Below are 111659 nucleotides of genomic sequence, written 5' to 3'. Positions count from 1 at the left end.
CGCCGGTGCCGCAGCGCTTCTTCAATACCTTGGCCAGCGCCTTGAGTTCCTCCTGAGGGAGGGGGACGCCTTCGATCGTGGTCACGCCCTTGCCTTTGCGGCCGCTGGTTTCGCGGCGGATACGCACGATCCCGTCGAGTGCGGCGAGCCGCTCGGCCTCGGCGTCGGCCTGACAGCGGCACTCGGCGAGCGCCTGGCGGCACGCGGGGCAGGTCTCACCGTGCTCGGTGGAGTAGACCAGACCGCGCAACTGATCCTGGAGGGAGGGCATGAAGGGCTCCGCTGCAATGGCTGAGACGCCATGATAGCGCGCCCGGCCGGGGGTGGACGAGCGCTGCCCGCCGACGCCCCGGCGGGAGATCGAGCCGCTATCAGGCGTGGTTGGCGGCGAGCATCGGCAGCAGCCGATCGACGGCAGCAGGCAGCTCGCGCATATGACCGATGGCGATGGCGCCCGCCGGTGTGGCCTCGCGCTCGGGGAAGCGGTTGATGTGTATCACCCGCATGCCAGCGGCCAGCGCAGCGCGCACGCCGACCTGGGCATCGTCGATCACCACGCAGTGGGCCGGGTCGAAGCCCATGTCGTGGCCGGCGTGCAGGAACAGGCCGGGGTCGGGCTTCCAGCTGCCCACGCTGTAGGCGCTGTAGATATGATCATCGAAGAAGTGGCGTAGTCCGGTGCTGTCGAGCGCGCGACGGATCTTGTGCTCGGGGCCGTTGGAGGCGACGCAGCGCGGCAGCCCGCCCAGCGCATCGAGGGCACCGGCGGCGCCTTCGATCGGCGCGAGCTCGTTGAGCATCCGCTCGTTCATCTCACGGCGCATGTCGCGTTCGGTCTCTTCGCGCAGCGTGGGATCGATCTCGCCGTAGGCGCGTTCGAGATGCGCCACGATGCTGCCGAAGCGCGCGCCGCGAAAGTCGTTCATGTAATCGAGGGGGCGAAACGGAAGGCCGGCCTGGGTGAGGTACTTGGCCATGATCTCGGCCAGCAACGGTTCGCTGTCGACCAGAGTGCCGTCGCAATCGAAAAGCAAGCAGAGCGGGTCGGGCATGATGGGTCGCCTCGAGGGCGCTGTCAGTGAAAGGGGTGACCAGAGCGGCCGTGGCCGGTGAGTCGGTGGCTGTCGCGCCAATATCCCGGTTATCGGCACCGTGACCCTTTTGTTGAGATAAGGTTACGGAACACTGTTTTCAATGACGCTCTCCAACTTTAGTCGCCGAGATTCTGCTTGACAAGTCAGGGCGTGCCGCTGGGCGCGAATTGCACACTCTTTGACCGATGAAGTCGGCCCGAGTTGACCGATGAAGTCGGTTCGAGCGCACAGTGCGCCCGCCCGTATCCTCGCCGTGCTGTCGTGTTTCGCGCCCTGTCTGGCGTTCAGCCGAGCCGTTCGGACCAGGCTTCGGGGTTGAACGGGCTGAGTGGGCGTTTGCCCTCCAGCGCCAGCAGCAGGTTGTCGACGGCGCGCTGGGCCATGGCGGTGCGCGTCTCGTGAGTGGCCGAGCCGATGTGCGGCAGCGCGACCACGTTGGCCATGCGCGGCAGCGGCGAGTCGGCCGGCAGCGGCTCCTGCGCGAACACGTCGAGACCGGCGCCGCGGATCTCGCCGCGTTCTAGGGCATCGATCATCGCGGCTTCGTCGACCACCTCGCCGCGGGCCAGATTGATGAAGATCGCGCTCGACTTCATGCGCGCAAACTCGGCCACGCCGATCAGGTGCCGGGTATCGGCGTTGAGCGGCACGATCGCACAGACGAAGTCGGCCTCGCGCAGCAGCTCGTCCAGCTCGCAGTGGCGTGCTCCCAGCTCCTGCTCCAGTGCCGGTTTGGGCGAGGCCTTGGCGTAGAGCACGCGCATGCCGAAGCCCAGCGCACCGCGGCGGGCGATCGCCTGGCCGATCCGGCCGAAGCCGATCATGCCCAGGGTCTTGCCATGCACGTCGGTGCCGAACTGCTCGGCGCCGATACTCGCCTGCCACTCGCCGCGCTTGACGTACTCGGCCAGTTCCACCACCCGCCGGGCGCTCGCCATGATCAGCGCGAAGCCGGTGTCGGCGGTGGTCTCGGTGAGCACGTCCGGGGTATGGCTGAGCAGGATGCCACGCCGGGTCAGCTCCTCGACCGGGTAGCTGTCCACGCCCACCGAAATGCTCGAGATGGTCTCGAGATTCGGCGCCGCGTCGAGCAGCTCGGAAGTGATCTTCACCCCCGCGCCGATCAGCCCGTGGGCCTGGCCCAGCGCCTCACGGAATGCCGGGTCGTCGGCGGAGGCGAGCTTGCCGAAGTAGTCGACCTGATAGCGCTCGCGGAGCTGGTCGAGCTGCTGCTCGTCGAGGCGGCGATAGGCCAGGATACGCTTACGCATGGAACTCTCCGTTTGATGGCATGGACCGGCCGACCCAGCCCAACGTGGCCGGGGGAAGACGCCAAAGTCGCGCCGGCACGGCGCCGAGGGCGGGCAGGGACTTCACCGGTGATCACCGCATCATGGCGAGTCGGCCTGCGTAAAGTCCAGACCACCGAGGCTGACGCTGACGTCGACCCCGAGGGCGCGAGTGTTCGCGCCCGCAGCCCTTGGTTGCGCCGGGGTTGCTGTTATCATCGACTGCTACAGGTATGACAGGATGCGGCACGGGGTTCGTCACTGGGGCGGCATCGGCGCTGACCCATGGGCGATGCCGTTGGCGTGTTCAAGGGCCGAGTAGGTGTTCACGGGCTAAGTAGTTGTTCAAGGGCTAAGTAGTTGTTCAAGGGCTAAGTAGGTGTTCAAGGGCTGAGGAGTGGCTATGCAAGCGGATGTGGTGGTGCTGGGGGCCGGCATGATCGGGGTGTCGACCGCGCTGCAGTTGCAGCGGCGTGGGCGCAACGTGGTGCTGGTGGATCGCCGCGCGCCGGGGGAGGAGACCTCCTACGGTAACGCCGGCCTGATCCAGCGCGAGGCGGTGGAGCCTTACCCCTTCCCGCACGACAGCCGCATGATCTTCAAGGTCGCGCGCAAGGGCGGCATCGACGTCAACTACCACCCCTCGGCGCTGCCGCATCTGGCCTCGCCGCTGGCGCAGTACTGGTGGTGGTCCTCGCCGTCGCGCTACGCCCAGGTGGCGCGGGAGTACAGCCGGCTGATCGCCCACTGCCTGAGCGAGCACGACAGCCTGATCGAGGAGGCCGGCGCCGGGACGCTGGTGCGCAAGAGCGGCTGGCGCACCGCCTACCGCAGCCAGGAGGCGCTGGAGAAGGGCCTGGCCAATGCCGAACGGCTGGCCCAGGAGTACGGGGTCGAGCATGCGCCGGTCAGCGGCGACGAGCTGGCGCGGCTGGAACCTGGGCTGACCCAGCGCCTGGCGGGTGCAGTGCACTGGACCCAGCCGTGGTCGGTACGCGACCCCGGCGCGTTGGTGGCGAGCTACGCCAGCCTGTTCCAGGCCCGCGGCGGCGCCTTCGTCAGCGGCGACGCCGCGACCCTCGAACGTCACGGCGCCGGCTGGCGGGTGACCACCAGCGAAGGGCCGGTCGAGGCCGCCGAGGCCGTGGTGGCGCTGGGCCCGTGGTCGGACGAGCTGCTGCGGCGCTTCGATTACCACCTGCCGCTGTTCGTCAAGCGCGGCTACCACCGCCACTACGAGATGCCGACGCCGCTGAGCATGGCGATGCTGGATGCCGAGAACGGCATCATGCTGGCGCCGATGAATCGCGGCCTGCGCATCACCACCGGGGCCGAGTTCGCACGTCTCGACGCCCGCGCCACGCCGCTGCAGTCGAGCAAGGCCGAGCGCGTCGCGCGCGAGCTTTTGGCGATCGGCGATGCGGTCGAGCAGACCCCGTGGCTCGGTGCGCGGCCGTGCACGCCGGACATGAAACCGGTGATCGGCCCGGCGCCCAAGCACACCGGGCTGTGGTTCCACTTCGGCCACGCCCATCAGGGCTTCACTCTGGGGCCGGCCTCGGGGCGGCTGCTGGCGGAGATGATGTGCGGCGAGACGCCCTATATCGAGCCAGCGCCCTATTCAGCCAAGCGTTTCTGAGCCGACGCGGCCGTTGCCGCTTCAGGAGGCATACAGCGGCCAGTGGCGTGAGCGGATCCGCGTCAGGCAGTGACGCAGCTCGGCATCCAGGGCGCGGTCCTCGCCCACCGGGGCGAAATCCTCACGCAGCGTCGCGACCATGGTGGCCAGCGGTTTGGGCAGCGGGTCAGCGCGCAGGTGAACCCCCTGCAGCGCCGCCAGCAGTGTCGCCGCGGCGACCTGTTCGGTGAGTTCGAGCACGCGCAGGGCATCGCGGGCGGCAATGGTGCCCATGCTCACCTTGTCCTGATTGTGGCACTCGGTGGAGCGCGAGAAGACGCTCGCCGGCAGGGTGCCCTTGAGCGCCTCGGCGGCCCAGGCGGAGGCGCCTATCTGCACTGCCTTGAAGCCGTGATTGATCATCGCCCGCTCGGCCGGAGCGCCGGAGAGATTGCCCGGCAGCCCATGGTTGTAGCGGCTGTCGACCAGCAGCGCGAGCTGGCGGTCGAGCAGGTCGGCGACGTTGGCGGTGAGGGTCTTGAGGCTATCCATGGCGAAGGCGATATGGCCGCCGTAGAAGTGGCCGCCGTGCATCACCTCGCCCGAGTCGGGGTCGATCAGCGGGTTGTCGTTGGCGCTGTTGAGTTCGGTCTCGATGAAACCGCGCAGCCAGCCCAGGCTGTCGGCCAGCACCCCCAGCACGTGCGGCGCGCAGCGCAGCGAGTAGCGGTCCTGCAGGCGCTGCTGCGGTGCGGCCGTCTCGCTCTCCAGATCGGCACGCAGCCAGGCGGCGACCTGTCCCTGGCCGGGATGCGGCTTGGCGGCGAACAGCCGCGCACCGAAATGCGCCGGGTTGCCGCGCAGCGCCACCACGTTGAGGGCGGTGATGCGGGTGGCGAGCTTCAGTAGATACTCGGCGCGGGCGAACGCCTGACACGCCAGCGCGGTCATCACCGCGGTGCCGTTCATCAGCGCCAGCGCCTCCTTGGGGCGCAGGGTCAATGGCGTCCAGCCTAGCTCGGCGTGGGCTTCGGCGGCGGGGCACACTCGGCCGCGCCAGATCACCTCGCGCTCGCCGCACAGCATGGCGGCAATGTAGGAGAGCGGCGTCAGATCGCCGCTGGCCCCCACCGAGCCCTCCTCGGGAATGCGCGGCAGCAGATCCTCGTGCAGGCAGGCGTGGAGCCGTTCGAGCAGTTCGAAGCGCACCCCGGAGACGCCCTGGCACAGCGACTGCAGGCGTGCCGCGAGCACCGCCCGGGCCGCTTCGGGCTCGAGAAAACGGCCCAGTCCGCAGCCGTGGAAGGTGTAGAGCTGACGCGGCAATGCCGCCACCTGGCTCAGTGGTACCGCGGTAACGCAGGAGTCACCGTAGCCGGTGGTGATGCCGTAGATCTGCCCCTCGCGGTCGAGCAGCCCTTCGACCGCCTGGGCGCCGCGGGCGATGCGTGCACGCCACGCCGGGGCGTCGTCCAGGCGTGAGGGGGCGCGGCGCTCGGCCAGCGCGACCACCGCCTTCAGGGTCAGCGGGGCGGGGCCGAAAACGATCGGCTCGGGGGCATGAGACATGGCTCGGCATCCACTTGGCTCGGGGAGGCGCCGAGTGTAGCCGGGCGATGTGCCCGGCGGCCAGCGAGCGCTTCGCCCGCAGAGTGCTGGCCGCCGGAATCGACAAGTTCAGACCGAACGATTCAGCGCGAACGCGTCAGGCCGAGGGGCGTTCGGCGGTGAGGAAGAAGCGCACCTTGGGTTCGGCGGCCAGCAGCGGGGCGGAGGCCTCCTTGAACGGGGCGTAGTGCGGCATGCTGGTGTGGTGCTCGAAAGCGGCACGGTCACGGTAGACCTCGTGCAGCACCACCAGGTCTTCGCTGCCTTCCGGGGTCAGCACGTCGAAGGTGAAACAGCCTTCCTCGTTGGCCAGCGACTCGCTGGCGTCGTTGTGCGCCAGCGCCAGAAAGGCCGGCACCTGACCCGGTTTGATCTGAAACTCGGCAATTACGACGAAATAGGGGGTATCGGCCATGCGGCTCTCCTGGGTTGTCTATGGGGGTGTCTATGCAGTCGATGACTCTTAGGTGCGGGTGGTACTGGGCTCACGCAACCCTGGGTGAGGACGAAAAGCCCGGCGAACGCCATCTTGTCCGGCGGCGCTAATGAATGCGCGGCGCCTCGCCCATCCCCAACCGCTCCTGGAACTCGGCCACCGCGCTCTTGAGCAGCTCCATCAGCCCGGGAATCAGCGCTGCGCCCTGCTCGGGGCCGCTGACGAACTGCTCGACGCTGACGTGCACCGCTTCCTGGTGGACCACCAGCTTGGCCGCCTTGATCGTGTTCATCACGTCGTTGGCGGTCTCCAGCAGCCGTAGACGATTGGTCGACGCGGCGGCCTGCCACACCCCGGGCAGCATCAGCTGGAAGAAGGCCGGCTCGTCGGCCGCTACCACCAGCACGAACTCCAGATGATCCTGACGCAGGCGCGCGGCCTGTTCGTCCATGGCTTCGATATCGATCTCTTCGGCGCGCAGCCGCTCTATGTATTGCGCCAGTGGCGTCTGTTCGGATGACATGGTGGCGCTCCGCTAAATCAAGTCAATCAGGCTTCGAGCCATGAGCGGTGATGCCGTTGGCGACACGGCCCGGTTCGAAGGCGATCCCCCCAGTGTAAGCGAGATCGCCGGCCAGGGCCTGACCGTGTGCGCTGCGGTGTTGCCACGGCAGGCGCGGCTGCCCGGCGGCGGTGCGCGTGCTACCCTCGCGCCATGTCTGCCAACGCCCCCAACTCCGCCCCTACCAGACCCAGGCCGTCGACAACGTCATCGCCCACTTTCGCGGCAGTGACGACCCGGCGGTGGTGGTGCTGCCCACGGGGAGCGGCAAGTCGCTGGTGATCGCCGAGCTGGCCAGGCGTGCGCGGGGGCGCGTACTGGTGCTGGCGCACGTGCGTGAGCTGGTCGAGCAGAACCACGCCAAGTACCTCGCCTACGGGCTAGAGGCGGATATCTTCAGCGCCGGTCTCAAGCGCAAGGAGAGCGCGCGCCAGGTGGTGTTCGGCTCGGTGCAGTCGGTGGTCAACGGCCTCGAGGCGTTCGCCGCCGGTGACTTCACCCTGCTGGTGATCGACGAGTGCCACCGGGTCGCGCTGCGCCACGGCGGGGCGGAGTCCGAAACGCAGACGAGCGCTGCGGCGCGGGCGCGGGCATCCTCGAGCTATGCCCAGGTGATCGCCCGGCTGCGCCAGGCGCGGCCCAATCTCAAGATTCTGGGGCTGACCGCCACCCCCTACCGGCTGGGGGAGGGCTTTCTTTACTATCGCCACTACCACGGCATGGTCAAGGGGCCGGAGGATGCCTTCTTTCGCGACTGTGTATTCGAGCAGCCGCTGCGGGTGATGGTGCGCCAGGGCTATCTGGCCGAGCCGCGGCGCCTCGACGCCGCCTTGGCGTTCTACGATTTCTCGCAGCTCACGGCGCAGCGCAATGGCCAGTTCGCCGAGCGCGACCTGAACGGGGTGGTCCAGGGCAACCGTGCCACGCCACAGATCGTGGCCGACGTGATCGAGCGCGCCCGCGACCGCGAAGGGGTGATGATCTTCGCCGCCACCGTGGCGCATGCCGAGGAGGTGCTGGGCCTGCTGCCGGCGGAGGCCAGCGCCCTGGTCACCGGGGCGACGCCGGGGCCGGAGCGCGAGCGGCTGATCGCCGCCTTCAAGGCGCGTGAGCTCAAGTGCCTGGTCAACGTGGCGGTCCTCACCACCGGCTTCGACGCCCCTCATGTGGATGTGATCGCGATCCTGCGGCCGACCGAGTCGGTGGGGCTCTATCAGCAGATCGTCGGCCGCGGCTTGCGGCTCTCGCCCGGTAAGCGCGACTGTCTGGTGCTCGATTACGCCGGCAACCCGTGGGATCTCTACGCCCCCGAGATCGATCAGGCGCGTCCGGACAGCGAGAGCGAGCCGGTCCAGGTCGAGTGCCCCGAGTGCGGCTTCGCCAACACCTTCTGGGGCAAGCGTGACGGCGAGCTGGTGATCGAGCATCACGGCCGCCGCTGCCAGGGGCTGGTGTTCTCTACACTCGCCCATGACCGCGCGCGCTCTACACGCGACGCTGTCGATCACGCCCAACCCGGCGCGCAAGACGACAGGTCGAACCCGGACGCGTCAGCCGGTGTCGGCGTGGGGGCGGGCGCCAATAAAGCCAAGGGCGCGGCTTCGGGCGCCAGTAATAAGGTGCAGTGCACCTTTCGCTTCCGCTTCAAGGTGTGCGAGCAGTGCGGCGGCGAGAACGACATCGCTGCACGCGCCTGTGGCCACTGCGGTGAGCGCCTGGTCGACCCCGACGACAAGCTGCGCGATGCGCTCAAGCTCAAACACGCCAAGGTGCTGCGGGTCAGCGGCATGCAGCTGCAGGCGACCACCAACGGCCGCGGCGTGCCGCGCCTCAAGGTCACCTACCACGACGAGGATGGTGACACCCTGGATGAGTGGTTCGGCCTCGAGACCCGAGCCCAGCGCCACGTCTTCGCGCGGGTCTTCCTGCGCCAGCATCTACGTGCTCCGGGCAGCGACTGGCAGCCGGCCTCGGCCGAGGAGGCCGCTGCCGAAGCGCATCGCCTGCGGGCGCCGGACTTCGTCATTGCGCGCAAGAGCGGCCGCTACTGGCGTCTGGGCGAGAAGCTGTTCGACTATGCCGGGCGCTATCGCACCGCCGAAGCGGCGGGTGGCTGAACCGAGACGATCGTTTACCGGCTAATTGTTTCACGTAGTCGGGCCGGATTGGCTAGAATGCACAGGCGTTCGTTGGAGCGCCACGCCACTCGACTCAAGGAGCTCGCCATGAGCTGGACGACCCCGGAAGTGAAGGAAATCTGCGTCGGCATGGAAATCAACGACTACATGCCCGCCGAGTTTTGAGTTCGGCAGCAGGTGCAGGCGAAGCCGCGGGTCTGCGGCTTCGCGTGCTGGGGGCGGCCGCCGGTGGCGGCTCCCCGCAGTGGAACTGTCGGTGCGAGGTGTGCCGCCTGGCCTGGGCCGGCGACCCGCGCATCACCCCGCGCACGCAATCCTCGATTGCCATCAGTCGCGATGGCGAGCAGTGGGCGCTGATCAACTGCGCCCCCGAGATTCTCGCCCAGATTCGACAAAACCCGGTGCTGCAGCCGCAGCACGGTGACCGCCATACCCCGATTCGCAGCGTGCTGCTGACCAACGCCGACGTCGATCATATCGGCGGGCTGCTCAACCTGCGCGAGCGCTCGCCGTTCCGGCTGCTGGCCACGCCGTCGATCCAGGCGGTGCTCGAGACCAACCCGATCTTCGGCGTGCTCAACGCCGAATGCGTGACCCGCGAGCCGGTGGCCCTGGAAACCGCCTTCGAGCTGCTCGATGGCGTCAGCGCGAAGCTCTTCGCGGTGCCGGGCAAGACCGCGCTCTACCTGGAGGGCGACACGGTCGAGATCGGCGTCGAGGGCGAGGATACCGTGGGCGTGGAGTTCATCGGCGCCGGTTCGCGGGTCTACTACATCCCCGGCTGTGCAGCGATGACCCCGGCCCTGGCCGCGCGTCTGGAGGGCGCCGACCTGGTGCTGTTCGACGGCACACTATGGCGCGACGACGAGATGATCGCTGCCGGTGTCGGCGTCAAGACCGGCGCACGCATGGGGCACATGTCGATGTCGGGCGACGCGGGCAGTATCGCCGCCTTCGCCGGATTGGCGGTGCGCCGGCGTGTCTTCGTGCATATCAACAACACCAACCCGGTGCTGATCGAGGGCTCGCCGGAGCGCGCCCAGGCCGAGCGCGCGGGTTGGGAAATCGCCTACGACGGCATGGAGCTTGCGTGTCGCAGCTGAAAGTCGAGAACCATCCCGATCTGGTCGAACCCCTGAGCATGGCAGCGCTGGAAGCGCGCCTGCGCGAGGTGGGCGAGACCCGCTATCACCATCGCCATCCGTTCCAGCTGATGCTGCAGAACGGCGAGCTGGACAAGCGCCAGGTGCAGGCCTGGGCGCTCAATCGCTACTACTACCAGGCGATGATCCCGATCAAGGATGCCTCCTTGATCGCGCGTCTCGACGATCCCGAGCTGCGCCGCATCTGGCGTGCGCGGCTGGTCGACCATGACGGCGAGGCGCCGGGCGAGGGCGGCATTGCGCGCTGGCTGAAGCTGACCGATGGCCTGGGGCTGGCGCGTGAGCTGGTGGTCTCGACCCGCGGCATCCTGCCGGCCACGCGCTTCGCGGTGGAGGCTTACACTCACTTCGTGCGCGACCGCACGCTGCTGGAAGCGGTGGCTTCTTCGCTCACCGAGCTGTTCTCGCCGATGGTGATCGGCCAGCGGGTGCGCGGCATGCTGGCCCACTATGACTTCGTCTCGGCCGAGACCCTGGCCTACTTCGAGCCGCGCCTGACCCAGGCGCCGCGGGATGCGGAGATGGCGCTGGATTACGTCAAGCGCCACGCCCAGCGCGCCGACCAGCAGCAGGCGGTGATCGATGCGCTGCGCTTCAAGTGCAGCGTGCTGTGGGCCATGCTCGATGCGCTCCAGCACGCCTACGTCGGCTCCGGTTCGAAAGGGACGGGCCAAGTCCCGCCGGGAGCCTGGAACGGCGAGGCTGAAAGGGGAGGGCAGCCGACATGAATCCATCCGCGCCAGCACTCGCCGAAGAGGCGATCGTACGTCTGCCGCGCGGCGTCAGACTGCGTGAAGACAAGGCCCGCGGCGGCTGGGTGCTGCTCGCCCCGGAGCGCGTGTTCCAGCTCGATCCGGTGGCCCGAGAGGTCCTCTCTCGGGTCGACGGCGAACGCGATATCGGCGCCATCGTCGATGATCTGGCCGCCACCTTCGCCGCCCCGCGCGAACGCATTCTCGGCGACGTGCGCGCCATGCTCGCCGACCTGATCCTCAAGCAAGTGCTGGAAGTGGCATGAGTCATCTCGATGATTCCGCCCGTCCCGCGCCGCCGCTCGGCATGCTGGCGGAGCTGACCCACCGCTGCCCGCTGCAGTGCCCGTACTGCTCCAACCCGCTCGAACTGACGCGCAAGCGCGACGAGCTCGACACGGCGACCTGGCAGCGTGTCTTCGCCGAAGCCGCCGAACTGGGCGTGCTGCAAGTGCATCTTTCCGGCGGCGAGCCGGCGGCGCGGTCGGACCTCGAAGCACTGGTGGCGAGCTGCGTCGAGCACGGGCTCTACACCAATCTGATCACCGCCGGGGTCAATCTCTCGCGGGCGCGGCTCGATGCCCTGGCCGAGGCTGGGCTCGACCATGTGCAGCTCTCGATCCAGGGCGCCACTGCCGAGGTCAACGATCGCATCGCCAACCTGCCCGGCGCGTTCGAGAAGAAGCGCGCCTTTGCCGCCGAGGTTACCGACGCCGGCCTGCCGCTGACCCTCAACAGCGTGATCCACCGCCACAATCTGCACCAGTTGCCCGAGCTGGTGGAGCTCGCGCTCGACCTGGGCGCACGGCGCCTGGAGATCGCCCACGCCCAGTACTACGGCTGGGCGCTGGAGAACCGCGCTGCGCTGATGCCACCGCGCGAGCAGGTGATGGAGGCGCTGGCGCTGGTCGAGGCCGCGCGGGAGCGGCTCGCGGGCAAGCTGGTGATCGATGCCGTGGTGCCGGACTACTATGCGCGCCTGCCCAAGCCGTGCATGAACGGCTGGGGGCGGCAATCGCTCAATGTCACCCCGGCTGGGCGCGTGCTGCCGTGCCACGCGGCGGAGACGATTCCCGGCCTCGCGTTCTGGAACGTGCGCGAACACGGCCTCGGCGAGATCTGGTACGACAGCCCGGCGTTCAACGCCTATCGCGGCACGGCGTGGATGCCGGACACCTGCCAGAGCTGCGAACGGCGCGAGATCGACTGGGGCGGCTGCCGCTGCCAGGCGCTCGCACTCACCGGCGACGCCAGCCAGATGGACCCGGTGTGCGAGCGTTCGCCCTATCACGACCAGATCCAGACGCTGGCTATCGTCGACGCCAGTCGTGACGCCGAGTTTCGCTATCGGCGCTTCGCTCGTGAGGGGCGCTGAGCGCGGATACCGGCGCGGCTTGGAAGTGATACTCTAGTGTCACTAGGCGCGACGCTCCCTATTGGCACCCACTGCGGTGTCGTGTGTCGTGCGTGAATGCGGGAGAGATAGCGATGAAAGTCGAGCTGGTAACCAACCTCAAGCGCCGTGCGACGCAGATTCTTGGCGAGCTGCGTGTGTCGAAAGAGCCCGTGATGATTACCGAGCACGGCAGGCCTTCCGCCTATCTGGTGGATATCGACGACTACGAGTTCATGCAGCGGCGCCTGGCACTCCTCGAGGGCCTTTCGCGCGGTGAGCGTGCGCTGCAGGAGGGACGTTCTCTGGATCATCAGGCGGCGCGCGGGTCCCTGAGCAGATGGCTCTAGTGACCTGCTGTCGTGGCTGAGCTCCTCTGGTCCCAGCCGTCGCTACAGGCGCTCGACGAGATCGCCGAGTATATTGCGCTGGACAATCCTGCTGCTGCCCGGGCGCTGGTCGCAAGGGTGCTCAGGGCGGTCGAGAGGTTGGTCGAGTTCCCGGCCTCCGGGCGCCAGCCGCCGGAGTTGCCGGGCTCCGGTTATCGCGAAGTGGTGGTGCCACCCTGTCGGGTGTTCTATCGCCAGGAGGGCGAACGGATATTGATCGTTCATCTCATGCGTGAAGAGCGTGCGCTACGCCGCTATATGCTCGATCCCGAGTGATGGTTCCCTACCGTCATGACCAGTAACCACGCCAACGGGTGGTGCCACGTGACGTTGCCAAGTGCCGGTTTCGAGCGGCTGGCCTGAGTGAATCGAGACGTCACCATAGGCGACTCGCCGCCCCTGAACTTTGCTGTCATCCGGCCCGCTATCCCGCGGGCGTCCATCCCTTGTTAGACTGCCGGATTGGCGTTGAGCGATTTCATCCAGCACCCGGCGGAGAGGCGGCATGCGCGTGATCGATTCCGAGCAGGAACCCGATGCCGCCGAGGCGGCGTCACCCGAGCAGCTGCCGCTGGATTTCGTGGTGCGGGTCAACGGCGAGACGCTGACCCAACTGCCCGAGGATCTCTATATTCCCCCGGAGGCGCTCAAGGTCTTTCTCGAGACCTTCGAGGGGCCGCTGGACTTGCTGCTCTATCTGATCCGGCGCCATAACCTGGATATTCTGGCGATCAACGTCGCCGCGATCACCCATCAATACGTCGAGTACGTCGAGCTGATGCAGGCGATGGAGATCGATCTCGCCGGCGAGTATCTGGTGATGGCGGCGATGCTCGCCGAGATCAAATCGCGCAGCCTGCTGCCGCGCCCGCCCAAGGCGGCGGAGGATGACGACGAGGAGGACCCCCGCGCCGAGCTGATCCGCCGGCTACAGGAGTACGAGCAGCTCAAGCTCGCCGCCGAGGAACTCGACGCGCTGCCGCGCCAGGGCCGCGACTGGCATCCGGCCCAGGCGGCGCTGCCCACGCTCACGCCGCGGGTGGTGCATCCGGACGTCGAGCTGGGCGAGCTGCTCGGCGCGCTGGGGCAGATGCTCAAGCGTGCCGATCTGCGCCAGTCGCACCGTATCAGCCGCGAGGCGCTGTCGACCCGGGATCGCATGCAGGCGATCATGCAGCGGCTGCGTGCCGATCAATTCACTCCGTTCGAGGCGCTGTTCACCCCCCGCGAAGGGCGCGCCGGGGTGATCGTCACCTTCATGGCGATTCTCGAATTAGCGCGTGAGTCGATGATCGAAATCGTGCAGAATGCGCCGCTCTCGCCGATCCACGTGCGTGCGCGGCTGGCGCTGGAGGCCGGCGCCGACGACATGACAGACGCCGCGGCGGACGAGCCGGCCTTCGAGACCGATGGCGTGAGCGACAGCGGCGCGTCGTCCGGCCGACAGCAGCGATAGCGAAGCGATACCATGAACCGTCTGACCGATCCCTACCTGACGCCGGCGCTCGACGAGATTCTCGAGGCCGTGCTGCTGGCCGCGGGTGAGCCGCTGTCGCTGGAGCGGATCGAGGCGGTGTTCGACGAGGGCAAGCCGCCCTCGCGGGCGGCGATCCGGGAGTCGCTCAACAAGCTCTCCGAGCGGCTGCTGGCGGGTGGGGCGCTGGAACTGATGGAATCCGCCTCCGGCTATCAGGTGCGTATTCGCCAGCGCTACTCGCCGTGGGTCTCGCGGCTGTGGGACGAGCGCCCGCAGCGCTACTCGCGGGCACTGCTGGAGACCCTGGCGCTGATCGCCTATCGTCAACCGGTGACCCGCGGCGACATCGAAGAGGTGCGCGGCGTGGCGGTGTCGAGTTCGATCATGCGCACCCTGATCGAGCGCGGCTGGATACGCGCCGTGGGCCAGCGTGACGTCCCTGGGCGCCCGGCGGTCTATGCCACCACGCGGGCCTTTCTCGACGCCCTGGGGTTGAAGAGTATCGATGCGCTACCGCCGATGCACGAGCTGAAGCATTTCGAGACCTTCGAGACCGCGCTGCACACACCGCCGGCGTCGGAGAGCGAGAGCCCGGCGTCGGAAAGCGAGAGCCTTGCGGCGGAGAGCGATACGCCGAGCGGCGACGAACAGACAGTATCTTCGGCAGCGTCGGCAGTGCCCGACGCAGACGAGCACGCCGAGACGGCGTCCCCCGGCCAGTCGTTGAGTTTTGCCGAGCTCGACGCACGTCTGGCCGAACGCGCCCGCCAGCGCCAGGCGGTGGAGCCGGACTCCACCGCCGACGCCACGGGCGCGGACACCCCGGAAGCCTCGGACGAACAGGATCCCTGAGCCTGGCTTCCCGCAGCCGATGAGGCATCGATAGACCCATGACAGACACCAATACCGAAAAACTGCAGAAAGTGCTGGCCCGGGCCGGCTACGGCTCGCGCCGCGAGATGGAGACCGCGATCGGCGCCGGGCGCGTCAAGGTCAACGGCAGTGTCGCCACCCTGGGTGACAGGGTCGGCATGCGCGACCGGATCACCCTCGATGACCGGCCGGTCAACCTGCGCGCCAACGACGAGGTGCCGCGCCGGGTGATCATGTACAACAAGCCGGAAGGCGAGCTGTGCACGCGCAAGGACCCGGAAGGGCGGCGCACCGTGTTCGAGCGGCTGCCGCGCCTGAAGGGCGAGCGCTGGATCGCGATCGGGCGTCTCGACATCAACACCAGCGGGCTTTTGCTGTTCACCACCGACGGTGAGCTGGCCAATCGGCTGATGCACCCGTCGCACCAGATCGAGCGCGAATACGCCGTGCGGGTCATGGGCGAAGTACAGCGCGAGCACGTGGTCAATATGGTCGAGGGCGTGATGCTCGAGGATGGCCCGGCGCGCTTCACCGATGTCCAGGAGTTCGGCGGCGAGGGCATCAACACCTGGTTCCACGTGGTGATCCTCGAAGGTCGCAACCGCGAGGTGCGCCGGCTGTGGGAGTCCCAGGGGCTGACCGTGAGCCGGCTCAAGCGTGTGCGCTACGGCAATATCTTCCTCGACAAGCGCGCCAAGGCCGGCGAGTGGCTCGAACTCTCCCAGGACGAGATCGACGAACTCTCCACCATGGCCGGGCTGGAGCCGCGCAAGGTGCCGGAGCTGACCCCGGACGAGAAGAATCGCTGGAGCCGCGACAAGAACAAGCGGCGCCCGGTCACGGCGATGAAGAAGCCGCGGCGGCCGCGCCGCGACGCCTGATCTCGCCGCGGTTTGACCATGGCCGACCCCGCGTCTGCGCGACGCGGGTTCGGCTTGGGGCCTTCGCCGGCTCTTGGCGAGTTCTCGGCCTGTGCTTGATGGGGTCTTGGCGGGTTCTTGGCATCGGACCCGCGGTAAGCAACCGGCGCGGGAAGGTGGGAAAAAACGCTTGCCTGCTCCGAGGCTTACCATTAGTATGTGCGCCCAGTCGGTAAGGGTCGTTAGCTCAGTTGGTAGAGCAGTTGGCTTTTAACCAATTGGTCGTAGGTTCGAATCCTACACGACCCACCACCGCCGACGGGTCGATGCAGTTTGCAAGTTTTGGGTCGTTAGCTCAGTTGGTAGAGCAGTTGGCTTTTAACCAATTGGTCGTAGGTTCGAATCCTACACGACCCACCATCGATCTCTCCCTCGCCGTTCTCGGCAATCGATCCGACACCCTCGTCGATCGTCTGCAATGGGTCGTTAGCTCAGTTGGTAGAGCAGTTGGCTTTTAACCAATTGGTCGTAGGTTCGAATCCTACACGACCCACCATTGCTTCTTCGTTTTCGCTCTCCCTGGCACGTCGCCCCGTTTCCAGTTGCCCGTTTCCGACAGCCCATAGTCTGCTGTGTCTTGCGTTGTCGCTGATGTCGTCGCCCATATCGTCGATGCGGCAGGCGAGTGCGAAGCTACCAGGCACGCAACTGTGATAGAGATGGGGGATTCGCCGAGGAGAATCGCCATGCCCCCAGGGTCACTCGACCACACCGCTTCCCATACCGCCGGCTACCGCCATGCCGCGGAGCCGATCAGCAGCGTCACCGATGCCTACTCGGGTCACCTGACGCCGGATCTGGCGGTATCGACCTATCGCAATATCCAGCGCCTGTTTCCGTCGCGAACCATCGCCGCCGGCGCAGCGGTGCGTGAGTTGCCACGCTCGCCCCGGGCGCTGGGCGAGATCAGCGTGGCGCAGGGTGACGAGCACTACGATCTCTACGACTACCTGGCGCTGAACAGCGTCACCGGCTTTCTGGTGCTGCACCGCGGGGAGATCCGCTACGAGACCTATCAGCGTGGTAATGGCCCCGATACCCGCTGGATGTCGATGTCGGTGGCCAAGTCGGTGACCTCGACGCTCGCCGGCATGGCGATCCACGACGGTGCCATCGCCGAGGGGCTGGCCGCGCGGGTGGGCGACTATGTGCCAGCGCTTGCCCGTAGCGCCTATACCACGGTGACCCTGCGCGAGCTGCTGCTGATGGCCTCCGGGGTGGGCTGGAACGAGACCTACACTGACCCGGGCTCCGACCGCCGGGCGCTGCTGGCGGCCCAGCTCGAACAGCGCCCGGATGCGGCGATGGCGCTGATGGCGACGCTGCCGCGGGTGGCGCCGGCGGGTACGCGGCACAACTACAGCACCGGCGAGACCCAGATCCTGGCGGAGATGGTCAGCCGTGCCGTGGGGCGTCCGCTGGCCGACTACCTGACCCAGAAGCTGTGGCAGCCCTATGGCATGGAGGCGGATGCCAGCTGGTGGCTGGCGTCGCCGCGGGGTGTCGAGATCGGCGGCAGCGGCATCGCCGCGACCCTACGCGACTACGCCCGCTTCGGTCAGTTTTTGATCGAAGGCGGCTGTGTGGCGGGGGCGTCTCTGCTGCCGTCAGGGTGGATTGCCGAGGCCACGCAGCCGAGCGTGCTCGCCGGCGGCGAGTCGATCGACTACGGCTACATGTGGTGGAGCGGCTGGACCGAGCCCTCGCGCCGCGATCGCGCCTTCGCGGCGCGCGGCATTCACGGCCAGTATCTCTACGTCAATCCGCGGCGCGAGCTGGTGATCGTGCAGCACGCTGCGGCGCCCAAGCCGATGGGGCGGATGGTGATCGAGCCGATGTCGCTATTCGATGCGATCGCTGCGGCGTTGGCGAGCGATTGAGATAACGACTTGGGGCGACGAGCAGCGGGTCCCGATGCCGCCAGCATGTGCGTCGCTCAGAAGTTCTGCATCGCCTCGCGATAGTCGAGAAAATCCTGGCGCCGCTGCGCGATCCGGCTGGCCATGGCGTAGTCGCCGCTGCGCTTGGCGCTCTCGCTGGCCGAGTCGAGCTGGCGGATCGCGGTGTCGATCTGCCCTTCGAGCTGCAACTGCTCGGCCCGCGCCAGCTGGCCCCAGGTTTCGCGCCCGCTGCGCCCGGCGGCTTCGGCCAGCAGGCCGAACACGTTGGGGTCTTCCGGGTACTGTTCGCTTATCCCACGCAGGACATCGAAGGCCTGGCCCGGCTGCATCTGCAAAAGCGCCTCGGCCTCGACCCACTGCGCCGGGAAGTAGCCAGGGGAGAGCCGCAGGATGCGCCGCGCCCGTTCCAGGGCGCCGGGGCGGTCGTCGGCGTCGAAGGCAATCTGCGCGGCGGTAGCGGGGATCATCGATAGATCCGGGTGGGACTTGGCCAGCGCGTCGAGGGTCGCCAGCGCCTCGCTGTAGTGTGCCTGCCGGGCCGCGAGCAGCGCCTGCAGATAGCGCACCGCAGCTTCGGGCGGGTGATCCTGTTCGAGCTCGGTCAGCGCCTGGGAGGGCGTATCCTGATTGAGCAGCAGCAGCGCGCGGGCGCGTATCATGGCGTAAGCCGTGTCGTCGTGGGCGGGTGGCGAGGGTAGCTGGTCGGCGCGCGCCTGGGTGTCGCTGATGCGCGATTCGGTGACCGGGTGGGTGAGCAGGAACTCCGGCGGGTTGCCGCCCTGCAGCGTGGCCAGCTTCTGCAGCGAGCGGAACATCTTCGGCATCGCCTGCGGGTCGAAGCCCGCCTTGGCCATGGCGTTGAGCCCCACGCGGTCGGCCTCCTGCTCGAAGCGTCGCGAGTAGGCCAGCTGGTCCTGGGCGAAGGCGGCGGTGGAGCCGACCATGGTCGCCAGCCCGGCGCCACCGCCGCCACCGGCGGCGATGATCATCCCGGCGAGCATGGCGGCCATGGTCGGTAGCTGGGTCTGTTCGATACGCGCCATGCGCCGGGCGTAGTGGCGCTGGGCCAGATGGCCCAGCTCGTGGGCCAGCACCGAGGCGAATTCGTCCTCGTCCGGGGCCGAGGCGAACAGGCCGGCGTTGACCCCGACGATACCGCCGGGAACGGCGAAGGCGTTGAGCAGGCGGCTGTCGATCAGCGTCACCACCAGCTGGTCGTCGACGCCGCTGTAGGGCACCAGCCGGGCGAGAATCGACCGGACGTAGGTCTGGGCGATGGGGTCCTGCCAGGGGTCGGTCTGGGCGCGGAACTGGCGTAGCCAGGCACGTCCTAGGCGGTGCTCGTCGCTGGTGGTGACGGTGGCGCTGGTACTGCCCATATCGGGCAGTTGATAGCTCCCCCCGCCGGATGGTTGGGGGTTCTCTATACCAGCCCGCTGAGGGCTCTCCATGCCGGTCCGCTGAGGGCTCTCTATACCAGCCCGCTGAGGGCTCTCCATGCCAGTCTGCTGTGCCAGGGCAGGCGCCCCGCCGAGCCCGAGAGTCGCGACGGCCAGCGTGCCCAGCAGCACTCCGCGCGACGCGCGCGCATGCAATCTCTTGATCATCGACCTTCTCGTATGGACGCCGACGAAAGCGACGGAAGTCGCTGTCGGTTCTGCGCTATGATGCCTTCGACCGCAGCCTGTGGCAGACGTTGCCTGCAAACCCCAGGGTATGCAACTGTCGCCCCGCTGCCCACTCATCCGATGCAGGAAGTGTCATGTCTCACGCCCCCGATCATCGGCTCGACGCCTCGGGTCTGAGCTGTCCGTTACCGCTGCTCAAGGCCAAGCAGGCGCTCGCCGGCATGCAGCCGGGGGAGCTGCTCGAAGTGGTCGCCACCGACGCCGGCTCGTGGCGGGATTTCGAGAGTTTCGCCGCGCACAGCCGCCACACCCTGGTCGAGCGCACGGCAGAGGCGGGTAGCTACCGCTACTGGCTGCGCAAGGCGGGTAAGGATAGCGAGGCATGAGTTTGAAAGGCGTATTGCGGCAGTGGTTCGAGCGCTACCTCTCCGACGAACAGGCGATCGTCCTGCTGGCGCTGCTGGTTGGCGGTTTCGCCGTGGTGATCTGGATGGGGCAGGCGCTGGCGCCCTTTTTCACCGCGCTGGTGGTGGCCTTTCTGCTGCAGGGCGTGGTCGGCTGGCTCGAACGCCGCGGGCTGCCACGGCTGCTGGCGGTGGGGCTGGTGTTCCTGCTGTTCCTCGGCGCGTTGTTGGCGCTGGCGCTGATCGTGCTGCCGCTGGTGTGGAATCAACTGGTGGAGCTGGTACAGGAGGCGCCGCGCATGTTCGCCAGCAGCCAGCTCTGGCTCGATGAGCTGCAGGCGCGCTATCCCACGGTGGTGACCCCGGATCAGATCCAGGGCTGGATCGCCTCCGCCGGGCGCCAGGCCTCTACCCTGGGCCAGCGCGCGCTGACCCTCTCGCTCGCCTCGCTGGGTAGCCTGATGGCGCTGATCATCTATCTGGTGCTGGTGCCGATCCTGGTCTTCTTCATGCTCAAGGATCGCGAACGTCTGGTTGCCTTCCTGCTCTCGCTGCTGCCGCGCCAGCGCACGCTGATGACGCGGGTGTGGCAGGAGATGGACGATCAGATCGCCAACTACGTGCGCGGCAAGACCATCGAGATCATCATCGTCGGCAGTGTCGCCTTCATCACCTTCTGGGCCTTCGGGCTGCCCTATGCGGCGCTGCTAGGGCTGGTGGTGGGGCTGTCGGTGCTGGTGCCCTATATCGGCGCGGCGGTGGCCACGCTGCCGGTCGCCGCGGTGGCGGGCTTCCACTTCGGCGTGGGCGAGCAGTTCTTCTACGTGCTGCTGGCCTACGCCATTCTGCAGGCGCTGGATGGCAACGTGCTGGTGCCGATCCTGTTCTCGGAAGCGGTCGACCTGCATCCGGTCTCGATCATCCTGGCGGTGCTCTTCTTCGGCGGGCTGTGGGGCTTCTGGGGCATCTTCTTCGCCATTCCCCTGGCGACCCTGATCAAGGCGCTGGTCCAGGCCTGGCCGCGGGGTATCGCCAGCCAGGCCGAGATCACATCTCAGTGAGGGTGTTCAGCCGTTGAGTTCCTGGGCCGCGGCGAGCACCTCGTCGACGTGGCCCGGTACCTTGACCCCGCGCCACTCGCGGGCGAGCTTGCCCTCGGCGTCGATCAGGAAGGTGCTGCGCTCAACGCCCAGGTGCTCCTTGCCGTACATCTTCTTGAGCTTGATCACGTCGAACTGACGGCACACCGCTTCGTCGCGATCCGAGATCAGCTCGAACGGAAAGCCCTGCTTGGCCTTGAAGTTCTCGTGCGCCTTGAGGCCGTCGCGGGAGACCCCGACCACCACGGTGTTGGCGGCGCGGAAGGCGTCGATGTTGTCGCGGAAGTCGCCTCCTTCGGTGGTGCAGCCGGGGGTGCTGTCCTTGGGATAGAAGTAGATCACCACCTGCTGGCCGCGGTAGTCGCTGAGGCGGAAGGTGGTGTCGCTGGTGGCCTCGGCGGAGAAGTCCTCGACCGGTTGTCCGATGCTGAGTGTCATGCTGGCCTCCCATGAGCCGTGAAGACGGGGAAACAGGGGCACGCTTCGGCGGTTGATGCGAGTCAGCGTGCCACTGGCATCGAACGATAGCCGATCTCGGCGGTCAATGCTCGGTGGCGTGGGCGCCGCCGGGGGCAGCAGGGGCGGCGGCGCGGCTGTACAGGTCGCGGCAGCCTGAGTACCATTCGGTGTTTGCGAAAAGCGTAGCGCGGGCAGTGCCGCGGGCGTCCGGAGCGGCCTATCGGGCCTGGCGATGGCCTCCATTCTGGCCCGTGTCTTGTTTTTGGCCCATGTCTTGTTTTTGGTCCATGTCTTGCAATCCTGTGCCAGGCCCACGCGCCCGTCAGGTCATAAGGGAGAGAAACGCAACATGATCACAGGCAGCATCGTCGCCTTGGCGACACCGATGAAGCCCGGTGGCGAGATCGACTGGGAGGCGCTGCGCCGCCTGGTGAACTTCCATCTCGACCAGGGCACCGATGCCATCGTCGCCGCCGGCACCACCGGTGAGCCGACCACCATGTCGTTCGCCGAGCACTTCGACGTGATCCGCACGGTGGTGGAGGAGGTCGGCGGGCGCATCCCGGTGATCGCCGGCACCGGGGCCAACAACACCGCCGAGGCGGTGGAGCTGGCGCGCTACGCCAGCGAGGTCGGGGCCGACTGCTGCCTGTCCGTGGCGCCCTACTACAACAAGCCGACCCAGGAAGGCTTGTACCAGCACTTCAAGGCGGTCGCCGAAGCCAGCGAGCTGCCGATCATTCTCTACAACGTGCCAGGGCGTACCTGCTCGGATATCTACAACGAGACCGTCTTCCGTCTCGCCGAGCTCGAACGCATCGTCGGGCTCAAGGATGCCACCGGCAACCTGGAGCGCGCCGAGGAGCTGATCGACCGCCTCAAGGGCAGCGACTTCGCGCTCTACTCCGGTGACGACCCCACCGCCTGCGACTTCATGCTGATGGGCGGCCACGGCGATATCTCGGTGACCGCCAATGTCGCGCCCAAGGCAATGCACGAACTGTGCGTGGCCGCCGCCGGCGGCAACCACGAGCGTGCCCACCAGATCAACGCGCGCCTGGCGCCGCTGCACACCGCACTGGGGATCGAGTCCAATCCGATTCCGGTGAAGTGGGCGCTCAACCGCATGGGCTACGCCGACAAGGGCATTCGCCTGCCGCTGACCTGGCTCTCCGAGCGCTACCACGGCAGCGTCGGCGAGGCATTGCAGCTGGCCGGAATCGAGACCGCGTGAGCCGGCGCACGCCGGATGCCGAATAGACTTGCTTCGAACAAAGGTGGATGCATGAAGCCCATCCTCAAAGGGATGCCCCTGGTGCTGTGCGCGACGCTGACGCTGTCGGGCTGCGGTCTGTTCCAGGATGGTTATTACTACAATCGCGATGACGAGTATCGCGATGCCAAGATGAGCGAACCGCTGCAGCTGCCGTCGTCGAGCAACCCGATCCGCTATCAGGACTCGATGCCGGTGCCCCAGGCGGACAGCGACTTCATGGCCTCTTCGGATACCGACGCGCCGCGGCCGCAGCCGCTGGCGGCGGGGCCGAGCGAAGGACAGTCGTTCGTCGAGGCGCGCCAGGCGGGCAACGAGCGCTGGCTGCTGGTCAACGCCGCGCCGGCCAGCGTGTGGCCGCGGCTGCAGGGCTTCGCCGTCGACCACGGCGTGCGCGCCACCGACATCGACCCCGCCAAGGGGCGTATTCAGACCGCCCAGGGCGCGATCAGCCTGCGTCAGGGCTTGCGTAGCGGCACCAGTGAGGTGCGCTGCGACATCGGTAATGCCGGCCAGTGCCTGAGCGGGATCAAGGCCTATCTGGAGGCCAGCGGTGCCAGCGACAGCGGTGTCTCCCTGGCGGCCCAGCCGCTCGACCAGAGTGAGCGGGTCAAGCTGATCAATCGCGACGGCACCTGGCAGCTCAATCTCGCCCTGGATGCCAACCGCGCCTGGTCCGAGCTCTACTACCAGCTCCAGAACGGCTTCGACCAGCAGCGCCTCAAGCTGGTCGACCAGAACCGCAGCGCCGGCGAGTTCTTCGTCGACTATCGCCCCGAGGATCAGGGCGGCGGCTGGTTCGACTGGTTCGGCGGCGGCAGCGACGAGGCGCGCCCGTATCGTCTGCAGCTCGCGTCCCAGGCCGCGCTCACCTCGGTGACCGTGACCGACCCCAAAGGCAAGCCGGTGCCGCCGATCGAAGCGCGCGACCTGCTCGACGCCATCGCCGCGACCCTGCGCTGATGGTGCAGGGGTCGCCGCTGGCGCCGGGGGCCGCGCCCGGGCTCTACTTCGCCTCGCTGGGCAGTGGCAGCAAGGGCAACGCGACCCTGGTCAGCGACGGCGAGACGCTGATCCTGGTCGACTGCGGCTTCGGCATGCGCGAGGCCGAACGGCGCATGGCGCGGCTCGGCGTACATCCGCGCCAGCTCTCGGCGCTGCTGGTGACCCATGAGCATAGCGACCACATCACCGGCGTCGGTGCCCTGGCGCGGCGTTACCGTTTGCCAGTGCACCTGAGCGCCGGCAGCTGGCTTGCGGGCAAGCTCGGCGAGGTGCCCGAGCTCGATCTGCTCACGCCCCAGTCGCGCTTCGCCATCGGCGGGCTGGAGATCGACCCGGTGACCGTGCCCCACGATGCCCGTGAACCGATCCAGTTCCGGATCCGCGCCCAGGCGCGCAGTCTGGGGCTGCTGACCGACCTCGGTCACCCCACGGCGCACGTGGTCGAGGCGTTCCGCCACTGCGACGCGCTCTTCCTCGAGTGCAACCACGACCCGCGCATGCTCGCCGAGGGGCCCTATCCGCCCCACCTCAAGCGCCGCGTCGCCGGCCGCTGGGGGCATCTGGCCAACGCCCAGGCGGCGACGCTGCTGCAGCGGCTCGGCCTGGATCGGCTGGCGCGGATTGTGTGCTCGCACCTCTCGGCGCAAAATAACCACCCCGAACGCGTCCTGGAAACGCTGACGCCGCTGCTCGACGGCGACGAGTCGCGGCTGATGATCTCGACCCAGGACCACGGCACCGACTGGCAGCGGGTGGCCTGAACAGGCCGGCCGCTGCGGCGTTGCGTGACACCCAACCTCAAGACAGCCGCCCGACGGCGGCGACGCGGAGACAGCTCCATGCAAAAACGCGATCTTCTCTACGCCGGCAAGGCCAAGTCGGTCTATCTGAGCGACGACCCCCAGCGGCTGGTGCTGCACTTCCGCGACGACACCAGCGCCTTCGACGGCAAGAAGAAGGAAGCGCTGGAACGCAAGGGCATGGTCAACAACCGCTTCAACGCCTTCATCATGAGCAAGCTGGCCGAAGCGGGCATTCCCACCCACTTCGATCAGCTGCTCTCCGATACCGAGTGCGTGGTCAAGAAGCTCGAGATGATCCCGGTGGAGTGCGTGGTGCGCAATCTGGCCGCGGGCGGCCTGGTGCGGCGTCTTGGGGTCGAGGAAGGTATCGCGCTGGAGCCGCCGACGTTCGAGCTGTTCCTCAAGAACGACGAGAAGGGCGACCCGATGATCAACGAGTCGCTGGCCGAGACCTTCGGCTGGGCGACGCCCGAGCAGTTGGCGACCATGAAGTCGCTCACCTTCCGCGTCAACGAGGTGCTCAAGCAGCTGTTCCTCGATGGCGGCATGCTGCTGGTCGATTACAAGCTCGAGTTCGGTGTGTTCGACGGCGAGATCGTGCTCGGTGACGAGTTCTCCCCCGACGGCTGCCGCCTATGGGATGCCAAGACCCGCGAGAAGATGGACAAGGATCGCTTCCGTCAGGGGCTGGGCGGGGTGATCGAAGCCTACGAAGAGGTCGGCCGGCGTCTGGGCATGAGCTTCGACTGAGCCCGGCTGCTCGCTGCCAGGATCGCCTTGCGGCGCGATAGCCCAGATAGCTTGAATGAACGGAGCCCCGGCACCCAGGTGCCGGGGCTCTCGTCGTTATGAGCACTCATTTCCAAACCCTCTAACGATGGGCGCCATGGGCAGGGCAAAGCGAGGGTCCTTTGCCATGGATGGCAAAGGTAGCGCCCAGGGAGGGGGTCATAGCGCCCTCGCGACGCCCTGCCGCTGGATAAGCCCACGTCGTCCACCGGTTCGAAAGGTGCGCGCGGATGCGGTGTGAGAGCCGCGCGTCAGTCGACCCGCTCGGCGCCGACGATGGTAATCGGCTGGGTCGGCACGTCGGCGTGCGGCCCGCGGCGGCCGGTGGGCGTCTCGGCGATCTTGTCGACGACGTTCATGCCCGAGACCACGTGTCCGAACACGGTGTAGCCGGGGTTGTAGAGATCGCGATAGTTCAGCGCGTCGTTGTCGACCAGATTGATGAAGAACTGGCTGGTGGCGGAGTCCGGGTTGGCGGTGCGCGCCATGGCGATGGAGCCTCGGGTGTTCTTCAGGCCGCTCTTCTCCAGCGGGATCGGATCATGGGTCGGCTTGGGTTCGAGGTCCGCATCCAGGCCGCCGCCCTGGATCATGAAGTCGGAGATGACCCGGTGGAACACCGTGCCCTGGTAGTGCCCCTCGTCGACATAGCGCAGGAAGTTGGCCACCGTGCGCGGCGCCGCCTTGGCGTCGAGTTCGAGCTCGATGTTGCCCTGGCTGGTCTCCAGGCGTACATGGGGATGATCGGCATCGGCCAGCGCCGAGGTCGAGAGCAGCGGCAGGGCGACGAGCCCGGCCGCCAGGATCGATTTCAACATGTAGTAACGCTCCGGTCTTTGATATGAGCACCCTAGCGGGGGTGGCGCCACTAGGCCAGCCTAAGAGCTCATTTCCAAACCCTCTCACGATGGGCGCCGGGGGCAGGGCAGAGCGAGGGTCCTTTGCCAGGGATGGCAAAGGTAGCGCCCAGGGAGGGGTTCACAGCGCCCTCGCGACGCCCTGCCGCCGGAGAAGCCCAAGTCGTCTAGCGGTTGTGAAAGGCATGTTAAACCGCTGGTGTCTCAGACCGCCCCGGACGCGCGCGGTTCGATGGCGATCACCTGCAGGCTGTCGCCGGTAGCGTCGGACATCGCCCGGAAGCGCACATTGACGTCGCGCAGGCAGACGCCGTACTCGCGCCCCGAGTCGCCGCCGGCCCGGGCGTGGTAAGCCGGGCGCGGGTCCTGGGCCAGCACCTCCTCGATCAGTGTGCTCAGCCCGGCGCCGTCGGCATGTGCAGCGAGGGCGCGCCGGGCGCTGTCACTGAAACCGACCGCCATGGGCGCGGGGGCAGCCGGGGCGAAGCCGGCCCGCGCCTGCGGCTGTGACTCCGCCCACGGCAGATAGGGCCGGATATCGACGATCGGGGTGGCGTCACACAGGTCGTGGCCGCGCAGGTGCAGCTTCACCCGGCTGCGCCGGGCGGCCAGCGGCGAGCCGGCGATGGGCTCGGCCGCCGCCGTGGGGCGGGTGCTGAGTTCGACCTTCACCAGCTCCACCAGCGACAACCCCAGACGATTGGGGCGGTGGGTGCTGCGGCTGGCGAAGACCCCCACGCGCTGGTTGCCGCCCAGGCGTGGCGGGCGCACCCGGGGCGACCAGGTGGTCGGGCTGCGATCGAACACGAAACTCAGCCACAGGTGGCTGAAGGCATCGATCCCATCCACTGCCAGCGGATCGTCGAACGCCGCCTCCAGATAGAGGATGGCACGCGCGCTGGGGGCCAGCCCCGGCTGGCGCGGGATGCCGAACTTGTCGGGGTAGTCGCTGGCGAGAGTGCCGATCGGGGTCAGCGAAAGCGGCCCGGAGGGGGCGTCGAGTCTGGAATCTGGCGTGGTCAAGGCGGGCGTGTCCGAAGCCGATGATGGCGCCACCCCGCGCGGCAGCGCCGCGGCGGGGCGAGAAAGCGTCATGGTGGCGGCTGCGGCGGCCGCGCGCAATGCGCGGCATGCCCGTGACCCGCACCCGCGGGGAGCCGACAGGGTAGCCGCGCGCCGGCCTAGCCGGATGCGCAGGCGGTGCCATACTGTCAGCGTGGCACCCCCGCGAGCGGCCCGAAGGAGCGGGCTGCACGCATCTCGACGGCGCCGGAGTCGCGCCATACCAGGGAGAGGTTGGATGAGTTTCCTACGCGTCTATCACGAGGCTGACGGCGAGCAGCCGTTGTTGACGACCCATGAACCCGAGCGCCTGCGCCTCGAACTCGATGCCAGTGCGATCCACTATCGCCATCACCCGCTGCCGGCGATGCCGGAGCGCGCACCGAGCGAGGCGCTGCTGGCACACTACACGCCGATCATCAACGAGGTCGGCCAGACCAGTGGCTGCCGGCGGGTCGAGCTGCGCGGGATGAGCCCACACTATCTCGACGACGGCAGCGCAGGCACGCTCGAGCGAGAGCGTCTCTCCAGCGAGTCGCGCAGCGACAGTGACAACTGGCACCTGCTGCTCCACGGCCAGGTGGTGTTCTATCTCCATCTCAATGGCCGCGTCTATGTCATCGGCTGTGAGCGCGGCGATCTGCTGTTGATCCCGGCGGGTGTGCCGCACTGGTTCGACATGGGACCCAGCCCCGACTTCGTGGTCTTGAGTTGGAGCGATGAGACGGCGCATCATCTGCTGGAAACCACCAGCGACATCGCGCTGCGCTTTCCACGCTTTGAGGCGCTCTACGCTGACGTTGCCTAAACCCGGTGCTGGCCCGATGATGGCGCGGCTCACCACCCATGCCGAATCCGGAGAGACCCCGATGCTTGAACGTACCCGCTTTCGAGAAGCGCTGCCGCGGGATGCCGCTGATCAGGCCGAAGTCTTTCACCATGCGGTCATGGAGGGGGCGTCGAGCCGCTATACCCTGTCTCAGCGCGAGGCGTGGTCGGCGGCACTGCCGCGCACCGCCGAGGCGTGGATGGCGCGCCAGACCCTCTATCCGACCCTGGTCGCCGAGTGCGACGGCCACTGTGTCGGCTTCTGCGAGCGCGACGCCAACGACGGACGTATCGAGACGCTCTACGTGTGGCCCGCGATCACCCGCCAGGGCGTCGGCTCGCGCCTGCTCGAACTCTCAGTGGAGGCGCTGCTCGCCGCCGGCCACGCACGCGTGCTAATCGATGCCAGCCTAATGCTGGCACCGGCGCTGGAGGCGCGCGGCTGGACCCGGCTGGCCGAAGAGACGGTCGAGCGCTTCGGCGAGTCGCTGCCGCGGGTGCGGCTGGCCTTCGACCGGACGTAGACGGCCTGGGGCTGGCGCCACCGGCTTTCCCTGCCGCGGGGAATCGGGTACAGTCGCTTGCATTATGAAAGTGAGCGACGAGCCCGACCTCTGCCCCATCGCCCGCGCGCTGGCCTGCGTGGGGGATAGCTGGACGCTGCTGATCCTGCGCGACGCCTTTCAGGGGGCGACGCGCTTCGATCAGTTCCAGCGCGGGCTCGGTATTGCTTCCAACATGCTCACACGGCGTCTCGAGCGTATGGTCGACAATGGCCTGCTCGAGAAGCAGCGCTATCAGACCCGCCCGCCGCGCTTCGAGTATCGCCTGACCGACAAGGGGCGGGGCCTGGCGCCGGTGCTGTTGACACTCTACGCCTGGGGCGAATACCACCTGCCGATCGCCGCCCGCGGTATCGAACTGGTGCATCGTGACAGCGGCGAGCCGATCGTGCCGGTCATCTACGACCGCCATCGGGGGACGCCGCTGGTACCGCGCGACGTGGCGATGGTAGCCGGCCCCGACGCCACGCCGGCGATGCGTCAGCGCGCCGAGCGTGCACGGGCCCAAGGGGAGGCCCTGTTCAGCTCTCCCATGCAGGATACCGCCACGGGGGAGACCGCTGTGGCAGATCCACTCGCCGAGGCCGCCGTTACTCCATCCGCCGAGATCACCGGCCAGCGGCCGCAGTAATAGTGATATTCGATCAACGACCAGTAAGGACAACGTCATGCGACGTATCGTAGTGACAGGTATGGGCATTCTTTCGCCGCTGGGCTGCCAGCTGGAAACCGTCTGGCAGCGCCTGCTCTCCGGCGCTTCCGGGCTGCGCCGCCTGCCCGCGGAGACCGTCGAGGGGCTCGCTGTCGGCGTCGGCGGCCCGGTGCCGACTATCGAAGAGGACAGCGCCGGGTTCGATCTCGACCGCGCCATCGATCCCAAGGAGCGGCGCAAGATGGACCGCTTCATCCAGATGGCGGTGGTGGCCGCCGACGACGCGCTCAGACAGGCCAACTGGTGCCCCCAGAGCGAAGACGAGAAGACCCGCACCGCGACTCTGATCGGCTCGGGTATCGGTGGCTTCCCGGCGATCGCCGATGCGGTGCGCACCACTGACAGCCGCGGCCCGCGACGGCTGTCGCCGTTCACCATTCCGTCGTTTTTGGCCAACCTGGCCTGCGGCCACATCTCGATTCGCCACGGCTTCAAGGGCCCGCTGGCCGCGCCGGTGACCGCCTGCGCCGCCGGCCTGCAGGCGATCGGCGACGCCGCGCGCATGATCCATGCCGGCGAGGCGGAGATCGCCGTGTGCGGCGGCAGTGAAGCGTGTATCGACCGCGTCAGCCTGGGTGGCTTCGCCGCGGCCAAGGCGCTCTCCAGTCACTACAACGACACCCCCGAAGCGGCCTCGCGGCCGTTCGACCAGGGCCGTGACGGCTTCGTCATGGGCGAGGGCGCCGGGGTGATCGTGATCGAGACCCTGGAGCACGCCCAGGCGCGTGGCGCCACGCCGATCGCCGAGCTGGTCGGCTACGGCACCACCTCGGATGCCTACCACCTGACTGCCGGACCGGAGGATGGCGAGGGCGCCGCCCGGGCGATGCAGATCGCGCTGCGTCAGGCCGGCCTGGCCCCCAGCGACATCGCCCACCTCAACGCGCATGCGACCTCGACGCCCGTGGGCGATCGCGGCGAGCTGGCGGCGGTCAAGCGCGTCTTCGGCGAGCATCGCCCGGCGATCAGCGCGACCAAGGCCGCCACCGGCCACCTGCTCGGCGCCGCCGGCGGCGTCGAGGCGATCTTCACCCTGCTGGCGCTGCGCGACCAGATCGCGCCGGTGACCCGCAACTATCTCGACCCCGACCCGCTGGCCGCAGAGATGGACGTGGTCCACGGCGAGTCGCGCCCGATGGCGATGGAGCACGCGATCTGCAACGCCTTCGGCTTCGGCGGGGTGAATGCGAGCGTGATCTTCAAGCGCTTCGAGGGCTGAAACGGGCTACGCTCGCTGGCGTTTCAGCGGGCTCGACGCAAGACGCGTGCCAGCGGTGATACCGCTGGCACGCGTCGTTCGAGGTGCCCAGCCCCAGATGCCAAGCCAGAGCCGGTGCCGAGGGTCAGGCCATGGTATCGACGATACCGCCTTCGACCCGCATCGCCGCGCCGGTGGTGGCGCTGGCCTGTTCCGAGGCCAGATAGACGCTCAGGTTGGCGACCTCCTCGACCTCGGCCACCCGCTGGATGATCGAGGAGGGGCGGTTGTCCTTGACGAAGTTGGCTTCCGCCTCGGCCTCGCTCACGCCCTGTTCAGCGGCCATCTTGGCGATCATCTTGCCCACGCCTTCCGACTTGGTCGGCCCCGGCAGCACCGCGTTGACGGTGACCCGGGTGCCTGCCAGCACCTTGGCCAGCCCGCGCGAGATCGACTGCACCGCGCTCTTGGTCATGCCGTAGTGGACCATCTCGGCGGGAATATTGAGCGCCGACTCGCTGGAGAGGAACTGGATGCGGCCCCAGTCGCGCTGCTTCATGCCCTGGGCATAGTGACGCGACAGGCGCACCGCGCTCATCACGTTGACGTCGAAGAACTGCTGCCACTCGGCGTCCTCGATCTCGAAAAAGTCCTTGGGGCCGAAGATACCGACGTTGTTGATCAGGATGTCGCACTCGGGGCGCGCCGCGATCAGCGTCTGGCAGCCTTCGGCGCTGCCCAGATCGGCGGCCACGCCGTCGATGCTGGCGCCGGGCACCTCGCGGGTGAGCGTGGCGATCGCCTGGTCGACGCGTTCCTGGGTGCGTCCGGTCACGGTGACACTGGCGCCGGCCTGAGCCAGCCCCTTGGCGATTGCCAGGCCGATGCCGGCGGTGGAGCCGGTGACGATGGCGTGCTTGGTGCTGAGATCGATCTGCATGCAAACCTCCTTGAGAGGGTGTTTACAAAATGCCTACGCTAGGCAATACGGCGTTAAAATCGGCCTCGTACGCGAGCCCGGTCAAAATGCTCATTTACCCCATGTAAACTCCGCTTTTTCGACCGATTTTGCCTTGTCTTGCCTTCGCTCGACGAATTTGTAAACACCCTCTGAGTCCGGGAATCGAAGCCGGGGAGACGCGGGCGCTCTGACATGGCACTGACCCTGCCCGGGTCTGGCGCCGACATGGTCCTCGAGGGCGCCGCGCAGGTAGACTGCAGGCTGGCAGGGGCGTAGCCCGGCGCCGCCGATCACCGCCCCGCACCGGCTTCACGTGACTTTCAAGCGTAGGACGCTTTTCGCAATTTGCCGTCCCAACGCTGAAAGCCCCGCGCCAGGCGCCTGCTTATACTCGATTGCATACCCTGCGAATGCCGGGCGCCGTGCGCCCGGATTCGTCCTGGCCCGGCGTGTACGCCAGCCCGCCGCCAGCAACACCGCATCCAACCGTGAGGAGACCACGATGGCCGCAAGCCCGACGAGAGACGAATTCGACCGCTACATGACGCCCAACTACTCGCCGCAGCAGGCGATTCCGGTGCGCGGCGAGGGCAGCCGCCTGTGGGATCAGGCGGGCAAGGAGTACATCGACTTCGCCGGCGGCATTGCGGTCAACGCGCTGGGCCACTGCCATCCCAAGCTGGTTGATGCCCTGACCACCCAGGCCAACAAGCTGTGGCACCTCTCCAACGTCTACACCAACGAGCCGGCGCTGAATCTGGCGCGCGAGCTGGTGTCGCGCACCTTCGCCGACAAGGTCTACTTCTGCTCCTCCGGCGGCGAGGCCAATGAGGCAGCCTTCAAGCTGGCGCGGCGCTGGGCATTCGACAACTTCGGCGAGCGCAAGCACAAGATCATCTCGTTCAAGCAGGGCTTCCACGGCCGCACCCTGTTCACCGTCAGCGTCGGCGGGCAGCCCAAGTACTCCGAAGGCTTCGGGCCGGTGCCCGGCGGCATTCACCACGCCCGCTTCAACGATCTCGACAGCGTGCGCGAGCTGATCGACGACGACACCTGCGCGGTGGTGGTCGAACCGATCCAGGGTGAGGGCGGCGTGACGCCGGCCACCCCCGAGTTCCTGCAGGGGCTGCGCGAGCTGTGCGATCGTCACCAGGCGCTCTTGGTGGTAGACGAAGTGCAGTCGGGTGTCGGTCGTAGCGGCAAGCTCTACACCTATATGCACTACGGCGTGACCCCGGACATCCTGACCTCGGCCAAGGCCCTGGGCGGCGGCTTCCCGATCGGCGCCATGCTCACCACCGACCGCGTCGCACCGTCGCTGGCGGTGGGCACCCACGGCTCCACCTACGGCGGCAATGCGTTGGCCTGCGCGGTGGGCCTGGCGGCGCTGACCACCATCGACACCCCCGAGGTGCTCGAAGGCGTCGAGCGTCGGCATGCGCTGTTCCGCGAGCATCTCGAAGTGATCAACCGCAAGTACGGCGTGTTCAAGGAGATCCGCGGCATGGGGCTGCTGATCGGCGCGGAGATGAGCGACGCCTACGAGGGCAAGGCGCGGGATATCCTGCCGCTGGCGCTCGAACAGGGGCTGATGGCACTGGTCGCCGGTCCCAACGTGCTGCGCATGGCGCCGTCGCTGGTGATCCCCGAGGCGGACATCCAGGAGGGCATGGCGCGCCTGGAACTGGCCATCGAACGGCTCGTCTCAGCCAGTGCGTGAGTCGACCGGCATGCGTGGCATCGACCCCGCGACCCGCGCCGGCGAGGCCGCGCGGGAGGCCGGCCAGCTGCTGGTGCGTCCGGCCCAGGCGTCCGATCTCGGCGCCATCGAGCGTCTGGCCAGTAGCGCCACGCCGCGGCTGACCAACCTGCCGGCCCACCGTGACCGCCTCGAGGAGCGCATCGCGCGCTCCTGCCGTGCGCTCTCCCACAATGTCGATTTCCCCGGCGACGAGAGCTACACCTTCGTGCTCGAGGACCGCGAGATCGGCGAGATCGTGGGGACCGCGACCATTCGCGCCCAGGCCGGGGCTCAGGACGTCTACTACACCTACCGTCAGGAGACGCTGATCCACGCCTCGCAGCAGCTCAATCTGCGTCATGAAGTGCAGACGCTGTCGCTCTCCCACGAGATGTCCGAGGTGTCGCTACTGTGTGCGCTGTCGCTGGATGCGCGCTATCGCGGTACCAGCGCCGCCTCGCTGCTGCGGCGCGCGCGGCTGATGTTCATCGCCCAGTATCCGGAGCGCTTCGCCGATACCCTGGGCGTGGCCTTCCCCGGCTATCTCGACGAGAGCGGGGCGTCGCCGTTCTGGGACAGCGTCGGTCGCCACTTCTTCAATCACGGCTACCACGAGATCAACCAGCTCGCCGGGGTGCGCTCGAAGAGCTTCATCGCCGAGGTGATGCCGCAGTTCCCGCTCTACCTGCCGCTGCTCACGCCCCAGGCGCGTTCGGCGATCGGGCGTGAGCATCCGGCCCATGAGCCGGCGCTGGGCGAGATGCTGGCAGAGGGCTTCGTGCGCTCGCGTCATGTGGATATCTTCGATGCCGGGCCGGTCCTGCGCGGCGAGCGCGCCCGTCTGCGTACGCTCAACCACTGCGGCTGGCACCCGGTACGCATTCGCCCGGCGGCTTCGCTGCCGGACGCCGAGCCGGCGATGGTGGCCAACCAGCGTCTGGCCGATTTTCGCTGCACCGTAGCCCGCTACGCGCTGACGCCCACCGGCCAGTTGCTGCTCTCCGAGGCCCAGGCCGAGCTGCTCGGCGTGGAAGAGGGGCGGGCGGTCCTGGTCGCGCCGCTGGCGCTGCCGGACGTCGAGGATGCATTGGACGAGGGAGACCTGTAATGCGTCTGAGACCCATCAGCCATCACGATATCGACGAACTCAAGTCGCTGGCCCAGGAGACCGGGGTCGGTTTCACCTCGCTGCCCAACGACCACGACTTCCTCGTCGCCAAGATCGACAAGGCGGTGGCGGCCTTCGAGGGCCGTGTACCCGCGTGCGAGCGGCTCTACTTCTTCGTGCTCGAAGACGAGCAGAGCGGCGAGCTGGCCGGCTGCTGCGCCATCGAGGCGGAAGTCGGGCGCGAGACGCCCTTCTATCACTACCGGGTGGGCAAACTCGCCCACTCCTCGGTTCAGCTCGATCTGCACCGCACCATCGATACGCTGTTTCTGAGCTCCGACCACACCGGCGATGCCGAGGTCGCCTCGCTGTTTTTGCGTCCGGCCTATCGCCGCGACCGCAACGGCACGCTGCTGTCCAAGGCGCGCTGGCTTTTCATGGCGGAGTTCCGCGACGGCTTCCCGGCCAAGGTGCTCGCCGAGATGCGCGGGGTGATCGATGCCGATGGCATCAGCCCGTTCTGGCAGTGTCTGGGCAGCCACTTCTTCCCCATGGAGTTCAAGCAGGCGGATCAGCTCACCGGGCTGGGCCAGAAGAGCTTCATCGGCGAACTGATGCCCAAGTACCCGATCTATACGCCGTTTCTGCCCGAGGCGGCGCGGGCGTGCATCGGCCAGGTCCACGAGCAGACCCGCCCGGCGCTGGAGATGCTCAAGAAAGAGGGGCTGCGCTGGGAAGGCTATATCGACATCTTCGATGGCGGCCCCACCGTAGAGGCCTATATCGATGACGTCGGGGCCATTCGCCACTCGCAGCGGGCGCTGGTCGAGGTCAGTGGCGGCGAGCTCGACTACGCCGAGCGCCCCAGCTGGCTGGCGGCGACCACCGGCATGGCGGACTTCCGCTGCAGCTTCATCGGCCGTGGCCCCGACGCCGATGGCGTGGTCCACCTGAGCGAGGCGGAAGCGCAGCGCCTCGACGTGACCAGCGGCGACGCCCTGCGCCTGCTTCAGACCTGAGCGGAACCAGAGCGACGGCGCGCTGGCCGCATCCGGCGGGCGCGCCGCAGCGGGCCGAGCCGACTTTTCAGAATCCAACCGGAGGGAACCATGGACGCCACACAACAACTGCTGATCGACGGCCAGTGGCAAGCGGGTGCCGCGGCTGCCTTCACCAAGCACGACCCGGTCGCCGGCACGCGTCTATGGCAAGCCAATGCCGCCTCCGCGGAGCAGGTCGGCGCGGCGGTGAGTGCTGCGCGGCGCGCCTTTGCCGGCTGGGCTCGGCGCCCGCTGGCCGAGCGCCAGGCGGTGGTCGAACGCTTTCGCGACCAGCTCGAGGCCAACCGCGAGCCGCTGGCCGAGAGCATCGCCCGCGAGACCGGCAAGCCGCTGTGGGAGGCGCGCACCGAGGTCGGCGCGATGATCGGCAAGATCGCCATCTCGCTGAACGCCTACCACGAGCGCACCGGCGAGCGCGCCCGCGACGCCAACGGCACTCGCGCGGTGCTGCGCCACCGCCCCCACGGCGTGCTGGCGGTGTTCGGCCCCTACAACTTCCCCGGCCATCTGCCCAACGGGCATATGGTGCCGGCACTGCTGGCGGGCAACTGTGTGGTGTTCAAGCCCAGCGAGCAGACCCCGATGACCGCCGATCTGACCCTGCAGTGCTGGGTCGCGGCGGGTCTGCCCGCCGGCGTGATCAATCTCGTCCAGGGGGCGGCCGAGGTGGGCCAGGCGCTGGCTGGCCACAGCGATATCGACGGCCTGCTGTTCACCGGCAGCGCCAAGATCGGCGGCCTGCTGCACCGCCAGTTCGGCGGCCAGATCGGCAAGATCCTGGCGCTCGAACTGGGCGGCAACAACCCGCTGGTGGTGCGCGACGTACGTGACCCCGACGCGGTGGTGCTGACCATTCTGCAGTCGGCGTTTCTCTCCGGCGGGCAGCGCTGCACCTGTGCCCGTCGCCTGATCGTGCCCGAGGGCGAGAGCGGCGACCAGTTGATCGCGCGGCTGGCCGAGGCGATGCAGAAACTGCGCGTGGCGGCGCCATTCAGCGAGCCGGCGCCGTTCTACGCAGGGCTCGTCAGCCCGGCGGCGGCCGAGGGGCTGCTCGCGGCCCAGGCCGATCTCGAAGCACGCGGCGGCCGGGTGATCGTGCGCATGGCCTCGCTCGAGGCGGGCACCAGCCTGGTCTCGCCGGGGCTGGTGGATGTCTCCGGCTGCGAGGTGCCCGACGAGGAGCACTTCGGCCCGCTGCTCAAGGTCTACCGCTATCGTGACTGGGATCATGCCATCGAGCTGGCCAACGACACCCGCTACGGCCTCTCCGCGGGTCTGATCGGCGGCGACCAGCCGGAGTGGGACGACTTTCTGCTGCGCATCCGTGCCGGCATCGTCAACTGGAACCGCCAGACCACCGGCGCCTCCGGCGACGCGCCCTTCGGCGGCATCGGCGACAGCGGCAACCACCGCCCCAGCGCCTACTACGCCGCCGACTACTGCGCCTATCCCGTCGCCTCGATGGAGTCCGACACCCTGACGCTGCCCGGCGAGCTGCCGCCCGGGGTCACGTTATGAGCGACGTGACGAGCGGCGCGATGAGCGATGTGCGCGAGGTCAATTTCGACGGTCTGGTCGGGCCGACCCACAACTACGCCGGCCTGGCCCATGGCAACGTGGCCTCGATGCGCCACGGCGGGCTTGCCTCCAATCCGCGCGAGGCGGCGCTGCAGGGGCTGGCCAAGATGAAGTCGCTGATGGAGGCCGGCTACGCCCAGGGCGTGCTGCCGCCGCAGCAGCGTCCCGATCTCGGTGCGCTGCGGGCGCTGGGCTTTACCGGCAGTAATGCCGAGGTGCTGACCCGGGCCGCCCGTGAGGCGCCGCAGCTGCTGCGTGCGGTGTGTTCGGCGTCGAGCATGTGGACCGCCAATGCCGCCACGGTGACGCCGAGTATCGACGCCGCGGATGGCCGCGTGCACTTCACCCCGGCCAACCTGCAGTCGAGCTTTCACCGCTATCTGGAGCCGGAGACCACCGCCCGCGTGCTGGCGGCGATCTTCCGCGATCCGGCGCACTTCGCCCATCATTCGGCGCTGCCGGCGACCCCGGCGTTCTCCGACGAAGGCGCGGCCAACCACACCCGGCTCTGCGGCGACCATGGCGAGCCCGGCGTGCATCTCTACGTCTACGGGCGCCAGGCGTTCGGCGGCGAGCGCGGCCCGCAGCGTTACCCCGCGCGCCAGACGCTGGAGGCCAGCCAGGCGGTGGCACGTCAGCACGGCCTGGCTGAGGCGCAGACGGTGTTCGCCCAGCAGCACCCCGAGGCGATCGATGCCGGCGTGTTCCACAACGATGTGATCGCGGTGGGCAACGGTCCGGTACTGCTCTATCACGAAATGGCGTTCCTCGACGAGGAGCAGACCCTGGAGGCGCTGCGCAGCCGGATGGCCACGCCGCTGATCCCGGTGCGCGTCCCCAGCGAGGCGATCAGCCTGGAGGAGGCGGTCTCGACCTATCTGTTCAACTCGCAGCTGCTCACCAACCCCGGCGGCGACATGACGCTGGTGGTGCCGGGCGAGTGCCAGGAGAACGAGACGGTGTGGCGGGCGATCCAGGATCTGCTGCTGGCCGGGCACAACCCGATCGGTGAGATCCTGGTCAAGGACGTCAAGCAGAGCATGCGTAACGGCGGCGGGCCTGCCTGCCTGCGCCTGCGCGTGGCACTCTCGGCGCAGGAGCGCGGCGCCCTGGGCGGGCGCGTGCTGCTTGATGAGAGCCTGCACGCCGAGCTGGTGGCGTGGGTCGAGCGTCACTACCGTGACCGGCTGACGCCCGACGATCTGGCCGATCCGCAGCTCGCCGAGGAGACCCTGGCAGCGCTGGACGAACTCACCCGCCTGCTAGGTATCGGCAACGTTTATCCGTTCCAGCTCGGCTGAGATGGGCGGGTTCAGGCGGCCCGGGCGCTTGCCCAGGCCATTCCACGCTCAGCTCTGGCTGGCGGCGCCGCCGACCATGCCGCGCTGCAGATCGTTGTCGCGCAGGTGCTTGGCGACCGTATCTTCCGGTGAGCCGGCCATCTCGCGGAACATGCCCATCGAGCCCAGCAGGGCCGAGGACTCGTAGGGCACGAAGACCCGCTCGCCCGCCTTGGCCATGTTCGGCAGCGCCTTGATGTAGCTCTGGCCGAGCAGGTAGCCCACCACGGTGCGCTTGTTCTCGTCGCTCTCGCCGATGGCGTTGAGCACCAGCTTGATCGACTCCTGCTCGCCCTGGGCGCGCAGGATCGCCGACTGCTTGTCGCCCTCGGCGTTGAGAATCGCCGATTCACGCTGGCCCTGGGCCATGGCGATGGCGGCGGACTTCTCGCCCTCGGCTTCGGTCACCGTGGCGCGGCGTTTACGCTCGGCGGCCATCTGCAGGCGCATGGCGCTCTCCACTTCTTCGGGCATGGCGATGTCCTGGACCTCGACGCGGGTGATCTTGACCCCCCACTTGGAGGCCGGCGTCTCCATGTCCGCCTGGATGGCGTTGTTGACCTCGGCGCGGGACTCGAACAGCTTGTCCAGCTCCATCTTGCCCACCACCGAGCGCAGCGTGGTCTTGGCCAGCACCTCGACCGCCTGGCTCATGTTGGCGACCTCGTAGACCGCGCGCTTGGGGTCGATGATCTGGTAGTAGAGCGCGCCGTTGATGGTGACGGTGACGTTGTCGGTGGTCACCACCGGCTGGCCGGGGAAGTCCATCACCGTCTCGCGGCGGTCGATGCGCACCTCCTCGGTGGAGATTGGATAGTACTCCTCGCCCTGCTTGCGATAGCGGATCATGCTGATCGCCCGCGGCTGCTCGATGAACGGGATGATCACGTTGATCCCGCTCTCCAGCAGCCGGTTGAAGGAGCCGAGACGCTCGACCACCATCACCTCCGACTGGCGCACGATGACCAGCCCCTTGATGATGAGGATCACGCCCAGCGCGACGATGATCAGGCTGATCAGCAGCCCGGGCCCGATGAAATTCATGATGATGACTCCGTATGGTGGGGGAGCGTGACGATGGCCAGGGTGCCCTCGAAACGCTGGAAGATGACCTCGCTGTTGGCGGGCAGCTCGGTCGTGTCGCTGTCGGCGACGCGCAGCCGATAGAAGTCGCCGTTGATCTCGATGCCGCTGGCGCCATCGAAATCGCGCTTCAGCGTGCGGTAGCGCTGGCCGCGTTCGGTACCCGTGCCGGTGGTGCCGTAGGCCACCCCGCGGGGCGAGAAGCGGGGGCGGATCACCTTGATCACCAGCGGCAGCATCACCCCGGCGGCCAGACCCAGCCCCAAGAGCTGCCAGGTGAGCGAGGCGCCGAGCGCGGCCAGCAGCACCGCGACCAGGGTCGCCAGCGCCAGCGCCAGCAGCACCAGTGCGCCGGAGAGCAGTTCGGCCAGCCCCAGCAGCAGGGCTGCCACCAGCCAGACATAAGCCATGTTCCAGTCCATCGTGTCTCCACCGATCTGATCACAGGAGAGAGGGGCGCCGGGGCGCTGCCCGAAAAGTCGCAGCGCGGTACTTTTCAGACAAAGCGTAGTGTGCCCGTTGGTACGACGGCTGAGTATCAGCGATCGCCGTCACATCGTGTAAGACTTCGACCATAGCCGCCGTTGGCGCGCAGTACTTTGCAGACAGGCGCTAATCGTCACCGAGCCTGACCATCCGCGGCCGCCCCAACAGCACCCCGGCCACGCTCTGGCCGGCCAGCAGCAGCAGCAGGAACCCAAGCGAGAGCTGCCAGTCGCCGCTCAGGCCGTGCAGGGCGCCGAACAGCAGCGGGCCGCAGGCCGCCAGCAGATAGCCCAGACTCTGCGACATGCCGGAGAGCATGGCGGCGTGCTGCGGCTGGCGCGTGCGCAGCACGATCATGGTCAACGCGAAACTGAAGCAGCCGCCCTGGCCGGCGCCGAGCAGCAGCGCCCAGCCGATCGGTGCCGCGGTGGGGGCCAGCATCAGCCCCAGCAGGGCGGCGGCGATCAGTGCACACAGGCCGAGCACCAGCAGACTGTGGTGGGTCAGGCGCGAGGCGAGGCGGGCAATGAAATAGCTGGCGGGGATGCTGGTGAGGTTGATCATCGACAGCATCAGCCCGGCGGTGGCCTCGGGAACGCCGGCCTGGATCGCCACCGCCGGCACCCAGGTCTGCAGGGTATAGAAGCCGAGCGACTGAGCGCCCATGAACAGCGTCAGCGTCCACGCCACCGGGCTGCGGAACAGACGCGACATCGGCGGGCGCTTGGCCGTAGCGCCGTCGCCCGCGGGCAGGCGCAGCGCCAGACGCCACCACAGCAGCGCCGAGAGCACGCCGAAACCGGCCCACAGCCAGATCGGGGTCGACCAGCTGCCCGAGGCGCGCATCAGCGGGACCGCGCTGCCGGCGCTGATCGTCGCGCCCACGCCCATCATCACCGTATAGAGTCCCATGGTACGGCCCAGGCGATCACCGCGATCGCGTTTGACCAGGCTCGGCATGAACACATTGCCGAAGGCGATACCCAGCCCCGCGCACAGCGTGCCGAGCAGCATGATTGTAAGGCTCTCGACGCCGCGCATCACGCCGCCGACAGCGATCAGCGTGATCGCGCAGGCGATGGCGCGATCGAGCCCGACACGATCGGCGAACCCCGGCGCCAGCGGCGACAGCAGGCCGAAGCAGAGAATCATTCCGGTGGTGAACAGGCTCGCCGTGCCGGCACCGATGGCCAGTGTCCCCATGATCGGTTCGAGCACCGGCCCGATCACCACGATCGGTGCGCGCAAGTTGATCGCCGCCACACCGAAGGCCACGAGCCATAGCCAGGCGGGGAGCGATCGAGCAGCAGGGGGAACGGGTCGGGACACGGTTGGCGGCCTTCGGTAAATGGGGCGGCATCTTAGCATTTTCCTTCCAAGGGGCGGATCCGACCTTGCGCGAAGTGCCCGGCGCAGGCGGCCCAGCGGAGATGGCCGCAATCCAGTGAATCGAGCCTTGCATAAGTAAAGTGATCGTTTTACATTGAAGTCATGGATATTCGCACACGACTGATCGACACCGCCGAGCAGCTCTTCGATCGCCATGGTTTCACCGCCACGGGGATGGACCGGCTGACCCACGGCGCCGGCATCTCCAGCCGCACGCTCTACAAGCATGTCGGCAGCAAGAACCGCCTGCTGGCGATCGTCCTCGACGAGCGCGATCGTCGCTTCATGCGCTCGCTGGCGAGCGCTGTCAGCGTGGATGACCTGTTCGGGGCGCTGAGCGCGTGGTTCGCCGACGAGGGCGCGCGGGGCTGTCTGTTTCTGCGCAGTTGGGCCGAGACCGGCGGCGACGTGCCGGAAATCGTCGAGGCCATGACGCGTCACAAGGCGCGGCTGCGGCAGCGCATCGAAGAGATCGTCGAAGCGGAGACCGGGCGTCGTGACGACGAACTGGCCGAATCCATTCTGCTGCTGGTCGAAGGTGTGACCCACGCCGCGACCTATCGGGGTAGCGCGACCGTGGACGTGGCTCTCCGAGCGGCGCGGCGGTTGGTTGAGGCCGCTATAGTCTGACCGCAGGAAATTGCTCTCTCCGGCTCGATATCGGCGGCTGTGTCACGAGCGTAGGGAAAACGATCATTTTACATCGAGGTTGTCGTCTGGGCTCATCGCTCGAGCCGGATTCGGTAGCCAAGGAGAATGGCATCATGATCCACCAGGAACGTCGACTCATCGTCGCAGGGACGCTACTGATTGGTGTGAGCTACGGCCTGGCACGCTTTGCCTACGGCCTGTTCCTGCCCAGCATGCGCGAGGATGTCGGGTTGGATTCGACAATGGCGGGGGCCATCGGCAGCGGTGCCTACGTGGGCTACTGTCTCGCCATCGTGCTCAGCGCGCTACTGGTGGAGCGGCTCGGCGCTCGAGCCATGGCCGTTGCCGCGGCCCTGGTCGCCGCGACGGGAATGGCGCTCATCTCCGTCAGCACCAGCGCGCTGTGGCTGGCCGGCGCCATCCTGCTGGCGGGAGCCAGCACCGGGCTGGCATCGCCACCCATGGCCCAGGCCGTCTCGAGTTCGATCGCAACCGACCGCCAGGGCCGGGCCAATACCGTCATCAATGCCGGCACCAGCCTCGGCGTCGCCATCTCCGGCCCGGTGGCGTTTATCGCCACGGGGCAGTGGCGCATCGCCTACGCCGCCTTCGCAGTGACCGCGTTGCTCAACGCCGTGCTGTTGTTCGTCAGCGTGCCGCGAGCGGATGCCAGCGATCGTCGATCGGATTCACCGGAAAATGGTCGCGGCGCCGGTATCTGGCGCTCCCACGTGGTGGTGCTGATCCTGGCTGCCGTCGGCATGGGCATGGCCAGTGCCGCCTACTGGACCTTCTCGAGCGAGGCCGTGGTCACGTTGGGGCACTTCGACCAGGCGACGGCCAATATCGTCTGGATTCTGATCGGCGTTGCCGGCCTGGCTGGTGGGCTGGCGGGTGATCTGGTCAAGCGTCTCGATCTCGATGTCGTCCATCGCGGCTCGCTCGCTGCGCTGGCGCTCTCGCTCTGCCTGCTCGCCGTGCTGCCCTCCAGCCTGCCGGCGCTGCTCGTCTCGGCCGCGCTCTTCGGTGGCGCCTACATCATGCTTACCGGCGTCTATCTCGTATGGGGCATCCGGCTCTACGCGGATCGGCCCGCCATCGGTCTTGGGCTGCCGTTTCTGATGATTGCCGTGGGCCAGATCGTCGGCTCACCGCTGGCCGGCTATCTGATCGGCGGCCAGGGATACGCCTTCTGCTTCATCGCCTTTGCGCTGATCGCGCTGGCGACGATGCTGGCAGGATACCGCCCGGACGGGCATAAGCGTGCCGACACTCGCCCGCCAGAGGCATTGAAAGGCGCGCCGGCGTCACCGCGCCCGCCGGCCCCGTCGTTCTATATGCCGGCGATGCCGCCGCTGGGGTTGATCGACAAGATTGGCCGAAAACTGAACGCCCGGCTCGGCTCCGGCACCGATCGGCGCTGAGCGATCAGGGACTCCGGCATGGCCCGGGGGCCTTCACCGACGAGCGCGCGCTGGAGCAACCGACTGCCGGGGAATCAGGCTTGCAGCATCGCTTCCACCACGCAGGCATGCTGCAACAGCACGGCATCGTCGCCCTGGGGGCGCGATAGCATCAGGCCGATGGGGAGCTCGGCGCCGGTGGCGAGGTAGGGCAGCGAGATCGAGGCCGCGTCGAGATAGTTGAAGACGCTGGTATTGCGCAGCGCCAGCCGGTTGGCGCGCTGGAAGGCGGCGGCGTCGTTCTCGAGCGCGGCCCGTCGCGGGGGCAGCGTGGCGACGGTGGGCAGCAGCACCGCATCGAAGCCGGCCATCTCCTGCGCGAAGCGTTGCTGCCAGCCCGCTCTTGGCCACAGGCGCTGCAGGTAATCGGCGGCGCTGATGTCCCGGCCGCCCTTCAGGCGTTCGGCGATCGAGGGGTCGTAGTCGGCCTCGGCGCGGGTGAGCTGCTCGCGGTGCAGCGCGGCCGCTTCCGGCACCACCAGGCCACCCTGTTGATTGATGGCCAGTGCCGCGTCGATGGCGGTGAACGACACTCGCTCGATATGGCACCCCTGTGCCTTGAGTACCGCGAGCGCGGCCTCGAAACCGTCATCAACGGCGTCGTCCAGTTCGCTCAGCAGGCCGCCTGCGGCCACCGCCAACCGCAGCGGTCGCGGCGTCGTGTCCAGCGCCGGCAGCGGCCGCTCGGCCAGAATCGACCAGAGGCTGGCGCAGCACGCCACGCTGGGCGCGATCGGGCCCACGCAGTCGAGGCTCGGTGCCAGCGGATAGGCCCCTTCACCGGGCACGCTGGCCTGGCTCGGCTTGAAGCCGGTCAGGCCGCAGAACGCCGCAGGAATTCTGAGCGAACCGCCGGTATCGCTGCCCAGCGTGGCGGCGGCGAGACCGAAGGCGACCGAGGCCGCGCCACCCGAGGTCGAACCGCCGGTGATGCGTTCGCCATCGAACGGATTGGGCGGCGTGCCGTAGTGTCGATTGAGACCGAGCCCCGAGAATGCGAACTCGCTCATGTTGGTACGCCCGGTCAGCAGCGCCCCGGCACGGCGCAGCCGCTGGACCGCCGGCGCATCGCGGCTGGCGGGCGGGTTGCCCCCCAGCACGCGGGAGGCGGCTCGGGTCACCTCGCCCTGGACGTCGAACAGATCCTTGATGCTGATTGGCAAGCCCGTCAGGGGTTGAGTGGGGTCAACCCGCGCCAACCGGTCCGCCAGCTTGTCAGCATCGAATTCGAGATAGGCCGTGGCGGTGACTTCGGCGCGTGCCCGGGCCCGCTCGATCAGTGCTTGCAGCGCCTGGGCGGGGGTGAAGTCGCCGCCGTCGATGGCGGCCTGCCAGTCGCGTAGCCGACGTTGGCCGGGAGGGCGCGCCCAGAACGTTTGTGCGCCACCTTGTGGGGGCTTGAATGCGCTCATTGCGCGACCTCGAGCTCGATGACGGCGTAGCGGTGGCTCAGGCGGCGGTTCAGCACGGGGTCGGTGAGCGTCATCGAGAAGCGCGGGCTGGGCCGGATACCGCCGATGGCCGGCACCGTGCCGCACAATAGCAGCGTGTCGGGGGCCAGCGATTCGCCCTGCTTGAGTGTGGCGGGTAGCTTGGCCAGCAGCGTCTCGACGTCCAGCAGCTCGGCCAGCGTGCCCTGCTGATAGCTGACGACCTGACCGTTCTCTTCGATCTCGCTGGCCAGTTCCAGCGCATCCCAATGCGCGCGTACGGCCGCCAGCGGCCAGGCCTGGCGGGACACCGGCTTGGCGCAGAGCTGCTTGGACTCGGCGACACCGACCGCTTCGAGTTTACGGTCGGTGTGGTCTGAGGCGAGCGTCACCCACAGCCGGCCATCACTGTCGCTGACCAGACAGACCTCTGCCTCGCCGGAGCCGTCACCGCCGAGCATCTCGACGTGCTCCGCCTGGGTCAGCAGTTGCGCACTGGCCCGATAAAAAAGCGGCACGCTGGAGGGCGGCTTGACGCCAATGGCGGCCAGCTCGTCGATATGATGTCGCACACCCGCCTGATCGCGGCCTGCCCAGCCGGCGATCGCCAGCCGCCGTGGCGTGACGTTGAGCGTGCCTTCAGGGGTATCGAAAGTCAGCATGAGCGGTTCCTGAGTTGTTTTTGGACGAGTCATCGATAACGCGGTGCCTCGACGACGCGGCGGATCAGAGCGAGTTCGGCAGCCACAGGGCGATGCCGGGGAACAGGATCAGCAGCACGGCCATCACCACCATGGCGGCGATGAACGGCAGGGTGCCGATGATCACATCGGAGAACGGCTTGCCGCGCCGGGCTGCCTGCACGATGTAGAGGTTGAGACCCACCGGCGGGGTGATCAGCGCCATCTCGACGAACAGGATCATCACCACGCCGAACCACACCTTGTCGAAGCCCGCGGCAAACAGCAGGGGGGCGATGATCGGCAGCGTGATCACCATCATCGAGAGTGTCTCGATGAAGAAACCGAGCACCACCAGCAGTGCCAGCACGCAGAGCAGCAGCGCCATCGGAGACAGGTCCAGTTGCGTCAGCAGCTGCGTCAGCTGTTGGGAGAGGCCGGCCGAGGCGAGCGCGAAGTTGAGAAACGACGCCGCCAGCATGATGAACAGGATCATCGAGGTGGTGCGCACGGTGTTGTCGAGCGCGGCGGTCAGCATGCGCCAGTCCAGGCGTCGGTTGAATGCGGCGAGTATCAGCGCCACCACCACGCCGATGGCGGCGGCTTCGGTGGGTGTCGCCCAGCCGGTGTAGATCGAGCCGACGATGGCGATGAACAGGACCAGCAGCGGCAGCAGGAACTTCAGGTGACGCAAACGCTCCGACCAGCTCGAGTGACTGCGTGGCCCGCCCAGCGAGGGCTTGAAGGTGCAGAACAGGATCGCCGTCAGCATGAACAGGCCGGTCAGCAACAGCCCCGGCAGCAGCCCGGCCACGAACAGCTCGGGGATCGAGGTCTCGGTGAGGAAGCCATAGACGATCAGGTTGATCGACGGCGGAATCAGGATACCCAGCGTGCCGCCGGCGGCGATGCTGCCGCAGAAGAGCCGCGGGTGATAGCCGAGCTTGTCGCCCTGGGGCAGCGCCACGGTGGAGATCGTCGCCGCGGTGGCCACGGAGGACCCCGAGGTGGCGGAGAACAGCATCGAGGTCATCACGTTGGCATGCAGCAGGCCGCCGGGCAGCCAGGAGAGCCAGTGATCCATGGCGCGATAGGCGCGCTCGGCGATCCCCGCGCGCACGATGATTTCGCCCATCAGCACGAACAGCGGAATCGCGATGAGCAGAAAGGAGTCCGCCGCCGACCACAGGTTCTGGCCGAGTGCCCGCATCAGCGGGAAGAACGAGAAGAACTGATCGACGCCGAAGGCGAGCAGGAACAGCACGATGGCGACCGGAATACCGGTCAGCAGCAGTGCCAGAATTCCGATGGAGAGAAAGGCGAGCATCAGGATTTCCCTCCTGTTGCGGTGTTGTCGCGCGCGCGGGCCTCGGGTGGGGCGGTTTCGAGTGACTCGGCCTCGAGCTGGTCGGCATCGTGGCCCATGCCGATCAGCGTGCCGAGCGTGTCACGATCGCCGCCGACCGCGGCCAGCAGGGCGCGAATCGCCAGCACCGCCGCCGACACGGCAAACCAGGTGTAGCCCACGACCCAGACCAGCTGCGGTATCCACAGCGGCGTCGACAGCGGCGTATTGGCGGTGGTGTGGTTGGAGAGTGACCCCGAGAACACCGGCCAGGCGTGGATGACGATCATCCAGCCGACCAGATTGACGGCGAGTATCGAGAGCAGATCGAGCGCTGCCCGAGCGGCGCTCGGCAGCTTCGAGTAGCCGACATCGATACGGATATGGGCACGTTCGACCAGCGTGTGCGAGAGCCCCCAGGCCGAGAGAACGGCGAGGACATAACCGGCGTACTCCTGGACGCCTTCGAAGGAGCGACCCAGCAGCTTGCGGCTGACCACTTCCAGGATGACCATGACCACGACGGCCAGCAGCAGCAGGCCGATGAGCCGAGCGGCCCAGCGCGAGACGAGGCGGACGGCGCCCACGAGGGCGTCGACCAGAGAGACGAGAGCGAGCATGTCGAATACCTGCCGGTGATTCAGAACGGGTGCCCAGGGCCGGGCACCGGTGTGTCCGGCCCTGCGAAGCGCTTACTTGACGATGGGGAGCGCGACGAGCGGTGCGACGTTCGCGTTCCACAGCGAGACCGTCTCGTCATCGACCCGCGCGGCCCAGCTCGGCAGGACCGCACTGACCAGCGCCTGATGGGCGCGCTCGCGGTCGGCATCGGTCACCGCGACCAGGGTCATGTCGCCCGGCTTGCCGTGTTCGCACTCGCCGTTGCCGGTCAGGCAGGCGATGCCCTGCTGTTCGTCCTTGGGCAGATTGTTCCACACCGGGTCGATGAAGCCGGTGGCGATCTCTCGCTCGATCAGCTGACGGGTGGCGTCATCCAGCGACTGCCAGGTGGCATCGCTGATGGCGGTGATGACGGTATCCCAGCCGCCCACCGGCAGGGGCAGCAGATAGTCCGCCACATCCTGCCAGCCGGAGTTGTAGCCGGAGAGCGAGCCGGTGACGGCGCAGTCGATCACCCCGCGCTCCAGCGCCCCCGGCACCTCGTTGAACGCCATGACCGTGCTCTGGGCGCCGAGCGCGGAGAGGAACTCCGCCGTGGTGCGACCGCTGGCGCGGACCTTCTTGCCCTGCAGGTCGCCGAGGCTCTGGATCGGCGTGTTGCAGAACACCACCTGCGGCGTGTTGGGCGCGATCGCCAGCACGTGCGCCTGGTAGTGAGACTGCATCGCCCGTTCGGCGATTGGCATGAACGCCTCGCTGACCTCGCGGGCCTTCGCGGGGTCGGTGGTCATCATCGGCAGGTCGAGCCCTTCGAGTGCCGGCGCCTCGCCGCCGACGTAGTCGGAGAAGGTCATGCCGACATTGAACAGGCCGTTCTTCAGATAGCTGAAGACATCGCCACCGGAGATACCCATCTGATCGAAGGTCGTCATCTGGACCTGAATCTGGCCGTCGCTCGCCTTGGGCAGCGTCTCGGTCCAGAACGGCTTCTCGAAGTTCTTGTGGAGCGAGACCGCGCTCCAGGTACCGACGACGTTGAGGCTGGTTTCCGCACTTGCCGACTGGGTGAGACCGGCGGCCAGGGCGGTCATGGTGAGGCCGAGCAGCATCTTTTTCATGGGACTCTCTCGCGTATTGAGTTTGTTGTACGAGGGTGGGTCATCGCCTGAAGGCCGCGCTCGTTGCGCGATCTCGTCAGCGGTACTTCAAACGATGGTTGGGAATGTCGGTGATCAGCATGTGGCCCGGCGCGTGGGCCATGGCGAAGGGCAGCTTCGCATTCATCAGGGCGATCTGTGGCGTCACCCCGCAGGCCCAGAACACGGGAATGTCACCGGCTTCCATCACCGGGGCGTCGCCGAAGTCCGGCCGGTGGATATCGTCGATGCCGATCAGCTCCGGTCGCGCCAGGTGCAGGGGCGCGCCGTGAACGCTGGGCATGTCGGTGGTGATCTGGATGGCGCGGATGGCATCGGCGGGCGACATGGCGCGCATCGACACGACGTAGCTGCCGTGGAACGGGCCGGCGGGGATCAGCGGAAGGTTGGTTCGGTACATCGGTACGATGGTGCGGGCGGCCATGTGGCGAACCGGTACGCCCTCGGCGATCAGCGACTCCTCGAACGAGAACGAGCAGCCGAGCGAGAAGGTGACCAGGTCGTCGCGCCAGCGGGAGACGAGATCGGCCGGTTCGTCGACCAGTTCGCCCTCTTCGTAGACGCGGTAGCGTGGCACGTCGGTGCGCAGATCGATCGCGTCACCCAATACCTGCGGATGAATGCTACCCGGTTGGCTGACGTCGAGTACCGGACAGGCGGCGCGATTGGCCAGGCAGAAGCGCAGGAAATCGGCGGCGTAGTGCTCGGGCAGAATGACCAGATTGGCCTGGGCATAGCCGTTGGCGATACCGGTGGTGGTAGTGGGCCAGTCGCCGCGACGGATGGCGGTGCGTGCCTCGGCCGGGGAGACGGTGGCGTCGAGAGAAGTCATGTCGTCGATCCTGATTGTCATTGTCGTGGCCGCCACGACCGCCAGGGCCGAACGCCACCTTTATGCAATCCAACGCTATGGGTTCACGGCGCATCAATCCAATCGATTTTTATGATTCCCTTTCATCGGCAAAACCTTTCAATCTCAGCGCTTTCGACAAACCTTTCGATGTCAGGCACATCGCCAACGCCTTACGCCATGAACCCCTCGGTAACGCCTCGTCCGATGTCAGGCGTGCTCGCGCTGATCCCGTTGGCCGAGCTCGATCGCCAGGTCGATGACGCCATCGGCCAGCGCCTTGTCGATGTGCTGCGGCCAGGAGGCAGCGAAGTCGAGCCGGGGCAGATCACAGGGCAGCGTGATGAGTTCGCCGCGGGCGATCTCCTGCTCGACGATGCGCGGCGGAATGGCGCCGACGCCGATGCCATCCAGCGCCAGGCGCACGATGGTCCAGACCGAGCCCGAACAGTGCAGCTTGATCCGCTCGAGGCGCTCCTGATGGAGGAGTGACTGCAGCGCGCGATAGGGGCGGCTGTCACTGGCGAAGGTGATCAACGGTGTTCCGGTTCGCGCCAGCGCTTCCAGGGTGAAGGTCTGGGCCGAGAAGCCCAGCTGCGGCGTGGCGATCAGGCCCGTGGCATAGTGGCACAGCGGCCGGCTGAGAATGTCCTTGGCGTCCACCGGCCCCAGCGTGAAGGCCATGTCGACCTGGCGATTGAGCAGTCGGCTGGCGAGCCCCGGCGTGCCATCCACCTCGAGCTGCAGCGTCATGTCGGGAAAGCGGTTGGCGAGCTCGGCAATGAACGCCGGCAGCCAGCTATGGGCGATCGTTTCCACCACGCCGAGACGCAGCACCCCCTGGAACGGGTTGCTGGCCTCGAGCATCGCCATCGCCTCCTGACGCGTCTCCAGCAGCAGCTCGGCGTGGCGATAGAACTGCCGCCCCTTGAGGGTCGGCTGGATCGGACGCTGGGCGCGATCCAGCAGCGCACCACCGACGATCTCCTCCAGCCGCGCGACCCGATCGGAGATCGAGGGCTGGGTCAGATGCAGGTGCTGGGCCGCCAATCGGAACGAGCCGAGGCGCACGATCCAGACGAAGGCTTCGATTTCCTTGAAGTCGAACATGACGAGCCGCCGCGAAGTGAGAGAGGATGGAGCGAGAGCGCCGCGCCAGTATGGCACGGACAGGGGGCCGCCAAGCGATCTCCGCCGGTTCCATCGGTCACGGACGCCAGCCAGACGCGTCCGTGGAACACGATGCCGCGACCGCACGCCAATCACACGCCAGGACCACAAGACTCAGCATCACCAGAGAGGAGCGCCCGATGAGCGAGCACGATGCCACCCACGAGAACGACCCGCGGCGGCGCCATTCGGCCAAGGTGGTCGATGGCCCCGGCAAGGCCGCCAGCCGCGCCATGCTGCGCGCCGTCGGTTTCAACGACGAAGACTTCAAGAAGCCGCAGATCGGGGTCGCCTCGACCTGGAGCCGGGTCACGCCGTGCAACAGCCATATCGACGTGCTCGCCGACGCCGCCAGTGACGGCGCCGATGCCGCCGGTGGCAAGGGCGTGGTGTTCAACACCATCACCATCAGTGACGGCATCGCCAACGGTACCGAGGGCATGAAGTACTCGATGGTCTCGCGCGAGATCATCGCCGACTCCATCGAGGCGGTGGCCGGCTGCGAGGGCTTCGACGGGGTGGTCGCGATCGGTGGCTGCGACAAGAACATGCCGGGCTGCATGATCGGTCTGGCACGCCTCGATCGTCCGGGCATCTTCGTCTACGGGGGCACCATCCAGCCCGGCGCCGGGCACACCGATATCGTCTCGGTGTTCGAGGCGATGGGCGCTTACTCCCAGGGCAACAAGTCGCTGATCGAGGTCAAGCAGATCGAGGAGACGGCGATCCCCGGGCCGGGCTCCTGCGGCGGCATGTACACCGCCAATACCATGGCTTCGGCGATCGAGGCGCTGGGCATGAGCCTGCCCAACTCCTCGGCCCAGGAGGCGGTATCGCAGACCAAGCGCGACGACAGCCACGCCGCCGGTGAGGCGGTGCTCAACCTGCTGGCGCTGGATCTGAAACCGTCTGACATCATGACCCGCCAGGCGTTCGAGAACGCCATCACCGTGGTCATCGCCCTCGGCGGCTCCACCAACGCGGTGCTGCACCTGCTGGCGATCGCCAACACCATCGGGGTCGAGCTGACGCTGGACGACTTCACCGCGATCGGCAAGCGCGTGCCGGTGCTGGCCGACCTGCGCCCCAGCGGCCACTACATGATGAGCGAGCTGGTGGCGATCGGTGGTATCCAGCCGCTGATGAAGACCCTGCTCGATGCCGGCCTGCTGCACGGCGACTGCGTCACCGTCACCGGCAGGACGCTGGCGGAGAACCTAGCCGAGGTCGCGCCCTATCCGCTCGATCAGCAAATCATCAAGCCGCTGGACGCGCCGGTGAAGGCGTCCAGCCACCTGCGCATTCTCTACGGCAACCTCGCCCCGGAAGGGGCGGTGGCCAAGATCAGTGGCAAGGAGGGCACCCGCTTCACCGGCCGCGCGCGGGTGTTCAATTCCGAGGAGGAGGCGCAGGCGCGCATCAACGATTTGACGGTGGTCGCCGGCGACGTCGTCGTCATCCGCTACGAAGGGCCCAAGGGCGGGCCGGGCATGCGCGAGATGCTCACCCCCACCTCGGCGATCATGGGCCGTGGCCTGGGCGATCAGGTGGCGCTGATCACCGACGGGCGCTTCTCCGGCGGCAGCCATGGCTTCGTGGTCGGCCATATCACCCCGGAAGCCTTCGTCGGCGGGCCGATCGGCCTGGTCGAGGATGGCGACGAGATCACCATCGACGCCGAGAACGACGTCATGACCCTGCACGTCGACGACGCCGAGCTCGAGCGTCGGCGCGAGGCGTGGCGGCGGCCGACGCCGCGCTATGCCCGCGGCGCCCTGGCCAAGTACGCCAAGACCGTCAGCTCGGCTTCACGCGGCGCGGTGACCGATCTGCCCGAAGTCCTGGATGACTGAGCCTCGGATGACTGAGCCCTGGATGACTGAGCGCTCGACGATCGAGCGCCCGATGACTGCAAGGCTGGACGACCGAGGCGGCCGCTAGCGCGACTCAGTGGTTCGCGTCTCCGGCATGAGCCCGGCTCATGTTGGAGGCGCGGAATTTTCACGTGTGTACGCCAGTTTCCGCGGCGCGGCTTGGGTATCCTTGGCGGCTGATTCATCACCATGACCGCGTTGAGGGGACCCCATGCAGACCAGCCGCGACCGCATCATTACCACCCACACCGGCAGCCTGCCGCGTACCCCGGCGCTGTCGCGCATGCTGGTGCTGCGTGAGCAGGGCAAGCCAGTGGATAGCGCAGCGTTCGAGGCCGAGGTCGCGCGCTGCCTGGATGGCGTGATCGGCGCCCAGCTCGATGCCGGGCTCGACAGCATCAATAACGGCGAGGCGCCGCGGGTGGGTTTCTCGACCTATGTCACCGAGCGTATGAGCGGCTTCGGCGGCGAGGGGCGGCGCAAGCCGACGCTGGATATCCAGAAATTCCCCGGCTATGCCGAACACATGGCGCGTCAGATCGGCGTCTCCGAGGATCTGGCCAAGGTCTGGAACACGCCGCTGGCGCAGCAGGCGGTGCGCTACGATCCGACGCTGGCCGGGGTCAAGGCGGAGCTGGCCTCGTTCGCGGCCGCACTGGCGGGGCGCCCGGCACCGCGGGAGGCCTTCATGACCGCGGCCTCCCCCGGCGTGGTCACCACCACCATGCTGCGTGCCCAGGACAACCCTGACTACCCCACCGACCGCGACTATGTGCTCGCCGTGGCCCGGGAGCTGAAGCAGGAGTACGAGGCGATCGTGGCCGCCGGCCATGTGCTGCAGCTGGATGCCCCGGATCTGGCCATGGAGCGCGTGATCCTGTTCGGCGATGCCGACCTGGGCACCTTCCTCGAGCGCGTCGAGCTGCACGTCGAGGCGATCAATCTGGCGCTGGAGAACATCCCGGCGGACAAGGTGCGCCTGCACGTCTGCTGGGGCAACTGGCAGGGGCCGCACCAGGACGACGTGCCGGTGGCCGAGCTGCTGCCGATCCTCTACCGGGCCAAGGTGGGGGCGCTCAGCATCCCGCTGGGCAACCCGCGCCACGAGCACGAGACGGTCTCGTTCAAGACCCACCCGCTACCCGATCACATGCTGCTGATGCCGGGGGTGATCGATGTCACCACCAACTATCTCGAACACCCCGAAGTGGTGGCCAATCGCATCTGCGCCTCGGTCGCCGCGGTAGGCGATCGCGAACGCGTGGTGGCGGGCACCGACTGCGGCTTCGGCACCTTTGCCAGCTACGAGTTCGTCGCCCAGGACGTGGCCTGGGCCAAGCTCGCGGCGCTGAGCGAAGGGGCGGCGATCGCCACCCGGCGGCTGTGGGGCTGAAGCCGAGGTCAGGGCACGGTGTTCAGTGCTCTTCTATACTGGCTGCGAGCGCCAACAGCTTGTGATGACAGGAGAGGTGGCATGACCGGGAGAGGGGCGATGAGCGTAAGCCGTGCGGTGAACGTAAGCAGTGCGATGAACGTGGTGAGAAAGATGGCCATCGGCGTCGGGGTGTCGCTGTGTCTGGCGAGCGCCGGGGCGATGGCCCAGGAGCCGGGCGCCAGCCAGCCGCACCATCCCAAGGAGACCCGGGTGCTGGAGGAGGGCGCGCCCGAGATCGCCAAGCAGTGCCTGGCACTGGCGCTCGACAGCGGCGAGAACCGCGATATCGAAGGCAAGGCGATCTACGACACCAACGCCTGGGATTATGCCGCCGACGAGCTCGATAGTGGCGATACCTTCGAGCTGCTGGTCGACCTGCTGGGGCCGGGCAATACCAAGTACAACCTTACCTGTCAGGTGGATGCCGACGGTAAGGTGACGTTCGACGGCGTCGAGACCTCATCGACGGTCAAGTCCAACCCGGGCGGCGCCTGAGACGCTGCACGTCATTTTGCGACGGCTCATTGCACGACGGCCCTTCGGGGCCGTTTTGCGTTAATCCATTGAGGCCTGGTGACATGAGCGTCGTGTGAAGACATGGCGACGTTCGAGAGCGGCTAGGAGCGCGCCATGAACGACACCCACAGCGGTGATGAACGGCTGCCCGAGAGGCGTACGCTGCGTATCGACAGTGCGGCGCCGCTCGGGGTGATCGCCGACACCCATGGCCTGCTGCGCGATGAGGCGCTGGCGCTGCTCGCCGACTGCCCGCAGCTGATTCACCTCGGCGATGTCGGCGACCCCGAGATTCTGACGCAGCTGGCCGCTCGCGGCCCGCTCCATGCGGTGCGTGGCAACATCGACCGCGAGGGCCCCTGCGCGGCGATGCCCACCCACCTCGAGCTGATCGTCAACGGCCAGCCGTTGCAGCTGGTGCACGATATCGCCGACTGCGACGAGCGGCTGGCCTGTGCGGCGATCCTTCACGCCCACTCGCACAAGCCGCGCCAGACCTGGCGCGATATCGACGGCCGGCGCCAACTGCTGTTCAATCCGGGCGCGGCGGGGCGGCGGCGCTTTCGCCTGCCGCTGACCCTGGGCAAGCTGTGGGTCACCGCCGGCGGGCTGCGTTCGGCGATCCTCCATCTACCGCTGTAAGACGCGCTCGGCGAAGTCACTGCGTACCGGGCAGCAGCCGCACCAGGGCGCCATCGCGGGCATCGGTCAACGCCCACAGCGCGCCGTCCGGCCCTGCGTCCACGTCGCGTACTCGCCCGAGCCCCGTGGCCAGGCGCGCTTCGCCGCTCACCCGTTCGCCATCCAGGGTCAGCCGTACCAGGCCGCCGGGTGAGAGCGAGGCGATGATCAGGTTGCCGTGCCAGTCGGGAAAGCGTGAGCCCTGATAGAAGGTCATGTCGCCCGGGGCGATCACCGGGTCCCAGTAGTAGATCGGTTGCTCCATTCCCGCCCTGGCGGTCACGCCTTCTCCGATCGGCGCCCCACTGTAGTCTTCACCGTAGGTGATCACCGGCCAGCCGTAGTTGCGCCCGGCCAGCGGCACGTTGAGTTCGTCACCGCCGCGGGGGCCATGTTCGATGGTCCACAGCTTGCCGCTGTCGGGGTGCAGCGCCGCGCCCTGAATGTTGCGATGACCGTAGGACCATACCGCCGGTGCCCCCGCCTGACCCGCGGCGAACGGGTTGTCCTCGGGGATACTGCCGTCGGGCTGAATACGCACCACCTTGCCCAGATGCGTGTGCGGGTCCTGCGCCAGCTGGCGTGGCTCGGGCAGCGAGCGTTCGCCGAGAGTGACGTAGAGCCGGCCCTGAGTGTCCCAGACCAGCCGCGAGCCGAAGTGCTTGGTCGACCCCCAGGCCGGCGTCTGGCGGAAGATCACCGTCAGCTCGTCGAGCTGCTGGCTTCCGGCGGCAAGGGTGGCACGGGCGACGGCAGTGCCGTTCTTGCCCCCTTCACGCGGCTCGGCGTAGCTCAGGTAGAGCCGGTGATTGTGCGCGAAATCCGGGTCGAGGGTGATATCGAGCAGGCCGCCCTGGCCGCGGGCGTCGATCTCCGGCAGCCCGCCGATCGGTGCCGAGAGGCTGCCGCTACGCAGATCGACCCGGCGCAGTCGCCCCGGGCGCTCGGTGACCAGGGCGGTGTCGTTGTCGACAAACGCCAGGCCCCAAGGGTACTCCAGCCCCTCGGCCACACGCTCGATGCGCAGCGGCGCGCTTGCCGGCAGTGCCGGGGCGCGGGTCTGCGCGGCAAAGGCGGGGCGCTGCTCCGGGGCGTTGGGTGGGCCGGTGGGCACCGGCGCCTGGGCCAGGGCGTCGCCACCCAGCGCGAGCAGGGCGATGCCGGCGATGCGTGAGGCCAGGCGAGGCGCTGCGGCTCTTGCCAAGTGCGGGGCCATGTTCGGGGCCAAGTGCGGGGCCGAGTGAAGGGTCACGGATGGCGGCATGGGGCTCTCCTGAAGCGAACGCGGTGGCCGGCTGGCGGATGCCGGTAAGGATCGGAACAAGACGACACCTCAAGAGTATGGACCATGGGTAGCGAGCCGAGTGCCGAGATCGTTCCGGCCAAGTGTCGTCCCGCCAAGTGCCGTCCCGCCAAGAAGTGTCGTCCCGCGCAGTCTTGAAAGATTGTCGACAAACACTGACGCTATTAGCGAGGCCTGATAAAGTTAGCGTTTTACGGAATTCGGCCTCTCCCCACGTGTCTCGCTCTCTGACTTCTCTCTCCCCTATCTGGCGCTGGCTGCTGCTGGCGTTTGCCTGTGTCGCATCCAGCTGGCTACTCTCACTGGTGCACATGCCGGCCGGCGGGTTCATCGGCCCGATGGCGGTCGCCATCGTCTACGGGGTCACGGTGGGCGGGCTCGCACTGCCACGCAGCGCCTTCAAGCTGAGTCAGGGCGTGGTCGGCGTGCTGATCGCCCAGACCCTGACCCTGGCGGTGCTACGTCAGATCCTGGACGCCTGGCCGGTGATGCTGCTGGCCACCGCGATCACCCTGCTGCTGAGTCTGGCGGTGGGTATCGCGCTGGTGCGTCATGGTGGCCTGCCGGGCACGACCGCGGCCTGGGGCACCACCCCCGGGGCCGCCGCGGCCATGGTGGCGATGGCCGAGGAGAGCGATGCCGACCCGCGGATCGTGGCCGCGATGCAGTATGTGCGGGTGGTCTGCGTGGTGCTGCTCGGCGCTTTGGTCAGCCACTACCTGGGGGTGACCGACACCAGTGCCAGACACGCCGCACCGTTACCGGCCTCGGCCCGCGCCTGGCTCGATCTGCTGGCGACCCTGGCGGTGGTCGTGGCCGGGGTGTGGCTGTGCCATCGCCGTCTGCCGGCCGGGGCGCTGCTGGGGCCGGTGGCGCTGGGCACGCTGCTGCATCTTGGCGGGGTGGTGACGCTGACCCTGCCGCAACCGCTGCTGGAACTGGCCTACGGCGTGATCGGGGCCTATGTGGGCCTGCGTTTCGACCGCGCCACGCTGCACACCATTGCCCGTGCCCTGAGCAAGATGATCCTGGCCTCGCTGGTGCTGATCGCGCTGTGTGCGCTGTCGGCGTGGCTGGTGACGCTATTGATGCATACCGCCTTCATCAGCGCCTATCTGGCGACCAGCCCGGGCGGGCTCGACTCGATGACGATCATCGCCATCGATACCCACGCCGATGTCGGCCTGGTGGTGGCGCTGCAGACGCTGCGTCTGTTCACGGTGGTCATGGTGGGGCCGGGGATGGCGCGGCTGGTGGCGCGCTTCGCGCGGCAGAACTGAGACGCGCGCCCGAGGTCCTAGCTACTGGGTACGCCAGTTCCAGCGGCGGCTGGGTGTCTCGGGCGGGGTATGGCTGCGCACCCGGCTGACCCAGGCCTGGCGGCTGCCGTGGCGGATCAGATAGACCGTCTCGCCCTCGCGCAGCGGCGGGTTGGCGGGGTCGATCAGGATCGCTTCGAACCAGCGCGAGAGATAGAACACCTGCAGCGTACCGCGCACCGGATGCGCGGTGACTTGTACTGCTGCCTCGGCACCGCTGCCGGTGGAGGGCAACGAGCTCGCCAACCAGGCGGGCATCAGGCCGGGGCGCAGCGTCACGCTGGCGGCCAGCAGCAGAACCAGGCTCAAACTCAGGCCGAGGCTAGGGGTGAGCAGCGGAGACTTGATGGCCACGGCCAGCATGAGCGCGGCGGGCACCGCCGGCGGCGGCAAGGCATTACCGCGGCAGAGCAGTAGCAGGGCGTAGAGGCCCAGACACAATGCGGCCGCTTCCTGCAAATGATCGAACCATGGCGCCATACGTCACCCTGCTGCGTGAGTCACGCTCGCCTCTCGCGTGGGCAAGTCGTCGTTCCTCGATCGAGCCCTTGGCGACGTTGCGGCAGTGGCCGCTGGCCGACTCTCAGAGGGCTCGTATCCTCAGCTCAGAGGATAAAGATCGCCATTGGCAGGCTCCATACGAGAACGGTAAACAATTGAAGCTCAACGTAGCGGTCGAGAGGGATTATCGCCGCCGTTATGGGACAATGGCGGCACGTCAGGCTCAGCCCGCAGCCCCGGTCTGCAGCACCTCGGGGAGCCTCGCGCCCTGTACGGCGACGCGCGATAGGGGGCGTCTGAGGAGGCTGTCAGCAGACGTAAGCGGGGTATCGCCGGAAGATCGAGATCAGCGTCGGGTTCAGCAGAATATTGAGTTCAGATCACCAAGGTCATAGCACGAGAAGAGGAGAGCCCCATGCGCATTGGCATCCTGCAATGCGACGATGTCGCCGAGCCGCTACGCGAGACGCATCGCAACTATCCCGAGCAGTTCGCTCGCCTGCTCGAGTCGCAGGAATCCGGGCTCGAGTGGCACACCTGGCGCTGTCTCGATGGCGAGATTCCCACCCAGGCGGATATCGACGCGATCGATGCCTGGTTGATCACGGGGTCCAAGTACGGCGTCAACGATGGCGATGCCTGGATCGAACGGCTGTGCGAGTTCGTGCGTCTGCTGTGGGCGCAGCGCCGGCCGTTGATCGGTGTCTGCTTCGGCCATCAGTTGATCGCCAAGGCGCTCGGCGGCGACGTCGAGCGTAGCCCGCGTGGCTGGGGCGTAGGGGTGTCGTACAACCATATCACCGCCCAAGCGCCGTGGATGACGCCGCCGCGGGACGCGCTCAATCTGCTGGTCAGCCACCAGGATCAGGTCGCCCGCCTGCCGGCCGAAACTCGGGTGCTGGCGGCGAGTGACTTCTGCCCGTTCTACCTGATCCAGATCGGTGAGTGCTTCCTCGGCATTCAGGGCCACCCGGAATTCACCAAGGCGTACTCGGCGGATCTGATGAATCTGCGCGGCGACCGCATGCCGGCGGATCGGGTACGTGAAGGGCAGGCATCGCTGGCCGACGAGATCGACAGCGAGACCATGGCGCGCTGGATGCTGGCATTCTGGCGCCAGGCCGGGGCGGGCGCCTGAGAGGGTGTCACGATGTGTCTCGAGTGATCTTTCGCCCAACGAAAAGCCCCGATCCAGGATCGGGGCTTTTCTCTTGCCGGGCCGCTTCAGCCGGAGGCCGATGCGGCGTCGGTAGCGGCGATCACTCGCCGGTCTTGAAGTACTTGTCGTAGATCTTGTCGTAGGTGCCATCCTGTTTCAGCGTGGCCAGGGCCTCGTTGAAACGCTCGGCGAGCTTTTTGTCGCGCGGGCGGAAGGCGATGCCGAAGCCCTCGCCGAAGTACTTCTCCGGCTCGGTGATCATGCCACCGATGGTCTTGTAGCTGCCTTCCTTGCTGTCGAGCAGGGTCGACTTGCCCACCGGGAAGTCGAGGAAGGCGATATCGACGCGACCCGCGTCCATGTCCAGCACCAGGTCGTCAGCGGTGGTGTAACGGCTGATCTTGGCCACGTCGCCGTACATGTCGGTGACGTAGTTGTCCTGCAGGGTGCCGCGCTGGACGCCGATGGTCTTGCCCTTGAGCGACTTGGGATAGATCGTCTCGATGCTGCTGCCGGCGGGTACGAACCAGGCGGAGGGCGGCTTGATGTACGGGTCGGAGAAGAGCACGGTGGCGCGGCGCTCGTCGTTGATCGTCATCGACGACATGATGGCGTCGTACTTGCGCGCCAGCAGGCCCGGAATGATGCCGTCCCATGCCTGCACCACCCACTCGCAGTCGGCCTTGATCTGCTTGCACATGGCGTTGCCGAGATCGATGTCGAAGCCGGTCAGCTCGCCGTCGGCGGTGCGGTACTCCATCGGCTCGTAGGGCACATCGACGCCGATGCGCAGATGCTCCTTGTCCTGGGCGTGAGCCGCGCCGGCGATCAGCGCGGCGCCGAGCAGCGTAGTGGTCAGCAGTTTTTTCATGAATCGCGTCTCTCTTGTGGTACGGGCGTTGTTGTTCAGTGGTCGCCTGGTCAGCGATGGCGTCCCGACGTCGGCGGCCTCGTGAGCGATGCCGCGCCGGTAATACGGGCCTGACGCTGGCAGCATAACCAATGCGCCGACGCTTGAATATCAGCCCTCGGCGATCCGACCAGCGTCAGTGGCTTCACGGCGCCAGCAGATAGCCGCTGCGATGGCTCTGGTGGCCGGCGATATCGGCCACGATCATCCCGGCCGTGGCCATGCGGCGCTGGGTTCGAGCATAGAACATGCCGCGCTGGGGCGCGCGGATCGCTTCGATGCGGTCGCTGATCGGGTCGATGATCTCGGCGATCAGCTGCCCCGCCTCCACCTCGACGCCGGGGGCCAGATGGAACACCACCAGACCGCCGATCGGTGCATGCAGGAAGTCCATCGCCGCCAGCTCGGTTGCCGGGTAAGCCAGCCCCGGCAGTGGCGGCGCCTCGCCCACGACCAGCCCGAGGTGGGTCAGCCAGTCGATGATCGCCTGGCTGTCGTGGGCCGCCAGCTCGTGGGAGACGTCCTGCTGCCCGCGCAGCTCGACGGTGATCGACTGGGTGCCGTAATCGATCGGGAAGCGCTCGCCGAAGCGCTGGCGCAGCGCTTCCCACACCAGGGTGAAGCATTCGTCGAACGACTGCCCGCCGGAGTCGGTGGCGAGCATGCTCGCCTTGGCACCGAAGTAGCGCGCGAAGGGCTCGAACACCGGCCACGCCGCCGGCGTGGTGTAGAGATGCTCGACCGCGTTGAAGTCGCAGTGCAGATCGAGCACGAAGTCGGCCTCGCAGGCCAGGCGCTGCAGCGTCAGGCGCAGCGAGTCGAGGCTGGTCGTCGCCGTCTGGGATGCCAGGGCGGCGCTGAAGCGCGCCCGGATCAGACGCCGGTTGGCGGCGATATCGTCGCTGAGCTCGGCTTCCAGGCCATCGGCCACCTGGTCGACCACATCGACGTAGTGGCGGTTGAAGTTCTTGAGCGTCTCGAAGTCGTAGCGGCCCAGCGCGGTATCCATCAGCTGCTGGTCGAGACCGATCGGGTTGGCCACCGGCACCACGCTCACCCGGCAGGCGAGACGCCCGTCGCGTTCGAGTTCGGCCAGGCGCTGCTTGAGCGTCCAGGCGACCATCATGCCCGGCAGCTCGTCGGCATGCAGCGAGCCCTGCACGTAGACGTGGCGCTCGGCGTCGGCGGGCCCGAAGTGAAAGCTGTCGAGCGCGCGCTCGGTGCCCGGAACCGGGCCGATCAGGGGGTGTCTGCGGTGTTCCACGGGGAGTCCTCGGCGCGGAGTGGCGGCATGCGGCGCACCGCCCGTGAAGGCGGCGCGCCGGCGCATCGGGGGGCGCTTACTGGGCGCAGTCCTGCTGGCTGGGGCGCACGGACAGGTCGTAGTCGAAGTACTGGTGCATCAGCTTGTCGAAGGTGCCATCGGCGTAGACCGCGCAGATCGCCTGGTCGAACTTCGCTGCCAGCGCCTTGTCGCGCTTGCGGAAGGCCATCGCGGCGCCCTTGCCGAAGATCGAGGTCGGCGTCTTGATACTCGGCCCGACCTGCTTGTAGGGGCTGTTGTCGCCACGGAAGTCGATGGCATCGACGGCGATCGGAAAGTCTTCGAAGGTCAGGTCGAGACGCCCGGCCTTGAGGTCGTTGACCACGTCCTGGGACGAGCCGTAACGCTGGATGTCGAGCACGTCGCCATACTCCTGGGTGACGTAGACATCGCGGATGGTGCCGCGCTGCACGCCCACGGAAAGACCCTTGAGCGAGGCTTTGTCGGCGATGTCGATATCGCGGTCACGCGCGGTGATCCACACGCTCGGGGTGTTGTAGTAGGGCAGCGAGAACAGCACCTGGCGCTCGCGCTCCGGGGTGATCGCCATCGACGACAGGATGGCGTCGTACTTGCGTGCCAGCAGGCCGGGGATGATGCCGTCCCAGGGCTGTTCGACCCAGGTGCAGTCGAGCTTGGCGCGCTTGCACAGCTCGTTGCCGAGATCGATCTCGAAGCCTTCGAGCTGGCCGTCGGCGCTGCGCATCACGAACGGCTCGTAGGGCACGTCGATGCCCAGACGCACGGTCTGGTTGTCGTCGGCCAGCGCCGGGGTCGCGGCCAGCGGGGCGGCGAGCAGGGTGGCGGTGATCAGGGTCTTGGTGATCCAGTTGGTCATGGCGTCGGTTCTCGTTGTGATCGCAGGTGTGGTTGTTTTGGTCATGACTATCGTCGTGACTGTCGTCGTCATGGCCATCACGGCTGCCACCGCGCTCAGGCGCCGCGCGGTCGCAGGTGGGCCAGCAGGCGTTTTTCCAGCCGGCGGAAGACGAACATGATGCTGAAGGTCAGGCACAGATAGATCAGAGCGACGAAGATGAAGGCCGGGAAGGGGGCATAGAAGCGTGCGTAGACGTAGTATGCCGCCCCGGTCAGGTCCATGATCGTTACCACGCTGGCCACGGCGCTGGCGTGGAGCATGAAGATCACCTCGTTGCCGTAGGCCGGCAGCGCGCGGCGGAAAGCGCTGGGCAGGATGATACGACGCATCATCAGGCCCTTGGACATGCCGTAGGCACGTGCCGCCTCGATCTCGCCCTTGGCGGTGTTCTTGATCGCGCCGCGGAAGATCTCGGTGGTATAGGCCGCGGTGTTCAGCGTGAACGCGATCAGCGCCGGGTAGAAGGCGTCCTTGAAGACCTCCCAGAAGATGGTGTCCTGAATGCCGTTGAAGAACACCACGCCGTAGTAGACCAGATAGAGCTGGATCAGCAGCGGGGTGCCGCGGAAGACGTAGGTGTAGGCGTAGATCGGCCACTTGATCCACCACCGCTTGGAGCCGCGGCCGATCGCCAGCGGTACCGCCAGCACGATGCCCAGCAGCAGACACAGAAATACCAGCTGCACCGTGGTGACCAGGCCGTTCCAGTAAAAGCCCAGGGTGTTGGCGGTGAAGATCGCATTGCCCGCAAGCAGTTGGGTGAACCAGGCGTTCAGTTGGTCCATTCGCTGGCCTCCCCGAAACCGGTGCTGTAGCGCTTGCTGAGCTTGGCGAAGCCCCACTCCGAGAGCGAAGCGATGAGCAGGTAGATCCCCGCCACCGGCAGCATGAACAAGAACGGCTCATGGGTCGCCTTGGTCGCCTCGGCGGCGACCCGCACCATGTCGGTCAGGCCGATGATCGAGACCAGTGCGGTGGTCTTCAACAGCACCATCCAGTTGTTGCCGATCCCCGGCAGCGCATGGCGCATCATCAGCGGAAAGCGCACGCGGCGAAACGCCAGCCACGGGCTCATGCCGTAGGCGCGGGCGGCTTCCATCTGGCCTTCCTCGACCGACTGGAAGGCACCCCGGAAGGTCTCGCCCATGTAGGCCCCGAAGATCAGGCCGATGGTAATGACCCCGGCGACGAAGGCATCGACGTTGATGAAGATATCGACATCGAAGGCGTCGTAGAGCTGATCGGTGAGCATGTTGATGCCGATCTGGCCGCCGTAGAACAGCAGCATCATCAGCACCAGATCGGGCACGCCGCGGATCAGCGTGGTGTAGAGGGTACCGATGGCGTGGATGGCGCGATTGCGCGAGAGCTTGGCGCTGGCCGTGAGCAGGCCCAGGATCACTGCCAGCACCAGTGACAACAGCGCCAGTTCGAGCGTGACCATGGCGCCTTCCAACAGCCGCGGGCCGTAGCCTTGCAGGTCGATCATGATGGCCGCCTCAGTGCTTGGGCGCCAGGAACTGGCGCAGGCGCTCGGAGCGCGGGTTGTCGAGGACCTCGGCCGGCGTGCCGGACTCTTCGATCACGCCCTGGTGCAGGTAGATCACCTGGCTCGAGACATCGCGGGCGAAGGCGATCTCGTGGGTCACCAGAATCATGGTGCGGCCCTCGTCGGCGAGCCCGCGCATGACCTTGAGCACGTCGCCCACCAGCTCGGGGTCGAGCGCCGAGGTGGGCTCGTCGAACAGCATCACTTCCGGGTCCATCGCCAGCGCCCGGGCGATCGCGCCGCGCTGCTGCTGGCCGCCCGACATCTGGGTCGGATAGTAGTCGGCACGCTCCAGCAGGCCGACCCGGTCGAGCAGCGCCCGGGCTTCGTCGATGGCCTGCTTGCGCGGCTTCTTGAGCACATGCACCGGCGCTTCGATGACGTTCTCGAGCAGCGTCATGTGCGACCACAGGTTGAAGTTCTGGAACACCATCGAGAGCTTGGCGCGCAGGCGCTCGACCTGTTTCCAGTCGGCGGGCTCGCGACCGTGCTTGGTGGCGCGAAAATGGATCGGCTCGTTGTGCACGATCAGCTCGCCCTCGTCGGGCTGTTCGAGCAGGTTCATGCAGCGCAGGAAGGTGCTCTTGCCCGAGCCGGAGGCACCGATCAGGGTGATGACATCGCCCTTGTGAGCCTCGAGAGAGAGGCCCTTGAGCACCTCGTGGGAGCCGAAACGCTTCTTGATGTCGCGCGCCTCGAGCGGAATGGGGGTCGTGGCCATGTGGTCGTCCACCGAATGGGTTGGCTGGCGGGGCCGGCGGCTCGCTCGGGTGTCCGGCTCGCGAAAGTCGGGGTGAGCGGGGCGGCTCCCTGCCGGGCTGAGAAACGAAATCCCGGAATGGGCGCTAAGAAAAATGCGGCGATTCTATCAGCTTCGGCGCCGGGTGCCAGAGACCTCTATGGCGGCGGGCGGTGCCGGCCAGCCCGAGACGGCGGAAAGGCGGTAGGCATGTGACATTCAAAAGTACTCCTGCGGCTATGTTGTCGTTGTTGGATATCCGCGCGGGATATCGTCGCTATAGATCGTCCTGGAACGCAGAGGTCGGCAATCGTGCCGGGTCAGTGTGGTCGATGATCGTTCGGCCTCAACCGTCGCCGGGGGCGGCGCAGGGCCGTACCAGCAGCGCGGCGCGGGCGTTGAGCTCGACCCGGGCATTGGGAAAGACCACCGCCAGCGGCTCGGGACCGACCACGAAGCCGCCACCGGTGTCGTCCTCGCTGAGCCGCGTGTTTGGGGCGAATTCGGTGAAGTTGGCGACATCCTCGGCAAAGGTGAGCCGGAACGAGGGGTGGTCGCGCATCAGCTCCACCGCGACCTGGAAGAAGCGCAGCGCCTCGACATCACCCGCTTCGGGTGCCCGCCCCGCAGCCAGGCACGCCAGCCAGTGGCGCATGCCGTCGAGGGCGTCGAGATCGTTGGCGCCGAACGGGCGCACCTTGCCCAGCTCCAGGGTATAGGCTTCGGCGGCGTGGTAGTGGCGCGAATAGTGCGAAAAGGTCCAACTGTGCTGATGCTGCAGCAGCACTGCCTGCATGCCGGCGCCGGCCAGCGCCGGCCAGTGTGAGGTCGGCTGCTGCTCGGTGAACGGCACCACGGCAAAACGCGGATAGCGGCTGTCACGAATGGCGGTGTGCATATCCAGATGCAGCGGGCGAGCCGGATGACGGGCATAGAAGTCGTCGACCCGTTGCATGAGCTGGCGCGCGCGCTCGGGTTCGTCGCCTCTGGCGTCCAGGTCGCGCCGGAACAGCCGGTTGAGATTGGTCTCGACGAAGCGCGTACCGGAGCGAATCGCCGGCAGGTTGCCTAGAATCACCAGCAGCGGCGCGCCGAGTGTCGCCGTCCCTGCCTCGAGCGCGGCGAGCAGCTCGCCCACCAGCTCGATCGGCGCGGTCTCGTTGCCATGGATACCCGCCGAGATCACCACGCTGCGCGCCTGTGGCGCGGGCCGGGTCGGAGTCAGTTCGAGCACGCCGGGGGCAAGCGTGCGATAGCGCCCGCCGGCGAGCTCGCCCTGGTGGGCATGGGCGTTCCCGTCGAGGGTCAGCGCCAGCCAGTCATCGAGCAGGGACATGAGCGTTACGCGCGCGCAAGGAAAGGTTACCGGGTTCGATCACTCGTGGCCTCGGTGTTACAGGGTGTGCACTCAGATTACCCGCTTGGCAGGCCGCGACAAGCGCGGCCGTCGACAGACTGAAAAAGCGCGGCCGCATCTTGAAAGCATCGCAGCCGTCAGCATGGTGGAGGCTCATCCGCTTCACGCCCCAGATCAAACCCCGCGGGCGTTGGTATAAAGGGTGTAGATCGAGCGGCTGGCGGTCATCAGCAGGCGGTTGCGCTGGGCGCCGACGAAGCACAGATTGGCGCACACCTCCGGCAGGCGGATACGGCCGATGCGTTCACCGCCGGGGGCAAAGATCGAGACGCCGTCGCGCCCCTCGCCGCCGGAGACGCTCGCCCACAGATTGCCATCCACATCCAGGGCGATGCCGTCGTAGGTCTCGTCGTGACTGGAGACGATCATCTCGCGCTCGCCCAGCGCGCGGCCCTGCTCGGACAGGGCGAAGCGCGATACCGAGGCGGGCAGCTCGGGAAAGTGCGAGGGGGCAGTGTCGCTGGCGTAGAGGTAGCGGCCGTCGGCGGAGAGCGCCAGACCGTTGGGCTTGGCCAGTTCCTCGCTGAGCTTCAGCGGCGCATCGAGCGTGTCGTCGATGTAGTAGATCGCCGGTGCCAGCTGCAGCGGGCGTTTGCTGCCTTCGTAATCGACATGGGCGCCATAGCCGGGGTCGGTGAAGATCACGCCGTCATTGGGCAGGATCACCAGATCGTTAGGGGCATTGAGTGGCTTGCCCTGGAACGCGTTGGCGAGCACGCGGACGCTGCCGTCCCACTCGTAGCGCACCACCCGCGCCGGCGAGTGTTCGCAGACGACCAGACGTCCATGGTGGTCGAAGGCATTGCCGTTGGCATGGCCGACCCCTTCGCGCAGCACGCTGACACGCCCGCTGGCTTCGTCCCAGCGCATCTGGCGGGCGCGCGGGATATCGCTGAATACCGCGTAGCGTCCGACCGCGTTCCATGCCGGCCCCTCCAGCCAAAGACCGTCGGACCAGTGTCGTTCGAGCGGGGTGTTGAACAGATAGTAGGGCTCGAAGCGCGCATCCAGTACTTCCCAGGCGGGGTCGGGATAGCGGCTCGGCGTCGGGCCCGCGTCCTGCGCCCAGGCCGTGGGTGAGAGCGCAGCGGTGGCGGCGAGCGCCGCACCGGTACCGAGGAAATGGCGACGGTTCATATCCATATGGCGAAGCTCCTTGGCGGCAAGAGAGTGGGCTCGGGACGCAAGTTCGGCGAACGTCAGCTCGCCGAGGCGGTGTCGTCGGGCTGGGGCGGACAGTGTGCCGGGTCCTGCTCGACGCTGATCAGCTCGTCGACGGGGAAGTCCAGCGCCTGGGCACGATCGAGATAGGCCGAATAGGTGGCCGAGGGCATGGTCGGCTGGCGCGAGAGTATCCACAGGTAGTCGCGGTCGGGGCCCGCCACCAGCGCATGCTGGTAGTCCGGGTCGAGCGCCAGCACGCTGTAACCGGCATAGAAGGGACCGAAGAAACTGACCTTGAGATGCCCGACATCCGGCTCGCCGGCGAAGCTGGCACGCCCCTCGGCGCTCTCCCAGCGCCGCTCCTTGGGGTCGTAGCCGCGGTTGATGACCCGAATGTCGCCGTCGTCGCGCAGGCTGTAGTTGGCGGTGACGCATTCGAGACCCGACTCGAAGCCATGATCGAGGCGGGCGATCTCATACCACTGGCCAAGATAGTGGTCGATGCGGAAATCGGTGACCGGCTGAGTCCCCTCCGGTACACCGGTGCAGCCGGCCAGCAGCGTGAAGGGGGCGAGCCAGGTTAGGCGCGGATAACGGGGCAGACTCGAGGGTAACAGCACAGGATCCATCCTTGTTGAGCGGCAGCGTCACCACGGCTCGGCGCGGCATAGGTTCGCCAAATTCTAATAGATTGCCCAAATGAGACAAAGTTGCAATACCGGGCGATCCCCTCGGCGCTGCCAAGGCTGCCGGCAGACGGGGCTGGCGGTAGCGCGGTAAGCGCTAGCGGCGGCGCAGCGCGCTGCGAGGCTTGCGGGAAGAGACTCGTGGGCGGCGGACGGTAGAGGGTGGAAAGAAGAGAGATAGGGAATAGATAGAGGAGAAGAGGGCAGAGCGTTGAGAGCGGCGTCGCCGCCCCAGGAGAAAGGACGGCGACGCCTGCCGAAGCGGTGGCTCAACTGGCGCGGCGAGCCTCCATCTCCTGCTGGTAGGTCTGCGCCAGCGAGGTCTTGTCGGCGTCGCCGAGCACGCGTCCGGCGAGCTGGAACACTTCCTGCTCTTCCTCTTCCAGATGGTGCGTCACCAGATGCTGCAGCTTCTTGGCGCTCGCCAGCCAGCCCGGGGAGTCGTACTCGGTGCTTTCCAGCGTCTCGATCAGCTCATCGATCTCGTGATGCTCGGCGACGCTATGACGCGCTTTCTCCTGCGTCATGTCGTACTCCATCATCGGGATATAGAGCGCGCGCTCCTCGGCGGCGGCGTGGTTCTCCAGCTCGGCGCGCAGGCGCTTGAACAGCTCGTCGCGGCCCTCGCTGTCGCCGTGGGTCTTCACCAGCAGTTCCAAGAGCTGGCGCTGCTTGTCGTGACTTTCACGCAGGGCTTCGAAAATGGTCATGGTCTTCCTCATCCTTGGGGTCGTCCGGGGGTAGCATGATGGGCCGCGGTGCAAAAGCCGCCGCCGCGCATCGCCGGGCGGTAACAGCCCGCAGTGTCGATGCGCCGCATCATGTCTCTAGATTAGGCCATGGTCGGCCCTGCCGCACGCCAGCGTGGCCGGCCCGAGCATTCCTCGGAGAGGTGACGCAAGGTTTCGCGGTAGGAACCGAGCAGCATTCGCCCTGTACGCTTGTGTCATTTCCTGTGAAGCTTTGATGAATAGGGTGAGCAGGATCGTCAATGAGATAAAAATGATACATGCTGTTATTTTAGGGCTGAGAAACCTAAGTCAGCGCCGGGTAAGACGCTCCGGCGGGGTGGCGCAGGCAGCCGGTACTACGGCAGCGCGGCGGTCAATGTCGGAGTCGAACGTGTCCTTGGCGATGAGCAAACCAACAACAAGCATCCAGGGGATCGAGCTGCGGAGTCGCATCACATGCGACATCTGCTGATCGTCTGTCTGTGTCTCGCGACGAGTCTTCTCTTTACCGTCAAGAGCCGCGGAGACGATTCTGTAATGGTTCTGATCGCCAATCCGTCAGTCATCCAGACCTCTCTATCGCTGGAAACCGTCAGAGCGATCTTTGCCATGCGTCAACGTACCCTCTCCGACGGTCAGGCGGTGCATGTCTTCGTGCTGCCGGACGGCGATCCTCTGCACGAGGCCTTCGCCAAAAAGATTCTCGGCGTCTACCCCCATCAACTTCGCCTGGCCTGGGACAGGGCCGTCTTTTCCGGTACCGGACAGGCACCGAACGAAGTCGCTACGGCGTCGGCGATGCTCAAGGCCGTGGCCTCGACGCCCGGCGGTATCGGCTACGTCTACCGTTCAGAACTGACGAATCAAGTTCGGGTGCTCGACATTGAATAACTTATTACGAAGCGCCGTGCCGAGCTGGTTGAGCGCGCTCGGTCTGGCGCTGGCGGGCCAGGCCCAGGCGATGGAGATGCCGGACACCTTTCAGGTTCATGGTTTCATGAGCCAGGCGCTGATCTTGACCGATCACAACGACTTCTTCGGCCCGAGCAGTCGTGATACCGGCAGCCTGGAGTACACCGAGCTGGGGCTCAACGCCTCGTTTCGGCCGCGTAGCAACGTGCTTGTGGCGGGGCAGGTGCTGGCGCGTCGGGCGGGGAGCATGCAGCGGCTGGACGAGCCCGAATTGGACTATGGGGTGGTGGACTACCAATTTTTCACCGACAACTACGCCAATGCGGGCATTCAGCTCGGTCGTTTCAAGAACCCACTCGGGCTCTATAACCAGACGCGTGATGTTGCCGCCACGCGTCCCAGCATCCTGCTGCCACAGTCCATTTACTTCGACCGCACTCGCAAGCCCGCACTATCCGCAGACGGTGCCATGCTCTATGCCGAAGAGTTTCTGAATAACGGTTCAGTGCGGTTCCAGTTCGGCCTGGGTAGTCCTCGCCTCGACGATCAATCCGAAGTCAGCGTGCTAGGGGCAGAAAACTATGGCGACTTCTCGGGAAAGACATCCTATATCGGCCAGGTACGTTATGAGCACGGCGGCGGCGAATTCGTGCTTGCATTGACCTATGCCGATGTCAACGCGGAATTCGATTCTCGCGGTGCGCGCCCTGGGTCGGGTGATTTCTCCTTTCAGCCTTGGATTCTCTCTTTTCAGTACAATCTGGAGAATTGGTCTTTTACGACCGAATACGCCATTCGCAATATTCGGACAAAAGGATTCGTGTCCTCTTATAACTATGATGTCACGGGAGAGAGCTGGTACGTGCAGCTGAGTCGAAGGCTGGGTAGTGAGTGGCAGTGGCTCTTGCGATACGACTCTCTGGTGACCGATATCGATGATCGCTCTGGAAAAGAGTTTGCGCAGACATCGGGGCTACCGGCGTTCACGCGCTATGCCAAGGACTGGACGACCGGCGTTCAGTGGCAACCCTACGGGCGTTTCATGGTGTCGACGGAACTTCACCATATTCAAGGCACCGGCTGGCTGCCTTACCAGGATAGGGCGGAACTCATGAGCCAGGAAAAGTACTGGAATCTGCTGCTTTTTCAGGCCTCTTACTTTTTCTGATGTCATCGACGAAACACTGAAAGGCATTTGAATGCGTGCTCATGAGCGGACCTTCAAGCTGGACCTGAAATGGCGAGCCATGCTGCTCACCAGCTTTCTGCTTTTAGGTTTGACGATTCTGATCGTCTGGGTGAGCAATCGAGCGCTAGTGGACCAGTTCGATAACGCCCGGCGCGATTTTTACGAGCGGCAACGTCAGGAAGTGCATTTCAATATTCAGCGCTCCGCGGATGTCATGCGGCAGATGGCGAGCCTGGTGGCCGCCTCTGATCACTTGGGCAAGGCACTGCTGAATGCAGACACAGAGCGTGCCAGTCGTGCGCTCCGCACGCTGTGGCCCACACTGCAGTTGGATGCCGGGGTGGATGAAATCATCGTCTACGACCGCCATCTGGACGTGATCACGAGTACCGGTAGAGATACCCCCGAGGCGTCTGCGCGCACCGACCGTGTTTGGCTCCGTGGCGTACTGGTTCGGGAAGAACCGGCCGATCGACTGGTATGCCGGCAGTCGTGCCAGCAGTTCGAGGCAGTACCCGTACTGGCCGAGGGCACCGATGCAGGGGTTGTGGTCTTATCACGCTCGCTGGCCGATGTGACGCGCTATGTGCAGAAGAGCTCTGGCAGTGAGGTCGCCCTGCTGGTACGTCAGGCAGGGGACGCGGACGATGCGCGCTTTCTGCCACGCTGGAATACGCTGCTCACCGCCTTGACCCATGAGACCGAGCTACTGCCCTTCATTAAAACACTCTCGCGTCAGTACACCTGGGATGCGATCCAGGGCAGATCTCTGAGCTACTCGCGCGGGGGGCGGACCTATGAGCTGTCGACGATTCCCATCGCGGGAACCGATAGCGACGACGGCGCGCTTGGCAGCTTTCTATTGGTTTCGGACGTGACCTCGCAGATGGCGAGCATTTCCAGCACCACCAATACCATTCTGCTGATCTCCCTTGGTGGTTGGCTGGCGGCGGAGTTCATTCTTTATTTGATTCTGCGCTATCGCATGGACCAGTTGCGGGAAATCAGCCGTAAGCTCCCGCTACTGGCAGACCGTCAATACTATGTCATGCGGCAGGGACGACAGGCGCGCAGATCATTGTTCGTCGACGAGATCGATACGCTGGAGAAGACGGCGATAGATCTCGAAGTCCAGCTAGAGGGTCTTGAAAAGGAGGTCGGCAAACGCGGAAGCGAACTCGAGACCCGAGTACGCGAACTGGCCCGAGAGCGTGACTTTATCCGTGGACTCATGAATACCGCAGAGGTGCTGGTCGTCACGCACCGCCGGGATGGCCGCATGACCCTGGTCAATCGTTTCTGCCAGGTGATGACGGGGTTGGATGAGCAGGCGCTAAAGCAACGCAGTTTCCCAGAAACCTTTGCGGTCGAGCGCTTCGATGAGGAGGAGATGTTCGCACACGGCAGCCAGCAGGAGAGTACGTTCGTTGCTGTCGATGGCACCACACGAACGATCGTCTGGTATCACACCCCATTGAGAACGGAAGAAGCGGGCACTGAGGTCATCTCCGTCGGCGTCGATATCACCGAGAGGAAAACGGCTGAAAATCAATTGTCCTGGCTGGCCAACCGCGACCCGCTCACGGAACTCTACAATCGGCGCTTCTTCGAGGACTCGTTGCGCCGTGCCGTGGTCATGGGCCACTTCGGTGCGGTGCTCTATCTCGATCTTGATCGATTCAAGGATGTCAACGAGTTGAGCGGACACCATTCAGGAGACCAGTTGTTGCGGACTGTGGCAGCGACGCTGGCAGAGCTCAACCAGGGCAGTATCGTGGCGCGCCTGGGAGGCGACGAGTTTGCCGTGCTCATGGAGCATGCCTCTGCGGATCTAGCGATCGAGCGCGCCAAACAGATTGCCGAGGAGTTGGAGCATCGCAGTCTGCACGTGGATGGGCGCATCCATCGCGCCAGCGCAAGTATCGGCATTGCGCTCTATCCCGATAACGGTGACAGCCCCGATGAATTGATGGCCAACGCTGATTACGCGATGTATCGCGCCAAAGAAGACGCTACCCAACGCTGGCACTTGCTGACGCCGGATCAGCAGGGGCGTGAAGATCTGAAAAATCGTGTCTTTTGGGTCGAAAAAATTCGCAGTGCCCTGCTGTATGACCAGTTCGAATTGATGGTTCAGCCTATCTTTCGATTGAAAGATCTCACTATCCAGCATTACGAAGCGCTGCTGCGTATGCGCCAGGAAGATGGAAGCTATTTGTCACCGGGCGCCTTCATTCCGGTTGCCGAACGCACGGGGCAGATCGTTCCCATCGATAGATGGGTGCTTTCCCGCGGTATTGCCCTGCTGGCAAGTCAATCCGACGACATCATTAATCTGGCTGTCAACCTCTCCGGGCAGTCGCTCAATGACCGGACATTGACAACCTTTCTACGTGAAGAGTTTGATAAGTGGCAGGTGAAGCCGCACCGTTTGGTGGTGGAGGTCACGGAGACGGCAGCAGTGACCGATTTCACCTCGGCGAGAGGTGTGCTCGAAGAGATCAGGCGCTTGGGCTGCCAAGTAGCACTGGATGACTTTGGCGTGGGCTTCAGTAGTTTCTACTATCTAGGGCAGCTTCCGTCGGATTACATCAAGATAGATGGGTCATTCATTACCACGCTGTTGGACAGCGAGGAGAGTCGTCTGATCGTCAAAGCTATCGCCGATATCGCCCGTGGGTTGGGCAAGAAGACGGTCGCTGAATTTGTCGATAAGCCTTCTATTCTGCCCTTCTTGGCCAATTATAATATCGATTACGCTCAGGGGTTCTATTTTGGCAAACCAATGCTTGCTCGCGACGCAGGATTTGGATGAGCGCTCGCGACCTCGCTCGATCGCTGGTGTGACGGACGCATTGCTGACGATTTTCCAGTTCAGGTTGGCGTTGTCCGAAGATGACAAGCGGTGTGCTTTTCAGCTGCGTCATCGGGTGTTTTGCGAAGAGCTCGGTTTTTTCAGCATCGACCAGCGCGATCGCGTCGAACGGGACGCCTTCGATGACAATGCCCTGCACTGTCTCGTGACGCATCGCGAAACAGGGATGGTCGTCGGGTGTCTGCGGGTGGTCAAGGCGACAGGGGATGATGGTGATGCGGTCACTCTCCCCGTCGAAGAACACTGCTCGCACTTGGGCATCACCATCGACATGGGCGACGTTCCACTCTCCAGGGCGCACCTTTGCGAAATATCGCGTGTCGCCATTCCCCACTATTTTCGTACAGGTGGCGGGGGAGGCGAGCGCGCATCGGCGCAGGAGAAGCAACTGCTGCAGCGACACGGCCGTCAGGCGTTCATGACCCTCGGTATTGGTCTGAACCTATGCGCTACTGCCCTGAGTGGTCTGCTTGACCGTCCTCACGTTCTGGCGATGATCGAGCCACGCTTTCAGCGCCTGCTGGCCAGGGCAGGGCTGCGCTTCGCTCAGGTGAGCCCGACCGTCGAGCTGCTCGGTGTGCGGGCGGCGTTCTATATCGATCAGCGACGTGCCGAGCGCGAACTCACTCAGACCTTTCAGCCGCTCTACGCGGCGCTCTACCACGAGCTGGAGCAGCAGTATCGTCTGACTCGTTCCGCCAGCTGACCGGCCTCTACCGCCGCGCGCCCCGGCGTAGCGTCGCCACCCCGGGGCTCGCCGGTCGCGTCGCCGTCAAAGTGCCTCGGCGATCGCCCGACCCAGGCTTTCGGTGGTGCCCTGGCCCTTGATGTCAGGGGTGAGCAGCGTGCGGTCGTCGCTGGCCAGCACGCGTTCGATGGCGCTGACGATGGCCGCGCCGGCGGCGTCGTGCCCCAGATGTTCGAGCATCATCGCGCCGCACCAGATCTGGCCGATCGGATTGGCAATGCCCTTGCCGGCGATATCCGGGGCGCTGCCGTGGACCGGTTCGAACAGGCTGGGGAACTTGCCCTCGGGGTTGATGTTGGCCGAGGGCGCGATGCCGATGGTGCCAGTACAGGCCGGTCCGAGGTCGGAAAGAATGTCGCCGAACAGGTTGCTGGCGACGACGACGTCGAACCAGTCCGGGTGCAGGACGAAATTGGCGGTCAGGATATCGATATGGAACTGATCCACGCCGATCTCGGGGTAGTGCGAGGCCATCGCTTTCACCCGCTCGTCCCAGTAGGGCATGGTGATCGAAATGCCGTTGGACTTGGTCGCCGAGGTCAGCTTCTTGCGCGGGCGGCTCTGGGCCAGCTCGAAGGCGTACTTGAGCACCCGATCCACCCCGGTACGCGTCATCACCGTCTCCTGCATCACCGTCTCGCGCTCGGTGCCCTCGAAGATCTTGCCGCCGATGCTCGAGTACTCACCCTCGGTATTCTCGCGCACCACGTAGAAGTCGATGTCGCCGGGGTGGCGGTCCGCCAGCGGGCTCTTGATGCCCGGCATCAGCCGGCAGGGGCGCAGGTTGATGTACTGGTCGAAATGGCGCCGGAACTGCAGCAGCGAGCCCCACAGCGAGATATGGTCGGGTACTTTCTCCGGCCAGCCCACCGCCCCGTAGAAGATGGCATCGAACCGCGACAGGGTGTCGAACCAGTCGTCCGGCAGCATCTGACCGTGTTCGAGATAGTAGTCGCAGCTACCGAAGTCGAACGTCTCGAACTCGAGCGCGATATCGAAACGGCGCGCGGCGGCCTCGAGTACGCGCAGGCCTTCCGGCACCACTTCGGTACCGATGCCGTCGCCGGGGATGACGGCGATGCGATGGGTCTGGCTAGCCATGGGAGTTACCTCAGTAAGTCGATGGGAGGACGGAGCACGCTGTTCGAGTGCCAGTGCCGTTAGGCACTATCTGAAAAGAACTGCGCTCGACCATGCAGCGTTAAAAACCGGCTCAAAATGCTCATTTACACCTCGTAAACTCCGCGTTTTCGCCGATTTTTGCCTTGCCTGGCCTTCGCTCGTCGACTTTTCAGACAGCACCTAGTTTCGCTGTCTGCAGTGTAGGCCCTCTCGCCGCGGCGATAATCGGGCTATCATGCAAGCCATTGTTGAATACAGGTGGAGAATGGCGTGGCGGCGCTCGACGATCTGGCCTTTTTCCAGCATGTCGCCCGGGCGCGCAGCCTGACCGGAGCGGCCCGTGAGCTGGGGCTGTCACTCTCCGCGGTCAGCAAGCGGTTGCAGCAGCTGGAGCAGCGGCTGGGCGTGACGCTGGCGGTTCGTACCACCCGGCGCCTGACGCTCACGCCGGAGGGGGAGCGCTACCTGCAGCGCGGCGCGCTGATCCTCGACGATCTCGGCGAGCTCGAGAACTCGTTGCGCGAGCAGGGCTCGGCGCTGAGCGGTCGGCTGCACGTCAATGCCACCTTCGGTTTTGGCCGGCGCCATGTGGCGCCGCTGCTGTCGCGCTTCGCTGCCTGCCACCCTCAGCTCTCGCTGCAGCTGGAGCTGAGCAATTTCCCCCGCAGACTCGACGCTCAGGATGTGGATATCCACATCCGGGTGGGTGAGCCGCCGGACGCACGCTGGGTCGCCCGGCGGCTGCTCGCCAACCGCCGTATCCTGTGTGCGGCGCCGGCCTATCTCGCCAGCCGGCCACCGCTACGAACGCCGGAAGATCTGGCCCAGCACGACTGCCTGGTGATCCGTGAGAACGACACCGACTATGCGCTGTGGCGCTTCGAGGGCGTGGCCGATCCAGGTGAGCAGCGCACGGTGCGCGTACATGGCCGGCTGTCGAGCAACGACGGCGAGGCGATGACCCGGCTGGCGCGTGATGGCCACGGTGTGCTGCTGCGCTCCTGGTGGGACGTGCATGGGCTGCTCGCCCGCGGCGAGCTGGTCGAGCTGCTGCCCGAATGGCGCGGCGTGGCTGCGGATTTCCATCTGCTCTATAGCGTGCGTGCGCGTGAGAGTCTGCGGGTCAAACGCTTCGCCGAGTTCATGGTGGGGGAAATGGCGGGGCGGGTGCCGCCGTTACCCTAGTTTGAGTAAGACGCGTACCGGTGTTCTGCGACTTGCCGTGCGGCGCCTGGGTGTGGCCCGTAGAAACGGCCAGACAAAAAAATGCCCACCAGGGGATGGTGGGCAAGTAAGGGATCATTCAAGGGAACACTGACTCAGAGTGCCTGCGTGCGGGATAGTTCCCGCTGGGGTCAAAAAAAGCGCGAAAAAAATGTAACGCTTTTTTGCCGTGATGGCGGAGCGCGCTCGGCGCACCGCCAGGTGCGGCCTTAGCCAGTGTGGATCACAGCGAGAACGCTGCCTTCACCGCCGGCCAGGCGGGCTCGCCGGTGGTGGTTTCGACGCCCTTCAGCATCGCCTGAACCTCTTCCGGATGCGCAGTGATCCACGCCTTGGCCACCGCCTGCTGCGACTCGCCGACCTGACCGTACTGCTGGATCATCCAGCTCTGCTCTGCCGAGGAGAAGCTGAACTGATCGAAGAAGGTCACCAGGTTGGGATGTGACTCGGCGTAGGTGCTGGCGATCAGCGTGCGCACGTCGCTGGCGCCGTTGCCCTTGCCGAACAGATTCTTGCTGTCGCTCAGATAGTGCATCGGGAACTCGAGGTTCATCCAATGCGGCTTCCAGCCGACCCATACGATTGGCTCGTGGTTGTCGATATGGCTCTTGACCGCGCTGAGCATACCCACGGTGCTGGTGTCGACCAGCGTCCAGTCACCCAGGCCCCAGGTGTCGGCGTCGATCGCCTTGTTCAGGATCTCGCTCGCCGCCGAGCCGGCGCCGAAGCCGTAGATCTCGCCGCCGAACTCGTCGCGATGGGCATCGAGGTCGGCGAACGAGGTGATGCCGCTGTCGTAGACATACTCGGGCACCGCCAGTGTCATCTGCGCGCCGGTCACGTTGGTGGTCAGGCGGCGCACGCTGCCCTTCTCCTCCAGCGGCGCCAGCATCGGCTGCTGGGCCGGCAGCCAGGCCCCCAGAAAGACATCGACGTCACCGCTGTCCAGGCCCTGGTAGATGACCTGCAGCCCGATCTCCTCGGTCTTGGGGTGATAGCCGAGCGTGCTCAGCAACTGGCTGGCGATCTCGGTCTTGACGCTGATGCCGGGCCAGGCGGGCGCGCCGAAGACGATACTGTCGTCCGCGGCCTGGGCCGCCGGCATGGCGCCCAGGCTCAGGCCGGTGCCCAGCAGCAGGGCGGACAGGGTGGTCGCATATCTCATTGTCATTCTCCTTGATAGCGGGTAAGGGCTAGCGGTGGTGCGCTCTCAGCGTGTCAGCACGCGCAGGTGCGACTGCAGCATGTCGAGGTCGAGATAAGTGCCCTGAAGATGACGCTTGCCGGTGTTGGGGTCGAAGGCGTGACGTCCGTGCAGCACGCGGCGGTTGTCGAACGCCACCATCTGCCCCGGCGCCAGGGTCAGCTCGACCCGGCGCTGCGGCTCGCGCAGCACCTGCCAGAAGGTATGGTAGGCGTCGTACCAGGCGTCGATCTGCGCCAGCGGCAGGCTCAGGGTATCGCGAATCCAGTTGTTGAAACGGATCTCGCGCGGCTCGCCGGTGGCATCCAGGTCGATGACCGGCTGGCGCACGGCGATATCGTGGCCATCGTCCTGAAAGCGGAAGTCGATCGGCGTTTCGCTGAGCATCCGAAACGCCTGCGGGTCACGCTGACGCAGTTCGCGCGCCGCGGCAAAGCCGTCGGTGAAGCTCGACTCGCCGCCTTCGGCATCGTTCTCCAGGCAGTAGAGCAGCTGGATGTCCGGCGGCTGACGCCAGTTGGGCAGATCGGTATGGAGCTCCAGGCCGATCGCGGTATAGGCCGCGTTGTTCGGGTTGGGTACCGAGCGTACATCGAAGCGGGCGCCGAAGTTGGTGGCGCGCAGGGGGCCGATGTGTTCGGCGATGCGAGAGACCGTTTCCGGCTCGCACGGGCCCTCGTCGAGCAGCACCAGGCCATCGCGCAGCAGCGCCTCGATCCAGCGGCGGCGCCCGGCCTGGCTGGCGTCGAACTCGGTATAGGCCACGTGGCGCGGGGCAAAGCCTGGCTGCCACGGCTCGGCGCGGGGCAGCAGGGTGTCCAGCGCCTGGCCGGGACGGCGCTGGTGCAGCCAGCCGGCATCGAAACAGGAACGATGGCCGTCGGCCCAGGTCAGGCTCAGGCGGTCGGCGGTAATGTTCAGCTCGGCCACCGCGTCGTCGTTGCCCAGACGTGCCCACAGCGGGTCGTCGAGCAGCGAGTAGAGCCGCTCTCGGGTCAGCGGGTGGCGGCACGTAGGGCAAGCGCAGTGATCGCGCAGCCAGCGCTGGGGAAACTCGCCTTGGCTGCCATCGGCCCAGGTCAGCACTACCCGGCGTGACTGCCGCCTGGCCTCCACCAGCGCCACGTCGGGCGCGCCCTCGCCCTGACGATAGCGGCGCAGCTCGGCCATCTCGATGCGCGTGTCGGCGTCCGCGGCAGAAGCGGTGTGGAAGGCATTACCGGATGACAAGACTCGAACTCCCGATGGCGTGACCATCTCTTGCAGGTGAATGAGGAATGAGCGGCAGAACGCCGGGCGAGCGATAGGCGCATCGACGCCTCACGTCTCGCGATATCGAGACAGGATGCGGAGAGTGACAAAGCGTGACAAACGATTAATCTGTCGGCTAAGGCCAAGCTGAGCTAATGCCGAGCTTATTTCAGCAAAAGCGCGGTCTGCGCCCGATATCGTTCGCCAGTCAGTGCGTGAGAGCGTCTTCCGGTCCACTCGAACTGCAAGAGAGTCACTATGTCCCAGCTACCCCCGGTGCTCTGGTTACACGCGTTCGAGGCGGCGGCGCGCACCCTCAGCTTCACCGCCGCAGGGCGTGAGCTGGGCGTTACCCAGTCCGCGATCAGTCAGCGCATTCGGCTGCTCGAGGACCGTGTCGGGCAGCCGCTGTTCGTGCGTCACCCGCGCAGCCTGGCGCTCACGCCGGCCGGGCGCGCTTGGCTGCCCAGCGTGCAGGACGCCTTCGCGCGGCTGGCCGAAGGCACCGCCGAGGTGTTCGGTCCCAGCCCCGATGCGCCGATCACCCTGCGCGCCACGCCGGCACTGCAGCAGACTTGGCTGGCGCCGCGCCTGCTGCGGTTCCAGCAGGCGCATCCGCAGGTCACCCTGCGCCTGGTGAGCGCGATCTGGGCGGATGACTTCGGTGCCGAAGGGGTGGATATGGAGCTGCGCTATGGCCACGGCGAATGGCCCGATCTCACCGCGCAGTGCCTGGGGGAAGAACGCCTGCTGCCGGTGTGCAGCGCGGCGCTGGCGCAGCGCCTGGGCGAGCCCGCCGACCTGGCCGGCGAGACGCTGCTGCACGCCGCGGGGTTCGCCGCCGGCTGGCCGAGCTGGCTGGCTCTGGCAGGTGTCGCCGGGCTCGAGCAGCGCTGCCGGGCGATGATCTGCGATACCCACGTGACCACCCTGGCGCTGGCCGGCTACGGCGGCGGGATTGCGCTCTCCCACCGACGCCTGCTCGAGGCGAGCCGTGATCTGGTGGCGCCCTTCGCTCTGGACATGGCCACCGACGAAGCGTTCTGGCTGGTACGCCCGGCCAGCCGTCAGCTGCGCGCCCCGGCGGCGGCGCTATGGGACTGGCTGCTGGCGGACCACTGAGCCGAGCCGGCCACGGCCCAGGTGGGCTATGCTGAAGGCCTTTCCCGCCAACTTCGAGGTGGAGCATGTCCAAGCTATCGCGATCCCGTCGCCCGCTGGCCAAGGCGGCACTGACGCTGGGCCTGGCCCTGATGACGGCGCTGCCTGCGGCCGGCGTTGCCCTGGCGCAGGGCGTCACCGGTGTCGACCCGCACACCGGCAAGCGCGTGTATCTGCCCGACAACAACCACGACGGTCGCGCAGACTACGTGCCGCGGCGCCTGGAGATTCAGGTGGTGCCGGGCATCAATACCGCGCCCAATCCGCCACCGGTGCGTGACGACTCGGCCGGCGGCACAATCTGCCATGGCCGCGACGGCGGCACCACCATCTCCACCGCGCGACGGGTCTGCGATCCCTATGCGCCGAGCGGCGATGGCGGGCCGGGCGCCAGCTCGACCACCACCCGCTCGACGACCACGACGACGACCACCACCACGCGCTCCACGCCGACACGTCCCTCTTCCGGCTCATCCACCCGGGTCGATTGACGGGGGTGAGGTTTATTTGAGGCTGCCAACGCATTGTGTTCGTTCCCTAAGAACGCATTTCTAGGCCCTTGTAATTATGGGTGTCGGGAGTGAGACGACGGGAGGATCCTTTGCCAAGGATGGCAAAGGTGGCGCTGAGGGGCAGGTTTACGGTGCCCTCGTAAAGGCTCTCTATCGAGAGGCCTAATCCCTTCTATCTTATGAAAGAATAATCTAAATGTGTTGAGTGGCCTTGAATGCTGGGTTGAATTTTGCTACTTAAAAAGCTCGTTCGCTCGTGAATATTTCTGTCTTTCTGAATTTAGTTTTTGATGATGTAAAAGCTCTCGTTCGAGGACAAGGGAATGGATGAAATAAAGACCCAGCAGAAGGTGACTTGTCCGAAATGCGCTTCCGTGGTCGTCCCTAGGTTATGGCACCACAATGCTAATAACGTTATTTTATCCAGAACGACTGAGCATATATGCCCAATCTGTGGGGCCACCATGTATGAGACTGGGGGCGGGCTCTCAAGGCCAGCATGGATGGCTATCGGTATTTTCTTGCTGTGGCCTTTGGTGACAATGGTATCTGGGGTCTTTGTGTCTCTCGGTTTTTCTCGGGATTTTTCTGAGTTTTTATCTTTTGCTGTATTGGTGGGTGTAGCATTTTTTGTTTATCGTAAGAAAAGGCGTCTCTTCTTGAAAGTGTTTAGATTTCTTGGTCAGGGCAAGTAGTGTGCCTGTCAAGGTGGCTAGAGATGGCCGTCCCGCCCCCTCACTTCAAGGAAGACATGAAGGTTGGGGTGCTTAGCTGTATCAGGAGAAAGCCGGGCTTGATCTGCTGCTAGATTGATTTTTAGGGGGTGAAATGAATCTATATTTTAGGATGATTTGGCTACTACTGACGGCGAAGCGTCGGCGAGGTTGGATGCGCCTGAATGCTCTTGAAAACACCCTTGAGGGGATCGTTTTACCGAATGATATCGACGTGAATGGACATGTGAATAATGGCCGATTCATGACCGTCTGCGATCTTAATCGCATCGACTTTTTCATTCGCACGGGGCTGGCGCGGATCATGCTGCAGCGCAAATGGATGCCGATTATCTCTTACCATGACATGAACTATTACAAATCGCTCAAATTTGGAAAGCGCTATCGTTGTGGCATGAGCATGGAGCGCTGGGACGAGAAATATTTCTACATGCGGCACTGGTTTACCAACGCCAGTGGTGCCACCGTGGCTGAGGGTGTTTCACGCGCGGTGATTCGTGGCAGAGACGGTGTCATCTCACCCGAAGAGGTCGTGGCCGCAGTGGCAGCGTATCAAGGCGTGTCCATGGTAAAGCCGTCACCGGAATGAAGCGCAACGGCTTTTGGCTTCCCAACGTCAACGGCTTGGCAGCTGCTCCGGCCCGAAGGGCGAGCGGAACGAGTCACCTGCTCATTGACACCTCGTCAACTGGCGCGCCAGCCCGGTCCGTCTTGCTCGGTAGCGTCATCCTTCACCGGTCGCCAGCTGGATGATATCGCCGACGCGCCCCTCTTCCGGCTCATCCACCCGGGTCGATTGAGGCGCTTGCCGGCGCGCGTTAGCCGACGCTGCGAGTCGGCCGTGTCGGTGACTGGTCGATCGGTGGCTGGCTGATCAGTGGCTGGCTGATCAGTGGCTGGCAAAGTAGCGCGCGAAGGCGTCCACCACCTGATCGATATCCGCCTCGGAGACATCGCGGTGAGTGACGAAGCGCGGCGCGTAGAGCGCACCGACCAGGATGTCGCGTGCCTTCAGCCAGGCGAGCAGGTGCTCGGGGTCGAGGGCGTCGCCGCGGGTGAAGCGCACGAACACCATATTGGTCGCCTGTGAGGTCACTTCGATCCCGTCGATGGCGGCGAGCCCCGCCGCCAGACGCTCGGCCTTGGCATGATCCGCGGCCAGTGCCGGCAGATGGTGCGTCAGCGCATATTCGCAGGCCGCCGCCAGCAGCCCCACCTGGCGCATGCCGCCGCCTACCACCTTACGCCAGCGCCGGGCCTGGTCGATCAGTGCCTGGCTACCCACCAGCACCGAACCGGCCGGCGCGCCAAGCCCCTTGGAGCAGCAGATCGAGACGCTATCGAAGGGCGCGCACAGCGCTTCCAGGGTCGAGCCGCTGGCGACCACGGCATTGCCCACGCGGGCACCGTCGAGATGGGTGGCGAGGCCATGGCGTCGCGCCAGCGCGGTGGCCTGATGCACATAGTCGGCATCCAGTACCTGGCCGTGGAAGGTATTCTCCAGCGCCAGCAGTCGGGTACGGGCGAAGTGCGGGTCCACCGGCTTGATCGCGGCGGCGATCTTCTCCAGCGGCAGGCTGCCATCGGCGGCGTTGTCGATCGGCTGCGGCTGAATGCTGCCCAGGACCGCCGCGCCGCCGCCCTCATAGCGATAGGTGTGCGCCTGCTGACCGACGAGGTATTCGTCGCCACGCTGGCAGTGGCTCATCAGCGCGACCAGATTGCTCTGGGTGCCGGAGGGGAAGAACAGTGCCGCCGCCTTGCCGGTCTGGTCGGCGGCGTAGCGCTCCAGCTGATGGACGCTGGGGTCGTCGCCCCAGACATCGTCACCCAGGGGGGCGTCGAACATCACCCGGCGCATCTCGGCGCTGGGTCGGGTCACGGTATCGCTGCGTAAATCGATCATGTAAGCGCCTTTGAGGTGTCGTTGCAGAGGGGCGTGGTCGAGGGCCGCGTCGGCCAGGCGCCTGGTCGAGCGTCGCTCACGCCGGCGGCGACGCCGGGGCAAGCGCCATCAGCAGCGGTGAGCCGGCGAGCGCCTGCTGCAGGCGAGTCGCGAGAATCTCGACGATGGAATCGTTTTCGCCCACCAGCCGTGTCGTGACCACGTTCAGGCCGGGGGCACGCGCCATCGCCTGGGAACAGATCTCGGCGATGTCGCCCCCTTCGCCGGCGTGGCGGCCCGGGGAGAGAAACAGCATCGACAGGATCACGTCACCCTCGGCCAGCGCGGGTGAGGCCAGCAGGTCTTCCAGCAGTGGCTCGTTGAAGCGGTAGGCATCGCCCTCGCGGCGCTCCATCGAGGCGAACGTCACACCCGCGACCTCATCGGCCAGCAGTGCGCTCAGTTGCCCGCTGAGGTAGTTGCGCACCGCCGTCACTTCGGGGATCGGGCTGCCGTGGTCGACCAGCACGACCCTGGGCTTTGACTGGCCCGTCATGCGTTCGCGCACGTTGTCGGCGAGAAGCCGCGCCAGGCGCAAATCCGGCGCCAGCAGCGTATCCACCAGCGGCGGGGCGACCTTCACTGCCAGCTCGGGGTAGTTGGCCTGCACTTCGGCCAGCCGCTCCGGCAGGTAACGGGTCAGCGCCTGGCTGGGCCCGAAGAAGAAGGGCAGAATCAGCAGCTCGGTCACGCCCGCGGCGGCATGGCGTTCGGCCAGCGGCCCCAGCGAGACGGCCTTGTGCCCGCCGAGCTGCTCGGGGGGATCTTGAACGAGTGCAGCAGCGACGCGGCCTCGACCGCCTCGCCGCTGACCTGGCTCAGGGCCGCGGCGAGCCGGCGCAGGTTGAGCGTTGCGGCGGGGCGCAGGGAGCCGTTGTCGACGAGTAGAATCTTTCGCATGGGGCCTCGATGGGGTAACGCCAGAGCCAATCGCTGAATGGCTAGCATACCCGAGTGCTAGCGCTTGGCAGAACCGGGCAGACTGGCCACCGTCTCTCGGCCGTGCGTTTGTTCACGCCGAGCGCGTGGCGCATGATGCCGATGCTTAGAGGGTGTTTACACATTCAGCGAGCGCAGCCAGTTTTCGTGAAGGGCCTAGGCCGATGACCCAAGATCCCGTACTCCCCCAGCGCCTTCGCCAATACCTGGCGGCGGCTCCCCGCGAGGCACTGCCGATCACCTATCAGCAGCTTGCCGAGGCGCTGGGCTTGCAGCCGCCGCGCACCATTCAGCGCGTCGCCCAGGCGCTGGAAGCCCTGATGCGTGAAGACGCCGAGCACGGCCGGCCCTTTATCGCCGCGCTGGTCGTCAGCCGCCGCGGGGAAGGGCTGCCCGCGCAGGGCTTCTTCGATCTTGCCGTGGAACTGGGGCGGTTCCCCGTCGATCCGGCGCGGCAGGCCGGGGCCTGGCGGGAGGCGTTTGAACGGGTGATGGCAGCGAGATCGGCGTAGAGGCGATCCCAACTCCATTCGACACGCTGCCCGCCGGGCGGAGGCGGGCGTATCCGATACGCGGTATCTGGCCGGCTACCGGTGGGTCGTTGGCTACCGGTGGGTCGTTGATAGAGAGACGACGCCGACGGGGTGATGGCCCCGGTCATCCTCGAGTTTGCGCGAAGCGGTTGGCCCACTTCACCGTGAGATCGAACGCCCCCAGGGCATAAAAGTGAAAGCCTGCCAGGTTGCTGGCCGGGTCGCGCTTCTTGGAGGCGGCCAGTGCCTTGACGATCCGGCCCGGGTCCTGACCTCGCCAGCTCAGGCTCAGCAATCCTCTCAATCCGTTCATGTTCCTGCGTAGCACCTTGACCGAGGAACCGACCCCGCAAGCCATGGCGTGCTTGAGCAGGCTGGGTCCACTGGCCAGACCGTGCAGGCCGGCATAAATCGGCAACCGATTGCCTTGCTCCCGAATACGACGCTCCCAGGCAATGAAAGGGTCGGCATCGAAGAAAAACTGGGTGACGATGTAGAGCGGAATACCGGTCTCGACCGAAAAGGCATTCTTGATCGCCAACGCACGGTCGAGCGCTTTCTGCGTCGCCTCGGGGTGCCCCTCCGGGTGCCCCGCCACACCGATACGCCGTATACCGACACGCTCGATGACACCCGACTCCAGCAGCTCGAGCGTGTTGCCGAGCTGGCCGTGAGGCGTGTCGTCGCCGCCGGCCAGCAGCAGGATCTCGTCGACGGCGGCCTCTGCCACCAGTTTCGATAGCAAACGCTCGAATTCACGCTTGTCGGCCAGGCTACGGGCGGTCACATGGGGTACCGGTTTGAAGCCCAAGCTCTGCAATCGCCTGGCGCACGCCAGCATCTCCTCGTGCGTATGCTTCGGGAACTGGGGAACGAAAATGCGGGTTTCCTCGGGGACGGCGCCCCACTCGACCCTGTCTCCAAGTATTGCCTTCGGTGTGGCCTCTATCGAATACCCCTGGGACAGCGGGATGAAAGGCACGCAAGGCCCCTCGTTCAGCGGTGTCGTCACCACGTCTTTGGGCTTGGCGAATGGCGCCGACATCTTGATCCTCCATCCGGCGATTTTTTTACGCTATTGCGTTCGAATTTTGAAATCGGCCTCAGGCGGATGGCGAGGGGCGTGTGAAACGCGTCATGGCGTCCTGCCCGAAGTAGCGCTTCAGCAGGTCATAAAGCGCGGGATAGACCTCGATCAGCTGATCCGGGGCGGTGAAGAAGAGCTCGCAGCAGACCGCGAAGCACTCGCCGGGGTGGGTGGCGGCGTAGTCGTCGATCGGCGTCTCTTCGCCGCGGGCGAGGTGCGCCTGCAGGTCGTCCCATACCGCGGTGAAGATGCGATGCCACTCCTGGGCGGTGACTTCGCTCGCGGCGGCCAGCGGCGGGAAGCCGTCGACATCGTGGGAGTTGCCCAGGTCGAGCTTGTGGGCGAACTCGTGGATGATCACGTTGTAGCCGGAGTAGTCGCCGCTGGCGCCGACCTCGGGAGAGGCCAGCACCACCGGGCCACGCCAGGAGGTCTCGCCGGCGCGTTCGTCCTCGTACTCGTGCATCACGCCGAAGTCGTCCAGTTCTTCCACACGGCGGTGGAAGGCGTCGGCGACCAGTACGATATCGTGCACGTTGGCGAAGGCGGCGCTGGCGTCGTCGTCGCTCCAGGCCAGCGTCAGCAGGCAGGCCTGGGCGGTGATCGCGAGCTGGGCGGCGAGATCGAACTCGACGCCCTCGGACGCCGCCCACTGCCAGCGGTGCAGCTGCTGCCAGGCGCGCTCACCCAGGCGTGCGGCGTCGCTGTCGTTTAGGTCGGCGAGCAGCGGCAGGCCCTGACGCACCGCCTGCCAGCACGCCGCATCGAACGCGGGGGCGCCGCGCCGAATGGGCCACCAGCCCGGCCGCTTCACGCGGGCCTCTCCGGGGTGGCGTTACGCTCGCCTCGCAGCACGGCTCAGCTCTCCTCCTGACGCGCCCCGGACTTCCACGACCAGTCGCGCAGGCGCAGGTCGTAGAGGTCCAGGCGGCGATCCTTGAGGTTGGTCACCGCACCTTCGGCGCGCACCAGCTTGAGCTTGTTCAGGTCGAGGTCCGAGAACATCACCATCTCGGTGTTGGGCGTGGTCTCGGAGAGCACCGCATCGTGGGGGAAGGCGAAGTCGGACGGCGAGAACACCGATGACTGGGCGTACTGGATGTCCAGGTTCTCGATCGAGGGTACGTTGCCGACGCTGCCGCACACCACTACGTAGCACTCGTTCTCGATCGCTCGGGCCTGGGCGCAGTGGCGCACGCGCAGATAGCTGTTCTTGGTGTCGGTCCAGAACGGCACGATCAGCACGTCCATGTCCTGCTCGGCGAGCAGCCGCGGCAGCTCCGGGAACTCCACGTCGTAGCAGATCAGGATGCCCACGCGGCCGGCATCGGTCTCGAACACGCACAGCTCGTCGCCGCCCTCGACCACCCAGTCGCGGCGCTCCTGGGGGGTGATGTGGAGCTTGGCCTGGCGGTCGATGCTGCCGTCGCGGTGGCACAGGTAAGAGACGTTGTAGAGCTTGCCGTCGGCGCCTTTTTCCACCATCGAACCGGCGACGATGTTGATGTTGTAGGAGACCGCCATGCGCGAGATTTCGCTCTTGAAGCGCTCGGTGAAGCCGGCCAGGAACTGGATCGCCGCGACCTGGTCGGTCTGGTCGGTCAGCCCCATCAACGGGGTATTGAACAGCTCCGGAAAGACCGCGAAGTCGCTCTGATAGTCGGAGATGGCATCGACGTAGAACTCGACCTGCTTGAGGACCGACTCGACCGAGTCGAACTCGCGCATCTGCCACTGCACCGCGCCCACGCGGATCTGGGTGCGCCGGGTGTCGATCACCAGGCTGGCCGGTTCGTAGAGGATGTTGTTCCACTCAAGCAGGGTGGCGTAGCCCATCGACTTCTCGTCTTCGGGCAGATACTTCTTCAACAGCCGCTTGACCAGGAAGTCGTTGGCCAGCTGGAACGACAGGATGGGGTCGTAGAACTCCTTGCGCGCGACCCGCTCGATGTACTCCGCCGGCGACATCTCCGCGGCGTGCTGGTGGTAGTTGGGGATACGCCCACCAGCCAGGATCGCGCGCAGGTTCATCGAGCGGCACAGGTCCTTGCGCGCTTCATACAGGCGCCGGCCGAGGCGATAGCCACGGTAGGCGGGGTCGATCAGCACGTCGAGACCGTAGAGCGCATCGCCCTCGGGCTCGTTGAGGATGATCTCGCGGTGACCGATCAGCTCGTCGTACTTGTGCGGGTTGGAGAAACGGTCGTAGTCGACCCGCACGGTGAGCGCGACGCCGACGATCTTGTCGTCGTCCTCGATGATGATCTGGCCATCGGGGAACTCGTCGATCAGCTTGTCGATGGTGTGCTGGGACCAGGCACCGCCGATGTCGTCGTAGACGGCGTCCATCAGCCGCTTGAGCTGCGGGTAGTCCTCGCAGGCGAGGTTGCGCAGGTTGAGATGCAGTTCTTCCAGAGACATTGAGCGGCTATCTCCATCCGGGCCAATAACGGTCGGCGCACATTGGCGTGAAAAAAGGGCTTATAGAGACAAAGTCTAACACGTCGCGTTCCTCGCCGAGCGTCGGTGCCTGACGGCGGTGGCCCCAGGCGGCACCGTGATGATGCAAAGCGTGCCGGCTTCAGAAAGGGGAGCGTCTGCCGACAATAATGCAGACATTCTAATTTTTCTTCGAGCGGTGGAGTGCGTGGCAGCTACGCCAACTACCCCTGAGACCCGATATGCAGCGATGGCGACAGATAGGGTTGGGGCTCGTGCTGATGAGCATGAGCCTGGCAGCCCAGGCGTTTCAGGCGAGCGACGACGACCGCCTCACGCTGAGCGGATTCGGCACCCTGGGGCTGGTCCACAGCGACAACGCCGAGGCCGAGTTCCTGCGTGACATCGGCCAGCCCAAGGGCGCCGGTGAGGGATGGAGCGCGCGGGTCGACAGCCTGCTGGGGGCGCAGCTCGGGTGGCGTTTCGACCCGCGCTGGGATGTAGTGGTGCAGGGGATCAGCCGCTACCACGATAGCGGCAATTATCGCCCCGAGCTGAGCTGGGCATTCGTGCGCTATCGCCCCGACCCCGCGCTGCAGCTGCGCGCCGGGCGTCTGGGCTGGGATGTGTTCCAGCTCGCCGACTCGCGCTACGTGGGTTACGCCTACCCTTGGGCGAGACCCCCGGTGGATCAGTTCGGCATGCTGCAGTTGACCCATATCGACGGTGCCGACGTCACCTTCAAGCAGCCTGTGGGCAGCGATCTGGTGCGGCTCAAGCTCTACGCCGGCAGCTCCGACAGCCGCATCTACGTGGTCGACGATCTGGTCGCGGACTTCGATGCCGACGCCGTCTACGGTGGTCATCTCGACTACGAACACGGCCCCTGGCGCCTGCGCACCAGCTATACCGAAGTGCGCTCTGACGTGGATTACGCCGGGAGCATCGTCAACGAGATCGACAGCCTGCAAGTTCCCGGGCTGGACGGCGAGCGCGAGATCGAGCGTGCACTCGGCTTCTCGCGGCTGCGGCTGTTCTCGTTGGGGGCGCTGTATGACAGCGGCCCGCTGCAGGTGCAGGCGATGTGGAACCGCAGCCGCACCGCGCGCTACCACGGCCGGATCGACTCGGCGCTGCTCTCGGTCGGTTACCGGGTGGGGCAAGTGACGCCCTATGTCGCCCACTCCCGCGCCATGACCTCTTCCACCAACCCCGACGTCACCGATATCGACCAGCGCACCTGGACCTTCGGCACGCGCTTCGATGTTGCCAGGGATATCGCACTCAAGGTGCAGCTCGATCGTGTCGATACGCGCAGGCCCGGCTTCCTGTGGCGTGGTGACAGCGACTGGGAGGGCGGTTGGAGCTCGATCTTCAGTCTCGGGTTGGACTTCATCTTCTAGGAATCTGGGCATGATTCGCGTGCGCGCCTGTCTTCTCATAGCGCTACTGACGCTGGCACTCCCGGCGATGGCGGATATCGCCATCGTGGTCAAGGCGGGCAGCGGTGTCGGCCAGCTCACCCGCAGCGATGCGATCAATATCTTCATGGGCCGTTACCGCATGCTGCCCAATGGCAATCCGGCGCTGCCGCTGGACGTGGCACCGCTCAAGGCGCGTTTCTATCGGGCGCTGGTGAACAAGAATCTGGCCGAGATCAACGCCTACTGGGCGCGCCTGGTGTTCTCGGGCGAGGCCTCACCGCCACAGCAGGTCGCGACGGCCGCCGAGATGCGCCAGCTCGTGGCGCACAACCCGAGCGCCGTGGGCTATCTCGACAGCCGCGAGGTGGGTGACGACCTGCACGTCGTGCTGATACTGAATGAGTGAGCCATGTCGCGACTGCTGACGCTATTACACACTCGCCTGGCGCTTCGCACTACAGCGATCATCCTGCTCATCGTGGGCCTGCTGGGTATCGCCTTCCTGCTGCTGGCGGTGCACTTTCGCGCTCTGAGCGTGCATCAGGAGCAGCAGGCACGCCTCGAGGGTTTGCTGACCACGGTCGAGCGCACGGCGCAGATCGCCTGTTTCCTGAATGGCGAAGAGCTGGCACGGGAGCTGGCCGATGGCCTGCTGAGCAACGATATCGTGCATGCGGTACGCATCGAGTCCCTCGACGGCAAGCTGTTGGTCGATCGGGGCGGGCCGATCGACACATCCAGCGATGCCCTGTTCACGCGCGAGATATCCTCGCCATTCGATGCCGGGACACCCCTGTGCCGCCTGATCATCGACCCCAATCAGCGCTATATCGATGGCCTGGTCGATCAGGCCTCGCGCTTCGTCGGCGGTGCGCTGCTGCTGCAGCTTCTAGGCATCGGTTTCTGTGTGGTGCTGGTGGTGGTGCGCTACGTGACCCGCCCGATCACCGGGCTGTCGCAGCGGCTGCGAGCGCTCGAGGCGGAGACCGGGCAAAAGCTGCAGGCGCCGCGGGGTAACCGTGACGATGAGATCGGTCAGTTGGTGAACAGCGTCAACGCCATGATCGATAACCTGGTCCAGAGTCTCGACGCCGAGCGCTGTTTGCGCCTCGAGCGCGAGGTCGAGGAGCGCCGCTACCGGGCGATCTTCGACAACGTCGAGACGGGCATCTTCGAGGTCGACGACAACGGCGCGATCCGCGTCGCCAACCCCGCCTTCCGGCGCCTGTTCAAGCTGCCCGCCAATCGCGACCTGAACCGCCATCCGATCGATTTCGCCACCCTGGTCGACCCTGAGGGCACCTCTGGCGCCAGCCCGGCCACGGTGGTCGCCGGCGGCCGTGGGCAGCAGTGGGAGGTGGCGCTGGGCGACGAGGAGCCACGGCGCTGGGTCAGCCTGGTGCTCAACCCGCTGGAGGCCGGGCGCTTGCAGGGGGTCGCACATGACGTCACCGCGCGTAAGCGCGCCGCGGACGCGGCCGAGCAACTGGCGGTGACCGACCCGCTCACCGGGCTCGGCAATCGGCGTGGTTTCGACCGTCGTCTGGCGGTGATGGGGCGCCATCATCGGCTCTACCCGGATCGCTGCCACGCCCTCGTGCTGCTCGATTTCGATCACTTCAAGCAGATCAACGACACCCACGGCCACCACGCCGGAGACCGGGTACTACGCCACGTCGGCGGCGAGCTGGCGGTGCTGCTGCGCCAGCGTGACTACGTGGCGCGGCTGGGTGGTGACGAGTTCGTGCTGCTGCTGGAAGGGTGCGGGCAGCGCGACGAGGTCGAGGCGCTGCTGGCGCGCTTCGTCGCAGGACTGCAGACCCCGATCGAGCTCGAGTCGGGGGTGGCGATCACCATCGGAGTCAGCATCGGGGTGGCGCTGCTCGGGGTGGATACCGAGGAGCCGCAGGAGGCGCTGCTACTTGCCGACCGCGCGATGTACGCGGCCAAGCGCGCCGGGCGCAATACCTGGCGCTTCCACACCGGCAACGGCTGAGCCGCACTCAGCCCGGCCGACGCATCTGGAAACGCTGCGCCTCGGCGGCCTCGAAGTAGTCCGCCGGGCCGCCGCCACGTAGTATCGGACGCGCGGCGGCGGTCTGATAGATGCCATCGACCAGTAGGGCCGGATCGATATGTACCCCGACCACCTCACCGAGTACCAGCCAGTTGTCGATCTCTTCGCCGGCGGCAGAGCGCAGCCGCAGCGTCTGGCTAAGCCGGCACTCGAACACCACCTGGGCTTCACCCACATGGGGCACCGCGACGACCTGGGAAGCACTCGGGGTGAGCCCGGCCAGGCTGAACTCGTCGACCTCCGGGGCCACCGACGCCGCGCTCTGGTTCATCGCTTCGGCCAGAGGGCGGGTCGCCAGCTGCCAGCAGAACTCGCCGGTGCGTTCGATGTTGCGCACGCTGTCCTTGTAGCCGGCACTGGAGAAACCGATGATCGGCGGGGTATCGGCGAAGGCGTTGAAGAAGCTGTAAGGGGCCAGGTTCAACTGCCCCGACTCGTCCTGAGACGAGATCCAGCCGATCGGGCGCGGGCCGATGATCGCCTTGAACGGATTGTGCGGCAGGCCATGCCCCTCTCGGGGCTGGTAGAAGTGGGCGTTGCTGGGCATAGCGAAAGGTTCCTGAGGGGGCGCGATGGCGCGACGGGGGTGGCCGCCGCTGGCGCCATGCCGGCGGCGGCGATGAGGCGGATGGGGTCTGGCGCTATTTGCGCACCACGCGATAGACGATCAGCAGCACGATGGCGCCGAGCACGGCGATCGCGAAGCTGCCAAAGTTGAAGCCGGAGACGCTGCCGAAACCGAGTGCGGTGCCGATCCAGCCGCCCACGACCGCCCCCAGAATGCCGAGGATAATGGTGACGATGAAGCCGCCCGGGTCCTTGCCCGGCATGATCAGCTTGGCGATGGCGCCGGCGATCAGACCGAAAATGATCCACGTGATGATGCCCATGAGTGCCTCCTGGCTGGGTGGGCGCGTGCCGACATGGCGCGCTGTATGAGAAACGGGGTCTACGACTGACAGTATCTGTCCTGGTCAGAAGCTAGTCGGCGTCGCCGCGCCCGGCAAGCGCCTGACAAAGGTCCGGCGGGGCAACTGGGCGCCTCAGGCCGTGCGGCCGGCGAGGAAGGTCAGCGTACGCCCATGGGCCAGCGCCGCGGCCTGCTGGTGATAGCTCGCCCGCGACCAGCAGTTGAAGCCGTGCTCGGCGCCGTCATAGAGATGCACTTCGACCTCGCGGTTGGCAGCGAACGCGTCGCGGGTCTGTTCGACATGAGCGAGCGGGATGTGGTCGTCTTCGGCACCGAAGTGGAACTGGGCGGGTACCGCGAGCTCGCCGGCGCGATCGAGATACTCGGTGAGGCCACCGGCGTAGTAGCACACCGCGGCATCGACGCCCGCATCCAGTGCGCACAGGTAGGAAAGCACACCGCCCATGCAGTAGCCCACCGAGGCGATCGGCCCTTCGCACACCGGGCTTGCACGCAGAGCTCGGGTGGCGGCGCGCAGGTCGCTAATCACGGTGGGGTAGTCCAGCGCCTGCTTGTGCGCCACGGCGGCTTTCCAGTCGTCACCGTCATAGCCCAGCTCGACCCCGGGCGCCTCGCGCCAGAAGACATCGGGCGCGATGACACTGTAGCCATCCATGGCGTACTGCTCGGCGACACCGCGGATATGGCCGTTGACGCCGAAGATCTCTTGGATCAGCAGAATGCCGGGGCCCTTGCCTTTGTGGGGTAGTGCCTGATAAGCCTTGAACGTCTTGCCGTCCTCGGCGGTGATCTCGATCCATTCGGTCTTGATGTGGGTCTGGGACATGTCTGGCTTCCTGTGCGGGGTAAATGGCCTTGGCCGGCGAGTAGCACCTGCCGGCCAAGGCCGCTGAAACGGCGCCCGGCAGCGAACCGGGCAACCCGGGAAAAAAGTATAGCAGGCTATCTAGCATCGGCCCGGGGGGACACGGCCGTCACAGGGAGAGGGATGCATGCCGCCACTCGATGTCACCACGCTGGCCGCACAGCTCGTCGGGCTGATCGCGCTGGGTTTCATCATTCTGGCCTTTGCCAGCCGCCAGGACGATCGGCTGCTGCTCCACCTGATCTTCGCCAACGTCGCTTTTGCCGTGCATTTTCTGCTGTTCGGCGAGTGGACGGCGGCGGGTATCACGTTGTTGGTGATCGTGCGGATTCTGCTGGCGCGCCGCTATCGCGGCGACTGGCGGGTGATGCTCGGCATGCTGGCGCTCAACCTGGCGGTGGCGTTGGCCGTAGCGCGCGGTCCGGCGGACCTGTGGCCGCTGGTGGCGACGCTGTTCGGTACCGTGGGCATGTTCATGCTGCGTGGCATCCCCATGCGGCTGTGTCTGGCCGCGGCCGCGCTGGCATGGCTGATCAACAATGCGCTGATCGGCTCCCTCGGCGGCATCGTCGCCGAACTGCTGGCGCTGGTGACCAACCTGGTGACGATCTGGCGGCTACGACGCTGGGGCATTCGCCCCAGCAACTGAATCAGCCGTCCGCAACCCCGTGGCAGGTATGCGGCGCCGAAACGCTAGGCCGGCCGACGGCGGTCTTCGAGTATCCGACGTCCGCGGATGCAATCCTGCTCGTGGGGTTCGTCGACCCACGTCTCGGCGATGCCTTGTTCGATCCAGCTCGCCACCGCCGGGTGTGCCAGCAGCCGCTCGGCGTAGTCGCGGGCCGGGTCGTTCAGGGAGATGCCGTAGCCGTGCACGCGCACCGCCACGGGCGCGAACATCGCGTCCACCGCGGTGAAGCGCTCACCCGCCAGCCAGGGGCCGCCGAAGCGCGCGATGCCTTCCTGCCACAGGGCGTTGAGGCGGGCGATGTCCCGCGCCAGGGCGGCACTGGGTTCACCCAGTTCGATACGCAGGGCGCAGTTCATCGAGCACTCATCGCGCAGCGCGAAGAAGCCCGCATGCATCTCGGCACTGGCGCAGCGGGCCCAGGCGCGTGCCTCGCGCGCCTGTGGCCAGGCCGCCGGATGGCTTTCGGCGATGTACTCCAGGATCGCCAGCGACTCCCACACCACGCTGTCGCCATCATGCAGGCAGGGCACCTTGGCGGTGGGTGAGAAAGCGGCGAAGGCTGCCTGCTTGCCATCCCCATCGAACGGGGTCATCACCTCCTCGAAGGGGATCTCCAGCGCGTGCAGTAGCACCCAGGGGCGCATCGACCAGGATGAGTAGTTCTTGTTGGCGATAAAGAGCCGATACGTCATATCCACCTCCGGGGCTGTGTCGCTATGAATGTGCCGCTAGGAGTATGCGGCGCTCGCCCGCGCGGCGGAAGAGACCGGCCTTACGCGCGTGGCGGTACCGGACGCGGTGCCGGGCCAGCGTAGGGCCACAGCCACCCCTTGGGCAGCGGGCCCTTGTTGCGCCCGCCCTGGCACTGTTGCTCCCAGGCGTGGGCGAGAATGCCCACCGAGCGTGAGAGGCAGAACAGGCCGCGCGCCAGCGGTGCCGGGAAGCCCAGCTCGGCATAGATGACGGCGGTGGCGCCGTCGATGTTGAGCGGGATCGGCTTGCCCTTCATGGCGATCAACTGGCGCTCGATCTCCCGGGCGATGGCGACGAAATGTCCCGCCACCTCGCCGCGTTCGGCGGCTTCCTCGACCAGTTGCAACAGTCGCGGCCCGCGCGGGTCGACCGGATGGAAGCGGTGGCCGAAGCCGGGAATGATCTTGGTCCGCTCGCGCTGCCAGGTGGTGATGCCTTCCTGGACTGCGATCTCCAGAGTGTATCCGCCGGCCTGGTACTCGAGAATCGACTGATACAGCTCGACGGCCTGCTCGCCGGCGCCACCGTGAACGTCATCGAGCACGTTGACCGCAGAGGCCATGGCATTGTTGAGGCTGCCGCCACAGGTCATCGCCATGCGCGCGATGGCAATGCTGGGGGCCTGTGGGCCGTGGTCGACCGCGCTCATCAACGCCGTTTCCAGCAGGGCGGCCTGGGGCCGGGTGGGTAGCTCGCCACGAGTCATCAGCCAGACCATGTCGGCGAAGCCGACGTTGCCGATCAGCTCCTCGATGGGATAACCACGGTAGCGGATCTCGCCGGGGCGCATATCGATGATGTCGGTATGCCACCACTGTTGAGCCTGGTACGCCGGCGTAGCGGACTTGGTCATGTGCTCTCTCCCGTTCATTCGTCGTTGGCGGCCCGGTTGGGCAGCAGGGTGGCGTTGTCTTGACCGAGCCCGGGCGGCGGAGATGCCACGCGAGGCGCCTGGCCGTCGAAACGGTAACCGCCGCTGACCACCTCCAGCGGCCGCCCGAGGGTGCTGGTGTCGAAGCGCTCGATCAGTCCGCGCTCGCGAACCTGGGGGTGCGCCAGGGCCTCGGCGACGCTGTAGACCGGGCCGGCGGGCACGCCGGCCTCGACCAGCCGTGGCCACCAGTACTCGGTCGTCTCCCGTTTCAGCACCGCCTCGAGGCAGTCGCTCAATGCCCGCCGATGCTCCAGGCGCGCCTGGCGCTGGGCGAAGCGCGGGTCGGTGAGCCACTCAGGGTGTTCGAGCAGGTGGCAGATCGCTTCGAACTGCTCCTGCTTGTTGGCGGCGATGTTGATCAGCCCGTCGGCGGTGGCGAAGGTGCCGGAGGGGCTGGCGGTGACGTTGTCGTTGCCCAGGGGCTGCGGCGGCTTGCCGGCGATCAGCAGGTTGGAGACCGCCCAGCCCATGGTGGCCAGCACCGATTCGAGCATCGAGATATCGATGAAGTGCGCCTTGCGCGGTCGTTCGGCCAGGGCGGCATTGATCGCCATTGCCGCGGTCAGACCGCCGACCGTATCGGCCAGCGGATAGCCGACCCGATAGGGCGCGTTGTCCGGCGCGCCGGTAATGCTCATCACCCCGGCCATGCCCTGAATGATCTGGTCGTAGGCCGGGTAGTTGGCCAGCGGCCCATCCTGGCCGAAACCGGAGATCGCGCAGTAGACCAGCTCGGGGTTGCCCTCGCGCAGCGTCTCGAAGCCGAGCCCCAGGCGCTGCATGACGCCGGGGCGAAAGTTCTCGACCACCACGTCGGCGGTCGCCACCAGCGTCAGGAAAGCGTCACGATCTCGCGCGTGTTTGAGATCGAGCGTCACCGAGCGCTTGCCGGCGTTCTGCGCGAGGAACGAGACCCCCATCAGTGCCTCGTTGAGCGCGGGGTCGGCGCCCAACTGACGTGCCAGATCGCCGCCCTGGGGGCGCTCGACCTTGATCACCTCGGCACCGAGATGGGCCAACTGATGGCAGCAGAATGGCCCGGCGAGCACGTTGGTCAGATCGAGCACCCGGTAACCGGTCAATGGTGACGACATGGTTCCTCCTGATGAAACTATTTCCTTCAGAGAGAATATGATTCGTCAGAGTGAGTTGCAATACCGTTTTGCCTGTCGCAACATCGCCCTGAGTTTCATGACCCATCAAGCTGACCGACAAGGAGCGCGCCATGGCGCAGAGACGAGTCGAAGCCGTCGAGCGAGCGCTGACGCTGCTCGAAGCCTTTTCGCAGGAGCGCCGAGAGTTCTCTCTGACCGAACTCGCCAATGCCTCGGGGTTCTACAAGAGCACGATTTTGCGGCTGATGGCGTCGCTGGAGCATTTCGGCTATGTCACCCGCGACGAGCGCGGAATCTACCGGATCGGCCCGGCGGTATCGCGTCTGGCGCCGCTGGCAGGCGATGGGCCACAGCTCGAGAATCTGGTGCGCCCGATCCTCGAGTCGCTGCGTGACGCCAGCGAAGAGACCGCTTCCTTCTATGTCCGCGATGGCGACCACCGGATCTGCCGCCTGCGCGAGAACGGCTGCATGGAAGTCAGGCACCATCTGGAGGAGGGGGTGAGATTGCCGCTGGGCCGCGGTGCCGCGGGCCGAGTGCTCAACTATGAAGTGCCACGCGGTCAGGTAGCGGTCTCGAGTGGGGAGCGCCAGGCGGGGCTGTCGGCGGCGGCCATCGGCATCTACAACGGCGAAGGCGAGCTGATGGGGGCGCTGGCACTGTCAGGCCCCAGCGAGCGCTTCAACCTGGCGGTCAAGGATCGCCATGTGCCGTTGCTGACCCAGTACGGGCCGCGTCTCGAGCGCCAATGGCCACGTGCACTGCGGGCTTCCTGAGAGACTCAGCGCCGCAGCCGCCCGCGGCGCCAGTGAGAACCGATGACTCGGATGGCTCACGGCGATGAGCCATCCGAGCCGGCGCGAGGGCCGGTTCTACTGGATCAGGCCGACTTCCCTGGAGATCGTCTCGATATCGGCGATCTGCTGATGCACGTAAGCATTGAACGCCTTACCGCTGCGGTCGAAGGGAATCAAGCCGTTCTTGCTCATGACCTCCTTCCACTCAGGGCTTTCGTAGACCTTGTGCAGCGTTTCTTCCCACCAGGCCACATCCTCGTCGGAGAGTTTCGGCGGCAGATAGAAACCACGCCAGTTGATGCCCTCGACATCCACACCCTGCTCCTTGGCGGTGGGGAACTCGCTCAGCGCACCGGGCAGGCGGCCGTCGGCGAGCACAGCGAGGACCCGCAGGTCGCCGGATTCGACGAAGCCGAGAATCTCCGAGGCATCGCCCGAGAAGGCGTCGATATGGCCACCCACAACCTGGGTCAGTGCCTCGCCACCGCCGTCGAACGGCAGATACTTGACCTTGTTCAGCGGTTGGATGTGGTCGGCGCGCGCCATCATCAGCACCTTGAGATGATCCCAGCCGCCACTGGCACTGCCGCCGGCGAAGCTTACACTGGCGGGGTTTTTCTCCATGGCATCCAGCAGCGACTCGAGATTCTGGTAAGGCGAGTCCTTGCTCACGGCGATCACGCCATAATCCGCCCCCACGGTGCCGGCCCAGTTGACCATGTCGGCGTTGAGCCCGGGGAACTGATGCTGGGCCAGGCGGGTGGTGGTCGAGGTCGACGCGGAGACGATGACGTCGTTCTGCCCGGCGCGCTTGGTGACGACGTGAGAGAACGCCACACCGCCGCTGGCGCCCGGCATGTTGGTGGTCTGCACGCTGCCGTCGATGGCACCGATCTCGCTCAGCACCTGGCCCACGCTGCGGCAGGTGAAGTCCCAGCCGCCGCCGGGATTGGCGGGGGCGATACAGTCGATCTTGCCGCTCGGACCGGCCGCCTGCACGCCCAGCGGCAGCAGCGCCAGCGAAAGCGCGAGACAGAGGGCGGAAGGCTTCATGGGCAACGATTTCATGGCGTCTCCATTATTCTCTTTTGTAGAACATGTTGCGTCAGTAGAAACTATAGGCGTGCGCAGACCGGGTCAATCGCGATGGCACGACTTGCGACTAAAGAATATCCATGAGAACTATGGTGTTCTATCTGGCAGAATTGTTGTGATGGGGATGGTAGAGAAATTGGTAGAGAAATTGGCGGGGAAAGTGACAGGTAGGCTGGCGGTGAGAGTGGCAGGCAGAGTTGCGGTGAGAGTGGCGGCAAGACGGGGCCGGCCGGGGTGTGCAGTGGCGTCTCTGGGGCCGAACAGACGTCGACTTGTGCGCGATGCCGGTTTTATCGACGCGTTGGAAGCGTCAAACTAGGCCCCCCGCCCCTGGCAGGGCGATACCGGTTCATCGGTGACTACCCGACCGATACCGAAGCATCTCTTTTCTGGCTGGACGACCCCTTATGGCGCTACGACAATCGACCCGGATCAACAAGTACATCAGCGAAAGCGGTATGTGCTCACGTCGTGAGGCCGATCGCTTCGTCGAGCAGGGCAACGTCTGGATCAACGGCCGCCGCGCGACCACCGGCGATCAGGTGGTGGCGGGGGATCGGGTCAAGGTCAACGGCCAGGAGATCGAACCAAGAGAGGCGGAGGATCTGGTTCTGATCGCGCTGAACAAACCGGTGGGGATCGTCAGTACCACCGAGTCCAGCGAGAAGGACAACATCGTCGAGTTCGTCAAACATGGCGCGCGCATCTTCCCGATCGGCCGGCTCGACAAGGATTCCCAGGGGCTGATTCTGCTGACCAACGACGGCGATCTGGTCAACAAGATCCTGCGCGCGCACAACCATCACGAAAAAGTCTATCGGGTGACGGTCGACAAGCCGATTACCGACGACTTCATCGCGGGTATGCAGCAGGGGGTGCCGATCCTCGGTCAGGTGACCAAGCGCTGCCAGGTGAGCCGCGAGTCGACCTTCGTCTTCACCATTACGCTGGTGCAGGGGCTCAACCGCCAGATCCGCCGCATGTGCGAGTACTTCGGCTACGAGGTCACGCAGCTGATCCGTACCCGGATCATGAACATCTCGCTCAAGGGACTGGCGCTGGGCGACTGGCGAGATCTCACGCCGAAGGAGATCGATACGCTCATCGCGCTGACCCGCGGCTCCGGCAGCGAAGCCGAGCCGGAACGCACGCCCAAGCGCGCGCGTAGCGGCAACGCCGCGAAGCCGGCGACCGGCAAGCCTCGTGCCGGTGGCAAGTCCGCTCCCGGCAGCAAGCCGTCTTCCGCTGGCAAGCGTGCCGGCCGTGACGCTGCCAAAAGCGGTGCGGCCAGTGCCAAGAAACGCGGCAGCGCCAACGCCCGCTCCGGCCCGAAGAGCGCCGCCGGCAAGCCGCATCCCAAGGCCAAGGCGGTCGCTGGCGGCAAGCCGGGTGCCAAGGGTAAGACGGGCGCTAAAGGCAAGCCGAGCGTCACTGGCAAACCCGGCGGCAAGCCCGCCGCCAAGGGGCGCGGCGGAAAGCCGGGGGCGCCCAACGCCAAGGGCCCGCGCGGCAAGAAGCGTTAGGTCGGGCGCTTAGCCGATAGCTTTCAGCGCGGCCTTGGCCACCTGTACGTCCTGCTCCGGCTTGACCCCGGAAATTCCCACGCTGCCGATCACCTCACCGTCGACGATCACCGGTACGCCACCGGCGAGCAGCGCCTGCATGGGCGCGCTGACGAAGGCGGTGCGGCCGTTGTTGATCATCTCTTCGAAGACTTGGGTCTCCTTGCGGCCGATGGCGGCATTGCGGGCCTTCTCGCTGGCGATGCCGGCGCTGAAGGGCGCGGCGCCATCGAGCCGACGCAGGCCCAACAGATGGCCGCCTGCGTCGGCCACGGCGATGGTGACCGCCCAGCCCTGGGCCTCGGCTTCGCGCTGGGCGCTGTCCAGCAGGGCGTTGACGTCGGCGAGTTCGAGTACGGCTTGGGTCTTCATGGTGTGGCTCCTGGGGAAACTGACAACAGGGAATGGTGAGTCATGCCTGGGGCGCGGCCAGACGCTCGTCGACCAGCTCGATCCAGTGGCGCACCGGCGTGCGACCGGCGCCGCCGAGGTGGCTCTGACAGCCGATGTTGGCGGTGACGATGGTGTCGGGCTGGCCGGCCTCCAGCGCGTCCAGCTTGGCGTCGCGCAGCTGGCGCGACAGCACCGGCTGGGTGACCGAGTAGGTGCCCGCCGAGCCGCAGCAGAGATGGGCGTCGCGTACCGGCGCCAGATCGAAACCGAGACGTGTGAGCACGCCTTCCACCGCCCCGCCGAGCTTCTGCGCGTGCTGTAGTGTGCACGGGCAGTGGAAGGCGAGACGCTGGGCGTCGTTGGCGCTGGTACTCCCGGCCAACGCTTCGAGATCCTCCTCGCGCAGGATCTCGACCAGATCCTTGGCCAGCTCGCTGACGCGGCGAGCCTTGTCCGCATAGGCGGGGTCGTCGGCGAGCATCTCGCCATACTCCTTGACGAAGGCGCCGCAGCCGCTGGCGGTCTGCACGATCGCCTCGGCACCCTCTTCGATCAGCGGCCACCAGGCGTCGATATTGGCGCGCATGCGTGCACGCCCCGCCTCCTGGGCGTTGAGGTGGAAGTCGATCGCGCCGCAGCAGCCGGCGTCGCGCGCCGCGCGCACGCCGATACCCAGGCGGTCGAGCACGCGCGCCGTGGCGTCGTTGGTGTTGGGCGCCAGGCCGGGCTGCACGCAGCCTTCCAGGATCAGCATCTGGCGGGCGTGACGCTCGGGCGCGGGGCGTGCCCGGCGCGGTGCCGGTCGCGGCGGGATCTTGTCGCGCAGCGCGGCCGGGGCCAGCGGACGGAAGGTCTGACCCAGGGCCAGCAGGGCCTGGAAGCGCCGGGGCTCGGCCAGTGCCTTGCGCAGCCCTAGGCGCAGCGCGCGTTCACGCGGGGTGCGCCCGACCCGGCGGTCGACCTCGGCGCGGCCGATGTCGAGCAGCTTGTGGTACTCGACCCCGGAGGGGCAGGTGGTTTCGCAGTTACGGCAGGTGAGGCAGCGGTCGAGATGCAGCTGGGTCTCGCGGGTCACCTGGTCGTCGCCGGCGTCGCTCTCCAGCAGCTCCTTGATCAGGTAGATGCGCCCGCGCGGGCCGTCGCGCTCGTCGCCGAGCAGCTGATAGGTGGGGCAGGTGGCGTTGCAGAAGCCGCAGTGCACGCAGGTGCGCAGGATGCGGTCGGCTTCGCGGATCGCGGGCCGTTCGCGCGCGGCGTCGGTGAATTGTGTCTGCATGATGGCTCCTACCAGTCGGCGTAGAGCCGGCCGGGATTGAAAATGGCGTGCGGGTCGAGACGCGTCTTGAGCTGCTGGTGATAGCGCGCCAGCACCTTGGGCAGTGGCGAGAACGGCGAGGCGCCGTCGATCGAAGACTCGTCGGGCGCGGGGCCGAAGCGCGTGGCGTGGCCGCCGGCGGCGATGCTGGTCTCGTGCACGTGCGGTGCGGGCTCGTCGCTGCGCAGCCACTGCTGGGCACCGGCCCAGTCGCATAGCCAGTCGCCGCTCAGCGCCGGGCGCCGCGCGCGGGCTGGCAGCGAGAGCCGCCACAGCGGCCGTGGGTCCTGCGGCGAGAAGAAGGCCAGACGCTGCTCGCGCAGATCTTTCCAGAAGGTGGCAGCGTCGGCGTCGCCGCCCAGGCGTTCGCGGGTCGATGCCACCGAGCCTTCGCCCCCCTCGAGACGCACATGCAGCACGCCCTCGGCAAAGGCGGCGCCACTCAACGGTAGCGGCTCGCGGCCCCAGGCGCGCAGATGCTCGAGCGCGCGCGCTTCGTCCATCTCCAGACGCAGGCAGGCGCTCGCTGGCGGCAGCGGCAGCACCTTGAAAGAGACCTCGGCGAGTACCCCCAGCGTGCCCTGGGCGCCGACCATCAGCCGCGACAGATCGTAGCCGGCGACGTTCTTCATCACCTCGCCGCCGAAGCGCAGCAGTTTGCCGTCATGGGTGATCACCCGGGTGCCGAGCACGAAGTCGCGCACCGCACCGCTCCAGGGGCGGCGTGGCCCGGAGAGACCGCAGGCGACCATGCCGCCGACGGTGGCTGCATCGCCGAGGTGTGGCGGTTCGAACGGCAGCCGCTGGCCGCTGGCGGCGAGCGCGCTTTCGAGCTCGGCCAGAGGCGTGCCAGCGCGCACCGTGACCACCAGCTCGACCGGATCGTAGTGGACGATGCCCCGATGCTCGCCGAGCGCGAGGCGTCTCTCGGCGTCGACCCGGCGGCCGTAGAACGCCTTGGTACCGCCGCCCTGGATCACCAGCGGGGTGCGCTCGCGGTGGGCTTGGCGCACCTGCTCGCAGAGCGCGTCGCTCAGGTCCTGGCCATCATCCAGGGTGGGCCCGGCCTGATCCGCAGGGGTGAACTCGGGGCGCTGGTCCTGGGGGTGTGGCATTACGCATCTCCTGACTCGAACGACTAGCTAGACTTTGTACGAAAACTACCTGCGCTCGGTAATACGGCGTTAAAAATCGGCTGGAGCGCCAGCCCGGTCAAAATGCTCATTTACACCCCGTAAATTCCGCGTTTTCGCCGATTTTTGCCTTGTCTTCCCTTTGCTCGCTGACTTTTCGCACAAACCCTAGAAGCGGGGCAGCTCGGGGTGGGGCAGTTCGCCGTGGTGCACGTGCATGGCGCCGAATTCGGCGCAGCGCGCCAGCGTGGGAATGTTCTTGCCCGGATTGAGCAGGCGATGCTCGTCGAAGGCGAACTTGACCGCGTGGAACTGGGTCAGCTCGTCGGCGGCGAACTGGGTGCACATCTGGTTGAGCTTCTCGCGGCCGACGCCGTGCTCGCCGGTGATGGTGCCGCCGACCTCGACGCAGAGTTCGAGAATCTTGGCGCCGATGGTCTCGGCGGTCTCCAGCTCGCCGGGGCGATTGGCGTCGAACAGGATCAGCGGATGCAGGTTGCCGTCGCCGGCGTGGAAGACGTTGGCGACGCGCAGCCCGTAGGTCGCGGAGAGCTCGTTGATGCCCTTGAGCACCCGTGGCAGCTCGCGCCGGGGAATGGTGCCATCCATGCAGTAGTAGTCCGGCGACATGCGCCCCACGGCGGGGAAGGCGGCCTTGCGCCCGGCCCAGAACAGCTGGCGCTCGGCGTCGTCCCGGGCGAGGCGGATCTCGCTGGCCCCGGCGCGCTCGAGCAGCTCGCGCACGCGCTCGCAGTCGGCGTGGACATCGGCCTCGACGCCGTCGAGCTCGCACAGCAGGATCGCCTCGGCCTCGACCGGGTAGCCGGCGTGGACGAAGTCCTCGGCGGCGCGAATCGCCAGGTTGTCCATCATCTCCAGGCCGCCGGGAATGCAGCCGGCGGCGATGATGTCACCCACCGCCTTGCCGGCACGCTCGACGTTGTCGAAGCTCGCCATCAGCACCTTGGCCACCTGCGGCTTGGGCAGCAGCTTGACGGTGACCTCGGTGATCACCCCGAGCATGCCCTCCGAACCGGTGAACAGGGCCAGCAGGTCGAAGCCGGGCGCGTCCAGCGCCTCGCTGCCCAGGGTCATGCGTTCGCCCTCGATGGTGACGATCTCGACGCTGAGCACGTTGTGCACGGTGAGCCCGTACTTGAGGCAGTGCACCCCGCCGGCGTTCTCGGCGACATTGCCGCCGATCGAACAGGCGATCTGCGACGAGGGGTCGGGGGCGTAATAGAGCCCGTGCGGCCCGGCGGCTTCGGAGATGGCCAGGTTGCGCACCCCCGGCTGCACCCGCGCCAGGCGCGCATCGGGGTCGAGTTCGAGGATACGGTTGAAGCGCGACATCACCAGCAGCACGCCCTTGGCCAGCGGCAGCGCACCGCCGGAGAGCCCGGTACCGGCGCCGCGGGTCACCACCGGCACGCGCTGGGCGTGGCATACCCGCATCAGCGCCGTCACCTCATCGAGGGTCGCCGGCAGCGCCACCAGCAGTGGCAGGGTGCGGTAGGCGGAGAGCCCGTCGCACTCGAACGGGCGCAGATCCTCTTCGCGCGCCAGCAGGGTGAGCGCCGGGGCCTCGGCGTGGATCGCCGCCATCAGCGTGGACTTGTCGACGCTGGCGATCTCGCCGTCGAGTCGTTCATCGTAGAGCAGGGTCACGGTCTACTCCCTGGATTGCCGTCGTGGGGCGTATGGACTGCCGACGTGGGCGTATAAATTGCCGTGGCGCCGGTTTATGGAAAGCGTTTCCATATTTTCTTATAGCATTGTGGGAAAGCGGCCGGGGTCTCTCTATTAGCCAAAAGGTGTAGATGTTGTTAATTGGTCAGACCACCGCGCTGCCGCTGTTCGGCAGCGCGGTGGTCGGTACGATGGCTCAGCCGCCCATCAGCGGGTCGCCGATATGGAACACATAGAAGGCGAGCAGGCCGACGATGCCCGCGAACAGGCAGTAGTAGAGCGTCGGCAGGATCGTCTTGCGCAGCGTGGTGCCCTCGCGGCCGAGCAGGCCCACGGTGGCCGAGGCCGCGACCACGTTGTGGATGGCGATCATGTTGCCGGCTGCCGCGCCCACCGCCTGCAGCGCCACCATCATCGCGGTGGAGACGCTGAGCGCCTCGGCCACGTTGAACTGGAACGCCGAGAGCATCAGGTTGGAGACGGTGTTGGAGCCGGCGATGAAGGCGCCCAGCGCGCCCACCGCAGGGGCGAACAGCGGATAGACGTGGCCCACGCCGTCGGCCACCAGTTGCGCCATCGCCACCGGCATCGAGACCAGATCGGACTCGTTGACGCCTGAGTTGATCAGGATGCGCACCATGGGGATGGTGAACAGCAGCACGAAGCCGGCACCGAGGAGGGTCTTCGAGGATTCGGCGAATGCCGCCTTGACCTGGCTGGCGCGCATCTGGTGCAGGAAGATGGTGCAGATCACCGCGATCAGGATGATGCCGCCGGGCAGATAGAGCCACTCCACGCTACCGGAGACGCCCTGTTCGCCGAGGATGTTGCTCCAGCCGGTGCTGACCGAGGAGAGCGCCGACTTGACCGCCGGCACGGTGCGCGAGATCACCAGCAGCACGGCGACGATCACATAGGGCATCCAGCCGCGCAGGGTCGACATCGGGGCGCGCCCGGCGACGTCCTCGACCTTGATCTCGATCGTGCCCAGCCACTCGGCCGGCCACTGCGAGCGCGGCGGGAAGTCCCAGGTGTCCTTGGGCAGCAGAAAGCCCTTGCGTGCCGCCGGCACCACGATGGCAAGACCGATCAGCCCGCCCAGCAGCGACGGGAACTCCGGCCCCAGGAAGACCCCCACCAGCATGTAGGGCACCACGAAGCAGACCCCGACGAAGAGTGCGAAGGGCGCGATCGAGAGGCCCTCGCGCCAGGAGCGATTCTCGCCGAAGAAACGCACCATCACGGTGACCAGGATCAGCGGCATGAACACCCCGATCAGGCCGTGGGTGAGCGCCACCTCGGAGGTGATCAGGCGGAAGAAGGTCTCCCAGCTCGAGCCGTTGGCGGCGAGCTGCTGGCTGATCGCCGCCTGGTTGAGCCCGCCGGTGACGCCGACCACGATCGGTGTGCCCACGGCGCCGAAGGAGACCGGGGTCGACTGCAGCATCATCCCTACCACCACCGCACCCAGCGCGGGGAAGCCGAGTGCCACCATCAGCGGCGCGGCCACCGCGGCCGGCGTGCCGAAGCCCGAGGCGCCTTCGATGAAGCAGCCGAACAGCCAGGCGACGATCAGCGCCTGCACGCGGCGGTCCGGGCTGATGCCGGAGAAGCCGTTGCGGATCGCCATGATGCCGCCGGAGTGCTTGAGCGTGTTGAGCAGCAGGATGGCGCCGAAGATGATCCACAGCAGCGCCACGGTCAGGATCAGCCCCTGGAGGGTCGATGCCAGCACCCGGTTGGCGGTCATGTCCCAGGCGAACAGTGCGATCAGCACCGCCACCACGAAGACGATCGGCATGGCCGTGCGCGCCGCCATGCGCAGGCCGATCAGCAGTACCCCGGCCAGGATCAGCGGCAGGAAGGCAAGCAGTGACAACACCGTATGGTCCATAGCGAAAGCCCTTCTGTGATTTTTATGAGAGCGTGGTTTTTATGAGCGCGTGGTTTTCACGAGAGCGTCATTGTTGTTCGTTCGGGTCGCGGAGCGTGGGCACACCGGGAAGCGCTCTTTCTCGATGCCGCCTCGACCTCTTCCGCCGTCCGTGCCGCGGGGCAGGGGCGGATGCTGGCACGATAGCCAGACGCTAGGGCGCGCGCCATCCATGGGTAAGTGGTCAGACCACGAGGGTTTTGATGTGGGGTTGCCCGCGGGCCTCGCACTGCAAGGCTTGCCTGGCGGCGTCGGGGCCTGTCACGGGGCCGACGGGGCGTCTGGGGTGCGACTAATGGACGGTGTCGGTGGCCGTTGACCGCCGGGCTTGCCGGGGAACAAAAAAGCGCCGGGTCTCCCCGGCGCTTCGATCGTGCTGGCAGGTTGCACATCTCAGTGATGTGGTTGACGCCTCAGCCGGTGGCGAGCAGGCCGGTATCGGCTTCGATCTGCTCGGTCGACATCAGCGTCACGTTCACCGGGATCGACTTGGCCGCCAGGGTGTTGCTGCCGGCGTCGCGGTTGGCCACCGGGATCAGGTCGTTGACCTCCGGGTAGTAGGCGCCCAGGCAGTTCTCGGGCAGGTCATAGGCGATGATCTTGAAGCCGGAGACGGTGCGCTCGACGCCATCGTCGCTGAGCGTGCTCAGGGTCACCTTGTTGCCCGCTTCGAAGCCGTGCTTCTCGATATCCCGCGGGTTCATCATCAGCACCATGCGCGTGCCGTAGATGTCGCGATAGCGGTCGTCGTAGGAGTAGACGGTGGTGTTGTACTGATCGTGGCCGCGGATCGAGAGCAGCTGGAAGTGGGCGTCGCCGGGTTCGGACTCGTCCTCCGTCAGATGGTCCTGCGGGAACAGGAAGTGCGCCTTGCCGGAGTCGGTGTTCCATACTCGGTCGCGGGCGGCGATATCGAGATGGAACACCCCGTCGGCGGCGAGGCGCTGGTTGAAGTCGTAGAAGGTCTCCGGCTGGCTCGCTTCGATCTTGTCGCGGATGCGTGCGTAATCCTCGGCCAGCCACGCCCAGTCGACCTTGGGGTTGGGGGCCAGGGTCGCCCGCGCCAGCCCGGCGACGATCGCGATCTCCGAGCGCAGGTGCTCGGAGGCCGGTTCCAGCGCCCCCTTGGAGCCCTGCACGTTGCACATGCCATCCTCGATGGTAATGGTCTGCTCTACCCCGGCCTGGATATCCTTCTCGGTACGCGCCAGCGCCGGCAGCAGATAGGCCGCCTGACCGTGGATCAGGTGGCTGCGGTTGAGCTTGGTCGCGATCTGCACGGTCAGCGGGATCTTCTCGACATGGGCGCAGACCCGAGCCTGATCGGCGATGGCGCGGAAGAAGTTGCCGCCCATGCCGAGGAAGGCGTCGACCTCGTCGCGCAGGATCGCCTCGCAGCACAGCGCCACGTCGTGGCCGTGCTCGCGCCGGCACTCGATGCCGAAGAGCTCGTCCAGCTTGGAGAGGAAGGCTTCACCGGACTTGTGGAAGATACCCACGGTGCGGTCGCCCTGAACGTTGGAGTGGCCGCGCACCGGGCAGGCGCCGGCGCCACGCCGGCCGATGTGGCCGCCCATCAGCAGCAGGTTGAGGATCTGGTGGATATTGTCGCCACCGCGCATGTGCTGGGTGATGCCCATGCCCCAGCAGCAGATCACCCGCTCGGCGCGAATCCACGCCTCGGCCGCCTCGCTGATGGCGGCGCGGGTCAGCCCGCTGTGGCGCTCGATACGCTCCCAGGGTAGCTGGCGGCAGTGCTCGGCGAAGGCTTCGAAGCCATCGGTATGCATATGGATGAAGTCGTGGTCGATCACCCGCTTGCCGCCGTTGTCGCGGGCCTCGTCGTCGGTGGCGATGATGTGCTTGCACATGCCCTGGATGGCGGCGATATCACCGCCGATGCGCAGCTGATGGTATTGGCTGCTGATCGGCACGCCGTGGTTGGTCAGCATGTCCTTGGGTGTCTGCGGATTGGCGAACTTGACCAGCGCCCGCTCGCGCAGCGGATTGAAGGTGATCACCTCGGCGCCGCGCAATCGCGCCTCGTGCAGCAGGCCCATCATGCGTGGGCTGTTGGTGCCGGCGTTCTGGCCGAACAGGAAGATGCAGTCGGCGTGCTCGAAATCCTCCAGCACCGTGGTCGCCTTGCCCACGCCGATGCTCTGCGGCAGGGCCACCGTGGTGGTCTCGTGGCACATGTTGGAGCAGTCGGGGAAGTTGTGGGTGCCGATCATGCGGCCGTAGAGCTGCCACAGAAAGGCGGCCTCGTTGGAGGTGCGCCCGGAGGTGTAGAGCTCGACCCGGGTCGGGTCGTAGGTCTGGATGCGCTCGCCGATCTCGCGGTAGGCGGTCTCCCAGTCGATGGGGTCGTACTTGTCGGTGGTGGGGTTGTAGCGCAGCGGATGGGTCAGCCGCCCCTGCTTTTCGAGCGCGTGATCCGACCACGCCAGCAGTTCGCTGACGCTGTGCTGGGCGAAGAACTCCGGCGTGGTGCGCGCCGCGGTCGCTTCCCATGCCACCGCCTTGGCGCCGTTCTCGCAGAACTCCAGCGGGCCGGGCTTCTTGGGGTTGGGCCAGGCGCAGCTGGGGCACTCGAAGCCGCCGTCGGGCTGGTTGATCTTGAGCATCAGCGAGTTGCCCTTGAACGGCACCTTCTCGCGCAGAAAATGGGTCTCCGTGGCCTGCACCGATTGCCAGCCGCCGCCCGGCGCGTCGTGCTCGCCTTGCTTGCCGTGCAGTTCATCATCCTTGAGTTGATGCGACATGACCGTGGTCTCCTTGGTCGACCTGCGAACTGCCGCCACAGCGTTGCCCAGTCAATCGCAAACCCATGCCGTGGCGGCTAACCGTTACAGTATGGCAACGCTTTCGCGTTTGCCCAGTTCGGTCTTGGCCCCGAGCCGTCTTGGTCCAGGGCACGCTTGCCCCAGGGCGGGTCTCGTTTCCGTTTGACGCCCATCGCCCCCTTGGACATGCTGAGTCACGTCGATTGACCTCTTGTCACATTGTTCTCTTGTCACGAGGAGATGCCTGTCATGGCGCTTAAGATGTTCGATCTCTGCGGTCGCGATGAGCGGCTGCGTTTCTCGCCCTACTGCTGGCGGGTCAAGTTCGCCCTCGCCCACAAGGGGCTGGCGTGCGACTTCGTGCCCTGGAAGTTCACCGACAAGGAGGCGCTGGCCTTCTCCGGTCAGGGCCGGGTGCCGGTACTGGTCGACGGCGAGGAGACCGTCGTCGACAGCTACGAGATTCTGCGCTATCTCGACCGCGCCTACCCCGACAAGCCGCTGCTGGGCGAGGGCGCCGCGGCGGAGCGGGCGCGCTTCTTCAAGTTCTATAGCGAGCGCTCGCTGGCCCCGGGCATCGTGCGCACCATCCTGATGGATGTCTTCAACACCATTCATCCGGACGATCGCGACTACTTCCGTACCACGCGCGAGAAGGCCTTCGGCCGCACGCTCGAGGAGATGCACTCGCCGAGCCAGGGCCTGACCATGCTCGACCGCGCCCTGGAGCCGATGCGCGGGCGTCTCGACGAGAGCGAGTTCCTCGACGGCGCCGCCCCCGGGGCCGCCGACTATCTGGTCGTGGGCGCGTTCATGTGGGCGCGGGTCTGCTCGGGCGCCGATCTGGTCTCCAATGCCGATCCGGTCTACGCCTGGTACCAGCGCATGCTCGACCTCTACGACGGCCTGGGCCGCAACGCCACCCGCCTGGTCGATGTCGAAGGGGCGTATCAGAACGTGTGAGTTCGAAAGCGGCGGCGCGAGCGCGTGCCGCCATCGGCGACAGGAGCAGGCCATGATCGATCTGTATTACTGGACCACGCCCAATGGGCACAAGATCACCCTGTGTCTCGAAGAGGCCGGGCTCGACTATCGCATTCGGCCGATCGATATCGCCAAGGGTGAGCAGTTCAGCGCCGAGTTTCTGGAGATCTCGCCCAACAACCGCATTCCGGCGATCGTCGACCGCTCACCGATCGACGGCGGCCAGCCGCTGGCGCTGTTCGAGTCCGGGGCGATCCTCGAGTATCTCGCCGACAAGAGCGGCAAATTCCTGCCCAAGAGCGGGCGCCAGCGCTACCGCGTGCTGCAGTGGCTGCACTGGCAGGTCGGCGGGCTGGGGCCGATGGCGGGTCAGAATCATCACTTCCGCCACTACGCGCCGCGCAAGATCGAGTATGCGATCGAGCGCTACACCAAGGAGACGGCGCGGCTCTACGGCGTGCTCGACCGCCAACTGGAGGACAACGACTTCGTCGCTGGTGACGACTATTCGATCGCCGACATGGCGATCTGGCCGTGGATTCGCTCCTATGAGAAGCAGGGCCAGGAGCTGGATGACTTTCCCGCGCTGCAGCGCTGGTTCGAAGGGGTACAGCGGCGTGACGCGGTGAACCGGGCCTACGCCCGGGCGCTGGAGGTCAATCCGGACAACGACGTGGCGATGACCGATGAGGCGCGCGGCCACCTGTTCGG

The 111659-nt window shown here is 66.4% G+C and carries 108 protein-coding genes and 3 tRNA genes (2 of these 111 only partly in view); 56 read left to right on the top strand and 55 right to left on the bottom strand.

Annotated features, from left to right (window positions below; all coding sequences use genetic code 11):
* The 3 genes from QO259_RS15670 to QO259_RS15660 all read right to left on the bottom strand — a co-directional run.
* Window positions 1–271: the 5' portion of a translation initiation factor Sui1 gene (locus QO259_RS15670; protein WP_207033538.1), read on the bottom strand. It extends 104 nt beyond the left edge of the window; 271 of the gene's 375 nt are visible here — the first part of the coding sequence; its start codon is at window positions 269–271; its stop codon lies beyond the left edge, outside the window.
* Between the two features lie 100 nt (window positions 272–371).
* Entirely contained in the window at window positions 372–1052 is a 681-nt protein-coding gene (locus tag QO259_RS15665) for an HAD family hydrolase (protein WP_285950652.1), read from the bottom strand.
* A 326-nt stretch (window positions 1053–1378) separates the two neighbouring features.
* Entirely contained in the window at window positions 1379–2365 is a 987-nt protein-coding gene (locus tag QO259_RS15660) for a 2-hydroxyacid dehydrogenase (protein WP_285950651.1), read from the bottom strand.
* A gap of 421 nt (window positions 2366–2786) precedes the next feature.
* On the opposite strand from QO259_RS15660, the gene QO259_RS15655 reads away from it, so the two are divergent.
* Window positions 2787–4022: an NAD(P)/FAD-dependent oxidoreductase gene (locus QO259_RS15655; RefSeq protein ID WP_285950650.1), complete on the top strand. Its 1236-nt coding sequence runs from the start codon at window positions 2787–2789 to the stop codon at window positions 4020–4022.
* A gap of 21 nt (window positions 4023–4043) precedes the next feature.
* Here the strand turns inward: QO259_RS15655 and QO259_RS15650 are convergent, their stop codons facing one another.
* The 3 genes from QO259_RS15650 to QO259_RS15640 all read right to left on the bottom strand — a co-directional run bounded on the left by QO259_RS15650 (window position 4044) and on the right by QO259_RS15640 (window position 6568).
* Window positions 4044–5570 (bottom strand): HAL/PAL/TAL family ammonia-lyase, encoded by a 1527-nt coding sequence (locus QO259_RS15650; protein ID WP_285950649.1) that lies wholly within the window; start codon window positions 5568–5570, stop codon window positions 4044–4046.
* Between the two features lie 136 nt (window positions 5571–5706).
* Window positions 5707–6024 (bottom strand): putative quinol monooxygenase, encoded by a 318-nt coding sequence (locus tag QO259_RS15645; RefSeq protein WP_285950648.1) that lies wholly within the window; start codon window positions 6022–6024, stop codon window positions 5707–5709.
* Window positions 6025–6151: 127 nt separating this feature from the next.
* A complete protein-coding gene (locus tag QO259_RS15640) occupies window positions 6152–6568 on the bottom strand; it encodes a hypothetical protein (protein ID WP_035477215.1) in 417 nt (138 codons plus the stop codon).
* A gap of 176 nt (window positions 6569–6744) precedes the next feature.
* Between QO259_RS15640 and QO259_RS15635 the strand changes: the two genes are divergently transcribed.
* The 15 genes from QO259_RS15635 to QO259_RS15565 all read left to right on the top strand — a co-directional run bounded on the left by QO259_RS15635 (window position 6745) and on the right by QO259_RS15565 (window position 17592).
* Window positions 6745–8724, top strand: coding sequence for a DEAD/DEAH box helicase family protein (locus QO259_RS15635; protein WP_285950647.1), 1980 nt, complete (start codon window positions 6745–6747; stop codon window positions 8722–8724).
* A gap of 57 nt (window positions 8725–8781) precedes the next feature.
* Window positions 8782–8910, top strand: coding sequence for a pyrroloquinoline quinone precursor peptide PqqA (gene pqqA / locus QO259_RS15630; protein WP_285950646.1), 129 nt, complete (start codon window positions 8782–8784; stop codon window positions 8908–8910).
* A gap of 44 nt (window positions 8911–8954) precedes the next feature.
* Entirely contained in the window at window positions 8955–9848 is an 894-nt protein-coding gene (pqqB, locus tag QO259_RS15625; protein WP_233076625.1) for a pyrroloquinoline quinone biosynthesis protein PqqB, read from the top strand.
* On the top strand, window positions 9836–10636 hold the full coding sequence (gene pqqC, locus QO259_RS15620) for a pyrroloquinoline-quinone synthase PqqC (protein WP_285950645.1): 801 nt from the start codon (window positions 9836–9838) through the stop codon (window positions 10634–10636). Before pqqB ends, pqqC begins: the two co-directional genes overlap by 13 nt.
* Entirely contained in the window at window positions 10633–10926 is a 294-nt protein-coding gene (gene pqqD / locus QO259_RS15615) for a pyrroloquinoline quinone biosynthesis peptide chaperone PqqD (RefSeq protein ID WP_285950644.1), read from the top strand. Before pqqC ends, pqqD begins: the two co-directional genes overlap by 4 nt.
* The gene (gene pqqE / locus QO259_RS15610) at window positions 10923–12035 is read left to right on the top strand and encodes a pyrroloquinoline quinone biosynthesis protein PqqE (protein ID WP_285950643.1); all 1113 of its coding nucleotides are present in this window, start codon (window positions 10923–10925) and stop codon (window positions 12033–12035) included. The genes pqqD and pqqE overlap by 4 nt, the downstream gene beginning before the upstream one ends.
* Window positions 12036–12148: 113 nt before the next feature.
* The gene (locus QO259_RS15605) at window positions 12149–12403 is read left to right on the top strand and encodes a type II toxin-antitoxin system Phd/YefM family antitoxin (RefSeq protein WP_285950642.1); all 255 of its coding nucleotides are present in this window, start codon (window positions 12149–12151) and stop codon (window positions 12401–12403) included.
* Window positions 12404–12415: 12 nt separating this feature from the next.
* Window positions 12416–12718, top strand: coding sequence for a type II toxin-antitoxin system RelE/ParE family toxin (locus tag QO259_RS15600; RefSeq protein WP_285950641.1), 303 nt, complete (start codon window positions 12416–12418; stop codon window positions 12716–12718).
* A 229-nt stretch (window positions 12719–12947) separates the two neighbouring features.
* Window positions 12948–13898 carry a segregation and condensation protein A gene (locus QO259_RS15595; RefSeq protein WP_285950640.1) on the top strand — a complete coding sequence of 317 codons (951 nt, stop codon included), beginning with the start codon at window positions 12948–12950 and terminating at the stop codon, window positions 13896–13898.
* Window positions 13899–13910: 12 nt separating this feature from the next.
* Window positions 13911–14771, top strand: a complete 861-nt coding sequence (gene scpB / locus QO259_RS15590) for an SMC-Scp complex subunit ScpB (protein WP_285950639.1) — start codon at window positions 13911–13913, stop codon at window positions 14769–14771.
* Between the two features lie 38 nt (window positions 14772–14809).
* A complete protein-coding gene (rluB, locus tag QO259_RS15585; protein ID WP_106419304.1) occupies window positions 14810–15673 on the top strand; it encodes a 23S rRNA pseudouridine(2605) synthase RluB in 864 nt (287 codons plus the stop codon).
* A gap of 215 nt (window positions 15674–15888) precedes the next feature.
* Window positions 15889–15964, top strand: a tRNA-Lys gene (locus QO259_RS15580).
* A gap of 32 nt (window positions 15965–15996) precedes the next feature.
* Window positions 15997–16072, top strand: a tRNA-Lys gene (locus QO259_RS15575).
* Window positions 16073–16132: 60 nt separating this feature from the next.
* Window positions 16133–16208 (top strand) — tRNA-Lys (locus QO259_RS15570).
* Window positions 16209–16398: 190 nt separating this feature from the next.
* Window positions 16399–17592: a serine hydrolase domain-containing protein gene (locus QO259_RS15565; protein ID WP_285950638.1), complete on the top strand. Its 1194-nt coding sequence runs from the start codon at window positions 16399–16401 to the stop codon at window positions 17590–17592.
* Window positions 17593–17648: 56 nt separating this feature from the next.
* Here QO259_RS15565 and QO259_RS15560 read toward each other — a convergent pair whose 3' ends face one another.
* Window positions 17649–19220 (bottom strand): M48 family metalloprotease, encoded by a 1572-nt coding sequence (locus QO259_RS15560; protein WP_285950637.1) that lies wholly within the window; start codon window positions 19218–19220, stop codon window positions 17649–17651.
* A 155-nt stretch (window positions 19221–19375) separates the two neighbouring features.
* Here QO259_RS15560 and QO259_RS15555 point away from each other — a divergent pair, with 155 nt between their 5' ends.
* Both QO259_RS15555 and QO259_RS15550 read left to right on the top strand, forming a co-directional pair.
* The gene (locus QO259_RS15555; RefSeq protein WP_285950636.1) at window positions 19376–19627 is read left to right on the top strand and encodes a sulfurtransferase TusA family protein; all 252 of its coding nucleotides are present in this window, start codon (window positions 19376–19378) and stop codon (window positions 19625–19627) included.
* Complete coding sequence (locus QO259_RS15550) at window positions 19624–20706, top strand: AI-2E family transporter (protein ID WP_285950635.1); 1083 nt, start codon at window positions 19624–19626, stop codon at window positions 20704–20706. Before QO259_RS15555 ends, QO259_RS15550 begins: the two co-directional genes overlap by 4 nt.
* 6 nt (window positions 20707–20712) lie before the next feature.
* Here the strand turns inward: QO259_RS15550 and QO259_RS15545 are convergent, their stop codons facing one another.
* Window positions 20713–21183 carry a peroxiredoxin gene (locus QO259_RS15545; protein ID WP_207033506.1) on the bottom strand — a complete coding sequence of 157 codons (471 nt, stop codon included), beginning with the start codon at window positions 21181–21183 and terminating at the stop codon, window positions 20713–20715.
* Window positions 21184–21553: 370 nt separating this feature from the next.
* On the opposite strand from QO259_RS15545, the gene dapA reads away from it, so the two are divergent.
* From dapA to purC, 4 genes are all read left to right on the top strand, one after another.
* A complete protein-coding gene (gene dapA, locus QO259_RS15540) occupies window positions 21554–22438 on the top strand; it encodes a 4-hydroxy-tetrahydrodipicolinate synthase (protein ID WP_035477167.1) in 885 nt (294 codons plus the stop codon).
* A gap of 51 nt (window positions 22439–22489) precedes the next feature.
* Window positions 22490–23440: an NlpB/DapX family lipoprotein gene (gene bamC / locus QO259_RS15535; protein WP_285950634.1), complete on the top strand. Its 951-nt coding sequence runs from the start codon at window positions 22490–22492 to the stop codon at window positions 23438–23440.
* Complete coding sequence (locus QO259_RS15530) at window positions 23440–24243, top strand: MBL fold metallo-hydrolase (RefSeq protein WP_035477161.1); 804 nt, start codon at window positions 23440–23442, stop codon at window positions 24241–24243. Before bamC ends, QO259_RS15530 begins: the two co-directional genes overlap by 1 nt.
* A gap of 78 nt (window positions 24244–24321) precedes the next feature.
* Window positions 24322–25035, top strand: coding sequence for a phosphoribosylaminoimidazolesuccinocarboxamide synthase (gene purC / locus QO259_RS15525; RefSeq protein ID WP_207033503.1), 714 nt, complete (start codon window positions 24322–24324; stop codon window positions 25033–25035).
* A gap of 290 nt (window positions 25036–25325) precedes the next feature.
* On the opposite strand, the gene QO259_RS15520 is transcribed toward purC, so the two are convergent.
* A complete protein-coding gene (locus QO259_RS15520; protein ID WP_285950633.1) occupies window positions 25326–25892 on the bottom strand; it encodes a peptidylprolyl isomerase in 567 nt (188 codons plus the stop codon).
* A gap of 243 nt (window positions 25893–26135) precedes the next feature.
* A complete protein-coding gene (gene tsaA / locus QO259_RS15515; RefSeq protein ID WP_285950632.1) occupies window positions 26136–26954 on the bottom strand; it encodes a tRNA (N6-threonylcarbamoyladenosine(37)-N6)-methyltransferase TrmO in 819 nt (272 codons plus the stop codon).
* A 277-nt stretch (window positions 26955–27231) separates the two neighbouring features.
* On the opposite strand from tsaA, the gene QO259_RS15510 reads away from it, so the two are divergent.
* From QO259_RS15510 to fabF, 4 genes are all read left to right on the top strand, one after another.
* The gene (locus tag QO259_RS15510) at window positions 27232–27801 is read left to right on the top strand and encodes a cupin (RefSeq protein ID WP_285950631.1); all 570 of its coding nucleotides are present in this window, start codon (window positions 27232–27234) and stop codon (window positions 27799–27801) included.
* A gap of 61 nt (window positions 27802–27862) precedes the next feature.
* Window positions 27863–28345: a GNAT family N-acetyltransferase gene (locus QO259_RS15505; protein ID WP_285950630.1), complete on the top strand. Its 483-nt coding sequence runs from the start codon at window positions 27863–27865 to the stop codon at window positions 28343–28345.
* A gap of 64 nt (window positions 28346–28409) precedes the next feature.
* Complete coding sequence (locus QO259_RS15500; RefSeq protein WP_285950629.1) at window positions 28410–29015, top strand: winged helix-turn-helix transcriptional regulator; 606 nt, start codon at window positions 28410–28412, stop codon at window positions 29013–29015.
* A gap of 37 nt (window positions 29016–29052) precedes the next feature.
* The gene (gene fabF, locus QO259_RS15495) at window positions 29053–30315 is read left to right on the top strand and encodes a beta-ketoacyl-ACP synthase II (RefSeq protein ID WP_285950628.1); all 1263 of its coding nucleotides are present in this window, start codon (window positions 29053–29055) and stop codon (window positions 30313–30315) included.
* Between the two features lie 124 nt (window positions 30316–30439).
* Here the strand turns inward: fabF and QO259_RS15490 are convergent, their stop codons facing one another.
* Window positions 30440–31234, bottom strand: a complete 795-nt coding sequence (locus QO259_RS15490) for an SDR family NAD(P)-dependent oxidoreductase (RefSeq protein ID WP_207033490.1) — start codon at window positions 31232–31234, stop codon at window positions 30440–30442.
* A gap of 523 nt (window positions 31235–31757) precedes the next feature.
* Here QO259_RS15490 and QO259_RS15485 point away from each other — a divergent pair.
* The 5 genes from QO259_RS15485 to astB all read left to right on the top strand — a co-directional run bounded on the left by QO259_RS15485 (window position 31758) and on the right by astB (window position 38044).
* Window positions 31758–32975: an aspartate aminotransferase family protein gene (locus QO259_RS15485; protein WP_207033488.1), complete on the top strand. Its 1218-nt coding sequence runs from the start codon at window positions 31758–31760 to the stop codon at window positions 32973–32975.
* A gap of 10 nt (window positions 32976–32985) precedes the next feature.
* Window positions 32986–34104, top strand: a complete 1119-nt coding sequence (locus QO259_RS15480) for an arginine N-succinyltransferase (protein ID WP_106419317.1) — start codon at window positions 32986–32988, stop codon at window positions 34102–34104.
* On the top strand, window positions 34104–35123 hold the full coding sequence (gene astA, locus QO259_RS15475; protein WP_285950627.1) for an arginine N-succinyltransferase: 1020 nt from the start codon (window positions 34104–34106) through the stop codon (window positions 35121–35123). Before QO259_RS15480 ends, astA begins: the two co-directional genes overlap by 1 nt.
* 90 nt (window positions 35124–35213) lie before the next feature.
* Window positions 35214–36683 carry a succinylglutamate-semialdehyde dehydrogenase gene (astD, locus tag QO259_RS15470; RefSeq protein WP_285950626.1) on the top strand — a complete coding sequence of 490 codons (1470 nt, stop codon included), beginning with the start codon at window positions 35214–35216 and terminating at the stop codon, window positions 36681–36683.
* Window positions 36680–38044: an N-succinylarginine dihydrolase gene (astB, locus tag QO259_RS15465; protein WP_285950625.1), complete on the top strand. Its 1365-nt coding sequence runs from the start codon at window positions 36680–36682 to the stop codon at window positions 38042–38044. The genes astD and astB overlap by 4 nt, the downstream gene beginning before the upstream one ends.
* Window positions 38045–38092: 48 nt before the next feature.
* On the opposite strand, the gene QO259_RS15460 is transcribed toward astB, so the two are convergent.
* The 3 genes from QO259_RS15460 to QO259_RS15450 all read right to left on the bottom strand — a co-directional run bounded on the left by QO259_RS15460 (window position 38093) and on the right by QO259_RS15450 (window position 40900).
* Window positions 38093–39127, bottom strand: coding sequence for an SPFH domain-containing protein (locus QO259_RS15460; RefSeq protein ID WP_207033477.1), 1035 nt, complete (start codon window positions 39125–39127; stop codon window positions 38093–38095).
* The gene (locus QO259_RS15455; RefSeq protein WP_285950624.1) at window positions 39124–39588 is read right to left on the bottom strand and encodes a nodulation efficiency, NfeD-like protein; all 465 of its coding nucleotides are present in this window, start codon (window positions 39586–39588) and stop codon (window positions 39124–39126) included. The genes QO259_RS15460 and QO259_RS15455 overlap by 4 nt, the downstream gene beginning before the upstream one ends.
* A 190-nt stretch (window positions 39589–39778) precedes the next feature.
* Window positions 39779–40900 carry an MFS transporter gene (locus QO259_RS15450; RefSeq protein WP_285950623.1) on the bottom strand — a complete coding sequence of 374 codons (1122 nt, stop codon included), beginning with the start codon at window positions 40898–40900 and terminating at the stop codon, window positions 39779–39781.
* A gap of 243 nt (window positions 40901–41143) precedes the next feature.
* Between QO259_RS15450 and QO259_RS15445 the strand changes: the two genes are divergently transcribed.
* Window positions 41144–41671 (top strand): TetR/AcrR family transcriptional regulator, encoded by a 528-nt coding sequence (locus tag QO259_RS15445; RefSeq protein WP_285950622.1) that lies wholly within the window; start codon window positions 41144–41146, stop codon window positions 41669–41671.
* Window positions 41672–41805: 134 nt separating this feature from the next.
* A complete protein-coding gene (locus QO259_RS15440) occupies window positions 41806–43116 on the top strand; it encodes an MFS transporter (protein WP_285950621.1) in 1311 nt (436 codons plus the stop codon).
* A 74-nt stretch (window positions 43117–43190) separates the two neighbouring features.
* Here QO259_RS15440 and QO259_RS15435 read toward each other — a convergent pair whose 3' ends face one another.
* The 7 genes from QO259_RS15435 to QO259_RS15405 all read right to left on the bottom strand — a co-directional run bounded on the left by QO259_RS15435 (window position 43191) and on the right by QO259_RS15405 (window position 50348).
* A complete protein-coding gene (locus QO259_RS15435; protein WP_285950620.1) occupies window positions 43191–44567 on the bottom strand; it encodes an amidase in 1377 nt (458 codons plus the stop codon).
* Entirely contained in the window at window positions 44564–45247 is a 684-nt protein-coding gene (locus QO259_RS15430; RefSeq protein WP_285950619.1) for a DUF2848 domain-containing protein, read from the bottom strand. The genes QO259_RS15435 and QO259_RS15430 overlap by 4 nt, the downstream gene beginning before the upstream one ends.
* 64 nt (window positions 45248–45311) lie before the next feature.
* Window positions 45312–46592: a TRAP transporter large permease gene (locus tag QO259_RS15425; RefSeq protein ID WP_285950618.1), complete on the bottom strand. Its 1281-nt coding sequence runs from the start codon at window positions 46590–46592 to the stop codon at window positions 45312–45314.
* Complete coding sequence (locus QO259_RS15420; protein WP_285950617.1) at window positions 46592–47230, bottom strand: TRAP transporter small permease subunit; 639 nt, start codon at window positions 47228–47230, stop codon at window positions 46592–46594. Before QO259_RS15420 ends, QO259_RS15425 begins: the two co-directional genes overlap by 1 nt.
* A gap of 72 nt (window positions 47231–47302) precedes the next feature.
* Window positions 47303–48349, bottom strand: coding sequence for a TRAP transporter substrate-binding protein (locus QO259_RS15415; protein ID WP_285950616.1), 1047 nt, complete (start codon window positions 48347–48349; stop codon window positions 47303–47305).
* Window positions 48350–48425: 76 nt separating this feature from the next.
* Window positions 48426–49220, bottom strand: a complete 795-nt coding sequence (locus QO259_RS15410; RefSeq protein WP_285950615.1) for a putative hydro-lyase — start codon at window positions 49218–49220, stop codon at window positions 48426–48428.
* A 228-nt stretch (window positions 49221–49448) separates the two neighbouring features.
* Complete coding sequence (locus tag QO259_RS15405) at window positions 49449–50348, bottom strand: LysR family transcriptional regulator (protein ID WP_035477125.1); 900 nt, start codon at window positions 50346–50348, stop codon at window positions 49449–49451.
* A 200-nt stretch (window positions 50349–50548) separates the two neighbouring features.
* On the opposite strand from QO259_RS15405, the gene ilvD reads away from it, so the two are divergent.
* From ilvD to QO259_RS15385, 4 genes are all read left to right on the top strand, one after another.
* Window positions 50549–52261 (top strand): dihydroxy-acid dehydratase, encoded by a 1713-nt coding sequence (gene ilvD / locus QO259_RS15400; protein WP_285950614.1) that lies wholly within the window; start codon window positions 50549–50551, stop codon window positions 52259–52261.
* Window positions 52262–52493: 232 nt separating this feature from the next.
* Window positions 52494–53675: a uroporphyrinogen decarboxylase/cobalamine-independent methonine synthase family protein gene (locus QO259_RS15395; protein WP_285950613.1), complete on the top strand. Its 1182-nt coding sequence runs from the start codon at window positions 52494–52496 to the stop codon at window positions 53673–53675.
* Window positions 53676–53774: 99 nt separating this feature from the next.
* On the top strand, window positions 53775–54212 hold the full coding sequence (locus QO259_RS15390) for a hypothetical protein (protein ID WP_285950612.1): 438 nt from the start codon (window positions 53775–53777) through the stop codon (window positions 54210–54212).
* Window positions 54213–54347: 135 nt separating this feature from the next.
* Window positions 54348–54875 (top strand): metallophosphoesterase family protein, encoded by a 528-nt coding sequence (locus QO259_RS15385; protein ID WP_285950611.1) that lies wholly within the window; start codon window positions 54348–54350, stop codon window positions 54873–54875.
* 16 nt (window positions 54876–54891) lie between these two features.
* Here the strand turns inward: QO259_RS15385 and QO259_RS15380 are convergent, their stop codons facing one another.
* Entirely contained in the window at window positions 54892–56178 is a 1287-nt protein-coding gene (locus QO259_RS15380; protein ID WP_285950610.1) for a PQQ-dependent sugar dehydrogenase, read from the bottom strand.
* Window positions 56179–56432: 254 nt separating this feature from the next.
* Here QO259_RS15380 and QO259_RS15375 point away from each other — a divergent pair, with 254 nt between their 5' ends.
* Complete coding sequence (locus QO259_RS15375; protein WP_285950609.1) at window positions 56433–57497, top strand: AbrB family transcriptional regulator; 1065 nt, start codon at window positions 56433–56435, stop codon at window positions 57495–57497.
* Between the two features lie 21 nt (window positions 57498–57518).
* Here QO259_RS15375 and QO259_RS15370 read toward each other — a convergent pair whose 3' ends face one another.
* On the bottom strand, window positions 57519–58016 hold the full coding sequence (locus QO259_RS15370) for a hypothetical protein (protein ID WP_285950608.1): 498 nt from the start codon (window positions 58014–58016) through the stop codon (window positions 57519–57521).
* A gap of 436 nt (window positions 58017–58452) precedes the next feature.
* Between QO259_RS15370 and QO259_RS15365 the strand changes: the two genes are divergently transcribed.
* Window positions 58453–59175 (top strand): glutamine amidotransferase-related protein, encoded by a 723-nt coding sequence (locus QO259_RS15365; RefSeq protein WP_285950607.1) that lies wholly within the window; start codon window positions 58453–58455, stop codon window positions 59173–59175.
* A gap of 121 nt (window positions 59176–59296) precedes the next feature.
* Here the strand turns inward: QO259_RS15365 and QO259_RS15360 are convergent, their stop codons facing one another.
* The 10 genes from QO259_RS15360 to QO259_RS15315 form a co-directional block, all read right to left on the bottom strand.
* Window positions 59297–60067 carry an ABC transporter substrate-binding protein gene (locus tag QO259_RS15360; protein ID WP_285950606.1) on the bottom strand — a complete coding sequence of 257 codons (771 nt, stop codon included), beginning with the start codon at window positions 60065–60067 and terminating at the stop codon, window positions 59297–59299.
* A 184-nt stretch (window positions 60068–60251) separates the two neighbouring features.
* Window positions 60252–61370 (bottom strand): succinylglutamate desuccinylase/aspartoacylase family protein, encoded by a 1119-nt coding sequence (locus QO259_RS15355; protein WP_035477099.1) that lies wholly within the window; start codon window positions 61368–61370, stop codon window positions 60252–60254.
* A 76-nt stretch (window positions 61371–61446) separates the two neighbouring features.
* A complete protein-coding gene (locus QO259_RS15350; protein ID WP_035477097.1) occupies window positions 61447–62268 on the bottom strand; it encodes a transporter substrate-binding domain-containing protein in 822 nt (273 codons plus the stop codon).
* A gap of 95 nt (window positions 62269–62363) precedes the next feature.
* Window positions 62364–63095, bottom strand: a complete 732-nt coding sequence (locus QO259_RS15345) for an ABC transporter permease (RefSeq protein WP_207033451.1) — start codon at window positions 63093–63095, stop codon at window positions 62364–62366.
* Window positions 63083–63799, bottom strand: coding sequence for an ABC transporter permease (locus tag QO259_RS15340; protein WP_207033449.1), 717 nt, complete (start codon window positions 63797–63799; stop codon window positions 63083–63085). Before QO259_RS15340 ends, QO259_RS15345 begins: the two co-directional genes overlap by 13 nt.
* Before the next feature lie 10 nt (window positions 63800–63809).
* Window positions 63810–64580 carry an ABC transporter ATP-binding protein gene (locus QO259_RS15335; protein WP_035477094.1) on the bottom strand — a complete coding sequence of 257 codons (771 nt, stop codon included), beginning with the start codon at window positions 64578–64580 and terminating at the stop codon, window positions 63810–63812.
* Between the two features lie 364 nt (window positions 64581–64944).
* The gene (locus QO259_RS15330) at window positions 64945–65928 is read right to left on the bottom strand and encodes a succinylglutamate desuccinylase (protein WP_285952786.1); all 984 of its coding nucleotides are present in this window, start codon (window positions 65926–65928) and stop codon (window positions 64945–64947) included.
* Window positions 65929–66129: 201 nt separating this feature from the next.
* Window positions 66130–67158, bottom strand: coding sequence for an SMP-30/gluconolactonase/LRE family protein (locus tag QO259_RS15325; protein ID WP_285950605.1), 1029 nt, complete (start codon window positions 67156–67158; stop codon window positions 66130–66132).
* 56 nt (window positions 67159–67214) lie between these two features.
* Window positions 67215–67808, bottom strand: coding sequence for a lipocalin family protein (locus QO259_RS15320; RefSeq protein ID WP_502949114.1), 594 nt, complete (start codon window positions 67806–67808; stop codon window positions 67215–67217).
* 326 nt (window positions 67809–68134) lie between these two features.
* Complete coding sequence (locus QO259_RS15315; RefSeq protein ID WP_035477092.1) at window positions 68135–68575, bottom strand: hemerythrin domain-containing protein; 441 nt, start codon at window positions 68573–68575, stop codon at window positions 68135–68137.
* A 477-nt stretch (window positions 68576–69052) separates the two neighbouring features.
* Here QO259_RS15315 and QO259_RS15310 point away from each other — a divergent pair, with 477 nt between their 5' ends.
* From QO259_RS15310 to QO259_RS15295, 4 genes are read left to right on the top strand one after another with little or no spacing between them, the layout of a single operon-like run.
* Window positions 69053–69487, top strand: coding sequence for a type 2 periplasmic-binding domain-containing protein (locus QO259_RS15310; protein WP_285950603.1), 435 nt, complete (start codon window positions 69053–69055; stop codon window positions 69485–69487).
* 16 nt (window positions 69488–69503) lie between these two features.
* On the top strand, window positions 69504–70676 hold the full coding sequence (locus QO259_RS15305; RefSeq protein WP_285950602.1) for a hypothetical protein: 1173 nt from the start codon (window positions 69504–69506) through the stop codon (window positions 70674–70676).
* 31 nt (window positions 70677–70707) lie between these two features.
* Complete coding sequence (locus QO259_RS15300; RefSeq protein ID WP_285950601.1) at window positions 70708–73512, top strand: bifunctional diguanylate cyclase/phosphodiesterase; 2805 nt, start codon at window positions 70708–70710, stop codon at window positions 73510–73512.
* Window positions 73487–74278, top strand: coding sequence for a PEP-CTERM/exosortase system-associated acyltransferase (locus QO259_RS15295; protein ID WP_285950600.1), 792 nt, complete (start codon window positions 73487–73489; stop codon window positions 74276–74278). Before QO259_RS15300 ends, QO259_RS15295 begins: the two co-directional genes overlap by 26 nt.
* A 66-nt stretch (window positions 74279–74344) precedes the next feature.
* On the opposite strand, the gene QO259_RS15290 is transcribed toward QO259_RS15295, so the two are convergent.
* The gene (locus QO259_RS15290) at window positions 74345–75421 is read right to left on the bottom strand and encodes a tartrate dehydrogenase (protein WP_035477087.1); all 1077 of its coding nucleotides are present in this window, start codon (window positions 75419–75421) and stop codon (window positions 74345–74347) included.
* Window positions 75422–75712: 291 nt separating this feature from the next.
* Here QO259_RS15290 and QO259_RS15285 point away from each other — a divergent pair, with 291 nt between their 5' ends.
* Entirely contained in the window at window positions 75713–76627 is a 915-nt protein-coding gene (locus tag QO259_RS15285; RefSeq protein ID WP_285950599.1) for a LysR family transcriptional regulator, read from the top strand.
* 262 nt (window positions 76628–76889) lie between these two features.
* Here the strand turns inward: QO259_RS15285 and QO259_RS15280 are convergent, their stop codons facing one another.
* Together QO259_RS15280 and QO259_RS15275 are read right to left on the bottom strand one after the other, a co-directional pair.
* Window positions 76890–77831: an ABC transporter substrate-binding protein gene (locus QO259_RS15280; protein ID WP_285950598.1), complete on the bottom strand. Its 942-nt coding sequence runs from the start codon at window positions 77829–77831 to the stop codon at window positions 76890–76892.
* Between the two features lie 45 nt (window positions 77832–77876).
* The gene (locus QO259_RS15275; RefSeq protein ID WP_502949154.1) at window positions 77877–79040 is read right to left on the bottom strand and encodes a TauD/TfdA family dioxygenase; all 1164 of its coding nucleotides are present in this window, start codon (window positions 79038–79040) and stop codon (window positions 77877–77879) included.
* Between the two features lie 339 nt (window positions 79041–79379).
* Between QO259_RS15275 and QO259_RS15270 the strand changes: the two genes are divergently transcribed.
* The 3 genes from QO259_RS15270 (at window position 79380) to QO259_RS15260 (ending at window position 82117) form a co-directional block, all read left to right on the top strand.
* Window positions 79380–80243, top strand: a complete 864-nt coding sequence (locus QO259_RS15270; protein ID WP_285950596.1) for a LysR substrate-binding domain-containing protein — start codon at window positions 79380–79382, stop codon at window positions 80241–80243.
* Window positions 80244–80308: 65 nt separating this feature from the next.
* On the top strand, window positions 80309–80773 hold the full coding sequence (locus QO259_RS15265; RefSeq protein WP_285950595.1) for a hypothetical protein: 465 nt from the start codon (window positions 80309–80311) through the stop codon (window positions 80771–80773).
* Window positions 80774–81682: 909 nt separating this feature from the next.
* Complete coding sequence (locus tag QO259_RS15260; protein ID WP_285950594.1) at window positions 81683–82117, top strand: acyl-CoA thioesterase; 435 nt, start codon at window positions 81683–81685, stop codon at window positions 82115–82117.
* 300 nt (window positions 82118–82417) lie between these two features.
* Here QO259_RS15260 and ltaE read toward each other — a convergent pair whose 3' ends face one another.
* The 3 genes from ltaE to QO259_RS20305 form a co-directional block, all read right to left on the bottom strand.
* Window positions 82418–83434, bottom strand: coding sequence for a low-specificity L-threonine aldolase (ltaE, locus tag QO259_RS15255; RefSeq protein WP_285950593.1), 1017 nt, complete (start codon window positions 83432–83434; stop codon window positions 82418–82420).
* 76 nt (window positions 83435–83510) lie between these two features.
* Window positions 83511–84164 (bottom strand): sirohydrochlorin chelatase, encoded by a 654-nt coding sequence (locus QO259_RS15250; RefSeq protein WP_353057296.1) that lies wholly within the window; start codon window positions 84162–84164, stop codon window positions 83511–83513.
* A complete protein-coding gene (locus QO259_RS20305) occupies window positions 84161–84373 on the bottom strand; it encodes a hypothetical protein (protein WP_353057295.1) in 213 nt (70 codons plus the stop codon). The genes QO259_RS15250 and QO259_RS20305 overlap by 4 nt, the downstream gene beginning before the upstream one ends.
* Before the next feature lie 203 nt (window positions 84374–84576).
* Between QO259_RS20305 and QO259_RS15245 the strand changes: the two genes are divergently transcribed.
* On the top strand, window positions 84577–84924 hold the full coding sequence (locus QO259_RS15245; protein ID WP_285950592.1) for a hypothetical protein: 348 nt from the start codon (window positions 84577–84579) through the stop codon (window positions 84922–84924).
* 145 nt (window positions 84925–85069) lie between these two features.
* Here the strand turns inward: QO259_RS15245 and QO259_RS15240 are convergent, their stop codons facing one another.
* From QO259_RS15240 to QO259_RS15230, 3 genes are read right to left on the bottom strand one after another with little or no spacing between them, the layout of a single operon-like run.
* Window positions 85070–85990: a methylenetetrahydrofolate reductase gene (locus QO259_RS15240; RefSeq protein WP_285950591.1), complete on the bottom strand. Its 921-nt coding sequence runs from the start codon at window positions 85988–85990 to the stop codon at window positions 85070–85072.
* A 58-nt stretch (window positions 85991–86048) separates the two neighbouring features.
* The gene (locus tag QO259_RS15235; protein ID WP_285950590.1) at window positions 86049–86846 is read right to left on the bottom strand and encodes a M90 family metallopeptidase; all 798 of its coding nucleotides are present in this window, start codon (window positions 86844–86846) and stop codon (window positions 86049–86051) included.
* A gap of 44 nt (window positions 86847–86890) precedes the next feature.
* Window positions 86891–88453 (bottom strand): bifunctional GNAT family N-acetyltransferase/carbon-nitrogen hydrolase family protein, encoded by a 1563-nt coding sequence (locus QO259_RS15230; protein WP_285950589.1) that lies wholly within the window; start codon window positions 88451–88453, stop codon window positions 86891–86893.
* 260 nt (window positions 88454–88713) lie between these two features.
* On the opposite strand from QO259_RS15230, the gene QO259_RS15225 reads away from it, so the two are divergent.
* Genes QO259_RS15225 through QO259_RS15215 form a run of 3 tightly spaced genes read left to right on the top strand, consistent with a single transcriptional unit; the run spans window position 88714 to window position 91891 of the window.
* Window positions 88714–89874: a porin gene (locus QO259_RS15225; protein WP_285950588.1), complete on the top strand. Its 1161-nt coding sequence runs from the start codon at window positions 88714–88716 to the stop codon at window positions 89872–89874.
* 10 nt (window positions 89875–89884) lie between these two features.
* The gene (locus QO259_RS15220) at window positions 89885–90301 is read left to right on the top strand and encodes a hypothetical protein (RefSeq protein ID WP_285950587.1); all 417 of its coding nucleotides are present in this window, start codon (window positions 89885–89887) and stop codon (window positions 90299–90301) included.
* Between the two features lie 3 nt (window positions 90302–90304).
* On the top strand, window positions 90305–91891 hold the full coding sequence (locus tag QO259_RS15215) for a diguanylate cyclase domain-containing protein (RefSeq protein WP_285950586.1): 1587 nt from the start codon (window positions 90305–90307) through the stop codon (window positions 91889–91891).
* Between the two features lie 7 nt (window positions 91892–91898).
* Here QO259_RS15215 and QO259_RS15210 read toward each other — a convergent pair whose 3' ends face one another.
* The 3 genes from QO259_RS15210 to QO259_RS15200 form a co-directional block, all read right to left on the bottom strand.
* Window positions 91899–92519, bottom strand: coding sequence for a flavin reductase family protein (locus QO259_RS15210; protein WP_207033410.1), 621 nt, complete (start codon window positions 92517–92519; stop codon window positions 91899–91901).
* 94 nt (window positions 92520–92613) lie between these two features.
* The gene (locus QO259_RS15205) at window positions 92614–92862 is read right to left on the bottom strand and encodes a GlsB/YeaQ/YmgE family stress response membrane protein (RefSeq protein WP_207033408.1); all 249 of its coding nucleotides are present in this window, start codon (window positions 92860–92862) and stop codon (window positions 92614–92616) included.
* Window positions 92863–93015: 153 nt separating this feature from the next.
* Complete coding sequence (locus QO259_RS15200) at window positions 93016–93729, bottom strand: dienelactone hydrolase family protein (protein WP_285950585.1); 714 nt, start codon at window positions 93727–93729, stop codon at window positions 93016–93018.
* Between the two features lie 166 nt (window positions 93730–93895).
* On the opposite strand from QO259_RS15200, the gene QO259_RS15195 reads away from it, so the two are divergent.
* Window positions 93896–94417: a YgjV family protein gene (locus tag QO259_RS15195; protein ID WP_285950584.1), complete on the top strand. Its 522-nt coding sequence runs from the start codon at window positions 93896–93898 to the stop codon at window positions 94415–94417.
* 44 nt (window positions 94418–94461) lie between these two features.
* On the opposite strand, the gene QO259_RS15190 is transcribed toward QO259_RS15195, so the two are convergent.
* The 3 genes from QO259_RS15190 to QO259_RS15180 form a co-directional block, all read right to left on the bottom strand.
* Window positions 94462–95151, bottom strand: a complete 690-nt coding sequence (locus QO259_RS15190) for a glutathione S-transferase family protein (protein ID WP_285950583.1) — start codon at window positions 95149–95151, stop codon at window positions 94462–94464.
* Window positions 95152–95231: 80 nt separating this feature from the next.
* Window positions 95232–96065 (bottom strand): citryl-CoA lyase, encoded by an 834-nt coding sequence (locus QO259_RS15185; RefSeq protein ID WP_285950582.1) that lies wholly within the window; start codon window positions 96063–96065, stop codon window positions 95232–95234.
* Window positions 96066–96079: 14 nt separating this feature from the next.
* Window positions 96080–97240, bottom strand: coding sequence for a CaiB/BaiF CoA transferase family protein (locus tag QO259_RS15180; protein ID WP_285950581.1), 1161 nt, complete (start codon window positions 97238–97240; stop codon window positions 96080–96082).
* A 131-nt stretch (window positions 97241–97371) separates the two neighbouring features.
* Here QO259_RS15180 and QO259_RS15175 point away from each other — a divergent pair, with 131 nt between their 5' ends.
* Window positions 97372–98037 (top strand): IclR family transcriptional regulator, encoded by a 666-nt coding sequence (locus QO259_RS15175; RefSeq protein WP_207033396.1) that lies wholly within the window; start codon window positions 97372–97374, stop codon window positions 98035–98037.
* A gap of 96 nt (window positions 98038–98133) precedes the next feature.
* Here the strand turns inward: QO259_RS15175 and QO259_RS15170 are convergent, their stop codons facing one another.
* Window positions 98134–99126 (bottom strand): Bug family tripartite tricarboxylate transporter substrate binding protein, encoded by a 993-nt coding sequence (locus tag QO259_RS15170; protein ID WP_285950580.1) that lies wholly within the window; start codon window positions 99124–99126, stop codon window positions 98134–98136.
* Between the two features lie 434 nt (window positions 99127–99560).
* On the opposite strand from QO259_RS15170, the gene rluF reads away from it, so the two are divergent.
* Window positions 99561–100676 (top strand): 23S rRNA pseudouridine(2604) synthase RluF, encoded by a 1116-nt coding sequence (rluF, locus tag QO259_RS15165; protein WP_285950579.1) that lies wholly within the window; start codon window positions 99561–99563, stop codon window positions 100674–100676.
* Window positions 100677–100685: 9 nt separating this feature from the next.
* Here the strand turns inward: rluF and QO259_RS15160 are convergent, their stop codons facing one another.
* The 6 genes from QO259_RS15160 to QO259_RS15135 all read right to left on the bottom strand — a co-directional run bounded on the left by QO259_RS15160 (window position 100686) and on the right by QO259_RS15135 (window position 109943).
* Window positions 100686–101087 (bottom strand): GlcG/HbpS family heme-binding protein, encoded by a 402-nt coding sequence (locus tag QO259_RS15160; RefSeq protein WP_285950578.1) that lies wholly within the window; start codon window positions 101085–101087, stop codon window positions 100686–100688.
* A gap of 40 nt (window positions 101088–101127) precedes the next feature.
* Entirely contained in the window at window positions 101128–102384 is a 1257-nt protein-coding gene (gene glcF / locus QO259_RS15155) for a glycolate oxidase subunit GlcF (protein WP_285950577.1), read from the bottom strand.
* Window positions 102385–102392: 8 nt separating this feature from the next.
* Complete coding sequence (glcE, locus tag QO259_RS15150) at window positions 102393–103538, bottom strand: glycolate oxidase subunit GlcE (protein ID WP_285950576.1); 1146 nt, start codon at window positions 103536–103538, stop codon at window positions 102393–102395.
* 186 nt (window positions 103539–103724) lie between these two features.
* A complete protein-coding gene (glcD, locus tag QO259_RS15145) occupies window positions 103725–105224 on the bottom strand; it encodes a glycolate oxidase subunit GlcD (protein ID WP_285950575.1) in 1500 nt (499 codons plus the stop codon).
* A 217-nt stretch (window positions 105225–105441) separates the two neighbouring features.
* On the bottom strand, window positions 105442–107139 hold the full coding sequence (locus tag QO259_RS15140) for an L-lactate permease (protein ID WP_285950574.1): 1698 nt from the start codon (window positions 107137–107139) through the stop codon (window positions 105442–105444).
* 452 nt (window positions 107140–107591) lie between these two features.
* The gene (locus QO259_RS15135; protein WP_207033383.1) at window positions 107592–109943 is read right to left on the bottom strand and encodes an FdhF/YdeP family oxidoreductase; all 2352 of its coding nucleotides are present in this window, start codon (window positions 109941–109943) and stop codon (window positions 107592–107594) included.
* A gap of 270 nt (window positions 109944–110213) precedes the next feature.
* Between QO259_RS15135 and QO259_RS15130 the strand changes: the two genes are divergently transcribed.
* A complete protein-coding gene (locus QO259_RS15130) occupies window positions 110214–110927 on the top strand; it encodes a glutathione S-transferase N-terminal domain-containing protein (protein WP_106419366.1) in 714 nt (237 codons plus the stop codon).
* Window positions 110928–110979: 52 nt separating this feature from the next.
* Window positions 110980–111659: the 5' portion of a glutathione binding-like protein gene (locus QO259_RS15125; protein ID WP_285950573.1), read on the top strand. It continues 7 nt past the right edge of the window; 680 of the gene's 687 nt are visible here — the first part of the coding sequence; its start codon is at window positions 110980–110982; its stop codon lies off the right edge, out of view.

It is taken from the genome of Salinicola sp. JS01 (genome assembly GCF_030284585.1).
GTDB lineage: Bacteria > Pseudomonadota > Gammaproteobacteria > Pseudomonadales > Halomonadaceae > Salinicola.
Note: the sequence above shows the minus strand (reverse complement) of the source record. Positions and strands in the feature narration are given on the sequence as shown.

Excerpts from the sequence above, each read along its gene's own strand:
- QO259_RS15270 (WP_285950596.1), top strand. The coding sequence starts at position 79,380 with ATGTCCCAGCTACCCCCGGTGCTCTGGTTACACGCGTTCGAGGCGGCG.
- astD (WP_285950626.1), top strand. The coding sequence starts at position 35,214 with ATGGACGCCACACAACAACTGCTGATCGACGGCCAGTGGCAAGCGGGT.
- QO259_RS15180 (WP_285950581.1), bottom strand. The coding sequence starts at position 97,240 with ATGTCGTCACCATTGACCGGTTACCGGGTGCTCGATCTGACCAACGTG.
- glcF (WP_285950577.1), bottom strand. The coding sequence starts at position 102,384 with ATGCAGACACAATTCACCGACGCCGCGCGCGAACGGCCCGCGATCCGC.
- QO259_RS15300 (WP_285950601.1), top strand. The coding sequence starts at position 70,708 with ATGCGTGCTCATGAGCGGACCTTCAAGCTGGACCTGAAATGGCGAGCC.
- QO259_RS15245 (WP_285950592.1), top strand. The coding sequence starts at position 84,577 with ATGACCCAAGATCCCGTACTCCCCCAGCGCCTTCGCCAATACCTGGCG.
- QO259_RS15445 (WP_285950622.1), top strand. The coding sequence starts at position 41,144 with ATGGATATTCGCACACGACTGATCGACACCGCCGAGCAGCTCTTCGAT.
- QO259_RS15280 (WP_285950598.1), bottom strand. The coding sequence starts at position 77,831 with ATGAGATATGCGACCACCCTGTCCGCCCTGCTGCTGGGCACCGGCCTG.
- QO259_RS15565 (WP_285950638.1), top strand. The coding sequence starts at position 16,399 with ATGCCCCCAGGGTCACTCGACCACACCGCTTCCCATACCGCCGGCTAC.
- QO259_RS15405 (WP_035477125.1), bottom strand. The coding sequence starts at position 50,348 with ATGTTCGACTTCAAGGAAATCGAAGCCTTCGTCTGGATCGTGCGCCTC.
- QO259_RS15640 (WP_035477215.1), bottom strand. The coding sequence starts at position 6,568 with ATGTCATCCGAACAGACGCCACTGGCGCAATACATAGAGCGGCTGCGC.
- QO259_RS15650 (WP_285950649.1), bottom strand. The coding sequence starts at position 5,570 with ATGTCTCATGCCCCCGAGCCGATCGTTTTCGGCCCCGCCCCGCTGACC.
- QO259_RS15435 (WP_285950620.1), bottom strand. The coding sequence starts at position 44,567 with ATGAGCGCATTCAAGCCCCCACAAGGTGGCGCACAAACGTTCTGGGCG.
- QO259_RS15655 (WP_285950650.1), top strand. The coding sequence starts at position 2,787 with ATGCAAGCGGATGTGGTGGTGCTGGGGGCCGGCATGATCGGGGTGTCG.
- QO259_RS15555 (WP_285950636.1), top strand. The coding sequence starts at position 19,376 with ATGTCTCACGCCCCCGATCATCGGCTCGACGCCTCGGGTCTGAGCTGT.
- rluF (WP_285950579.1), top strand. The coding sequence starts at position 99,561 with ATGGCGCTACGACAATCGACCCGGATCAACAAGTACATCAGCGAAAGC.
- rluB (WP_106419304.1), top strand. The coding sequence starts at position 14,810 with ATGACAGACACCAATACCGAAAAACTGCAGAAAGTGCTGGCCCGGGCC.
- QO259_RS15480 (WP_106419317.1), top strand. The coding sequence starts at position 32,986 with ATGCGTGGCATCGACCCCGCGACCCGCGCCGGCGAGGCCGCGCGGGAG.
- QO259_RS15210 (WP_207033410.1), bottom strand. The coding sequence starts at position 92,519 with ATGCCCAGCAACGCCCACTTCTACCAGCCCCGAGAGGGGCATGGCCTG.
- QO259_RS15370 (WP_285950608.1), bottom strand. The coding sequence starts at position 58,016 with ATGGCGCCATGGTTCGATCATTTGCAGGAAGCGGCCGCATTGTGTCTG.
- QO259_RS15415 (WP_285950616.1), bottom strand. The coding sequence starts at position 48,349 with ATGAAAAAGATGCTGCTCGGCCTCACCATGACCGCCCTGGCCGCCGGT.
- QO259_RS15485 (WP_207033488.1), top strand. The coding sequence starts at position 31,758 with ATGGCCGCAAGCCCGACGAGAGACGAATTCGACCGCTACATGACGCCC.
- QO259_RS15505 (WP_285950630.1), top strand. The coding sequence starts at position 27,863 with ATGCTTGAACGTACCCGCTTTCGAGAAGCGCTGCCGCGGGATGCCGCT.
- QO259_RS15320 (WP_502949114.1), bottom strand. The coding sequence starts at position 67,808 with ATGGATCCTGTGCTGTTACCCTCGAGTCTGCCCCGTTATCCGCGCCTA.
- QO259_RS15340 (WP_207033449.1), bottom strand. The coding sequence starts at position 63,799 with ATGATCGACCTGCAAGGCTACGGCCCGCGGCTGTTGGAAGGCGCCATG.
- ltaE (WP_285950593.1), bottom strand. The coding sequence starts at position 83,434 with ATGATCGATTTACGCAGCGATACCGTGACCCGACCCAGCGCCGAGATG.
- QO259_RS15645 (WP_285950648.1), bottom strand. The coding sequence starts at position 6,024 with ATGGCCGATACCCCCTATTTCGTCGTAATTGCCGAGTTTCAGATCAAA.
- pqqD (WP_285950644.1), top strand. The coding sequence starts at position 10,633 with ATGAATCCATCCGCGCCAGCACTCGCCGAAGAGGCGATCGTACGTCTG.
- QO259_RS15220 (WP_285950587.1), top strand. The coding sequence starts at position 89,885 with ATGATTCGCGTGCGCGCCTGTCTTCTCATAGCGCTACTGACGCTGGCA.
- QO259_RS15185 (WP_285950582.1), bottom strand. The coding sequence starts at position 96,065 with ATGACCAAGTCCGCTACGCCGGCGTACCAGGCTCAACAGTGGTGGCAT.
- QO259_RS15390 (WP_285950612.1), top strand. The coding sequence starts at position 53,775 with ATGAGCGTAAGCCGTGCGGTGAACGTAAGCAGTGCGATGAACGTGGTG.
- dapA (WP_035477167.1), top strand. The coding sequence starts at position 21,554 with ATGATCACAGGCAGCATCGTCGCCTTGGCGACACCGATGAAGCCCGGT.
- QO259_RS15175 (WP_207033396.1), top strand. The coding sequence starts at position 97,372 with ATGGCGCAGAGACGAGTCGAAGCCGTCGAGCGAGCGCTGACGCTGCTC.
- QO259_RS15200 (WP_285950585.1), bottom strand. The coding sequence starts at position 93,729 with ATGTCCCAGACCCACATCAAGACCGAATGGATCGAGATCACCGCCGAG.
- QO259_RS15665 (WP_285950652.1), bottom strand. The coding sequence starts at position 1,052 with ATGCCCGACCCGCTCTGCTTGCTTTTCGATTGCGACGGCACTCTGGTC.
- QO259_RS15290 (WP_035477087.1), bottom strand. The coding sequence starts at position 75,421 with ATGGCTAGCCAGACCCATCGCATCGCCGTCATCCCCGGCGACGGCATC.
- QO259_RS15170 (WP_285950580.1), bottom strand. The coding sequence starts at position 99,126 with ATGAAATCGTTGCCCATGAAGCCTTCCGCCCTCTGTCTCGCGCTTTCG.
- QO259_RS15395 (WP_285950613.1), top strand. The coding sequence starts at position 52,494 with ATGCAGACCAGCCGCGACCGCATCATTACCACCCACACCGGCAGCCTG.
- QO259_RS15520 (WP_285950633.1), bottom strand. The coding sequence starts at position 25,892 with ATGTTGAAATCGATCCTGGCGGCCGGGCTCGTCGCCCTGCCGCTGCTC.
- QO259_RS15360 (WP_285950606.1), bottom strand. The coding sequence starts at position 60,067 with ATGAAAAAACTGCTGACCACTACGCTGCTCGGCGCCGCGCTGATCGCC.
- QO259_RS15140 (WP_285950574.1), bottom strand. The coding sequence starts at position 107,139 with ATGGACCATACGGTGTTGTCACTGCTTGCCTTCCTGCCGCTGATCCTG.
- QO259_RS20305 (WP_353057295.1), bottom strand. The coding sequence starts at position 84,373 with ATGCGAAAGATTCTACTCGTCGACAACGGCTCCCTGCGCCCCGCCGCA.
- QO259_RS15605 (WP_285950642.1), top strand. The coding sequence starts at position 12,149 with ATGAAAGTCGAGCTGGTAACCAACCTCAAGCGCCGTGCGACGCAGATT.
- scpB (WP_285950639.1), top strand. The coding sequence starts at position 13,911 with ATGAACCGTCTGACCGATCCCTACCTGACGCCGGCGCTCGACGAGATT.
- QO259_RS15545 (WP_207033506.1), bottom strand. The coding sequence starts at position 21,183 with ATGACACTCAGCATCGGACAACCGGTCGAGGACTTCTCCGCCGAGGCC.
- QO259_RS15335 (WP_035477094.1), bottom strand. The coding sequence starts at position 64,580 with ATGGCCACGACCCCCATTCCGCTCGAGGCGCGCGACATCAAGAAGCGT.
- QO259_RS15130 (WP_106419366.1), top strand. The coding sequence starts at position 110,214 with ATGGCGCTTAAGATGTTCGATCTCTGCGGTCGCGATGAGCGGCTGCGT.
- QO259_RS15385 (WP_285950611.1), top strand. The coding sequence starts at position 54,348 with ATGAACGACACCCACAGCGGTGATGAACGGCTGCCCGAGAGGCGTACG.
- QO259_RS15380 (WP_285950610.1), bottom strand. The coding sequence starts at position 56,178 with ATGCCGCCATCCGTGACCCTTCACTCGGCCCCGCACTTGGCCCCGAAC.
- QO259_RS15460 (WP_207033477.1), bottom strand. The coding sequence starts at position 39,127 with ATGAATTTCATCGGGCCCGGGCTGCTGATCAGCCTGATCATCGTCGCG.
- QO259_RS15215 (WP_285950586.1), top strand. The coding sequence starts at position 90,305 with ATGTCGCGACTGCTGACGCTATTACACACTCGCCTGGCGCTTCGCACT.
- ilvD (WP_285950614.1), top strand. The coding sequence starts at position 50,549 with ATGAGCGAGCACGATGCCACCCACGAGAACGACCCGCGGCGGCGCCAT.
- QO259_RS15410 (WP_285950615.1), bottom strand. The coding sequence starts at position 49,220 with ATGACTTCTCTCGACGCCACCGTCTCCCCGGCCGAGGCACGCACCGCC.
- QO259_RS15490 (WP_207033490.1), bottom strand. The coding sequence starts at position 31,234 with ATGCAGATCGATCTCAGCACCAAGCACGCCATCGTCACCGGCTCCACC.
- QO259_RS15425 (WP_285950618.1), bottom strand. The coding sequence starts at position 46,592 with ATGCTCGCCTTTCTCTCCATCGGAATTCTGGCACTGCTGCTGACCGGT.
- QO259_RS15230 (WP_285950589.1), bottom strand. The coding sequence starts at position 88,453 with ATGTCTCTGGAAGAACTGCATCTCAACCTGCGCAACCTCGCCTGCGAG.
- fabF (WP_285950628.1), top strand. The coding sequence starts at position 29,053 with ATGCGACGTATCGTAGTGACAGGTATGGGCATTCTTTCGCCGCTGGGC.
- bamC (WP_285950634.1), top strand. The coding sequence starts at position 22,490 with ATGAAGCCCATCCTCAAAGGGATGCCCCTGGTGCTGTGCGCGACGCTG.
- QO259_RS15160 (WP_285950578.1), bottom strand. The coding sequence starts at position 101,087 with ATGAAGACCCAAGCCGTACTCGAACTCGCCGACGTCAACGCCCTGCTG.
- astA (WP_285950627.1), top strand. The coding sequence starts at position 34,104 with ATGCGTCTGAGACCCATCAGCCATCACGATATCGACGAACTCAAGTCG.
- QO259_RS15365 (WP_285950607.1), top strand. The coding sequence starts at position 58,453 with ATGCGCATTGGCATCCTGCAATGCGACGATGTCGCCGAGCCGCTACGC.
- QO259_RS15660 (WP_285950651.1), bottom strand. The coding sequence starts at position 2,365 with ATGCGTAAGCGTATCCTGGCCTATCGCCGCCTCGACGAGCAGCAGCTC.
- QO259_RS15205 (WP_207033408.1), bottom strand. The coding sequence starts at position 92,862 with ATGGGCATCATCACGTGGATCATTTTCGGTCTGATCGCCGGCGCCATC.
- purC (WP_207033503.1), top strand. The coding sequence starts at position 24,322 with ATGCAAAAACGCGATCTTCTCTACGCCGGCAAGGCCAAGTCGGTCTAT.
- QO259_RS15440 (WP_285950621.1), top strand. The coding sequence starts at position 41,806 with ATGATCCACCAGGAACGTCGACTCATCGTCGCAGGGACGCTACTGATT.
- QO259_RS15530 (WP_035477161.1), top strand. The coding sequence starts at position 23,440 with ATGGTGCAGGGGTCGCCGCTGGCGCCGGGGGCCGCGCCCGGGCTCTAC.
- QO259_RS15315 (WP_035477092.1), bottom strand. The coding sequence starts at position 68,575 with ATGACCATTTTCGAAGCCCTGCGTGAAAGTCACGACAAGCAGCGCCAG.
- QO259_RS15260 (WP_285950594.1), top strand. The coding sequence starts at position 81,683 with ATGCGCCTGAATGCTCTTGAAAACACCCTTGAGGGGATCGTTTTACCG.
- QO259_RS15225 (WP_285950588.1), top strand. The coding sequence starts at position 88,714 with ATGCAGCGATGGCGACAGATAGGGTTGGGGCTCGTGCTGATGAGCATG.
- QO259_RS15500 (WP_285950629.1), top strand. The coding sequence starts at position 28,410 with ATGAAAGTGAGCGACGAGCCCGACCTCTGCCCCATCGCCCGCGCGCTG.
- QO259_RS15265 (WP_285950595.1), top strand. The coding sequence starts at position 80,309 with ATGTCCAAGCTATCGCGATCCCGTCGCCCGCTGGCCAAGGCGGCACTG.
- QO259_RS15240 (WP_285950591.1), bottom strand. The coding sequence starts at position 85,990 with ATGTCGGCGCCATTCGCCAAGCCCAAAGACGTGGTGACGACACCGCTG.
- QO259_RS15595 (WP_285950640.1), top strand. The coding sequence starts at position 12,948 with ATGCGCGTGATCGATTCCGAGCAGGAACCCGATGCCGCCGAGGCGGCG.
- QO259_RS15275 (WP_502949154.1), bottom strand. The coding sequence starts at position 79,040 with ATGGCCGAGCTGCGCCGCTATCGTCAGGGCGAGGGCGCGCCCGACGTG.
- QO259_RS15455 (WP_285950624.1), bottom strand. The coding sequence starts at position 39,588 with ATGGACTGGAACATGGCTTATGTCTGGCTGGTGGCAGCCCTGCTGCTG.
- pqqA (WP_285950646.1), top strand. The coding sequence starts at position 8,782 with ATGCACAGGCGTTCGTTGGAGCGCCACGCCACTCGACTCAAGGAGCTC.
- QO259_RS15510 (WP_285950631.1), top strand. The coding sequence starts at position 27,232 with ATGAGTTTCCTACGCGTCTATCACGAGGCTGACGGCGAGCAGCCGTTG.
- pqqE (WP_285950643.1), top strand. The coding sequence starts at position 10,923 with ATGAGTCATCTCGATGATTCCGCCCGTCCCGCGCCGCCGCTCGGCATG.
- QO259_RS15310 (WP_285950603.1), top strand. The coding sequence starts at position 69,053 with ATGCGACATCTGCTGATCGTCTGTCTGTGTCTCGCGACGAGTCTTCTC.
- QO259_RS15195 (WP_285950584.1), top strand. The coding sequence starts at position 93,896 with ATGCCGCCACTCGATGTCACCACGCTGGCCGCACAGCTCGTCGGGCTG.
- astB (WP_285950625.1), top strand. The coding sequence starts at position 36,680 with ATGAGCGACGTGACGAGCGGCGCGATGAGCGATGTGCGCGAGGTCAAT.
- QO259_RS15345 (WP_207033451.1), bottom strand. The coding sequence starts at position 63,095 with ATGGACCAACTGAACGCCTGGTTCACCCAACTGCTTGCGGGCAATGCG.
- QO259_RS15350 (WP_035477097.1), bottom strand. The coding sequence starts at position 62,268 with ATGACCAACTGGATCACCAAGACCCTGATCACCGCCACCCTGCTCGCC.
- QO259_RS15560 (WP_285950637.1), bottom strand. The coding sequence starts at position 19,220 with ATGATCAAGAGATTGCATGCGCGCGCGTCGCGCGGAGTGCTGCTGGGC.
- QO259_RS15135 (WP_207033383.1), bottom strand. The coding sequence starts at position 109,943 with ATGTCGCATCAACTCAAGGATGATGAACTGCACGGCAAGCAAGGCGAG.
- QO259_RS15550 (WP_285950635.1), top strand. The coding sequence starts at position 19,624 with ATGAGTTTGAAAGGCGTATTGCGGCAGTGGTTCGAGCGCTACCTCTCC.
- QO259_RS15190 (WP_285950583.1), bottom strand. The coding sequence starts at position 95,151 with ATGACGTATCGGCTCTTTATCGCCAACAAGAACTACTCATCCTGGTCG.
- QO259_RS15325 (WP_285950605.1), bottom strand. The coding sequence starts at position 67,158 with ATGGATATGAACCGTCGCCATTTCCTCGGTACCGGTGCGGCGCTCGCC.
- QO259_RS15420 (WP_285950617.1), bottom strand. The coding sequence starts at position 47,230 with ATGCTCGCTCTCGTCTCTCTGGTCGACGCCCTCGTGGGCGCCGTCCGC.
- glcE (WP_285950576.1), bottom strand. The coding sequence starts at position 103,538 with ATGCCACACCCCCAGGACCAGCGCCCCGAGTTCACCCCTGCGGATCAG.
- QO259_RS15430 (WP_285950619.1), bottom strand. The coding sequence starts at position 45,247 with ATGCTGACTTTCGATACCCCTGAAGGCACGCTCAACGTCACGCCACGG.